Consider the following 115,343-nt stretch of genomic DNA (forward strand, 5'->3'; position numbering starts at 1 on the left):
GAATCGATCCTGGGGCGTCAATGGGCTGGCGCTTATCTGACGCAGATATTGGGTCTGATAAGAAAAGGGCTGAGAAAACAGCGTTAACGGCCCGGCAAGTGTCGCCGAGAATTGGGTGATTTTAGGCAAGGCGGTCCCTTCATTGCGGTACTCTTCCGGTGCGGGTTGCGCGCCAAACCAGCGCATGCCCTGTTGGTAAGTCACCTTAGTATCCAGCGTCGCGCTGCCGATAAAGTGATGATGGGACAGCCCCAGCTTCCAGCCCGCGGTTTCCCGGCGCTGAACGTCGATTTCAGTGTTATCAATAAAATTGCGGGACGCCCGACGATAAATTTCACCGTTAAGCAGGGTTTTCTGGTCGGCATTACGGTGCAGCACCCGGCTAAGCTGGACCGCCAGGTTTTGACTTTTGCCCCGATATTGGATCGCTTGATTCAGCCCGGCTATCGTCTGGGTATAATCGTAATGACTGGCCGTCACGCTCGCCATCCAGTAGCCGAAGGGCAGAGAGTAATAGAGTGTGTCGTTTTGGCTGCCCTTCCCGGCAGACGAATGAATATCGCGCCCACCGGAGAGATAGAACAGATCGCTGAGCGCCAGCGGGTTATCCAGAAAAAAGGTGAGTCCGCCCTGATAACGCCCGGTGCTTTTGGAGCCGGTATCATCCAGATAAGTCGCGACTCGCCAGTGCCGGGACTGACGCCAGTCCAGCACAATATCGCTCTCCCCCGGTTGCTCTGCCGGGACAATGTTCATATCCGCCTGCACGGTGGGGAAACGTTGCAGGTTTTCCAATCCCTGCTCAATATCCCGTAAATCCAGTAATTTTCCTTCACGCGCGGGAAAGGGGGTTATCCGCTGGATATATTTCCCGCTGTCAGGGGTATAGCGGATATGCCGGACTTTGCCCGGTATCATCACCAGTTTTAGCGTTTGGGTACGCAGATCCTGGGGAGGAACCAGAACCCGGCTGGTGACATAGCCGTGATTAATGAGCTGATCTTGCAATTGGGTTATCAGCCGGCTAATGCCTTTATCGCCCAGGCAATGGTTTTCGCCCTGTTGGGCGACACGCTGGAGCGGTAGCCAGTGCGGGAAATTTTCGGTGCCTGCCAATACGACATGAGTGACAGGAAAACACGGGGTTTCCACCGCAAAGGCGGATGACTCCGCCGTTTCCGGTACCGACAGGTGAACCTCCGCAGGCGGCGGGGCTAATTGCGCCTCCAGGGCTTGCTGGCGGGCCTGTTGATGAATGAGTTGTTGATCTGCGATGTCGGCGGCTTGACTACCTGAGACTGGGATACAAAAAACTATTAATACTACAATACTGCTTTTCATTGACTTGTTATTCCACAATGTTTAAACAGCATTAACCACTAATTTAACTTAGCGATCAATATTCAGTGTTGATTATCAACCGGGCAACTAAAATAGGGAGTTGGTCAAGATAGCAGCAAAAACAAGAGGTTATATGACAAAGCAAAAAACAGGCCAATGTGATTATTTTGTGACAGGATTGTATAAAAAACAGATTAATATTAATCATTTAATAATCAACATTAATAATTTCAAATTAATTTTATTGTTTTATTTTTATTGTGTGATTCTTATCACATTTTTATCTTTTAATTTCTGGATGAAATTACTTTTAATGTGATTATTATCGTAAATTTGTGATTATGAATTACCTTTTATGATTATGTCAGATGATGACTTTTAGCTCGGTTGGCAGAACTGAGCGCTAATTTACGTCACATTTTTGTCTTATTACAAACGGCAGTAGCTTTTAAAATTTAGGCTTTCGTGATGATAAAATATCTTCTTTTCTCATTCATCATAGATATACGAATATACCCTATGAATTTCAAGATGCATCGCGACGGCAAGGGAACGAATCCCCGGGAGCATAGATAACGATGTGACCGGGGTGAGCGAGTGCAGCCAACAAAGAGGCAACTTGAAGGATAACGGGTATAGATAGTTCTTAGGCGGTAAGAAAAGATATTTACTGCCGTTTCTTCCTTAAAACGCACAGTAAAGGAGGTTATTGCGTAATAAATCATGCCCGCTTTTTCCGGTAAATACGGCATATAACGATAACTCAGTTCGTCTATTTCCTCTTGTGAGCATCGCTAAAATTTGAGACTCAAACCAGAATACTGCTTTCAGGATGTAAAAATCTTTCTGGTACATAAAGATCATAATTATTAAAACGACAATATTCCTCCAATTGCTGAGCAGACCTAACACCAACCTTTCTGTATATTTGTGCTGTATAGTGTTCAACAGTACGGTAGGAAATATTTAATATTCTGCCAATTTGTTTACTGGTATATTTATGTAAAGAGAGAAAAACAACATCCCATTCACGCGGAGTAAATAAATCAGTCGGTGGCTGAAATATAATGGAGGCAGGGAGTTTTCCATAAAATAGACGGGTTAATGAAAAATCCTGGACTTCCCACCCGTGGAAAATGACTCCGACACATTCGTTTTCATTATTATATAGTGGGTATTTTTCACAAAAATGAGATGATAAGAATTTATCGTTCCCATACATATGTGTTTCAAGCGAACATATTGTTGTTTCGCTCTTCATTACACTTTGATCATGAAGAACGAATTCTTTTGCAAACTCAGCGCCACTCCAAGGAAGTTCATAATCATACCACCCTTCGTAATCAAATGAGTCTGGAAGGTTTTCAAGATGTTTAAGTGCCTTATTGCCATAAATAAAGCATGAATTTTTATCTTTGATCCCCCAAGGCTCATTACTTTGCTTCATTGTATTAATGACTTGAGGTGAAATAATTAGTTTATTATCCATGTTATTACTCCTTTTTTCGCTAGCCTTAAAGTTAGATTCTTGATATTTTATAATCAATTTAACTCTCTACTGCCAATAGTGACAAATCTTGCTGGAATATAAAGATCAAGTTTATTTTCTTTACAGAAATCTTTTAATTCTGCATGTAAAGGCAAATTGAATTTTTGGTAAATTGATTGGATATGATTAATCACATCTTCGGAACTTATCATTAATTCTTCACTAATTTTCTCTTCATCTAATGAACACAGAGTTAGAAAGAGAACCTCCCATTCAAATTGCGTCAGTGTGTCATTAGGTGGGGTGAATGCCAGTGTTGCCGGAGGAGTTTTTTCATAATAGTACGAAACAGAAAAATCTTGAGTTTTATACATATGAAAGAAGATCCCAATGCAATCATTATTCTCATCATAAAGTGGAAATTTATCACAAATATAAGTTTGTTTAATGTTATGCTCCCCAAACTGATGTGTTTCCAGTGAAGTGACGCGTTGCATAGTTTGAATGGTTTTTTGGTCCTGACGATGGAATTCTTCTGCATATTCGGCAATAGGCAAGGATAATTCCCCCATAGATAGCCCTATAATATCGAAATATTCAGGAAGGTTGAGCAGTTGATAAAAAGCAGGGTTAGCATAAATAAATCTTGACTCGCGATCTCTGGCTCCCCAAGGTTCATCGCTTTTATCCCACATCAGCGTTAATTGTGGCGTAATATGATTGGTTTTTTTTCTTATATTTGACACAGTAACTCCTTAATTATCATTTACTGCCTATCCCAATAGAGCTATTTTATTTGCCATTTTGAACCTGGGCAGTGCTCAAAATCCTCACGTACTACGTGTAAGCTCCGGTTTTTCCGCGCTGTCCGTGTTCAAACTGTCTGCAACAATTACGCCTATTGAGATAGGCTCTTAGTCATTATCTGAATGAATTGTTTTCTGATGATACACAAAATAATTTAACTATATAATGTAGCATAACAATTATCCAGCCAAAGACTGTATGTTTATTAATTTCATTATGGTATTATAAATACCAAACAATATAAGAAAAAATATTGTTTTTTATTGAAGATTATTTAAGTGATTTATTTTTCCAGTTAAAAATTGCACGCACATAATAATTTATTAAGGCTCCCAGTGTTCACTCTTAATCCAGAAAAAAATGGCTCATAGATTTAAAGTATTTTGGTGGAATATAAAGATCATAATGATTTTTTTCGCAAAACAGTTTCAACTCAATAATTGATCCGATTAATAATTTCTCATAGATACTTTGGAAATATTTTTCCAAAGTACGACATGAAATTTTCATTTCATTAGCGATACATTGATTACTGATTCCACGGCAGAATAAAAAGATCACTATCCATTCTTTTTCTGTCAATATATTATTAGGTGGTCTAAGCTTAACAGATATAGTTGTATCATTTTTAATATAATGATGTACTGAAAAATGATTTATTTTTTTAATGTGACAAATTATTCCAATACATTGATTATTTTCATCCATCAATGGGTATTTTTCACAGAGACAAGGATTAAGCTGTTGACCATTGCTTTTAAGATGAGCCACAATAATAGATGATACTCGTTGCATAGACTGTAAGACTTTACGATCATGTTCTTCAAAAAAGTGAGTAAGATAATTAAATGGCGTCGATAATTCTTTAACAGAATATCAGAGTCTTCAGGTAACTTACTTAATTTAACAAATTCTTTATTGGCATATATAAAACGAAGCTTCTTATCTTTTACAAACCATGATTCATGACTTTTGTCCCACATATTTGTTAACTGAGGGGTGATTTGACTCATATATGACCTTCAATAAGGTTGAATATAAATATATCCCTTGCCGTCGCGATGCATCTTGAAATCCATAGGGTATAGAAAAACATTTCAACAATCGGCAAAAAAGCGATTCATTTTTGCCACCCTGTTGGGTTCAGGTATAGAAAGTGCATTTAAAGTGCATTTAATGACGCTTTCATTCGACCACCACTCTTCCTCCTTTATGGTGGTTACAGCAATGTAGGGTAAATACCTGGCCCAATGGGCAATCCAGCAAAATACCAACCTATAAGCAGCAATATCCAAACGGCAAAAAACACCAGCGGATAAGGTAATACCAACGTGTAATAAGTACCTAGCTGAGCCCCCTTATAGTACCGTTGAAGAAACCCCAAAAAAAGCGGTAGAAAAGGTGACATCGGTGCCAACGGTAATACTGCGGAATCAGAAATACGGAAGATGATCTGTGCAAAGGCCGGGTGAAAGCCAAGCAGGACAAACATGGGAACAAAAATAGGTGCCAGAATCGACCAAATGGCAGAACCACTTGCGATGAACATACACAAAAAGGCAGATAAAAACATTAATCCAATGAAGGCAGGAACACCTGTCATACCCAAGGCTTCTAGCATATCGGTTAGCCCTACCGCCATAAATTTGCCCATGTTGCTCCAGTTAAAGAAGGCAACAAATTGAGCCAGAGGGAAGACCATTATAATGAAGCCAGCCATGTTTTTCATGGGATCAACGAGTAAGTCTGGAATATCATTAGACTTTTTTATCTGTTTTGTGGAAACGCCATATGTAATCGAAACCACGAAGAAAAACAAAATAATGACTGGCACGATCCCTTTTATGAATGGCGATGGAATGATTGAGCCAGTCTGTGGATCACGCAGTAATGCATTTTCGGGAACAACTAGCAACGCAACAATACCGATGAAAATTAGTGCAGATAGACCGCTCATTAGCAGCCCACGATTTTGTTGTGGTGTAAGCTTCGCTAACTTCTCATTGTGACTTCCTTTCCATGCTGGAAGGCGTGGCTCAACAAATTTATCCGTTAAGATAGCGCCTGCAATCGTCAGTACAATCACTGATGTTGCCATAAAATACCAGTTATCGATGACACTGACATGTAAGTTGGGATCAAGCATTCTAGCCGCCTCAGTACTGATACCAGATAACAGCACATCGGTAGTGACAATCAATAAGTTCGCCGTAAATCCTGAAGCAACACCAGCAATAGCAGCCAGTAGGCCAGCAACGGGGTGGCGACCAACCGCAATAAAAATTAGCGCGCCTAATGGAGGCATGACAACGAGTGCAGCATCCGAAGAAATATGGCTAAAAAAGGCAATAAATAGCACCATATAGCTGGCGTAACGTTTATTAATACCAGAAGCCATTTTATACATCAGGGTTTGTAACAGACCGACTTTTTCTGCCAGCCCTGCACCAATGACCAAAGCTAATATTGCTCCAAGTGGTGTGAAGTTACTGAAATTTTTAACGATATTAGGCAGGATCCACTGTAATCCTTCGGCGCTAAGTAAGTTTTTAACTCTAATGAACTCTCCATTTGTAGGGTTTTTTACGGCCAAGTCAAACCAAGACAAAATAGCAGTCGCTATCATTAAAACAGCTATTAAATAGATAAATAAAATAAAAGGATTCGGAATTTTATTTCCAATTCTTTCGATCCAACCAAGAATACGTCCTGGGCTCTTATTTACAAAGATAGTTGTTTCACTCATGATTTTTTCCTTTGTGTTTGCTCTCGTTATTATTTTTTGATTATGTAAATGACTGAACGCTAGCTGCTAGCTTGCCGCTGTAAGTAAGCCAGTATTTATCGAAGCAAAGTTATTTCAAAGGTGATGGTTTAATATCGGGCGGAATAGGACACTGATAGGGATGCTCATCCCGTTGGTGTTTGAACTCAGACTGGACCTCTGCTAGCAGAGCAGGGTCTATTAATAATTTAAGTGCGGTGGCGGCCATAATTTTCCCGGCAAGACACATCCCTTTGTGAGCAATGGATGAACGCCCTTGTGCGACTAATTGCCAAGTATGCAGTGGTGTGCCAAAGGCGAAGCAGGGGCTGAAACATTGCGCTGTGGGTGTTACCCAACTAACATCACCGACATCGGTAGATCCATACATTAACTCTTGTGATTCTACATAGGGTAAGACTTCATCTGTCAGTGCTTTTTCCCCTTGTCGCTCACTCCAACGTTTACCCTCTTCGCCTGCTGTTCGCGCTGCATTGAGTTTGGCATTGTGTAAATCATCTTTTGTCAGTGTTTGATTAATTTTTTCGGCGAATTGGCGTTCTTCATCAGTATATTCAGGAATACCAAAGGCTTGAATATACTGATACATCACTCTTTCCATTGTGCGGTTAGGAATATAGTTTGAACACGCCTTATCAAGACGAATATTCAATCGCGTGCCAGTCATTAAGGCGGCACCTTTAGCGATATCAATGACTCTTTGATAAATATCTTGAGTCTGATCCGGTTGTGGGGCGCGAACAAGGTATAAAACTTCGGCATCAGCCTGTACAACGTTAGGTGACATACCACCGGTATTAGTCACTGCATAATGAATTCGTGCTTCCTGAATGATATGTTCACGAAGAAATTGAACACCCACATTCATCAGACTAACAGCATCTAAAGCACTCCTGCCTAGGTGGGGAGAATTGGCGGCGTGTGAAGCAATCCCTTTGAAATGAAATGCTGTTTGGATATTTGCCAGAGACTGAACATTAAATACACTACTGAATGATTCAGGATGCCATGTAATTGCTGCATCAACATCATCAAAAAGACCATCCCGGACCATAAATGTTTTACCGGAACCCCCTTCTTCCGCCGGGCAACCATAAAACCGTACAGTTCCAGGTTGTCGATTTTTTTGCAGCCAGGCTTTCACTGTAAATGCAGCAGCAAGTGCGGCTGTCCCCAGTAAATTATGCCCACACCCGTGACCGTCTTTAACCACAGGATTAGGTTCACAACAGCCCGCTTTTTGGCTTAAACCAGCCAGTGCATCATACTCGCCAAGTAAAGCAATCACAGGGCATCCACTGCCATAACTGGCAATAAACGCGGTCTCAATATTGCCTACCCCACGCTGAACAACAAACCCTTCATTTTCTAACGCACTTGCAAGCAGCTCCGCAGAAAAGGTTTCTTCAAAGCGGGTCTCAGGGTGTTCCCAAATCTTATCGCTAAGGTGAATAAAATCACTTTGGCGTTGCTCAATGTATTCATAGATGAATTCAGTTAACGAATTATTCATGGTGATGAACTCCGAAATCAGGCAGGTTAAGGGCGATAGTGGCTAATGTTTTCACTGCGGTAGTCATCACGTTTTCATCAAAGTCAAACCGTTCATTATGATGACCTGCGCTGAGTGCTGTACCGAAAATAAGGTAAGTGGCTTGACCACCATTCGATTTGACGTGTTCCATAAAATAGGTCGCGTCCTCAGATCCGGCAGCTTGCTGACGGCTTTTGACAACAGATGAAAGCTCTGGGATATATTGTTGAGCCTGTTGATAAATGAAATCGACCCATACTGGGCTAGGCTGGCTACTTTGAGCGGCTCCCATTAACTGTATTCCATATTCAACCCCCTGCATTTTTGCCGCGCCTTCAATGATATTGAGAGCTTGACGGTAGACAAATGCATTGATCTCATTAGTTTCACCGCAAGTTTCCACTTTCATTAATGCATAGTCAGGAGTAACGTTACGGCCAATGCCTGCCTGTAGCACTCCGACATTAATGCGTGAGCTGCCTTCGCTATGGTGAGAAATAGCATACAGTCCTAAGGTTGCTTGAGCTGCGGCTAACAGTGCATTTTTTCCCGCTTCTGGTTTTGCACCAGAATGGGAGGCAACACCACGATAAGTAACATCGATTTTGGTGGTAGCAAGAAAATTATTACTCCCACAGACCAATTCGCCTTGAGGTACACCAGTACCGATATGGATAGCGATAAAGAAATCAACATCATCGACAACTCCCGCTTCAACCATTGATTTTGCACCACGAGTTCCTTCTTCCGCAGGCTGAAAAATCAGTTTGATTTTTCCGGTCAGTTGGCTTTCATATTTTTTCAATATACAAGCGAGTCCTAACCCAATCGCTGTGTGACCATCATGAGCACAGGCATGCATCATATGTGTATTACAAGAGGAAAAGCCTTCAGCATAAGGGCGGTGCTCGTGAGTTTGTTCCTCATTCAGGTCAAGCGCATCCATATCCACCCGAAAAGCCAAGGTTGGTCCAAGTTTTCCGGTATCGAGTGTCGCGACAATGCCAGTAAACCCGCCTGAAAAATGGGGTAGCCATTCAGTCAGAGCGCCCTGTTTAATAGCACGCTGTTCTTGCGCTTGTAATGCCTGTTTTGAAGGTAAGCCCATTCGTGCATCAGCCTTGATAACATCTTTTCCCATTTTCAGGCTATAACCCAGACGGTGCAGTTCATCCGCCACAATCGTTGCTGTTCTGAATTCGAACCAGCCTGATTCAGCAAAATGGTGGAAATCGCGACGCCAGTTTCGTAATTGTTCAGCAATTTGCTGAATAGATTCGCTTAATAAAGTGCCCATAATAATTATCTCTTTTAGTTATCGCGCCTTTAGTTATCGCGGAGAATAAAATATACTTGGTTTATTTCACCAAAATTGATTTTATTAAAAATATTTATTTAATTTCAATTTCATTAGTTTATTTTTTTAAAACTTTATTGTTTTAATAATTAAAAATATTTTTGTTGAATTTTAAATAATTTTTCATAATTATGACACACCCTCTTTTATTATTCTCTATTATTCCTATAGGAAAATGGATTCAAAAATATTTCCACTTTTTCAAGCAACTGCCACATATACTGACAACAATGATTTCGTGTTACCGTTTCATGTAATAATTGCCACAAGCGTTCAATCTTGTTTAGCCAGGTATTGATTGCCCCGTCCTTCCTTAAACGGGTAGTAAAAAAGATCATAGTGTGCTGGTCATGTTCGCTTGTTCCGATCAATATAATACATAACGACAACTCAGTTCATCCATTTCCTCTTGTGAACATTGCCAAGACTTGAGATTCAAACAAAAATACTGCTTTCAGGGCGTAAAAATCTTTCTGGTACATAAAGATCATAATTATTAAAGCGACAGTATTCCTCCAATTGCCGAGCAGATCTAACACCAACTTTTCTGTATATTTGTGCCGTATAGTGTTCAACAGTACGGTAGGAAATATTTAATATTCTGCCAATTTGTTTACTGGTATATTTATGTAAAGAGAGAAAAATGACATCCCATTCCCGTTGGGTAAATAAATGAGTCGGTGGTTGAAATATAATGGAAGCGGGGAGTTTTCCATGATATAAACGTGTTAATGAATAATCTTGAGCTTTCCACAAGTGATAGATAATTCCAAGACAATCACCATTTTCATGATAAATAGGTTGTTTTTCACAGAAATAGGAGGATAAGGTTCTTATTTCTCCCCAAATATGGGTTTCGAGTGAAACATATGATTTTTCTTCTTTCATTACCTTTTGGTCATGATGAATATATTCTTTTGCAAACTCGGCACCATCCCAAGGAAGCTCATCATCATAAAGCCCTTCGAAATCAAATGAATCAGAAAAACCTTTGATGGAGTTCAGCGCTTTATTGCCATAAATAAAACAGGAATTTTTATCTTTTATTCCCCAAGGATCGTTACTGATTGCCAATGTGTTAATAACTTGAGGTGAAATGATTAACTTATTATTCATGTCATCGTTCCTTTATTATATTTAACATAGTGACTACTGAGTTATCATTAAAGCATTATCTGAATGAATTGTTACCTTAATTATAACTGAGACAGCTTAACTATATAATACAGCACAACAATCATCCAGCCAAAAAGTGTATTTTTATTAATTTTACGACAACATTATAAGTACTATAAAATATAAACAAGGTTATTGTTTTAAACAATGATAATTTATATGATTTATTTTATTAGTTAAGAAGTTTTTAAAAAATTGAACATACATAACTTCGCAATTCATTAAGATTAATGGTCTTATTAATTCGCTGAGCTAACTGAGTTGGTGTCATTCCTGTAACTGAAAAGCTTAAGACATTCATTAAAGTATTTCATCCGGTTACAACATTTCCAAAAACAACTAAACTTTTTGAATATATTAGTGATCTAAAAAGAACATTTCTGAATATTTAAAGTTCAATTTTGAACAATCAGAGTTCATTTAATAACATTTTTGTCGTTAGACAATTTTCTATTCGGAGAATATTTGGCTGTACTTGGCGGGGTTTAATGTCTTAGTACAGCTATTTTTTAACATTCCGCGCCTGCGCGGACTCAGGGAAAAAGCTGTAGAAATATAAAAATATTAAATTGAAGAGAGAGTATGAATATAGCACCTTGAATAACCAAACTGAGGAGAGAAGAAAGGAATGATTGTAAAAAACGACTGGCACCCAGCAGATATTATTGCGGGACTTAAAAAACGGGGAACATCGTTATCTGCTATTTCAAGAAAGGCGGGGCTTGCATCATCTACCTTAAGTAATGCGCTGCACCGTCCGTGGCCCAAAGGCGAACGGCTTATTGCTGCCGCTTTAAATTGTGATCCTTGCGAAATATGGCCGAGTAGATATTTTAAATGAGTTGTCATTTTCAAAATTAATATGAACTTCTCATATAAAAATCAATGAGAGGATACTCATTACCTGAAGCTTTTCTTGTGGAAAGCTTCAGGTATGAACATAGAATTAATACAGGGCTATTTACCTTTTTATTTTATGATGTTATCTGAACTAAACCAGTGATTGCCTTTTCAAGATATTCGCGGGGACAACCTAAGTTTATTCTGATAAATCCTTTCCCATGATTACCAAAATTCGATCCCATTGAAACGACTATTTTGGCTTTTTGTAATAAGGCCCGTTGCAAAGTGTCATCATCCAAGCCTAAATCACGACAATCCAGCCAAGCCAGATATGTACCTTCCGCTTTGGTCATTCGGTACCAAGGAACAGCAGACATTAAAGCCTGCTCAAACCAACAACGGTTTTCTGCCAGATAATACTGTAGTTCATCAAGCCATACGTCCCCATGTTGATATGCTGCGGTAGCCGCAGTCATCGATAGAACATTGAATACATCTAGTCCATGCGCATTCAACCGATCGATAAAGGCACGTCGAAGTTCAGGATTGGGAATGAGAAAATTGGAGATACGGAGTGATGAAAGTCCAAATGCCTTACTTGTTGAGGTGGCGGCAATGACATTGTCATGCCATTCACTCCCCAGATGCAGTATTGAGGTGAATTTTCCCCACGGTAAAATTAAATCAGCCCAAATTTCATCGGAAATTACCGTCGTCCCGTACCTTTTACAACGCATTAATATCTGGAGCAGTTCGTCACTATTCCAGCATCTACCAGTAGGATTATGTGGGTTACATAACAATAACAGAGGCGGTCTGTGTTGCTCCAATATCTGTTCCAGATGATCATAATCAATTTTATAACCTTCCAGACTTTCAAGAAGCGGGTTTTCAATCACCATCCTGCCGTTCATAGTAATAATTTTGGCGAATGAAGCATAATAGGGCCCTTGCACAACGACACCTTCCCCCGGTTTACTGAGCATCTGTATCAGTAAAGCTAATCCGGGTATGACGCCTTCTATTGATGTAAACCAATCGCGGTGCAAGGTCAGTTTATGACGCCTTGAAAACCAGTCTATTGCTGCTTGATAATAGAGATCGTCGCGTTCGCTATAACCAAAAATACCATGTTCAATTCGGGAGTAGAGTGTTTGCAACACTGCTTCCGGGCATGGAAAATCAATATCAGATACCCACATTGGCAACAGGTCAGTCTTATTTAAGTACAAATCACGACCTAAAAAGTCCCACTTCACAGAGCTTGTATTGTGGCGATCGATTATCTGGTTGAAATCAGGCAATTTCACGTTGGATTTCCTTTTTATTCAGGGAGTTTTCCGGCGTGATTTTTGCGATACCGAAACCAGTAAAGCCATAAATGAGAGCAAAGAAGATGGCAGAATAGCACTGGATAGCCCAAGGCAGTAGCTCAAGCGTACTGACACCCAATGTCGTCGCCATATAAATGCCAGCGGCAGTCCAGGGGATCAACGGTTCTATGACGGTACAACCATCTTCTATTGTTCGTGACAGATTTTTATTATCCAGCCCCATGCGACGATAAGCATCTTTGAATAGCTCCGCCGGGATGAGGAGAGCCAGCTTTCCATTGCAAGTTGCGCCGGTTACCAGAATAGTTGTTGCCAAGGTTGCAGCGATAAGTTGCCCGGTTGTGTGAACAACTTGTAGAAGCCGGTTAATGATGATGGTCAAAGCACCAGTGAGTGCTAAAGCACCAGCGAACGCGAATGCACAAAATGCAAGCAGGATAGTACTCATCATCGAGAACATTCCACCACGATTGAGCAGACGGGAGACATCGCTAACAACTCCGGTAATGTTGTGTCCCTGGTCAGAGAACATCGAGAGATTGAAACCGTCTATCAACGCATTAAGGCCCTGTTTAAGGGTGAGCCCTTGGAAGCCTATGCCAAGTACAATAGCTAATGCACAGGCAGCAAGCATGACGGGTATCACCGGACGTTTTGTTATTGCGCCCCATAAAACCAATATCGGTGGCAAAATCAGCAATAAATTGAAGTGATACAGGCTTTCAAGAGATTGCACAATTTCTGTAACTTTTTCCGGTGTTGCCACGTTACCTGTTAAGCTTGTATGACCCACAATAAAATAGACAATAGCGGCTAAAACAAAGCCGGGAATAGTGGTATACATCAAATGTTGAACATGACTGTAAAGATCAGTATCGGCAACGATGGCGGCGAAGTTAGTCGAGTCAGATAACGGTGAAATTTTATCGCCGAAATACGCCCCTGAAACAACCGCTCCGGCTGCCGCGGCCAAAGATACATCAAGGCCAGCAGCGACGCCCATCAGAGCAACCCCCGCTGTTCCGGCCGAGCCCCATGACGTACCGGTACAAACCGAGATAACGCTCGTGATAAAGAAAGCCGCAATCAGTATGTATTGGGGGCTAATCAGTTTTAACCCCCAATACATCATGTAAGGTATGGTTCCGCTGAACATCCAAGTCCCAATTAGCCCGCCTACGCAAATCAGTATCATGATCACCGGCATCGCTTTAGCCAGCTTTGCCACAATAGCATCGATAATGTCATTCCAACGATAACCTTGCCAATATGCCAAGGTAGCTGCTATTGCTGCTGATATCAGTAATAGGGATTCGATGCGTAAATTCAGTTGACCATATCCAATAACTAACAATAAGAGCATTGCTGCGATTGGCAGTATAGCGAGTCCCAAATTAAGCTTTTTCTTGTCATCCATATTAAAACTCCAGTTTCAGATGGGTTGTTGAAACAGAATAGAATAATGAATTTATTTTGAATGAAATGTGACAGATATTACTTGTTCATGTAATTGGTTTCATAAGATGTGAAATGTGATCTGTATATCGCTTTTACGCTTATTACGACGCTTTTCATTACTCGATTAAAAAAACGGAATCTCTGATAACGAGTTCGGCTGAGAACATATTCATCTGTGGCGTTATTTCTTTTTTGGCACTGAGTTGCAATGCCAGATTAGCCGCCCGCTGAGCCATTCGTTCTATTGGATTATGTACGGTAGTTAAGGGAGGATAAAGATATCGGGCCGGGACAATATCATCAAACCCAACAATCGACAGTTGTTCCGGTAATTTGATTTTCCGTTGATGTAGGGAGCGCATCATACCGGCAGCCATAACATCATTGAATGTTACTGCCGCAGTAAAGCCGATGTCGCTGTCTAAGAGCTTTTCTGCTGCCAGTTCTCCATTATTTCAAATGAAATGTGAGATGAGTTTGCTGTTCATGTAACCGGTTTCATGAAATGTGAAAATGTGACTTATGTATCGATTTCTGATCTTGCTTATAATCCATTGCCAGATATCAAAAAAATTTTGAAGATAAAGTAAGTGGAACTCGTATAAAATGTTCCGGTTTCTCTAAAACACCGGAAATTTAAGGTTATGATTAAGTAACTAGTCCTATTTAAACATTACACTTAATTCGCCTATAATAAAAAATTATTATTAAAAATAGGTAGGTATTCAATATGGAAGATTATTTAGCAGAGCTGTTTTTCATAGCCGTTCTTTAATATGGCCTGCTGAATATTTAGATAATAATAAATCGATAAACCGGAAGAATTATTTCACAACGATAATATCATTGAGAACATAAAATGTACTTTTGAACTAACAGATTATCCAGTATTACCATATAACCCGTTGTTTTAAACATGATAAACAGGAAATTAAAACAACAAATTAAATAATAAACAACAATTCGGTCTGCCATAACATATAAAACTAGAAAATTCTTATGAAAAAAGTTAATTTTATTGCTATATCCCAGAAAACACTAGGGAATCCAAAAGTAAAACGTTTATTTAACCTTCAAATTATCAAGGAGTCTTTATGAAGAACTGTACGATATCACCTCAGATTATCAATACAATGGAAATAAGTAATGAACCTTGGGGAGTAAAAGATAGTTCTTCATGTTTTATTTATGGTAATAAAGCGTTAAGTTCTATCAAAAATTTATCACAATCATTTGATTTCAATGGGACTTATGATCATGAACTCCCTTGGGACGGCGCTGAATTTGCAAAGGAATATATTCATCATGATCAAAAAGTAATGAAAACAGGGAAAAATATATGCTCACTTGAAACACATGTATTTGGTAAAGAGCAAATTCTATCATCTTATTTTTGTGAAAAGATGCCTTTTTATCATGAAGATGGAAGTTGTATAGGCGTTATATATCATTGCTGGAAAGCGAAGGACTATTCATTAAACCACCTGTATCAATATCATAATAAACTTCCCTCATCCATTTTACTCCAACCACCGACAGATCTTTTTACTGAACGTGAATGGGATATTATTTTCCTTTTCTTACAGAAATACACAAGAAAACAAATTGGAATAATATTGAATCTTGATTCTAGTGTAATTGAAAATCATATGACCAAGATATATCATAAAATAAACATTAACTCCACTCTTCAATTAGAAGAATATTGTCGAGTCAATAGTCTTTATCACTATATCCCTGAGAAATTTTTATTAACTTAAAGGGATTCTTCTACGGACGCAGTTGTCCTTATGACGCGCGTCACTAATCATGCCTGAGGTACAATAGAATTTTATTAAAACCTCAGGCATATTCAATATAACAAAAAACACCTATTCCACCACCACAAATAAATTTTAAATTAAAAAATAAACCATTTGAAAACATATCAAAACAATATCGATTAATTGCAAATTAAATAAATTAACTCATTAAAATAGAAAATAACTTATTTTATTAAATTATTTTTAATATATATTTTTACCATATTAAATCAATTCATTTAATTCATATTTATTGATAATAAAATCCGATATTAAATATATAAAAACATTAAGTTAATTTAAATAAAAATACTATTTTTACCCCTAATAAAAAGATATTAAAAAACACTATTTCATTTAACAATATTAACAGAAAACCAAGAATTTCCAATTACCACCAAAGATAAAAATATATAAAAATAGCAGTTAAATCAATAAGATACCCAATAAGTATGGGCATCTTATTGGTAATTTTAAACGAGTTCTGTCATCACTAATTTCGCTATTTCGAAATAGATAATCAGGCCTGTACCATCAATAAACGTGGCAATAAAAGGAGCAGATACAACAGCCGGATCAACAGATAGCCTTTTCAATACCATTGGAATAATGGAAGAAACAATGGCACTCCAGAGGGTGATTGCAATGATGGCCAAACTAACAGCAATCGTCACTTCAATACCGACACCTAATATCCAGGCACGGATAAGCGCGGCAAAACCTATCGTTATTGCAACTAAAAATGAAGCGGAAATCTCTTTACGTAACACAGCACATAGATTACGCAAACTCACTTCCCCCAATGCCATTGCTCTGACCAAAGTTGAGGTAATTTGCGTCCCGCTGTTGCCCCCCGTTCCTATTAATAACGGAATGAAAAATGCGAGAGAAATTACCGCTTCCAATTGATCTTCAAATGCTTTAAGCACAGCACCGGTATAAGCTTCTGCAACAAATAACAATAATAACCACCCGACACGCTTACGCCATAATGTTATTGGGCTGGTACTCAGATAAGGCTGCTCCAGAGGTAAAGTTGCCCCCTGCAAATGAGCATCCAACGTATTTTCATCTTCAATCAACTCAGCAATATCTTGCGGTCGTAGTACCCCAACCAATTTGCCAAAATGAGTAACCGGGACACTATCCATGCCACTGTGATTTATCAAATTATAAACATCATGGCGCGACTGTTCCGGTGATACGGAAAAATAGCTTTGCCTCATAATATCTGACACAAATAAATCATCGGCTACAGTTAATAACACTTTCACCGGTAATATGCCATTAAGATAGCCTTCAGCATCAATAACATATAAGTAAGTTGGGATCTGTTCACCTTCAAGCTGATCAATTAAATGACTTTTTACCGACAAAACAGAATCAGCAACAGAGACAGAAATGAAACATTGGCTCATATATGCGCTGACCGTTGTCTCTTCATTTTTCAATCGATGTTTCCGCTGCTGATCAGCATTTATTGCATTAATAGAATGATTAGCAATCGCTAATGCATCCATTTTTTCATGGGATGTGATTTTCATGATGTTGGTCCCTATTACTGTTGTGAACTTCAAACAGCACTCACATAGGGGCGAAACCAGATGAGAGAATACAATGACTATCTCTACGTCTCGGTTTTAGCACTATACAACGTATCCTGAATTATCAGAAAGTTACATGGGGATATACCTTGGTTCGATATATCCTGTCCTAATCTTGGGCGTCTCTCGACGTCGTCAGATCAGCAACCTGTGTTTGTATAGGAGCCTCGCCTAACGAGATACTGCACTTAGAATGCGGCGCACATTGTAAACAAAAGTGGTAATAATTCAAAATTGAAAGTTAGTTTGTTTAAGTTCTGTTTAAGTTTCATTTAAGTTTATGATGATAATAAAAAAACGGCATAGATTTCTACCTTTTGCCGTTTAATGAGAATAATCCCATGAAGGAATTATTCATTTTTTGATCTCTTAGACTCAATTTTTTCAACTTCAGCAATCAATTGGTCAGCCGTTTTACCATCCAGCAATTTATAAAATTTTTGTTTCGATTCTTTCATGTCACCATTAGAACCTGATTTAACCAAATCATTAAAATCGATACTATTAAACATAGCCGATTGAATTGATTCATCAAACTTCACTTTTTTATCATCAGATAGCCTATCTCTCACTTTTTCAATGGATGCTTTCAACGCGATTTCATTAGAAGCATCCATTTTAGGTTGGCTATCACAACCAGCTAATACACATCCTAACAAACAAATTACTAACAATCTTTTCATATTCATCCCCCACAGAATATTAAATAAGGGAATAATAACAGAAGCAGAAACAATAAACCGTTTATACCCGTCATCTTTCAAGTTGCTTCTTTGTTGGCTGCACTCACTCACCCCGGTCACATAGTTATCTATGCTCCCAGGGATTCGCTCCCTTGCCGCCGCGATGCATCTTGAAATCCATAGGGTATATACCCGTTATCTTTCAAGTTGCTTCTTTGTTGGCTGCACTCACTCACCCCGGTCACATAGTTCGCTATGCTCTCGGGGATTCACTCCCTTGCCGTCGCGATCCATTCTTGAAATCCATAGGGTATATAATTAGCCAAATTGATAAAAAATAGCAAATAAAATGAAATTTCTCATCATGTTATTCCAGAATAATTATCCTGGTGGTTAGCTGCTACGATGCCAGAATACGATCACTTGTTATTTCTTCAACAACATAAAAAACGACTTTCTGCCAAATCGACCAGATGCTTAAAACACTCGACCGACCAACAACATGACAGATCCAGATACGACCACAGTAACTACCGATATTCAGACCAATAATGTAGTTGGAACCATCACAATTAGATGAGATCATACTTGCGTTTATCGCCTCGCTTAACCATTTAAAAACCAGCACCGAAAACCAAGGAGAAATAATGGCAATCATCCACTGCACTGCAAAATATATTCTGACTGCCATATTGATATTACTGCCTGTCTTTGCGCAAGCAAAAGTCATTATAGTCAAGGATGTTGCTGGCCGGAAAGTTAAAGTTGACGTGCCAGTCAATCGGGTTATGCTGGCTGACAGCCGGGTATTGATTGCCCTGAATATTCTTCACCCTGATAATCCGCTTAAAGGTATTGTCGCCTGGGATAATGCACTAGAAATTAAATCTCCAGATTTGGCAACTGCTTATGAGAAAGATTTCCCGCAATTGCGGGATATTCCGGTATTCCCTAACCCTTATCAAAACAATTTTAGCATCGAAAAAACGCTGACTTATAAACCCGATCTGGTTATTTTTGATATTGGTCTTCAAACCAAGCTCAATGATAGTGGAACCATCATGTTACTGGAAAAAGCGGGCATCCCGGTTATCTTTATCGATTTCCGTCAATATCCGCTAACAAATACGATTCCAAGTATGATTTTACTTGGAAAGGTATTCAACGAAGAAGAAAATGCACAAAAATTTATTGAGTTTTATCAAGAGAGGATGAAAATCATTAATCAACGCGTTGGCACGCTAGGTAAAGAACAACGCCCTCCGGTGTTTATCGAACGCCATGCAGGTATGTTAGGTGCGGAACATTGCTGTAAAACTTTCGGAAATGGCAATTTTGGTGAGTTTGTTACTGCCGCAGGAGGTGATAACCTCGGTGCTCGCTGGTTTTCAGGTATAGATGGTGAGGTAAACGATAAACAATTAATCGTCAGTAATCCTGAATTTTATCTGATGACCGCCGCAGATTGGGATAAAGTTCGCTCTGGAAGCTTCTCTGTGCCATTAGGTTACACCGGCGATTTGAAACAGTCGCAGGAACGACTGAAAAAATTACTGACACGCCCCAAATTAAGCGTATTAAGAGCCTTTCGCGAAAAGCAAGTAATAGCACTGTACCACCAATATCACGATACGCCGTTTAACATCATTGCTGTTGAGATCATTGCTAAATTCCTGCATCCGAAGTTATTTGAAGATATCGATCCACAAGCTGACAGCCTATATCTGCATAAAACTTTTACCGCCCTTGATGGTAATGGAGTATTCTGGATCACAGCAAAATAATATTAACTTTCAATCCGTTGGTATATTCCAACGGATATTTAATTGCACCCTTTACTTATAATTTCCGTTCGTTAATATACCTAATATTTTATATAACATGCTAATAGACATCTATTATTTTGTCATCTACTATAGTTGATGCTAAAAAAACATAAAACACGACAAGATAAATTCGATTAAGTCATAAATATAAAGCAAAAATATATTCACATAATGAAACTATATAAAACCTGCTAACTAAATATCGATTCCATAATATAGGATCATTATTATCAATAAATTATGTGCACAGGCAAGGTACAGAAATCAGTCTATACCTTATGGATTTCAAGATGCATCGCGACGGCAAGGGAACGAATCCCCGGGAGCATAGATAACGATGTGACCGGGGTGAGTGAGTGCAGCCAACAAAGAGGCAACTTGAAAGATAACGGGTATATACATGATATGTAGAGAATCATTCGTTCTTTACTAACAAAAATGAAAAATAAAATAACCCAACGAAATAGATTTTCGATGTAACTATTCTTAAACCAAAGTACTCGGAGTATGTTAATGAAACGATTACACGATATTGAGAAAGAGATGTTGCCCGTTGAATCCTACAAAATGCTTATTGGTGGGCAATGGGTAGATAGTGTATCCAAAACAACGACCAAAAGTTATAACCCGGCGACAGGAGAACTCCTGGCTGAATATGCATCCGGTAATGCTGAAGATGTCGATCTTGCTGTCAGCGCTGCAAAAAAAGCCTTCCACGCCTGGAGTCAAACCTCCGCAATCGAAAGACAATCAGCTTTGCTGAAAATTGCTGACTTACTAGAAGCAGAACAAAAACGTTTTGCCATCCTTGAATCACTGGATACTGGCAAACCATTGCATGAATCCCTGAATATGGATCTACCCGCCAGCATTGACCAGTTCCGCTATTTCGCGGGTGTGATCCGTTCCCATACCGATGAAGCTTCAGTTCTGGATACCAATACACTTAGCTTGGTGATCCGTGAACCCATTGGTGTTGTCGGACAGGTAATTCCCTGGAATTTCCCACTACTGATGGCAGCATGGAAACTGGCTCCTGCTCTTGCAGCGGGCAATACCATTGTTATTAACCCGGCAACACTGACATCAATCACTCTGCTTGAATTGGGCAGAATATTGGATAAAGTCCTGCCAGCCGGGGTGGTTAACATTGTTACAGGTCGTGGTTCAGTCGTTGGTCAAGCCATTCTGGATCATGAAGATGTCGAAAAAGTGGCATTCACTGGTTCCACCAGAGTCGGTTATACCGTGGCCGAAGCCGCAGCCAAAAAGCTGATCCCTGCAACACTGGAGCTTGGTGGTAAATCAGCCAATATTATCTTCCCTGATGCCAATATGAAAAAAGCAGTAAAATATGCGGCCAGAGCTATTTTGCTGAATCAGGGTCAAGCGTGTGAATCAGGTTCCCGGTTGTTCCTGCATAAAGATATTCATGATGAATTCCTCAAATCGCTGAAAGCAGAATTCGAATCCATCCAGGTTGGTGATCCATTGGAAAAAGAAACTCAGATGGGAAGCCAAGTCAGCCAGGAACAAATGGAAAAAATTCTCGAATACGTGGAAATTGCGAAAAAAGAGGGTGCAACCATTTTCACGGGCGGTAAACGCATTACCGGAGAAGGTTATGATGATGGTTTCTTTATCCAACCAACCATCATTACCGATGTCACTAATGACATGCGCGTCGCGCGCGAAGAGATTTTTGGCCCTGTATTGGCAGTGATTCCATTCAGCGAAGAAGAAGATGTGATCAGAATGGCAAATGATTCTGATTATGGCCTAGCCGGTGCTGTCTGGACACAGGATATCGACCGAGCACTACGCGTAGCTAAAGCTGTCAGAACCGGCCGTATGTGGATTAATACTTACCATGAACTGCCCGCTCACGCCCCATTTGGTGGCTACAAAAAATCAGGCATTGGCAGAGAAACACACAAAATGATGTTGGATGCTTACACTCAGGTCAAAAACATCTATATCAAAACCAGTGAAGAATAATCTCAATCGGTAATGAGAAAAGCCTTCCAAACGGAAGGCTTTTATTCAAATTTTTTATTTAATATCAACACTATCCGCATTCACATCTTTAATATGTTCTTTCGTCAACCGATAAACAACCGGGCTTAACAATGCTAATGCAATCAGGTTCGGTATTGCCATCATCGCATTCAATGTATCTGCCAATAACCAGACAAAATCCAATGACTGAGTAGCACCTACCATCAAAGCAATAATCCAGACTACACGGAAAGGTGTAATGGCTTTTTGCCCAAATAGATACTGAGTACATTTTTCACCGTAGAAACTCCAGCCAAGAATTGTGGTAAAGGCAAATATGACTAAAGCACCCGCGACAATATAGTTGCCACCTGGAATTGCCATCGCGAAAGAAGTCGCTGTCAGTGTCGCCCCTGTCTGACCGTTCAACCAACCACCAGTAATGACGATAGTTAAACCAGTGATGGAACAAACAATAATGGTGTCGATGAAAGTACCTAGCATAGCGATCAACCCTTGGCGAATCGGGTTTTGAGTTTTAGCTGTTGCATGAGCAATTGGCGCGCTTCCCAATCCCGCTTCATTAGAGAAAATACCACGAGCTACACCAAAACGAATTGCTGCCCACACTGCTGCGCCCGCAAAGCCACCTTGTGCCGCAACAGGTGTAAATGCAGATTTAACAATCAGAACAAATGCAGCGGGAATTTCACTGAAATTCATCCCCAAAACAATAATCCCGGCAGCAAGATAGGCAACCGTCATAAATGGCACTAATTTACCTGCTACATCAGCAATACGTTTAATACCCCCGATAAGCACTGCACCAACTAGAATTGCCAATACGATGGCCGTTACCATGGTAGAAACGCCAAAGTTACTTTGCAGCACATCAGCAACAGAATTCGCCTGTACGGTATTACCAATACCGAAACAAGCAATACTGCCAAATACCGCAAACAACGTCCCCAACCAAGCCCACTTTTTGCCTAAACCGTTTTTTATGTAATACATGGGGCCACCAACATAGTGACCGTTTTTGTCAACTTCACGGAAACGGACTGCCAGTACCGCTTCTGAATATTTGGTTGCCATGCCCACTAATGCAGTTATCCACATCCAAAACAGCGCACCTGGACCACCCAATACAACTGCGGTAGCCACGCCAGCGATATTACCCGTTCCTATGGTGGCAGAAAGCGCAGTCATCAGTGCGTTAAATGGCGATATCTGCCCTTCTCCCCGCTGATGATTACGCTCAAATAGTAATTTAAAACCCGTTCCCAATTTACGTATAGGCAGAAAAGAGAGGCGGAGCTGCATGAACAACCCAACCCCCAAAAGACCGACCATCATCGGTACTCCCAATACTACCCCGTTAATAGCACTCAGCCATTCTGTGATTAATCCCATATATTCCCTCGGACATTTCATAACAAAATAACAACAGATTCGCAGCAACTTAATAAAGAATATTTATAGAAAATATGCGAGAAAAAATTTCGTAAAAATGGAAAAAGATTTGATACTTGTGAGTGATATCACTTGATAGAATTTTAAGGTCAGAATGTTCAAAAATTTATCACGCCCAATACATTAAAAAATGTTTAGGTATAAACCGCTCTCTTAATCAAAATAATTTACTGGAATATTTAATTATTTAAACCAATTAAAACAAAATATTATTCTTTATACTCCGTTTTTTGTTAATTAATGAACTGATTAATATTATTTTTAAAAGCGATTTTTTAACAAACAAATCACTGAGTAGAAATTATCAGCGATTTTTCTGAGAATATCTTGCGCGCTCTACCTATCATGTTTTTCCTTTTAAACAAACCACTATCCGAAATGTATTTATTACATCAATCAAAAGAACAATAGAAAATATATGTAATATTTTTCTATTGTCATAAAACCACCGAATCTTTTTCGAGCCGCTTCACAATAATTGAATAACCTCATTGTTTTATTGTTCCACTCAACTCATTTTATCAGCCTGGATTAATGAATAAGGAGAGAACCTTATGGTGGAACAACAATATTTCATTGGTGTTGATGTTGGCTCCGCCAGTGTCCGTACTGCGGTTTTTGACCAATACGGCAAACGGCATGCATTCTCCGCTCGTCCTATTCAGCAATTTCATCCAAAAGCTGATTTTGTTGAACAATCTTCTGCTGACATCTGGGCGCAAGTCTGTGCAACAGTAAGAGAAGCTGTTGCATTGGCAAATATTAATCCTATTGATGTTAAATCAATCGGGTTCGATGCCACCTGTTCACTCGTCGCGGTAGCAGCAGAAGGACGCACTCTTTCTGTGGCCGAAAATGGCAACCCTGAACACGATATCATCATGTGGATGGATCATCGTGCCATCAAGGAAGCCATCACGATAAATCAAACCAATGACCCTGCACTCTGCTATGTAGGTGGTGAAATCAGCCCTGAAATGGAACTACCGAAAATTTTATGGTTAAAAAACCACTTTCCTCAACGTTATCAGGATATATGGCGTTTCTTTGATTTAGCTGATTTTCTGGTGTGGAAAGCAACTACCGCTGATGTAGCCAGTATCTGCACGCTCACTTGCAAATGGAACTATCTAGCGCATCAAAAACAGTTCAGCGAAAAACTACTCTATGATGTGGGGTTAGAAGATTTAACAAATAAAGTTCCGTCTACCATCATTGAACTTGGCGAAAAAGCCGGTTACCTGACTGCTGAGGTGGCTAAAGATTTTGGGCTGCACACAGGAATCATCGTCGCCGGTGGTATTATTGATGCTCATGCCGGCGGATTGGCACTGGCTGGCGCTTATCCAGAGGGCAGCCTGGTTATTATCAGCGGTACCTCAAACTGCCACATGATTGTCAGTCCTTATCCTGTCATGGTTCCAGGGGTTTGGGGCCCCTATTTCGGCGCAATGCTACCCGGTTACTGGCTCAACGAAGGTGGACAAAGCGCCGCCGGAGCATTAGTTGAATGGTCAATTCGTCAACACAATAGCTGGCCAGAGCTGGCAGCCGAAGCCGAGGAATCTGGTCATCATTACTACCAGCTACTGAATGAAGCGGTTGCACAGTTAGAAAAACAAGAAATATACCCGACCGCACAGCTTCATATTTTAAGTGACCATCATGGCAACCGTTCACCAAGGGCAAACCCTAATGCCAAGGGAATGGTAAGCGGACTGACGCTGGCAAATGGTCGTGATGATCTGGCCCGTCATTACTTGGCAACACTGCAATCTATCGCTTACGGTACCCGTCATATTATTGATGCATTAGTAGAAGCGGGACACCAGATAAACAGGCTGGTTATGTGTGGTGGCGCAACCAAAAACCCTCTATGGTTACGTGAATATGCCAATGCCACTGGGCGCGAAATCCATCTCACTCAGGAAGAAGATGCTGTCAATCTTGGCTCTGCTTTGCTTGGTGCCGTTGCTTGCGGTTCCTTCGCAAACTTCGCTCAAGCAGCGAAATCGATGGTACGTGACGGCAACATGATTAAACCGGAAAAAGAGACATTTTTATTTCATCAAGCCAAATATCAGGTTTATCTGCAAATGTACCAAGATCAACAGCGATATAACGAAATCATGCAAACCGGTAATTAGCCTAGTGAGTGCAGCCAACAAAGAGGCAATTTGAAAGATGACGTTCATCGCTTTCTGGCGATAAGCGTCGCAAAATTTAATTTTATTCTATTGCCATTTTCATCTGTTTTATGAAGATGACCCGGGTTTTCATTATATTTAATGATTTCCCAGTCAGAATAATAATTCTCCAATTCACCTGGCATGAGGAAACTTTTGAATGGCAATAATGAATATGGTGCAAAATCTGTTTCAATCGGGCAAACAATCAGATTAATACCACCTTTATTCGTCTGTTTTTGCATATTGTAAATAATATCGGTGATTTTTTCCCGTTGTATAAACATCAGTACCACAGTTGAAATAATTAAATCATATTTTTCGGTGATATTGTAAGAGTTGATATCATAAACAGCCGTACGGATATTTTTAATTTGCTGTTTTTCTTTAATAACATTAATTGCGTTAATACATTGTGAACTAATATCCACGGCTGTAACGTCATAACCTCTTTCTGCCAGATAGAAAGTATTCCGGCCATGACCGGCCCCCAGATCTAATGTCTTACAAGGAGAAATAATATTTGCCAAATATCTAATTTCAGAGTGAGGTAATGACAAATTATTTTGTTTATAAAACAGATATTGTGGTTCACATAAAAAAGAGAGCTGGCATTTAATATCATCACTTACCCATTTAATTTTATGCCAAATCTGTGGCTGAATAATGGGAGGCTGCTTTTGTACATTAAAATATGCAGTTTCTTCCTGATCACCATCGAAAATCACAAATTCCAGTTCACCTTCAAAGATCTCAAGACAAGCGTAAGTCCCTTCTTTAGTATTATGTCTTTCAGTGAACATTTCAGGAAGGGTATTTTTCTGCCAGATGGGTATTTGTTTATAACAAATGAGGTTGCTCATAGAAGGTTCTCTGATCATAAGATTCATTTTAAAAGCATCTTATAATGACATTCTACAACTGTAAAGCTATAAAATCACCAGAAGAAAAGTCTCTGGGTTTCACCATAGCTACACTTGTAAGATGAAAGGAAAAATGATCCATTCTCCCTTAAATTGAACGAACTGACTCATTATTAAGAAACATATGAAAGAAAATAAGAACTCATTAATAAAATTTCTCCGGCCTCATAAACCGGAGAAAAGGCGATCAATCCTTATAACTGTATTGATAATATCCGCTAGAATCATAATAGAGACCAGACTTCTTCTCTACCGCGTTTAGCAACACACCTTTAATATGAATGCCATTTTGCCTAAACCGGCGAATAGTCACATTAACTTCTTTAACCCTTGTTTTATGATAACGTGCAATTAACAATGAAGTTCCTGCATATCTCCCAATAATCGCAGCATCAGTGACAGCCAAAATAGGAGGAGTATCTACCAAGACATAATCATAATGCTCTTCTGCCCAAGATAATAATTCTTTAAGCCTATTATGCATAAGTAATTCTGACGGGTTTGGCGGAATAGCACCTCGGTTGACAAAATCAAGCTCAGTAAGATACGTTCTGGTAATAATCCCTTTTAACTGATGTTGACCAGCCAAATATTCAGAAAGCCCCAAAGATTGAGGACTTTGCAACACTTTATGTAAACGACCTCTTCTCATATCTGCATCGATTAAAAGCACGCGTTTATTACTTAATGCCAATACAGCGGCAAGATTTACTGAAATAAAAGACTTTCCTAGTTCAGGAGCAGAACCTGAAAGAAGAATAATTTTGTTTGCAGATTCCATCATTGAAAAATGCAAGGTTGTTCTAAGGCTACGCAATGCTTCAATAGCTAAATCAGTAGGATCTTGAATAGCTAATAACCGCAATTTATGACGATGAGTTCGCTTTTTTTGTTGTTGGTCAAGTTTGATCTGAGTCTCAGATAGTGGAATAGTGGCGTAAACAGAAACACCTACTTCTTCCAATTGTTCGGGACTTTCGATTCCTTTACGAAACATGACTCGTAGGCAAATCAACCCAGCAGACAATATAAATCCCAATACCATCATCGATGCAATAATCAGTGACTTCTTCGGTTTTACCGCTGAACTTTCTACAATAGCTTCATCAATAATACGCACATTACCCACTGTCCCCGCTTTCACGATGTTCAACTCTTGCTGTTTATTGAGTAACTGCACATAAATTTCTTGGTCAACTTGAACATCTCTGGTTAAACGTAAAATTTCCTGCTGTGTTTTAGGTAACCGTTTGATTGACTGATTCAACTCCTTTTTGGTATCAACCAAAGTTTTACGTTTATCAAGCAACGCAACATAAGCGGGATGTTGTTTGGTATACAATTGCTGTAATTCAGCTTCTTTGAACATCAATTCATTAATCTGTTTCTCAATTTGGACCAATGTCTCCAGAGCCGATTTTGCTTCAAGTGATAAATCGATAGATTCATTCGCTTGACGATATTGATTAAGCAACTCTTCAGAACGATTGAGCTCAATTTTAACTTTAGGCAAATGATTTTTTAAGAAATTAAGGCTACTTTCAGCCTCTTCCGTCTTTCTGGTCACATTTTGTTGCAAGTAATTTTTACCAATACTATCCAGTATCAATTTTATTCTTGCACGATCATCACCTTCTATTTCAAGCAAGATAATACCGGTATTATTCCCTTTTTCTTTTACCCGCAAAGCTTGTTGCAGCCCGCGAATAACCCCCAATTGCCCCCGTTTAACCAACGTGAAACTTTGCCCTGGAGAAGCTGAAATATTTGAGATAAGCAAATTTATGCCATCGGTATCAAATACTTTGTTTACTTGCCCGTGAAAAACTTGATTGCCAAAAAACAACCGATAATTTTCTGCATCGTCAACATATATTTTTATCCCTTCATTAATATATTCAGGTGATATTGTAAAATGTTTAATAACAATATCAGGCTTTGGCATACCACGAAGACGGGCAATGCCCTGACCTATCACAGGAAAATAATCCGCCGTAACCTGAACATCCAAATTTAGATCCTTTACCGTCTTTCCTAATATCATTCTGGAAGTTAATAACTCCAATTCTGCCGATGTATCTGACGGTTTTCCAGAAAGCATATCCGACATGTCACCGATTAAAGGCAATGCACTACTTCTCTTTTCAACCTGTAATAAAGCATTTGCCTTGTATATCGGAGTCGCAATCAAGGAATAACAAAGGCCAATAACCGTGAATAATAGGGTAATTCCACCAATCACCCAGCGATAATCGAATAAGGCACTAAGAAGACGGCCTAAATCAATTTCATCACTATCCGTATGAGTGTGACTTGATTTATCTGATGTAGTCATAAAAAGCCTATAATTACTTTATTGATAAGTAATGAAGAACAGCAAACCCATAATATAAAAATACTTATAAGTTATAATTTCCCTAACCAACTATTAGCACTCTTACATAATAACTGATACACATATTCATAAACCTCGATATCAGACTTATAAGGGTCGGGGATGACCATTTCATTTAACCAATGACCTAAAAGCATTGTTTTCCCCCTTGCCCCTAGATTTATCCTATTTACAGCCTCAATATGGTTTTTTTCCATAACCAAGATCAAACTTGACTTCTGGCATAATTCACTGGTTAGTTGGCGTGCTATATGCCCTTCTAAGGATAATCCATGTCTAGCCGCAACCCTACTTGAGAATTCATTTGCAGGTTTACCAATTAAAGCCGATATTCCCGCAGAATAAATCTCTTTCTGAGGAAATAGTTGCCGCAATAAACGCTCTCCTGTTGGCGATCGACAGATATTACCCACACAAACAATCAGAATAGAATTGAACATTAATTCGGCCACTTTCGAATCCACTTAGTTGTTTCAGTCAGGCTATTAATGCTTGATATCGTTGGCACCAACTGATTGATCACCCGATTCCAGCGAACAACCGGCGCACTGGTAACATAGACAATATCATAAGGTTGCAAATTAAACTCAGTTCCCAGAACTAACGCCGTCGCATCCTTAGCATTGAGCTGATAGATATTGGCTATTTTCCCCTTATTATCAGGCACATTACGCAGCGAACGGATAACAAAGATGCCATTAGCATCACTTGATAATTGATCTATACCTTCAGCATTACCCAGTGCTTCGGTCAAAGTCATCCCACTGCGATCCATACGTAGAGTGGTTTGTTTTCTGACTTCCCCCATAACAAACACTTTCAAATCATCATTACGAGGGATATATAAGATATCGCCAGAATAGAGCAGACGATTTTGTTTCAGATCACCATTTTGCATCAAATCTTGAAGAGAAATAATCGTCTCTTTTCCCTGATGAGTTAAAATGATCCTCCTCCAGTCAGCATTTTCGGTTAAGCCGCCAGCATGGTTAATCGCATCAATAATGGTTAAAGGAACGTTAGTGATAGGTTGTTGAGCAGACCTAGCAACTTCACCTGTTACATAGGCTTTTTGTGAACGAAAAGCAGCAATATTGACATCAACTTGAGGTGATTCGATATACTTCGATAACTTATCAGTAATCATCGTACGCACCTGAGTGACCGTTTTCCCTTTCACATGAAGTTTACCAACATAGGGATAAAAAATCGTCCCATCAGAATGCACCCAGTTACCCGTATCACTAGCACTACGATATTGTCCTGCCGGTATTGTCAATTCGGGATGATCCCAAACAGTAACCATAATGACATCCCCCACACCAATACGGTATTCATACTGTTGTAATTCTTTATCTAACTCAGGATTAGGACGTGCAATAACAGAATTCACTCGTAAATTTTCAATTAATTTTGGTGTTACCGGATAAACGTTTACCAAATTATTAATATCATAGTTACTATCATCATCATTGATTATTTCTTTATTATAAACAGTAAGACCACTCCCAGGCATAACAGTACAACCACCTAATAGCATAGAACTGGACAATGCCAGAACTATAATTAATTCCTTAATATTCATCAGAAATTTATCCTTAAAAAATAATAAACAAAAAAGAATACAGAAAATAGTATTAATTATAATCCCCCTAACAAAACCAGATTATAATATAATAAAATATAATATAATATAAAGATTTTGCTTAAAGGCCGCAAGACTCTAGGCCACTGGTCATATCACTTGGTAAAAACAATAGAAATCAACTTAATAGCTTTGAAAAATTCAGACTATTAAATAATAGGTAGTAAATTTATTAATTATTTTATTATTTAATATATCTTATAAGATATTATTACAAACAGAAAGTAAGAGCAGACCTATCAAATAAAAGATAGTAAGGATATTTATCATAATTTATCGAAACCAAAGACATACTCTTGATGACATTGTGAAGAAAACAGATACCTACTTACATCAAATCCTTGTTCATATCATTGACTTTGGTGCTTGGAATGGTGATAAAAATAAAAAACAGACAATCAATTTATCAAACCACTCCAATTATATACCTTATGGATTTCAAGATGCATCGCGACGGCAAGAGAGCGAATCCCCGGGAGCATAGCAAACGATGTGACCGGGGTGAGTGAGTGCCGCCAACAAAGAGGCAACTTGAAAGATGACGGGTATAAAACCATAAATTTAGTCATATTATAAATAATAGCTCGGTCGTATTGGATATTTTTAGATTGTTTTAACTTCAAAGATCACCACTTTGTACTTTTCACGTTTATCAACTACCATTACCGGTTGTTTTATATCGCAGTAGAAGATCTGAGAATTGGACATATTCCACAAAAACTTTATCAACTGGGATTACCATGAAAAAATCTACTATACTAAGAATCGCCAGGCCAACTGACAATTTAACTCAAGTTGCTGAAATGTACCGCCAAGGTTTAGGATTTATTCTCCTAGAGCAATTCGAAAATCATGAAAATTTTGATGGCATCATTCTAGGGCATCCAAATCATCTCTGGCATCTCGAATTTACGCATCATCGTGGCACAACAGTAGGAAGATCCCCCACACAGGACAATTTATTGGCCTTCTATATACCAGACCATTCAGAATGGTTAGATCAGATATCATTAATGAAAAACGCTGGCTTTATTGCAGTCCCCTCTTACAACCCATATTGGGATATTAAAGGTAAAACATTTGAAGATATTGATGGTTATCGGGTTGTATTACAAAACACAGTATTCCTTGTTTGATTATTAATCGATCTTAAGCATACTTGCCCTAATAACCAACCCACACCTACGTTGTTTTACATTACGCAATAACATTATCAAAACTCAGCTATTGACACTGAGTTTTGATATATTCTTGCAAGTATTTCGTTTGCTGTTCGTTCTCAACAATCATTCTTCGGAGATCGAAATAATCTTGTTCAGTTGCCGGGCTAAGTCGTGGGGTGGCTGCATGGCCCACGCTGCCGGAGGAGCCGGCTTCGCCTTGATGACAGGTGGCCGCGATGCGCAACCGGCGATGACCAGCGGCAACATCATTGCGCAGAACATCAATTTCAGATTTGGCATGAGCAAGTTCCTTTGTATGCTGATTATCCAGTTCAGACAGGAGCCTTATCCGCTCCTGCTGATTAACGATTTCATTCTGCTGCTCCAGCAACTCACTCTGTAGCTTAACTGTCGTATCAAGCTGTTTGGTATACTTACCGTAATAGTGGTAAGCCAGAAGCGAGACAAGTGCTAGTGCAATAACAGTATAACCATGAGAGTTAAACTTCATAATATCGCTCTACAAAAGTGAAAATGCTTTATCAATGACCTCATTGCTATAAGGTTGACTACCATTTTCCATGGTAATAATGGACTTAATAAGCTCTGTCATAAATACTTGATTAAAGACATCAACAACCTGATCACAAGTCACTCCCGTGTTTTTACATACGTGGTTAACATAGGCATCAGTATTATTTTCATTAGTAGGAGCCCATCGTGAAATGATCCCTTTCACTGTTTTAAGGCCATATTTCCGATTGTAATTATGCAAAATTTTAATCATTGCCCGAATACCATATTCAGGACTGGAAAACTGACAGAAAGATTTATCAGTACGCTGTGATGCAGGCATCAGACCTTGCCAGTCATCACCCCAACGAATATTACCTGGGTTATTATTTCGAATGCCTCTGCTCATAATTCACTCCTATTGTTTATTACCTGTTTTGTTATTAACAACTTTTCTTAAGATCTGACCAAAATAGTCAGTGCCCAGATAACCAATAATGACACTGCTGATGTAAGCCAAATCCGTGCTCATACCAAAAAAGTTCAACGCATCACGGATAAACCAGGCAATCATGGCACACATAATAGAATCCATAATTGTCGTCCAAAATTTACCACCGTTATATCGACCTCTGAGATAAGCCATTGCGGCAGCCAGCGCCGCACCTATACCTTGTTCTTTGACTGACAGCAGCCATAACCATAGCTGCATCCAGATGTCAGGCTGTTTATCCATGTATTTCATCCTTCACTCCCACTCACATAAATGGGAATCCATAGGCTGCCGTGTAGCCTTAATTTTGAGTTAATAGGAATACTGCGAAATCAGTAGAATAAGAAAAGGCCACACATAGTGCAGCCTTAAATTTTATAAGGTGATTACTTACATTTAATATAATACCAAGATCATCAACAAACTCTGCTGGTTTATCATTATATGTAAGGGAATGATAATAATTAACGGATAGATATAGCCGTTATCTTTCAAGTTGACGGGTATATACCCTATGGATTTCAAGATGCATCGCGGCGGCAAAGGAGCGAATCCCCGGGAGCATAGCAAACTATGTGACCGGGGTGAGCGAGTGCAGCCAACAAAGAAGCAACTTGAAAGATGACGGGTATAGAGCATTGTAGTTACTCATCCATGAACCTCCTTAATATTAAGACTAAATGACAACGTATAATAAACCATAGTTCATGGTAATTATGCACACCTGGTAATAAATCTCTCAAAGCAATTTGGTTAATAAAACGTTTGGCAAGCAATTTTTTTAAGCTTGGATCGTGTATCTTTTTTCTGTACAAAATAAAAAAACTACCAACCTCTCGTATTGCATGACGACTAAGAGATCTTTTTAACGACTTTTCACCTTTAATTTCTTTTGAGATTTTAATAATTGAATTAACTACGGTAATATAGCTATCAGCTCGATGATATAATTTTTTACTCTCTCTTGAACGAGTTATTGATTGCAAATTATGTCGATAACAATACAATTGCTCCTCACAAAAGCCGATTCGACTCGCTATAAGTGACAAATTAATTGTCCATAAGATATCTTCATGAAAGATATTTTCCATAAAACTCAGTTGGTTATTTATAATTAATTCTTTTTTAATAAATTGTAACCAAACAAAATGTGGCCATTCTCTACATTCAACGCAATATTTTATCCACTCTTTACCCGTTAACACTCTGCCATAAGGCTGTCTACGTGTTATTCTTCTATTCCCTTGTGAGAATGGATCTTCTGTAAAACTGACTCCATTGCCAATTAACACATCTAATCTCTGCTCAATAGCGTGATCAAGCCATTTTCTTAATATTTGTGGTTTTAGCCAATCATCACTATCAACAAATAAAACCCACTCCCCTCTGGCATATTTTATGCCATAATTTCTAGCTATTGAAACACCATGATTTTCTTGATTAAAAATTCGTATTCTATTATCTCTTTTTCCATATTCTTTAATGACTTCTAAGCTGTTATCTGTTGAACCATCATTAATAATAATGACCTCAAAATTAACATTTTCTTGCGAATAAATTGAATCTAACAAATAGATTATATTATTTTCATCATTAAAAACAGGGATAATGATAGTAATATCAAACTGAAACATCTACCATCCTTTTAATGAGTTAGTTGTTTTTGATAAAAATACCATTTTCATAATAAAAATGCCCCTTTTCCCCATTGCTATTCACATACCATACAATGTTTTAAGTATCAGTTATAGATGGGATTGAAAATTTCTACCAAAATAGTAAATCATTAAGTACGATAATGATAAAAATATGCATTGGGAATTTAGGTATTACTATCTCCTGTAAAGATAGCAACAGCATCAAAAATCTATTGGAACAGTTTAAATAAATCGGTAAATGTAGCAGATAAAATTAAAAAAATTAAAAATGATATTAATTTAAAATGGCTTATGTAATCTATATTACAAATACAATTAAATACTTTGAGGATGAAAAAGTAAAATATAATCAAGCATAAGAAATAGAAAGAAATAACAGAAGAGGAAGTGAAAAATATTAACTATCTTTACCAATCCCAATAATATGACAGACGTGAGGTTTATCATACCCTAATTGGCAAATAATATTAAAATAAACACTATTGTGAATATTATCTCTATCTAATTTATAATTAAATTATTTAAGATAATATAAGAGGAACTATTCAACTAATTATAAAATAAGCGATTAAAATATTAATGTATTATCCTATAGATATTTAACATTGAAAATATATTAAATTATACCGGAAAATAAAATATTACATGAAATTATTAGGTATAAAGCCATGTGATTTAAATAGCATTTAAAAATTTAAAAGACAATATTATCCCTTATTTATTAATGCGAAAATATTTAGCATTCTGGATAACATGGTAAGGGAGACAATTGCACTACAATTCCTTTTCCTGCAACGACGCGTTGTTGGCTTTTCGCCTGCACTGTCCGTTTCCCATCCCAACGTAGACGAGCTCTTAAGAATAACTCACCATGAGAAAACTGCGGACTCAACCGCATAGAAAAAGTGACGGGTAGCATGTCCAAACGATAATGCATCTCACCTACTGTCAACACTTTTCCTTCAACCACCGTCAACAATGACACCTCAACGTTTGCTGTTCTGGGTAGAGAGGCCTGCATGGTCACATCGCCCTCAATCAGACGTGATGCTTTATGCTCAATAGCCTCACTAACACAACCGGTAATTAGCAAACATAACAAGACCAACCCTATTTTGGTCATGTTAGGCTGATCCTACGTTGTGACAACGGAGTATGCTGCCCATCCAACAAACGCTGTAATGTTGTCTCATGTTCAAGCCCCATGACAAAGCCTCTACTCAGCATCGCAGAAAGCGGCTCATGAACATTTTGTGGTATATACCCTGATGTAACCCGACGACCACAACAAAGGCTATCGTTTTCATGGGACACATTTGTTAAATGAATGGGTAACGAATTCTCAATTTTCATACTCGCATTCCCAAAGATTCGTTCTGTTGAGAGCTAATCGGAAGTTGAGCTTGCAATAATTCCTGCCAAAACTCAGCATGATCCAACATACTTGAAAGGCTCTCTTCAAAAACAGCCTGATTCAGCCGACTTGCTGACATTTGCCGATAAAGCTGCACCATCAGCGTTGACTCATCAAAACCAAAGTGCAGATCAAACTGATACCAATGACGATTAAAGCTGGCTAATTGACGGAAAATCCCCTCTCCGACCGCAGTGATATCAGCGACATCTATCTGTAAAACGAGCTGGTCACGTTCAGGAATTAAGATCAAAGAGAGGTGAAGGTGCTCATCAAAACAGAGAGCAGCCACACCTTCGTGATTTAAAGCTAGGTGCGGCAAGCCGAATTTAGCAGCAAATTCAGCCAAAACTTGATTGACGATGGCTATCACATCCATGGGTTACTCCTACTAGAGAGGGCAATCAGACCAACTTGAATTACCAAGTAGTCAAACAAACGGGTTACCCCCGCAGAAAAGGGATTCAGTTTACTACCATCGCCTTTTGCGCCTCTGTCACTCAAGGGCAATTCTTTTAATAAAAAGGTCACCCCAGTGATTATCAAAAACCAAACACCGGAACATAGGAAGACGCTTTTTTTCCTTAACACATTCTGCCTGTTAAGGACTGAAATCTTAATTTGAGATTTTCGTTTTTCTATACCTTTGGTGGTGTTAGTGGATTTTAAAAACGAGATCAAATAGCGGTATCCATTGATAAGAGCGCACCTTTCGGTACGCCCAAGCTTATTATATAACACTGCTCTATTTTACCAGCATTACACCACGCCAGTCGCCGCGCGCCATGCCTGGACATGGTTCTGATAAAGCTGCTGTATTAATTGCAAAACATCTCTCATGAAATTGTTATCCAATGAAATCTGATCTTCACTCTTCTGTTTTTCATGTTGAGAAATAGATGAATCCACTTCATGTTCCTTGGCTTTAGCCTGAGAAAGCCCCTGTTCTACCTGCACAGAATTATTGGACATACCCTCTAAAGATTTCATAACTGAAGTTAAGAACTGCTGCTTGCTGTTACGACTTTCAAAAACCAAAGTAAGAGATTTCAAAGTGCTCTTGTCAGCATCTTGTGCTACATTCCACACTTTACCAATTGCTGCCCGATCCGCATCACTATTCTTACCTAGCTGTTGCAATTTAAGATCGATTAATTCGTTACGACCAGCAATATTAGTTTCCAACGTCTTCTGCTGCTTAACCGCCTGACTGTTTTTAACGGAAGAAAAACTACCTATCAGCCCTGAACCAACCGTCATTAAGCCTGAAACCACCGCCATAGCAATCATCAACTTGGCGCCATGCCGCATCTCATCAACTTGTGACTTCTGAGCATCAATGGACGCTTTATTCTCAGTGTCACGCTGCAAAATACCCAGTTCACGCATCCTCTTTGCAATCTCAAAAAGCAGCGACATCATATCCAGCGTGTTATTTAATTCTTGTCCGACATTTCCTAAACGACTGGGATCGAGGCCCTGTTTCGGTACAATCAATTCAACCTTATCCGTGAGCCTCGTTTTTTCCGGCTGTTGAATAGCAGCTTCATGTGCTGTCGGTGTCGACACAAAGTTGTCAGTTCCAACTTCAACACCGTGACTGGGAGTAACCCCTTGACTACTGACATTATCATTAATAATTTTCATCTTTTTATTCCCTAAATTTCCTGTGGGCGGCGGGCAAGGTTATTTATCATGTCTCCCCTGGCATTGAGCATCTGGAAAATCATTTCCATCACATGTTGGAAAGACTCTACCATTTGGGACAACTCCTCTTTGAGCCTGTCCATAACAGCCTGAAATGCGGTCAATTCGCTCCGTGAGAGCTGTACATCAGCTTGTCGGTTAGCCGCTTTACTCTGGAAGGCCGCATTGGTAGTTTGAGCAGCGCCATTAGTAACATCAACCCCCAAATCACTCACCTGCATACCCACTTTCAAGCCCCGAGCCGTGGTATTTGCTGCTGTACCCGCAGCTTTTGCAGAAAATTCCGCTGCCTTTACTGCCATCTTAGCTGTCATCTCAGCCACTTTACTGCCCATTTTCGCGCCCATTTTCGCTATCAAACCGGCGGCCGAACCACCAAAACTGACCGCCGCCGCTGCCACCGCCATCGTAATCTCAATCGCGGTTATGACCGGCCCTAGCCATTTCATGGTTTCCTTACTGATTAAACCATCTTGAGCTGCTTGTTGTAGCCCCTGAGAGACTACACCCATCACTCCTCCGGCTATCAGTAAAGCGCCTGCTACCGCACCAACACCGGTAGCAACCATAATTGCTCCGATCACAATTGAAGCAATTGCACTGATCCAGCCAAAGATCTTAGAAAACAATCCAGATTTCTGCGCCTCTTTAGCAGAATTTTCAGCTTCTTTAATCTTCTGCTGGTTCTCATCCATTTTCTGCAAGCTTTGTTGACGTGCTCGCTGGATATCTTGGATTTTGAGATTCGTCTGATTACGATCAAGCTCGCTGGTCAGTTTGCCCAGTTCAATCTCTATTGCCTCAGATGAGGACAATACCAGAGAGGACAACAACGAAGATTCTGTCAGCTTTGCTGTCAGAACCTTTATCTGCCCTGTAGCCTGCTTAGCCTCTTGCATAACCGATTTAAGCCTTGCCATTTCTTCTCGGTCAGCGTGAGTATTCACCACCGCCAATGGCGCTGGCAATGGTACTCCTCGTGACCTAGCATCAGAAGACAGCAAGTTACCCGCCTGGCTAGGCGTAACGTGCTCCTCGCTTTTAGGAGGTATAGTTGCGAGGATTTCATCAACCTGAAAACTGTTGACCCTCGGTTGAGGAACTTTAGATTCACTGATTTGAACCATTTTCCTGAGTCCTTTTTATTGTGATAGCTTCTAACATTGCACTAGAACTGGCAGCCAAAGCGGCCTGTTCCGGCAAAGCTGCCGCAAGTTGTTGAGCCGAGTAGAAGCCACTCTCAGCCCCCTCAAGTTCTCCTAATTGCAAGAGACATTCGGCAGCATGAAATGGAAAACGGGGCTCATTAATATCAAGCATCGCTCCGTAGCTATAGCTTTGAACTGCCTGCTCCAGTTGACCCATTGCCTGACGGCATGCCCCCAATCCAAGGAAGAATCGGGCATCATAGTGATCTAACATACACAAAGCCTGGAATATCTTATGTGCATCCTGCCATTTGCCTGACTGATACTGGTTGAACGCTAATGAGTAAAGTTGCTCTAACGTATCACTAGAAATATCCTTCAACATGGCAAGAGTGCCACCATCATGAAGAAAAGATTCCAGCTCTTGTGCATATTGGTCAGAAGTGGTTGATGTTTCTTGATGCTCCATAATCATTCCTTAAATTGCGCCGAGAATATTGCGTATAATGCTGTCATATTTTTGAATAAAACGGTTTAACGCCTCGATAGCCGCGTTATAACGGGAACTAGCCTCATTTAAGCGTGTTGTTTTTTCCTGGACAGTATTGTTTAGTGGACTTACACGATCGTTAACCGAAGTCGAAAAGTTGGCTAGGCGATTATTTTCCTTATCATATTTATATGAATTCTCCAGACCTGCCATAGCCCCACTCTGCTTATTAGGACTTTCCAAAAATGTCTTAATAGAGATATGGAGGATTTTAGGGTCAGAAGATATCTTCCTTAGCAGTTTATATTCAGCACTTTTCTCAAAAGTGGGCTGATCGCTAAAACCATACTTCTTATGGTCCAGCAAATTGAAAGAGTTATCATTAATCTTAAGCTCCCCATTAGCCGCTAATTTCGCATTAATCTCCGATTGAATAACACTGTAAATTTTTAACTCTGCGGTCAATGCAGCCAGTTCATCACGCAACTCAAGTCGTTTTTTATCATGACCTGACATAACAGAAACAAAAATATCGATGACATCATCATCAAGACGATCCGGTGTTAAATTAAAATGAACCGCAGCCAAAAAATCTCTTAATGTCCAGTCAGTTTTTAATGTCGGGCTATTCAAGAAAGATTTAAGATTCTTGATTCCATTCTTTATTTGGCTATCGAAATGACCATCTTTGACAACAGCATCCGCTGGCAGAAAATAGGCAATCAGTTTTTTCAGGAGTTCTTTATCGTTAGTGATAACAACAGAACCAGATTCAATCTTGATCTTCTTCTCAAGAATAAGCTCAACCAATCCATCAAGCTCCGAAGATCCAGAACCTTGTAATTGATTTAGTGAAACCTTTTCTAGATCTGCCAAGAAAAGCTGTGTGTCTTTTTGATATGACCGAATTTCCACCTTCAAACTCCTTATACAATAATGCCACGCATACGAGGTGGGCGACGAAGACGCTTTCCCTCTTCCAAAGAGGGTGGTTGGTTGCTTCGTAAGCGATTAACTTCTGTCAACAACTCTTGCTCAGCATTCTGAACCAAAGTAACGTCAGTATGAGTATGACCAAACAGTTCTGTACCCACACTTGGGTTGATGCCAAGAGACTGCCACATCTCCTGCAATAGTTGCAGTCTGTGATCACTGTTCTTAATGGCTGCCTCAGCAGCTTGCAGTACCTTGGCATTAGGCTTCTCTTGCATCAGTGACTCCTATACCCGTTATCTTTCAAGTTGCCTCTTTGTTGGCTGCACTCACTCACCCCGGTCACATCGTTCTCTATGCTCCCAGGGATTCGCTCCCTTGCCGTCGCGATCCATCTTGAAATCCATAGGGTATATAATAAAGAGAGATATTGATTCTTCCTGTCAACGTTGGACTTTTTTTTGTTGTTTTCTCATTTGATGTAGCGATATAACGCAACTGGCTTCTAACTCGAACCAGCCAGGCGCAATCTCACTTGCGCCTGTCCAGCGATGGTAAAACCGGGCCAAACGTTCATCATTAAGGGGAGAGTCAACCAAAGTATTAACTTGACCATAAAGCCGGCTACCCGGCCCAAACACGGCCATCGTTGCTGTTGCCAACAGATAAAGAGGCGCAAATGGATTAGCAAGCCCTCGACGCTGCCGGGTACGGCGTAACATCACGATCCAAACTCGCGGTGCATCATAACGCCAGGCAATTTCACAGCCTTCATACCACACACGCCAGCCAAGAGGGATTGGGCTATTCCCCATACAGTGAGGCTGTACTGAATAACCTTGCTCCTCAAACCAAGGGGTAAGCGGATCACGGTTCATAGACACACCCGACCAAGCGGTTGGATGTTGATCTGTTGAGTCAACTCTTGATACGAAAGCACTGGCAAGCCGTGGTGATCACCTTCAATTAACTTACGGACATAGCGACGAATATCCATTGATACGATCAACACTGGCTTATTCTGCATTTGCGTTAAATCACCCACTGTTTTCTTCATCTGTTCGAGGAAACTTTGCGTCACTGCCGGGTCCAGCGCCAGATAGCTACCTGCGCTCGTTTGGCGAATACCCCCTCGAATCTGCTCCTCTACCTGCTGATCCAACAGATAAGCGGGCAAGATATTGTTGCCATTAGCATACTTGTAACAGATGTAACGCTTGAGACTACTGCGAATATATTCCGTTAATTGCACCACATCTTTTTCTTTCTGCCCCCACACCACCATAGCTTCGAGAATCGTACGTGTATTACGAATAGAGATGTCCTCGCCTACCAATCGTTGCAATATCTCAGTCATCCGCTGCAATGGGATTATGCGCATAGCCTCCTTGACCAATTCCCCATAACTGCCTTCCATCTGTTCCAGAAGATAACGGGTTTCCTGCACGCCAATAAAATCTTCGGCATACTCCCGCAACACATGTGACAAATGCCAAGTGATCACCTGAGACATGGATAAAGCCGCCAGCCCGGATTTCACCAAACGTTCCTGATGTGCTTCCGCTACCCACAAGGTAGGCTGGTTAGGTAATAGCGGTTCCCCTTCTTCATAAGGGATAGCCAGTAATTCCAACTGACTGACCGGTTCCTGCACCAGTAAATGCGCTGAACGCAGCCGACCACGGGCAACGGGCACCTCTTGTAGCTGGATCAGGTATTCCCCTTTCTTCATCCCTTCATTAAAGCGTAAATGGATACCCGGAAATGGTACGCCCAAATCCAAATAGAGGGCGCGTCGTACCCGTATTAATTCATCATTCAGTGAAATAGCTTCCAGCTCAGCCTGTAATCCCGCATCCACATCAATAAGTAAAGGAACCGTCATAGCAAATTCCTCTTTCTCACTCAGCTTTCCAGCTTTGGCCTTACTGCCGCTCTTGGCTTTAGGTTTGGCCGCCGGTGCGCCTGCCCCTTGGGCTAACAGGCTAGGAAGATCCGCTTGTTGGCTGGCGTTGGCTTGGCGCTGACGCTGGAACAGCAAATAGCCGCCACCCGCTACCACCAGTGCAAGCATAAAGAAAGTTAATGTAGGGAATCCGGGAATAAGGCCAAATACCACCAATAAAACACCGCCAATTAATAGTGCCTTTGGTTGAGCAACGACCTGATCACCAATCTCACTACCTAGATCAGAGGCGTCTTCCGACGAAACTCGGGTAACAATGATGCCTGCCGTAATCGCAATCAACAGGGCAGGAACCTGAGAGACCATACCATCACCAACGGTCAAAATGGCGTAGAGCTGCAATGCATCGGACGCTGACATCCCTTTTTGGGTGACGCCTATGGTTATCCCGCCCAAAATGTTGACAAAGATGATGAGGAGACTCGCAATCGCATCACCCTTAACAAATTTCATCGCACCATCCATCGAACCAAACATCTGGCTCTCTTTTTCGATAATGCTACGCCTCTCCCTGGCTTCATGGACGTCAATAACACCAGCACGCATATCTCCGTCGATACTCATCTGCTTACCCGGCATAGCATCAAGGGAAAAACGAGCACTAACCTCAGCTACGCGCTCCGAACCTTTGGTTATGACGATAAATTGTACAATAGTGATGATCAGAAAGATCACTATCCCGACGATCAGGTTGCCACCGACAACGAAATTACCAAAGGTGTAGACTATTTTACCGGCATCTGCTTGCAGGAGGATCATTCGGGTGGTACTAACGGAAAGCGCCAAACGAAATAGCGTGGTCACCAGCAAGACCGCAGGAAAAGCGGAAAACTGTAAAGGGGAATTGATATAGACCGCCATCATCATGAGCACAACAGAGATGGTCATATTAATGGCGATCAAAATGTCAAGCAGGATAGGCGGAAGCGGCAAAACCATCATGAAGACCACGGCTAGCAACAATATTGCCAACATGATGTCTTTACGCTCGCCAATCAGACGCAATAACTCAAACCCACGGTTCATAATAGGGTCCCTTGATCGAGATAACGCTGATAAGCACTGAGTGCTTCTTCCAGGTTCCCTTCCTGTTGACAAGCACGGCTAACACAGAGCCAGAGGGCGGCGCTTTGTTCACCCTGCTCTTGTAAGAGAGTACAATGTTCTTTTGCCATGTTCCCCTCTTGCAGTTTAAGTAATGAAACTACCAAGGCACGGCGCCCTTCCTGATGTTCAGGATGCAAAGCCAGTAATGCATCCAATAAAATACGAGCTCGGTCAGGATGACCGTATTGAAGTTGAAGCCAGCCGAGCAGCAACAGAGCGCTCTGCTGTTTAGCACTGAGAGTCATGGTCATACCTTGTGCAACAGGTGCAGAGCCATCTGCAACAACTGTTCATCTTGATTCATCTTTTCCAACAGGGAGACAGCATGCTGTACCCTGATGTCATTACCTTGTTGCAAAATTGTACGCAGACCACTAACCGCCTGACGAAAATCATGTGGACGCAACAGAGCGTGAAACCCATCTTGCGGGCAGGCAAAAGCCAACAAAGCCTGATCAGCCTTGTTGGCCGGATAAAGACGGGCGGCGTGAGTCTCAACGGATTGACCATCGGGCAATAACGCGTAGCGATCGGGTAAACTAACCTCTATCTCTTCCCGACTGATCGCCGTTAGTTGCTCAATTCCTATATGGGCGGCAGCGATTTTGCTCACGAAGCGAGCACCTCACGCTGTACTCTTAGCAAAGAGCGAAATGCCTGATGCAGCAAAGGCAACGTTATATGTCGTTCATCTAATGTCACAAACAATAACAGACGATCTTCTCCCAGCCAGCCACAACGTAAGGGCAGTTCGGGCCCCTGACCACTGAAAGTGAGTAGCATCGCTTTAACCATGACTTCTTTTCCCTGATGCCAGGGAATTTCACGGCCCAGCCAAAGTGTTAATGCGCCACCATAGCGCTCAATTTGCAACGTACCAGAATACTCAAAATCGATTTGGATCAAGGGGCTAGAAGCATCAGACATCTCCATACCCAAATCCTGACAAAACTGGAGCAACTGTGGCTCTATCCAGTTCATGATGCTCCCTCTCCCGACCACAATTCGTCTTCTTCTCTCTCAATTGCTGCATCCAGCGCCAGTTGACACGCATTAAGCAGATTTTGGCGCTGCTCTTCATCACTGAACACTTCCACCGGAATCAAGCGAATTAATCGCTTCAACTCCCGGTAGAAATGAATTTGAGTTTGGCTATCCTGCAATCCCAAAGCATGACCGAGCATTTCAACATCCCGCACATTGGCCCAACGTTTCTCAACCAGAGAAACGACATCCCCCATAAGGTCAGAAGGCCCGTATGCCATGACTTTCCCCCTCTACCACGCTTTTCCATAACTGCTCAACCTGAACCGATAAACTGTTAAGCAAACGGAGTTTATGCATGTCACTCATCACACGTTCCAACTTAATAGGATCAAGTTGCCGCTGTTGGCTGTCCAGATCAGCACTCAACGCTTTCATGATGAATCCTGTTACTTCCATCAGGGAACTACTCTTGAAATTGGATTGAATATCCCGCCAGGCAGCCGACAACCCTTGATAATCCATCACGGCATCACGATAGATATTGCGCAACGCTTGCAAGTTGCCAACCCCATTTCTAGCTGCTGCCGTGGCATCAGGCGTAATGCGTGCTCCCAACTCGATAGCAATTCCCTGCTCTTGCGCTAAACGTGATAATTCCTGTTCAACCAATGTCAATATGGCATGTGCCTCTGGCCTGCCTGCCAGCGCATCACGGGCCTGACTTAGCGCATAAAATTGCTCACTCACCTCTCCAGAGAAACTTTCCAGATAAGCCTGTAGTTGAGCAATATTAGTCAACTGAGCACTATTTAAGTGAGAGATCAATGCCTTAACTTTTTGTTGACGCTCTAAATCTGGCACCTTCTGCAAATATTCACCCACCAGAGCCTCAATTTCTCGCACCCTGGCATGTCCATCGCTAACTTTACGTTTGGAGAGTGGCATATCCTTGCGTTCCGAAAATGCAAAAGTCATCTCTTCGGCCGCATCAGCAAAAGACTGAGATGCTGATACCAGCACGACTTTCTCTCCCTGAAACTGACCTACCTTAGCCTGTTCCTGTTGCGCGGTAACCCCGGCACCCAGTTCTGATAAAGTCTTCGAATGAAGATGATTCTGGATAATATCCATAGTCTACCTTGTCATATCAGAGTTAATAATGAACAAATTATAAAGATACCGCCCCAACGCCTATGCCAAAATCAGTCGTGAATTTTTAGCAAAACCCGCCGTAACTCAAGGAAGAGTTCCATTGCTCTGATATAAGACTCATAAAACATGAGCAACACGCTGTGAATAAAATAGGAAATCTTACCGATAAAGCAGAGAACAGCCAGGTAAACTCCAACCATTTTCTAAAAACTCCCGACTCAGGTTGCAATCCCTTCCACCTCCCCTTCTTTATAGTATTCGTAGCAGAGGTTATATAAACGATCATGAAGCTTTCCCTTGACCATATTCCCGGCAAAATGCGCCACGCCATTAATGAATGCCGGTTAATTCAAATTCGCGGCAGGGTTACTCAGGTCACGGGTACACTGCTTAAAGCCGTTATTCCTGGTGTACGGATAGGTGAGCTTTGTCACTTACGCAATCCTGACAACACACTGTCGCTTTTGGCGGAGGTGATTGGATTCCAACAACATCAAGCCTTGTTAACACCTCTTGGCGAGATGTTTGGTATCTCTTCAAATACTGAAGTGAGCCCAACCGGAGCCATGCACCAAGTTGGCGTGGGTGATTATCTGTTAGGACAAGTCCTTGATGGGCTAGGTAATCCATTTTCCGGCGGCCAATTGCCGGAACCACAAGCTTGGTATCCAGTTTATCGGGATGCGCCAGCGCCTATGAGTCGTAAACGGATTGAACACCCGCTTTCACTCGGCGTACGCGCTATTGATGGCTTACTCACTTGCGGTGAAGGTCAACGTATGGGGATTTTTGCCGCGGCTGGTGGCGGAAAAAGTACCCTGCTATCTACGTTGATTCGTAGCGCCGAAGTTGATGTTACCGTGCTGGCGCTCATCGGTGAACGTGGCCGTGAAGTACGAGAATTTATCGAATCGGATCTCGGTGAAGAGGGACTAAAACGTTCCGTGCTGGTGGTAGCGACCTCAGATCGCCCGGCAATGGAGCGAGCTAAAGCAGGGTTTGTCGCCACATCAATCGCTGAATATTTTCGTGATCAAGGCAAACGTGTACTCCTGCTGATGGATTCAGTGACCCGTTTCGCCCGAGCACAGCGAGAAATAGGTTTAGCTGCCGGCGAGCCGCCAACCCGACGTGGTTATCCCCCATCAGTGTTTGCCGCTTTGCCACGGCTAATGGAACGTGCTGGTCAATCCGACAAAGGTTCGATTACCGCCCTCTATACCGTTTTGGTGGAAGGCGATGACATGACAGAGCCTGTGGCAGACGAGACCCGCTCTATCCTTGATGGTCACATTATTTTGTCACGCAAACTGGCGGCGGCTAACCACTATCCAGCTATCGATGTGTTACGTTCCGCCAGCAGGGTGATGAATCAAATTATCACTCCTGAACATCAGGCTCAGGCTGGCCTGTTGCGCAAATGGCTAGCTAAATATGAAGAAGTTGAGCTTTTGTTGCAAATTGGAGAGTACCAAAAAGGGCAAGATCCCGTTGCTGACAATGCCATTGCGCACATTGAAGCAATACGTAGCTGGTTATGCCAAGGTACCCATGAGCCAAGTGATTTACCGCAAACCTTAGCTCAATTACAGCAGATAACAAAATAATGATTAGCCGTTTACAACGCATAAAAGCCTTGCGAGTCGAACGCGCTGAAAAACATTTTTCCTTGCAACAAACGAAACTGCAAACGGCCCGTCAACACCATCAGCAGGCTTTGCAAACCTTGCAAGATTACTGCCAATGGCGAATAGAAGAAGAACGACGGCTTTTTGAATTGTGTCAGGGCCAACCTATTGACCGCAAAGGCCTTGAACGCTGGCAACAGCAAGTTGCCCTGTTACGCGAAAATGAAGCGCAACTGGAAAAGCAAGTGGCTGAAATGACCGAAAAAGTGGAGCTGGAACTCCGTCAATTAAAAGAGTGTCAACGTGTTCTGCATCACGCACGCCAACAGCAAGAAAAATTTAATGAATTAGGTCGTCAGCAACAAGAGGCGATCCGAGCCCAAGGTGAATACCAGGAAGAGCTGGAACAAGAAGAGTTCCATCGCCAGGAAAGAGTGTAAAACAGAAGAGTATGAACCCACTGACAGCTATCGGCAAAAAAGATCTCTCCTCCCTCCCAACGTCGTCTCCCGCAGAGGCAGACGCAGATTTGCAACGCCGTTTCGAGCAAGCTATCACCTCTCATGCCGCCAACACGCGCCAGTCAACCACACGGCGGACAGAACAACCGTTAACCAATAGGACGGCAAACAATGAACCAGCGGATCAACATGCCACACATGACTCAGATGAAGAGCTTCCACTATTCGACTCTCTCCAACCGGCAATTGATGATCCGCGCAAGCAAGCCTTACCATTGACAGGCCATGACATGCCTGCACCACGTCAAAATCAGAAAAAAAATTTAGCGGCCTCCGTTCATCGCCTTAGTGAGATCGCTAACGAGATAAAGGAATCTCTGTCAGCACCCGGAGTCCCAACACGTCAGTCAAACCTGAATGCCTTGTCTGATTCTGACCTAAAGCCGGTTGATATCACGGTAACTTCTAATCCTGACACAACAATGATGCCTGTTCAGCAAGATGTAAACGATGAACTGGCATATCATGCAATGATGCAGACAACACCTGGCCGATCCCCATCTCAGCCAGACACACAACACGGGGCCATTCCTCACCAACAAACAGACCCAACTTTACCTATACCTGCCCGCAATGCCAACGAAATCACCACCGCGGAAGGAAAAACAGTGGATGAAATCGAAACATCCCATTTGTTGGTATTAAAGCCAAAAGAGTCCGATTCTCAATCCTCTTATTCTGGTGGATCAGACGGGAAAACACCTTTTTTCCCACAAACACAACTCCTGCCGGGAGAGCGTATCCTCGCCACGATGCAAGCAACTTCAACCATATCTCCTCTTTTGGAAGTGTTGATTGACAAACTGAGTGTGGAGATCAGTATCGAACTAACCCAACAGCAGCGTCCGGCGATATTACATCTGACACTTCCTAGCTTGGGAGCACTTGAGATCCAACTCACCAGCGAGCATGGCAAACTTCAAATAGAGATTTTAGCGAATCCGGCAGCTCAACAACTCCTGAAACAGGCACGCTTTGAATTGATTGAACGTCTACAACTTCTTTATCCAACACAAACTGTTGAACTCTCCCTTCCGTCTCAAACGGATAGTGAACATGGATCACGTCAACGTCGCAGCGTATATGAAGAATGGAAAAAAGATGCATGAATAGCCTGACCTTATCCAAAGTTTCATTGGAAGAATTAACGCTGCATCAGATCCTGAGTCGCCACCAGCAACAATTTAGTTGGGATAATAGCCATCTCACCCTAGATGTGATCTCCCCTCCCCAAACGTTAGACAAAGTACTGATTGCCCATTGGCAGGGACAAACTTTTTCCTTTTACTGCCATGCAGCCGAGCTAGCGCTGTGGCTCGCACCTGATCTACAACAAGCGGACCTCACATCACTCCCTCAAGATCTGCTGTTGGCACTACTGGAATATCAGAGCAAAGTGCTACCCACTCTGTCATGGTCAGCACTGAGTACCACGTCAGAACGCCCTTTATCAGCTTGCTTACGACTACGCCTTGAACGGCCAGGGGCCACATTGCCGCTCTGGTTACCAGAGCCATCCCCCTTAATTGCCATATTGCCAGAACGTCAACTTGGAGAATGCCTGCCTATTCCACTACGACTTTCTCTGCAATGGGGAGCAATAATCCTGACTTTAGATGTGTTTCGTACTCTGGAATCAGGGGATGTGCTGCTACTGCCCCCACAGCAACAACCAGATGACCCTTTATTAGCGTATCTGGAAGGACGCCCTTGGGCCTACTTTAAATCCCATGACCATAAATTGGAGTTAATCACTATGCACACCCCCTCTCCTGACAGTTCTGACAACATTCTGCCAGTAACAGACCTAAACGATCTGGAGGTTCATGTCAGTTTCGAAGTGGGCCGTCAGACCTTGGACCTACAGACACTCACCAGCCTGCAACCCGGCTCATTACTCGATCTTGGTGTTCCTTCAGACGGTGCTGTCCGTATTCTTGTCAATCAAAAATGCTTGGGTTCAGGGCGGTTGGTGGATATTGAGGGACGTCTGGGAGTAAGAGTCGAACATCTCTCCGTGGAGAAACAATCATGATCCAACTACCGGACGAATTAGATCTTATCATCGGTCTGGCTTTGCTAGCTCTGCTGCCCTTTATTGCCGTGATGGCAACCTCTTTTCTCAAACTGGCTGTGGTATTTTCCTTACTGCGTAACGCGTTGGGCGTACAGCAGATCCCACCCAACATGGCTATGTACGGATTGGCAATTATCCTCACTATCTATGTGATGGCTCCGGTGGGTTTCGCCACTCAAGATTACCTGCGTCAAAATGAAGTTTCATTCAGCAATGCGCAATCAGTAGATAACTTTGTGGAAGAGGGCCTGACACCTTACCGGAATTTTCTCAAACAACATATTAAACCCAGTGAACGCACTTTCTTTATCGATAGTACCCGACAAATTTGGCCAAGCCAGTATGCAGATCGGCTAGAACCAGACAGCCTATTGATACTGTTACCTGCCTTTACCGTCAGTGAATTAACCCGGGCTTTTGAAATTGGGTTTCTTCTTTATCTACCATTTATTGCAATCGATCTCATTATTTCTAACATTCTGCTGGCAATGGGGATGATGATGGTTTCTCCAATGACTATCTCACTTCCTTTCAAATTACTGTTATTTGTCCTGCTTGATGGCTGGACACGCCTGACACATGGCCTTGTTATCAGTTATGGAGATTGAATATGAGTAATGCTGATATTTTACATTTCACTAGCCAATCTCTCTGGTTAGTGTTAATCCTTTCCCTGCCACCGGTACTCATGGCTGCGGCAGTAGGAACATTGGTCTCGTTGATCCAAGCACTTACCCAAATACAAGAACAAACATTGGGTTTTGTTATCAAATTAATTGCAGTCATTATCACCCTGTTCGCTACAGCTACCTGGCTTGGCAATGAACTCTACAGCTTCGCCAATATGACCTTTCTTAAGGTGCCACAGATCAAATGACCCTACCAGAGCTCCAGCAGCAAATGCTTGCTTATACCCTGTTGTTACCACGCATCATGAGTTGCTTTGTGATATTTCCTGTGCTCAGCAAACAGATGCTAGGTGGTGGGTTAATCCGCAACAGCGTGGCCTGCTCACTGGCCCTTTATGCTTATCCAACAGTAGCAGGTAGTCAGTTGCCGACATTAGGTAGCCTAGAATTGACGCTGTTGCTCGGTAAAGAAGTCCTGCTTGGTTTGCTCATTGGCTTTATCGCTTCTATTCCATTTTGGGCGATGGAAGCCACCGGTTTTATTATAGATAACCAACGGGGAGCAACAATGGCTTCAGTGATCAACCCTGCCTTGGGAAGCCAGACCTCCCCAACAGGTCTATTATTGACTCAAACGCTGATCACACTCTTTTTTTCCGGCGGCGCTTTTCTTAGCCTGCTTGGTGCCCTATTTCAGAGTTATAACAGTTGGCCGGTAACGCAGTTTTTCCCCAAAATTACCAACCAGTGGCTCCACTTTTTCTATGGTCAGTTTAGCTATCTACTACAACTCTGCGCTTTAATGGCAGCGCCTTTGCTAATCGCCATGTTTCTGGCAGAATTCGGGCTGGCACTGATTAGCCGTTTCGCTCCTTCTCTCAACGTTTTCGTATTAGCAATGCCGATCAAAAGCGCAATTGCCAGTCTGTTACTGGTTATCTATATCCAGTTATTGATGCATCATGCCTATGATAAGGTGCTGTTAATTCTCTCTCCAGTACGCATGTTAATCCCTATCCTGGAGGCATCATGAGCGGAGAAAAAACTGAAAAACCTACCCCAAAGAAACTCAGAGATGCTCGGAAGAAAGGCCAAGTAACCAAAAGTAACGAAGTGGTATCCAGTTCCTTGATCCTGGGGCTGGTCGGCATGATGATGGTCATGTCTGAATACTATTTGGAGCATCTGAGTAAACTGATGCTGATCCCGGCTAATCTGCTAGAGAAACCCTTTCCCCAAGCCTTCAACCATGTGGTTGAAAACTTGATGCAAGAGCTGGTCTACCTCTGCCTGCCAATTCTAAGCGTTTCCGCTTTGCTATCGCTGGTATCACACTTCGCTCAATACGGTTTTCTACTTAGTGGACACTCCATCAAACCTGATATTAAAAAGATCAACCCTGTTGAAGGTGCTAAGAGAATCTTCTCCATCAAGAGTCTGGTGGAATTCATCAAATCGATACTTAAAGTAGGGCTGCTCTGTACCTTGGTCTGGGTGACTCTGGCAGGCAATCTACAAGCATTACTGCGCCTGCCAGAGTGTGGGGAAAAATGCATTATTCCTGTACTCGGAATAATGTTAACTCAGCTAATGACCGTATGCGGTATCGGGCTTATCGTGATTTCTATTGCCGATTATGCCTTTGAACACTACCAACATATTAAACAGCTTAGAATGAGCAAAGACGAAATCAAACGAGAGTATAAAGAGAGTGAAGGTAGCCCAGAGATCAAAAGCAAACGACGCCAATTTCACCAAGAATTACAATCAAGCAATATGCGCGCTAGCGTCAAGAATTCATCAGTTATCGTCGCCAACCCAACTCACATTGCAGTAGGTATCCGTTATAAGAAAGGAGAGACACCGTTACCCCTTATTACACTCAAGTTCACCAATGCGCAGGCCCTACAAGTTCGGCGTATTGCCGAAGAGGAAGGTATTCCGGTGTTACAGCGTATTCCTCTGGCCCGAGCACTTTATCAAGATGGCCTGATAGACCAATATATTCCTGCTGATCTTATCCAAGCTACCGCAGAAGTTTTGCGCTGGCTAGAACAGTGGCAAGATCGCCCGCCGGAGCCGTAATCTGTCCTCAAACAGCACTTTTTGACAGTCAAACTGCATATATGAACTGAGCATTGGCATTTAACATTCTTTGCCAATGCTCAATTGCAAATGAAATACAATTTATATTTGTTTCTTAAGCTTTACGATTTAATCACATAATAACAACAAATTTAATATAAATAAAAATTACTGCTAATAACCTAACATTGCTTAAACAATATTATAATAAACAATCCAATTCAGTTGGGTAGATTTTATGTTTTTATCGATTGATCAAATAGCTGAAACTAGATTGAATTTATTATTAAGTGATTTATATTACACGTAGCTATTTGGATTTCACTTTGCGCTGACTTCTACACCAGTTAATTCGTTAATATTACTCTAGCTATCATTCATTACAATTACTAACGTATTATGAATCACTAATAGATTGCCTGAATAAAAGGAGATAACTATCAATATCAGTCAAGACAAAAGACTCGGTTTATAGCTTTTATAACTATTTTATAACTATTTTATAACTATTTTATAACTATTTTATAACTATTTTATAACTAAGAGCCTATCTCAATAGGCGTAATTGTTGCAGGCCATTCTTATCAATGAACAGTGAACACGGACAGCGCGGAAAAACCGGAGCGTACACGTAGTACGTGAGGATTTTGAGCACTGCCCAGGTTCGCTCTTTATGGCAAAGAAGGGCAAATAAAATAGCCCTATTGGGATAGGCAGTAAGGGTGCAAAATTTATAGGCAACCGTTATCGTGCAAAAAACTGATCTCTTTTCACTCTTCGTTTATAAAACGTTTATAAAACGTGAGAATAATACAGTATTCGGACCAAAGAACATTATAGGCCCACTAGCAAAAATCATTTTAATTAAAAGATGCTATAGTTAACCATCAGGTTAAATACGTAAAATTATTCTTCACTGTCTATTCCAGGCAGCGAGACCAAAAAAATATCTATTAATAATAATGTGATTTGTATTTTTAAGACATAACACCAACAGATCCAGGACAATAGAATGAATGGCATCACAACATCAGGGAAGGGAATGGATATCTCGCTACTCCAGCGTAGCATGCCTGCCTTTAACGTTATAGAGCACCCTCAAGAAGGGATATATATCCTGCTCGAAGGTGAAATGACATGGCAGGACAGTACCAATACCTACGATATCTCCCACAACGAGCTGCTTTTTGTTCGCCGTGGCAGTTATGCAGCAAAAACGCGTAGCGATACTTGCAAACTACTCTGGTTGCCTCTGAGTACGGCTTTCCTCCACGGGTTTCTGCAACGCTTTGGTACTCTGCTCAGTGAAGTCGAGCGGCACAACATGTCAACACCCGAATTAATTGCATTTACCTCATCCCCTCTGTTATCTCAAAGTATAAATGGGCTGGTCGATCTATTGGCTCATGATTACCCCACAGCGTTGGGTCAACTCAGAACAGAAGAGTTGTTATTGTTATTAGCATTTGGAGAACAAGGTACTTTGCTCATGTCAGTATTACGACAATTGAGCAATCGCCAAGTGGAACGTTTACAGAGTTTTATGGAAAATCACTACCTTAAGGAGTGGAAACTCAGTGAATTCGCTAAAGAATTTGGTATGGGATTAACCACCTTCAAGGAGCTGTTCCGTTCGGTATATGGAATATCACCACGCGCTTGGATCAGTGAACGCCGTATTCTTTATGCGCATCAGCTACTACTCAATAGCGAGATGAGTATTGTTGATATCTCGATGGAAGCAGGATTTTCCAGCCAATCCTACTTTACTCAAAGCTATCGGAGACGCTTTAATTGCACGCCCAGTCGAGCCAGATATGGCAAAGAGTAACGATTGGCTAAAATAATCTGACGTTTTTTACAAGTTAACCGTTGGCCTGACAGATAAAATAGGGCCATCCCTAATTTAATCGACAAGAGTGACTAGCAGCAAGATGAGCATAGCATGAGCCAGCAACACCATAATCAGACTCGAACCAGCATGTTTCTCGGCCGCAAGATCTCTGTCACGCAGTCGGGAATTCCACGCCGGGATCAATTACTCGGAAAATCATCGGCTATTCAGTATCAGAATAGAGACATTATCAATAGCCAACAGTTTATTTTATTACAACGCTTGTTACCCAGACACCAACTGGAAAGCTTGATGAAATCCGTCTGGTTTCGTAGACGGTTAAACTGCGGGCAAGCTTTGCGGCGTGATGACCTACAACAGCTTATTAGAGCGGTGGCAGAACCGGAATGTGACTGGAATAAGGTACTGGGTGACCGCATAAACCTAGCTGACAGACATCTTTTACAGCACTGGGTATTACAGCCGCTATTTGACTGGTGGCTCCGTTTGTTGGAGCCAGAGATAGACTGCTGGTTCACTGAATTTGATCAGTTACAGATCCAAGAACGGCAACTGCATGCCAAAGCGCATTTTTGGCAGCAAGCCGAAAGCGTCTCGTCTCAATGCCGGGAACAACAACATCAAGAGGTTATATCTTTGCAAGCAGCGCTTAAGCAACGCAAGCAACTATTAGAAAAGCGGCTGTTGACAACGGAAACCCAAGCTCGCGAAGCATGGCCCAACTGGTTTACCGGGCTAGATGCACTCCAGACTGGCGGCAACCTAACCGCTTTTATGCCGGTTCCCGAAGCACTGTCATCCTGTTGGGCATGGTTGACTACTTTAGAGCATAACATCGAGGCGGCTATTCACTTGCAAAAATGGCTTTGCGCCCGTTTTCTGTGCCTGCCACAGGACAATTTTTACTGGCAATCGACGACCTAATTATTAGAGGAAACATGCAAACTCTACTCAATCATTTGGCCAATCGCTTAGGCCAGAAGCCTTTTGTTTCCGATAGACAAGGGCATTACCATTTGCACATTGATAACTACAACCTGTTTTTTCGCCAACAGGGAACTGAACTTGTGTTATCCAGCCCGCTAAGCTGGCGCCATAATCCAAAAGATCCATCAGGCGCTGAATTATTGAAAACACTATTGCAACAAGTTACACGCTGGGGACGCCATGCTCCCCATGCATTGACCTTAGATGAATCAGAGAATCTTATTTTGGAAGCACGCCTTGACCTTGATAGTTTGGATGTTCAAATACTGGAACAAATGCTAACTCTGCACGTCGATCTACTGGAACAAGTCATGGCTTTATTGTCGGAAACCCAATCTGCCCCTCAATGGAAACAGGCAATATGGCAACCATGAAACCATTCCAAAGGCTATGCCGTTCCCTACTATTGTCGTTGAGTATCAGCGGTGTGATGCTTCCCTCTGCTTATAGCCAAGATCTGGATTGGTTTCCTGCGCCTTATAGCTATCTGGCAAAAGGAGAAAGCTTGCGGGATGTACTGGTTAATTTCGGTGCCAACTATGAAGCATCAGTGGTTGTCAGCGACAAGGTAACCGATCAAGTTAACGGCCATTTCGAGCAGGACACTCCTCAGGAATTCCTGCAACATTTATCCTCTCTCTATAATCTGGTCTGGTACTACGACGGGAGTGTGCTGTATGTATTCAAAAACAATGAAATACAATCGCGCCTGCTTAAACTTGAACGAACCAACGCAACGGAGTTACAGCAAGCCCTAAAACGTTCCGGTATTTGGGAGTCACGCTTTGGCTGGCGTCCTGATCCAAGCAACCAACTGGTTTACGTATCAGGCCCTCCTCGTTATCTTGAACTGGTTGATCAGACTACATCCGCACTGGAACAGCAGTCATTGCTGCGTAGCGAAAAAACGGGTGCCTTGACAGTGGAAATTTTCCCGCTCAAATACGCCTCAGTGGTCGATCGCAAGATCCAGTATCGTGATACCAGTATTGAAGCGCCGGGCATAGCCACCATTCTCTCCCGCCTGCTCGGTGATACCAATGTAACCGCTGTTACTGGTAAAGCATCATCTTCTTCTATGGGAGAAAGCTACTCAAGCCGTGCAGTCGTACAAGCAGAACCCTCCCTAAATGCCATCATTGTACGGGATAACCCGGAAAGGATGTCCATGTACGCCCATTTGATCAACGCACTGGATAAACCCTCCGCCCGAATTGAAGTTGCCCTTTCCATCGTCGACATTGACGCAAACAACCTTTCAGAACTGGGAGTTGACTGGCAAGTCGGCATCAACACCGGGCCTCGCCATATCATTGATATCACAACGTCTGCCAGGGAAAAAACAGAGATCAAAGAAAAAGGTGAAAGCATCGGTTCAGCCGCATTAGGTAGCCTGGTTGATCGCCGTGGTCTGGATTACCTGCTCGCCAAAATAACCTTGCTAGAAAGTAAAGGAAGCGCTCAGGTGATTTCTCGCCCAACGCTTTTAACGCAGGAGAATACGCAAGCCGTCATTGACAACAATGAAACCTACTACGTGAAAGTGAATGGTGAACGGGTTGCCGAACTTAAAAGCCTGACCTATGGCACTATGCTACGCATGATCCCCAGAGTCATCCAAGTAGGCGATTCTCCTGAAATCAGTTTAGACTTGCATATTGAGGATGGTAACCAGAAACCTAATAGCTCAGGACAGGATGGCATCCCGACCATCAGCCGAACCGTCGTCGATACCGTTGCCAGAGTTGGACATGGGCAAAGTCTGCTGATTGGTGGCATCTACCGCGACGAAATGAGTCAAATAACACGCAAGGTGCCATTTTTAGGCGATATCCCCTATCTGGGTGTCTTGTTTCGCAATACCAGTGAGCAAGTTCGGCGATCAGTACGGTTATTCATTATTGAGCCACGTCTGATTGATAGTGGGATAGCCCATTATCTGGCTCTTGGTAACGGACAAGATCTACGCCCTGGATTACTGGCAACACAGGATATCTCTAATCAGAGCTTATCGTTGGGCAAAGTTCTAGGGAGTGCACAATGCCAACCATTATCCTCAGCTCGTCAAATACAAGAAACACTACGACAAGCAGGTAAAAGCTCATTTTTAGACTCATGCCGAATGGGTAACACTTACGGATGGCGAGTCATTGAACAGCAATGTTCACTGAAGGAAACCTGGTGTGTTCGTGTACAAAATAAGGCGAATAGATGAGTTGGAAAATTCGCTTTTACCGCGGACTGAATAAAAGTATTGAGGTCAATTTAGCTGAGGGGCGTTTAGCCATCGGCTCAGACCCCCTACAGGCAGATATCGTTCTGGTGGATGAAGATGTTGCTCCTGTGCACCTGATCTTAGAAGTCGAACCAGACTCAATTCGCCTGTTGGAATGGGCCGGGGAAGTCGCACCAAGCCAGAATGGCGAACCGCTGTCACCGGGTGCGACATTGCAAGCGCTGGCCCGTCAGGAGGCGGGGCCGTTATTGTGGGCTTTTTGTGACCAGCAACATGCATTCCCAAACCAACTCGCTGAACCGACGGTCACGCCATATCAGCGCCCTGCCCGCCAAAATCGTAGCTGGGTAGCTGGCGGGATGTTGATACTTTGTCTGGTGCTAGCTCTTGGTCTTCTGGCGCTACTTGGACATGAAGGATGGCAAAGAAACCACATGTCCAATGGCATAGCCGAGCAAGAACTACGCCGTTTTCTCAGCAGTGATTCAGCCTATCGCCAGGTGAGCGTACAAATGATGCCCAATCACGGGCCGCCGTTGCTCAAAGGTTATGTCGCTCTCAACCACCAACGGCTGGCCCTGCAACAGTATCTCGATACCCACTCTCTCAGTTATCGGCTGGAGTTACGTACTATGGAAGAGTTACGTCAGGGGGTAGATTTCATTTTACAAAAATTAGGTTATGCCCAGCTCCAAAGTAGCGATGGTAAACAACCCGGTTGGATTCGCCTTATAGGCGAAGTCACTGATACCAGCCAGCAATGGAACGATATCGAGTCACTACTCAAACGTGATGTTCCAGGCTTACTGGGCATAGAAAACAAGACGAAGTTCACGGGTAGCCATATCAAGCGACTGGATATGTTATTAGTTAAACATGATTTACCTGACACGCTGACCTACAAGGATAAAAACGATCGTATCGAGTTCACGGGTCAACTGGATGAACACCAAACGCATAACTTCTACCGCTTACAGCAGGTATTTAAGCAAGAGTTCGGCAACCAGCCGGCTCTGGTATTACTGAATAATAAGCAGCTCACCCGCAATGATGAGCTCAATTTCGACGTCCGGGCCGTTTCTCTCGGGCGTGTGCCCTATGTGGTACTCAAAAACAACCTGCGTTACCCGGTTGGAGCAACCACAGAAAACGGTTTAATAATCGAGGCCATCCGTCAAGATGCGATTGTTATTACCAAGGGTAAGCAACAATTTATCGTCAAACTTAACAGGAGCCCAGCTTCATGATGACATCCCTGGAAGCACGACTGTTTGGTGCTGATCCCACTTATGTCAACGAAATACAACATCGCCTTTCTCAGGCGCTGAACGATATCCAACAACGCCTGAGATGTGGCGGTTCGGTGCAAGAATACCAACAATGGCAACTGGAGGCTGATGCCATCCAAGCTGCAATCACAATACTTAACACAACAGAAGGAGACCATCATGGCCCAAATTTTTAGTTCCGCAACAACAGTCAATACCCTCGATAAGGTTGCTGACCAGTTGAAGACACAAGCTAACACAGCCAACAAAGATGTTGATGAAGCAATCGCCGAACTCAACAAGGGTGCCGACAACCCCGCTCTGCTAGCTGATTTACAACACAAGATTAACAAATGGTCGGTCATCTACAACATTAACTCTACTGTCACCCGGTCCATGAAAGACCTGATGCAGGGAATATTACAGAAGATCTAATCATGACACGTTCACTCAAAGGGCTACTGGCAGATATTGCTCTGGTTGGAAGCGGCCATCACTGCCATGACGAAGCCAATATTATTGCCGACTGGCTGATGTCAGGCGAAGAAGAGCAAGAAGCAGCAAACCTGATTCGGCTCTCTTCTCTAACGAACCAAGGCAAATATCAACAGGCTCTGGATTTTGGTCGGGACCTTCCTTGGCCAAGTTTAGAACCTTGGTTAGCGTTGTGTGAGTGGCGTCTGGGGCTGGCATCAGCTCTGGAGCAGAGACTGACGCGAATGGCTGGCAGTAGCGATCCACAATTGCTCTCCTTCGTTGACGGCATGCGGGAACAACTGGCTCATGAATAGGATTGAAGGGCCATCCTATAACACCGTGTCGCAACCAACGGTACAGCCTTCGGTCAGTTCCAAGCACCAGCACAGCTTTGAGCAAGCACTGGAAACCACGCCCAATCAGCAAATATTGAAAGAGCGCCAACAACGCTGGCTTCAAGGAGAACCGCTGGAAAACGTTTTAGGCGACTTCGATCCAGCGACACAACGCAAAGTGATATGGCAGTGGTATCAAGCTTCATCGCCTGATAAACAGCCCGCTCAACGTGCTCAGTTAGAAGACAAGCTGATCGCTCCGGTACAAGAGCGCCTATGGTCGCAGTTTGGTTGCTTGACAGGCAACATCAAACCACCACTGGATCTACCGGAACTTAGAAAAATTGTTCGTGAATTCGCCCCCATGGGTCGACAACAGGAGACGGTTTTCCTCAAGGTACTCGGCAAGATTGAAACTATTCCTGGCAATGAGTACCTGAGTGACCTTATCCGACAAGAGTTAAAAACGCTGATCCCCCGTAACGGTATGGTGGATAACCTGATACGAAACTCACACAAACCTGATCTGGAAGAATAATGGATCAGCCACAACAGCATGAAACAAGGATAGACAACCTAAATAAACTGCACACACCTCAAATTCGGAGGAACCATGGATCTACCACAGATAAGTGAGACACTGATCACCAGCCTGGATGAACTGAATACACATCAGGCCAGTGCCGAAAATATTGCGAGTTTTGAACACGCTATGTCCAATCAAGATCAGGGAATTGAAAGCAATCTGATCAATGAATTGGGTCAGCTCAAACAACAATTCACTCAGGCGAAACAGGAGCTGGAAACACAGTTAGCGGTCCCTGGTAGTGACCCTAACAGCCTGATGCAAATGCAGTGGTCTCTGATGCGAATCACCCTGCAAGAAGAGCTGATTGCCAAAACGGTAGGACGACTCAATCAAAACATTGAAACCCTAATGAAAGCCCAGTGAGGAGCTGTGAAGAAACACTATATAATCTGCGTTATGCTCGCTGTCCTGATGCTAACTGGCTGTAAAATCGAACTCTATACCGATGTGAGCCAAAAAGAAGGCAACGAAATGTTAGCCTTACTCAAGGAAGCGGGCATTTCCTCTGATAAGCAACCAGACAAAGATGGCAATATCAAGCTGTTAGTCGAAGAGTCTGATGTGGCACAAGCTGTTGAAGTACTCAAACGTAAAGGATATCCACGGGAGAACTTCTCTTCGTTACAAGATGTCTTCCCCAAGGACGGCCTTATCTCCTCACCAATAGAGGAGCGGGCACGGCTCAACTTTGCTAAAGCACAGGAGATTGCCCGAACACTTTCCGAGATCGATGGCGTGCTCGTCGCCCGGGTACACGTTGTTTTACCCGAGGAGCAAGACCGACTGGGCAAAAAGCTATCGCCAGCCTCTTCCTCGGTGTTTATTAAACACGCAGCGGACGTGCAACTCGACACTTACATCCCTCAAATCAAGCAGCTGGTTAATAACAGCATTGAAGGATTGAGTTATGATCGGATCAGTGTCGTATTAGTGCCCGCCGCAGGCGTGCGTCAGGTACCGTTGGCACCACGCTACTCCACTCTGTTCTCTATCCAAGTGACTGAAGAGTCACAGGGACGGTTGATTGGGCTGTTGGTGCTATTATTAGCCCTGTTATTTATCAGCAACCTAGCACAATTCCTGTGGCACCGCAGCAGGATACAATAATGGCAACAGCATTAACGCCCTATCAGTTTCGGTTTTGCCCTGCCAGCTATATTCATTCTGATCATCTATCACCAGAATGGCTTACCGTCTTATCTTCCCTACCTGAGTGGCGAAACTCTCCCAGGCTTAATGGACTACTGCTAACCCAATTTGATCTAAATGTGGATTATGAATTACCAACTGGATTGGGAAACATCGCCCTGTTAGAGCAATCGTGCTTAGAACAACTGCTTACCTGGCTAGGAGCTTTACTTCATGGGCAAGCTATTCGCCATTGTCTGATGGCGACAGAACTTCGCCACTTACATGACTCACTAGGAAAAGAGGGACATCGCTTCTGCTTAAAGTATCTCGACATCATTATCGGCAACTGGCCGACTGGCTGGCAGCGCTCATTACCACCAGAAATCAATACAAACTATTTTCGTACCAGTGCCTTACAGTTCTGGCTAACGGCGATGGAGTCTCCTCCTATTGATTTCGCTAAGCGCCTGAGCCTGCGGCTTCCCTCTCATGAAAACCTCGCGGCCTGGCCTGTCAGCCAGGCAGAACGACCATTGGCACAAACATTGTGTCTCAAATTGGCTAAGCAAGTGAACTCAGAATGTTACCATTTATTAAAATAACAACAGAGCATCTTCAACTGTCTCCTGAACTCCAAATACTGCGTAAAGCAGACTATCAGACCTGCCTCAGTGCCAAATCTCTGCTTGAGGCTGCCCGACTCCAGGCACAAGAAATTGAACATGATGCGCAGGCAGTGTATGAGCAACAAAAAGAGTTAGGTTGGCAAGCAGGCATTGATGCTGCCCGCGCAGAACAAGCTAACCTAATTCATCAAACCCAGTTGCAATGCCAACAATATTATCGGCAGGTCGAGCAACAAATGAGCGATGTAGTCTTGCAGGCTGTACGTAAAATCCTAAAGAATTATGACCAGGTTTCCCTCACTTTACAGGTAGTTCGTGAGGCCCTGTCATTAGTCAGTAACCAAAAACAGGTTATCTTGCGCGTTAATCCTGAACAGGCCGCAACAGTTCGCGAACAAATATCACGGGTACACAAAGATTTCCCTGAAATTGGCTACTTAGAGATCACTGCTGATGAGCGTCTCGATCAAGGGGGCTGTATTTTAGAAACAGAAGTCGGGATCATTGATGCCAGTTTGGATAGCCAATTAGAAGCACTGATGTCAGCCATCAATAACCAATGGCAAAGTTGACGACGCCATCACGCTTCAAAGAGATAACCGGTTTTCGACGGAAAGTGAAAATTTCTTCTGCCGTTATTAATATTCTCTATTTCGACAAAACATTATGATTCGCTCTACCTAATCTCCAAACGTATATCTCAAAAAACCACTTAAGGAGTGACCATTGTCTCCCATCTCAGGTATTAATCACCAAAGAATATTTCCTACTCAACAGCTCGATACCACAGCCGTTAATCAACCACAGGGTGAACTGTCGGGTAAATCCCTGAAAGTCTCTTCCCCCAGACCCGGATTATTAGAGCGCCTCTCAGCGGCGATTCAACGCAATCTACCGGGCCACTCTATGCTCGATCGCCAACTGACCACCGATGGCAAGAAGAATCAAGAGAGCCGCTTCTCGTTCAGCATGATAAAGGACAGAATTGTCCACTTTGCGGTGAGCACCAAGTTAGGGAGTGTTCGAGATTCTGCAAGTAAGCACGGTGGCGAAGTCACTTTCAAGTTTGCCCAGACCAAAGGCACCTTTCTGGATCAAATCATGAAACATAGTGACACCGCCGGCGGGGTTTGTGAATCCATATCAGCTCATTGGATAAGCGCTCATGCCAAAGGGGAAAGTGTCTTCGATCAGCTTTACGTCGGCGGCCAGAAAGGCCAATTCCATATCGACTCTCTGGTTTCCATTAAGCAGTTACAGATGGATGGCCTGGATCCATATGCCGAGCAAAACCAAATAACCGAATCTTGGCTCCACGAGAACGGTATCCAACCACGAAGCCAGCTTGATGCAAACGGCGAAACTGGTAGCAAAGGTACAAAAGAGCTATTAAACGCCATTCTGGATACAGGTGATAAGGGATCAGGCTACAAAAAGATCAGTTTTGAAGGACAAATGGCCGGGCACGCCGTGGCTGCCTATGTAGATGACCAGAAGGGGGTTACCTTCTTCGATCCTAACTTCGGCGAGTTCAACTTCCCGGATAAAACCTCATTCTCCAACTGGTTCTCTCAAGATTTCTGGTCCAAATCCATGTACAACAAGGAAATTGGGCTGGGACAAAATTTCTACGTTTCCAACTTCGAGCCTAAAACACGATGACACACGACTATCACCAGCTTATAGAAGCGCTATTCTCTAAACTTGGAGTGCCCGCATCCCCTACCGACGATGGTATCTACACTTTGGAAGTCGATGGACGTTTTCAAGTATTGATTGGCTGTTATCACGACAACTGGCTACAGTTGTTCTGCGAATTAGGGTCTGAAATCAGTCATGCCAACAATCTTTTTGGGCAACATTGGCCAGCTCATGTTCAAGGGGATTTGGATGGACAAACCATTCTATGGTCACAACGCCCCTTGGCCGAAGTAGATGTAGCCGAGCTACAAGCTTGGTTGGAACGCTTTATTGATGATATTGAGCAACGCCTGACACCTAACACAACCCAACAACCTAAAAATCTGCCGCCTTCCTTGATGCGGGTTTGATCGCTTAAATACAAACCACTACTGGAATATAAGTTCTAATAGGAGCTTCAATATTTGGCTCCCTTTAAACTGCCAAGGCAAAATAATCAAGCAAAGAGTCAAGCAAAATACTAATACCACCATGCAAAAAACCCGCAACTAAGCGGGTTTTTACATATTAACAACTTTAACTACTCAGGATATTACCTTCATCGCTATCGTAAAGTCGCTAATAGATTTAAGCAGTTAAGCTAAATCAAGATAATACGATAACATTTACCGCAGATGGGCCTTTAGCGCCATTCTCAATAGAGAATGAAACTTCCTGACCTTCTTCCAATGTTTTGAAATTATTACTCTGAATTGCAGAATAATGAACAAAAACATCTTTGCTACCATCTTTTGGAGAAATGAAGCCAAAACCTTTATCATTGTTAAACCACTTTACTGCACCAGTCATTGCATTAGACATAGAATTTTCCTTTAATTTTCTTAAGTTGCCATAAGGCGTTGTGAGGTCTGTTTTTCAGTTTTACTTATGGGTACTAATTAGAAGAAATTCGCAATGAAGTGGTATCGAGGATAACGCTAAATGGTGAACTGCTTTAATTTTAATACTTTTCATTAATACTTTTCATAAATAGGTCTGTACTTCCAAACCAGTGACGCTATTAAATCACATTGATTGGTCATTAGCAAATTTTAATTTCATTTATTTTTTTCTATTAGTGTTCTCCCTTATCCTAAATTTCGGCTTTATCCATATTGCATGGCTTTACCATAGCCATAACTAGCTAATTATGAAAAGTTTTTATCCACAAGCCCTATTTGCCGAGATTACGGCACTGAGTTTGAATTTACAATTTTCCCCTAACACCCTAATCAGGCGACAACCCGTAACCTAAAATTAATGAAAATAAAGCTAACATCTAGTCTGTAAATAACCATCGCAGTTCACGAGCTGTGATACCTTAGGATACGGGAAAAACCGAGTACCGTTATCGACAGCCGGTCCATGAGCAATACGACATTGTGCTGTAATAGCGCAAGTAGTCTCTCCGATTTTCCAAATTAATACATCACAAGACTGGGAAGCACTAGACATATACCACTTCGCAATACACTCTTGATCAGTTAGTTTCAATAGACTTATCGGCCCCACTGCCTGCGTTTGCGACAAACGCAATCCCGAGAAGTAATGCTCCTAACATAAATTTCTTCATATTTATATATCCTTTAAGAATCATTCAATTATCGTATATACCCGTCATCTTTCAAGTTGCCTCTTTGTTGGCTGCACTCGCTCACCTCGGTCACATAATTCTCTATGCTCCCGGGGATTCTCTCCCTTGCTGTCGCGATCCACCTTGAAATCCATTGGGTATATAATATGAAAAAAACCGTATGTTGATTTCAAATGGTTATCATTAAAATGATATTATTTACCCTACAAGATTCCAATGAATTAAATATAAATTTTCATTCATCAAGCATTAATTAGACAGAGCAATATGGAAAAATGACAATAATTAATTCCAGTATAAAACAATAACAAAATCACAATAAAATTTATCGACTATAAACAAAATCAACCTATTTAATCCGATTTAATTTATCTTCAATAAGATAAAAAATGGTAAAATATACAATAATCTCATTCAACACCTTGAAACCCTCTTATTTTGAACTATATTTACTTTAACTATGTTCAATTATGAAAAAATATTCATTCCTATGAGAGGTTTAAAATGAGCGAAGGTTTTACTTGGAGCCCTGATATATCTCAGACATACACCAAAAGAGATGGAACCCAAACCATCAAACTACCACCATCAAGTTCCTTTGATAAAGAGGATAATACTAATTTTACCATGGAAGCTCAGGATGAAATATTAACATTACAAAATGACTCTGATGAAACACCTATTTATTGGCCAGTATTTCATGGAAATATGGCCGACGATGGTAAAATATTTAACTTAAATATATCCACAGGGACATTAAAAGTAGACTATACATCAGAGAATAGAGATCATACAGTTGCTTATTTGGGGTGTGCTGAAAATGCCAGTCTTAATCTTAAAGATTCTGGTATTTTAAAAATCACAAATCCAGGAACTGTATTTATGTTTATCGATTATATCACCTTAGACAAAAATAAATATCCTAAACTAACGATGTCAGGAAACAGCCAATTCGAAATAAAACAAATAAAAAAGATACTGTCAGATTCCCCCGCTTTTATTTTCCTAGCAAGTGATATTTCTCTGCATGGGTCATCTCAATTCACTCTTGAGAGTAGCGACCTCTACTTAGGAGATGGAAATTTCAATTATTGTAATATAAACATATGTGATGATTCAGTCGTAAATTTATCTAACAATGGTATAATGTTAAGAAGTGGCATAGATGAAGTAAAAACAAAATTCAATCTCAGAGCTGGCTCCCCAAAATTAAATATATCATCTTTTACTGGAATCAATTTTCCGATTGATCTTGTCTACGTAAAATATCCTGAAGGTTTATTCAATTTTATTACTACAGAAGGAAAGAATAAAGGAAAATTAATAATTGATATCCCAGATCCACGCTTGACGGATACTGATTTTTGGGATGAAATATTTAAGCAAAAACTCATAGCTGTCGATCATAAAATAGGAATTAAAGAATATTTTAATTATAGCTATGGAGCAGTAACCCGCCAAGGCCAGCAAGTCAGCACTATAATAATATCACTCAAATAACAATAGCAATCATATCGGAAATAAAGGTAAAATACGCAGCAGGTAAGAACTAATTTTTCTCTTTATGGTACAATGCTGAATCAGGCACTGTACCACTACCATTCAACATCAATAATGCAAATTTGCAATATTCTATATTATTCCCAATAAACCGGTTCCTATTTCTGCAAACACAAAATATTATCTCATCATTTCTACTATCCATCCTAAAAGAGCAATATCAGGAAGAACATATTCACGATGACAATCACCATTAGGTTAAATACAAATTAAAATGCCTGAGCCCCACTAAATATAGGGCTCAGACTTTAATTGTCGCTTAGTTTAAATTGTCCAAGCGTTTGGCGTCAGTTAATGAAGCGTAACCTTGAACTAAAATTTAAAAACGACGGGACTCTTCAAGAAAGTATATTTCTTGGCACACCATTATTTCTCATTGTATATTGTCGGAACAATAGAGGCTTTATCTTTTGGATCACTCAGCTTAAATACTAAAAGCTTACCTCCACCGCCCCCATTAACGCCCCTCATTTCTTTCGCTTTTTCAAATTTAAACGTTTTACCAACATGATACTTAATAATATTTTTATCACTTTCTAGATCTTGGAATACCCAAATATTCTGAGAATCGTCTACGTCATCAGTTACAGTTCTGTATAGAAGTACATCGTTAGGATCACTATGACGGTTTATCAATGGAATTGGGGTATTTCTAGGCTGCATCTTTCCTGAATCTATAATCGGAGGTATGGTCACGTCATTGACTGTCGCACGCAACGCATCGTCCAGGGTATTGTGAATCATTTTAACAGTTGTTACTTTTAACGAATCAAGGACTTTCTGAGCATCAACAGCATCTAATTTTTCCATCATTTCATTCACCTATGTTATTAATAAATTAAATAAAAATTACGATAAAGTTTTGAATAAAATTAATATTCACATCCAAATATAAAATACTATATCTAATTTACTGCCTATCCCAATAGGGCTATTTTATTTGCCCTTCTTTGCCATAAAGAGCGAACCTGGGCAGTGCTCAAAATCCTCACGTACTACGTGTACGCTCCGGTTTTTCCGCGCTGTCCGTGTTCACTGTTCATTGATAAGAATGGCCTGCAACAATTACGCCTATTGAGATAGGCTCTTAGTTGATGAATTAATCTTTTATCTCCTCCTTAAATTTAAAGATAATTTTAAATGGTAAACTTTATTTTTTATTTACAGAGTAAATAATTATTTTTATCTATCATGTTATATTAGTGATTAACTATAGCTGAAGCCCCACTCTTTTCCACTAATTTTTTAAATTATTTTAAACAATCAAATTGGATATTTTTATTATCCAAGCAAAGTACATAATGCAAACAAGATATATTACCTCGAACTGATTACTATTCCATAATTAAATCCTTTATCCTGTATACAATATCTTTAAATAATAATTATTCCTAACAATAAAACGAAACGCATAGTAATTAGAATTTTCCCCTTTGCAACTTGCAAAATGCAAAATGCACGAGAAAACTGGTTAGTCCGCCACAGAAAGTATATTGGTGAAATATAAGCGTTGCTATAAAGTACCTAATATATACCCGTCATCTTTCAAGTTGCCTCTTTGTTGGCTGCACTCTCTCACCCCGGTCACATCGTTATCTATACTCCCAGGGATTCGTTCCCTTGCCGTCGCAAAGCATCTTGAAATCCATAGGGTATAAACCATTGAAAGTTTTTTACCAAAAACAACGAAAAATACTGATATCAGGCTCCATTCACCAGTAACAAAACCACAATAAAATAGATTGAAAGTATCTTGAAATCTACTTATTTTGAACTATATTTATGTTAAACAAATTTTAATTATGAAAAATCAATACTAAGGGCTAAAAATGAACGAAAAATCTGAAAACTCTTTTATTTGGTATCCGGATCGAGATCAAACATACACTGAAGAGTATGATAACAAAACGATTCCTCCAATATACTCATTTAATAAAGAAATTGGCACCACCTTCACAATGGATGCTGGAGAAAATACATTAACACTGTCTTTTGATAAAAATGATTGCCCTAGCGACTATGATATTAAGTGGCCTATTCTTAATCAACTACAGACTGCCCAAGATAATCCGGGCAATAAAACTTTATCAAAAACAATAAAAATATCATCAGGAAATCTCATAATATCTGGAAAAAAAGAAAAACCTGTTAACTTTTATCTTAATCGTGAAATTTCAGGCAAACATGGACATAGAATTGAACTACAAAACTCAAGTACCTTCAAAATAGAAAATGCCGGTATTGTAAGAATTAGCAACCACATAAATACAAAATTAAAAGAATCAACAGTGACTATGTCAGGAAAAAGCCAGCTTACTGTAGAGGTTGTGGGGACTGTAGAAAAAACACAAGAAAATAATGAAGTGCTAAAAACTAATATTTCACTAAATTGTGATTTCTTTATCACAGAATACTCTAACGCTATGCTTAAAAGTCATTTTATCGATATATATAATAGCAATATTATCTTACAAGATAATGCACAGATGTCCATAAATTCTCAAAAATTAAGAATAGAAACTGATTTAGATGAAAAAGGTCAACCTTTATTCGACACAAATTTCACTCTAAAAGCCGGAGCAACTTCATTAAATCTCAACTCTATAGATGGCATCCACTTTCCATTAAATATTCACAGAGAAAACTACCCTAAAGGTGTATTCAATTTCATGGCTGAAGGAAAAGAGAATACAGGAAAAGTTGTCATTGATGTTGCACCAAAAGATGCTAATGCTTATGGCCTCAATACACTGCTACGTAAAAATTTCACAGCGATTAACGGAAAGGTAGTAGAAACCGGAGATCAGATGAAATATTTTGATTTTAATTATGGAAAAGATATCCGCAACGGTAATCAGGTCGGAACGATAACTATTTCTCTTAGAAACCCTCATCTAAAATTATCTTAGTGAATGTATTCAAAGCACGGCATTGAATACAATGCTGTGCCTCCCGGTATTAACAGATCATCCCTACGCCATACACCTATAAGGCTAAAGTGAACCAAACCCATTAGAAGCCCCTCACACTTACCCATTTTCCCCCTTGCTCCCATTCGGCAACGCTTTCTATACTCCCAATCACCGCCTTTCCCCCTATATCCTGAACAGCGAGATTTCTCGGAGGCTAATTGATGAAGCAGGAAGTCAATCAACGACGCCGTGCCTCATCCGACAACTACGGTTGGGATCGGATCTTAACTAACAGCCTCAAAATGATGGCGTTGTGCTGTGACAGCGCGAAAATTGCCCGTAGCCACGCCAGAGTATTAATTACTGGTGAAAGTGGTACCGGTAAAGGGCTAATCGCTAAAGCCATTCATTATAATAGTCCGCGGGCTAAAGGTCCGTTCATCAAAATTAACTGTGGGGCTTTACCGGAGTCCTTACTCGAAAACGAGTTGTTCAGCCATGAAAAAGAGTTCGAATGTCCTGGTGGCAGCCAAACCATTAAAACCGATATTCGTTTGATCACAGCAACCAACCGCTTTACTGATACACGCCTATATACCCTATGGATTTCAAGATGCATCGCGACGGCAAGGGAGAGAATCCCCGGGAGCATAGATAACGATGTGACCGGGGTGAGCGAGTGCAGCCAACAAAGAGGCAACTTGAAGGATAACGGGTATATCCATATATCCTATATAAGGAATCGATATGAAAAATAAACTCATTAGCACACAACAAGCTATGGAGCATTTTTATGACGGCATGACCATTATGGCCGGTGGTTTTATGGGCGTAGGTACACCTCCTCACTTGGTTACCGCATTGCTGGACTCCGGTGTAAAAAACCTGACCTTGATTGTTAATGATACTGGCCGTATCGACACCGGCATTGGCCCCCTTGTGGTTAATAACAGAGTGAAAAAAGTTATCACCTCACATATTGGCACTAACCCGGAAACCGGACGCAAAATGCTTGCTGGAGAAATAGAAGTAGAACTGGTTCCTTTGGGTACGTTGATCGAACGTATTCGCTGCGGAGGCGCCGGTCTGGGCGGATTTCTAACCCCAACCGGAGTGGGTACTATTGTCGAAAATGGGAAACAAAAAATCACCCTCAATGGAACAGACTATTTGTTGGAACTCCCGCTACGCGCCGATCTCGCGTTGATTCAGGCTCATCTTGCCGATTATCACGGTAATCTGACCTATCAGTTAAGCGCCCGAAATTTTAACCCAGTGATCGCCTTGGCAGCGGACATCACACTTGCCGAACCGGACAGGTTGGTTGAAGTCGGTGAGATTACACCGGACTGCGTTATAACACCCGGCGCATTGATCGACTACATCGTTTATCCAGGAGAAAACTAATAATGAATACTCAACAAGTCATTGCCCACCGTGTTGCTCTCGAACTACAAGATGGCGACGTGATCAATCTTGGCATCGGCATTCCCACGCAAGTCCCGAACTATCTGCCTGATAATATTCATATTACTCTCCAGTCAGAAAACGGCATACTGGGCCTTGGACCGATTACAGAAGTACATCCCAATCTGGTCAACGCTGGCGGAAAACCTTGCGGTATCCTGCCCGGCGCTGCCATATTTGACAGTGCCCTCTCTTTTGCTTTGATCCGAGGTGGTCACGTAAATACCTGTGTTCTGGGCGGTCTGCAAGTTGATCAACACGCCAATCTAGCCAGTTGGATGATACCGGGGAAAATGGTCCTTGGTATGGGAGGAGCAATGGATCTTGTCACTGGAGCGCGCAAGGTCATCATTGCAATGGAACATTGCACCAAAGACGGTTCAGCAAAAATCCTCAAGCAATGTACTCTGCCACTTACCGCCATCAACAAAGTCAACATGATTGTCACTGAATTAGGCGTCTTCTGCTTTGAACAAGGCCAGTTAATCCTGAAAGAACATGCGCCAAATGTCACATTAGAGACTCTGCGGGAAAAAACCGAAGCAGAATTTAGTATCGCGCATGATCTCAAAATCATGCCTGTACCGATACAGGAGAAATGAGCATAATTAGCAGTATCATTAGCTGATTTTATCAGTACCATCCTACCGTTCCACTAATCTAGACAGCTCAGATGTGAGGCAATGGCTGCTGGAATCTACTTTATTAATATTAGATATTAGTGAAGCTAATTTCTCTGGTTCTGACAACTTCTATCCAATCGTATCAACCATAAGTTCAACAATAATAATCGCTATTATTATTTTCATCGGTAGATTTTTATTTAACACTACACCAGATCTATTTACATCCATTTTCCAAGGAGGAGTTAGATATAATTCATATGTCTTTATAGCACTTTCACAATCACTATTCGGCAGTGAGGGAGTTGCATTATCCAGATTTTTTGTGGCCTATATGATAATTATTACCAATATTATGAGCGTACTCGTAATGAATCATTATGGTCACGGAAGTAAGAAAAATCTCGGTGGTGCTATCCTTGCTTTAGCTAAAAACCCGCTAATCATTGGTGCAATTATTGGAGTATTGCTAAACTACTTTAACATTCATATTACCGGCCCAATCAGGCAACTTTTTATTTACTTATCGAACGCAGCTACACCATTAAGCTTAATGTCCGTAGGAGCTGGATTGATCATCAGCATGCATATAAAAAAGATACTTTCGATTTCTTATGCGACTATACTTAAGTTGGTTTTAATGCCACTTATCACCATATTGATAATAAAATATTTAGGTGTATCAGGCGTTCCCGCAAACATTGCTATTCTATATTCCGCAGTGCCTTGTGCCGGCAATGCTTATATATTAGCTAAACAAATGGGTGGTGATCATGAGGCAATGGCATCTATTATTACATGGACAACGTTATTATCCATTATTACTGTAACTTTAATTCTTGGCAATATGAAGTTATAGAAATAGGCATAAAACAGAGCGTAATAATATAGAAAACATATTATTCAGAACAAATGTAATATGTTTTCTATTACTAAATAACCATGTCAAATAGTAGACTACTTAATATAACTCAATCCGTTTTGAACGTTCTGGTCAATCTCTAAAAACAAAAAAATATAAGTATGAATTTCATATATTAAATACAAATAGCTTTGATATATTTCTGGTTGCAAAATTTCCAGTTATTTACTGCCACCAAATATACAAAAATAATTAATCCTATAAGATATAAGAATATTCCATTATTCTCGTTCCTAACTAGACTATGATCAGCATGAGTTGGCGGGAGTTATTTTTACAATAATTCAATATGTTAATTATAAAATAGTATTATTTAATTTGAGGAAAGTATATGAGTCCCAAGAATGATTTTAAAGCTTTTTCTATTAGTAATAATGCTAACGTAGTAAGCCAAGAAGGGTATGAAACAAGCTCGGCTTTAAAGGCTGGATTTCCACCAGAAAATATCACCACTCATTTACTTAATAAAGCATTACGTCAATCTTCAACAATATCATCTGTAATAGCTAACTTTATCGCGACACAATATGGCAATGATGTTCTGGATGATGGGGATATAGTCAAACTCACTACTCAGTTAAATAAAGCCTTAGAAAAAAAGATTGCGACAGAAGTTCCAAGTGCTTCACTAACCCAAAAAGGAATTGTTCAACTCACAGATAAAACAGGCAACAGCAATTCACTTGCAGTCACTCAAAAACTTGTTTCTGATGTAAATGATAATGCTAACAACAGATTAGCAAAAAACCAAAATGGCGCAGACATTCCTGATAAAAATGCGTTTGTGAAAAATATCGGCTTAGCAGAAACCGGCAATTTAGCTAAAAATTCGGTACCGAATAGTAGAAAAATTAATGGGAAAGCGTTAACCGGGGATATCAATCTGAACGCTGGAGATGTGGGGGCATTTAGGCTTGGATTAACAGGAAACAACACTGTTAGTAATCAAGTCCCCTGGAATGCAAATACCGGGTTATATGATTTGCTGAGACCTGGAATAGATTCTCAGCATATCGCTCATTTCAATAATGGCGTTGGAAGCTGCCCAGCTTTTCAATTGAAAGTGCAGTACAAAAACAGCGGGATTGCTTATCGCTCCGCCCGTGATAATTATGGTTTTGAGGAAGATTGGACTGATATTTATACAACAAAAAATAAACCAACGGCAGCGGATGTTGGGGCATTTAGACTCGGATTAGCAGGCGGATACTCTGTTAATAATCCAGTCCCTTGGAATGCAGACACCGGGTTATATGACTTGCTGAGACCTGGAATAGATTCTCAGCATATCGCTCATTTCAATAACGGTGCTGGAAGCTGCCCAGCTTTTCAGTTGAAAGTGCAATACAGAAACGGTGGAATTGCTTATCGCTCTGCCCGTGATAATTATGGCTTTGAGGAAGATTGGACTGATATTTATACAACAAAAAACAAACCAACGCCGGCGGATATTGGGGCATATGCAAAATCCGAAGGATCTGAATTTATCCAGACAAAGTATATTAATCCAGCGAATCTAAGTGATTTTACCGCATGGATAAAATCATTGCCACAGGGTGGTCATGCATTTAGAACTGGAGAGAACGATAGTGGTATTGGATATCCGTGGGCATGCAGCTATATAACAAGAATGCATGACGCATGGGCAGGATTTGTCGCGCATTATGACCATGCCGGTATTAGCTTTATTCACGGATATGATGGGGGTGGAAATACAAGAGTTAGCCGACTTCGGACAGATAAAAACACACACTTCGACACTAACGGTATTCTCAGAGTATCCAGCCCAGTTGTAGATATTCATCCAGACGGAACTTACGAGTTAACCAGCGAAGCTGAAGGAGTGACTGTTAAGCATATAGATACAGGGAAATATCGTATCAGCGGCTGCAATGGTTTTGCCAAAGATGGTGCATGGGGAATTCACGGTGGAACTATCATCCCGGCAGACAGCAACGGGTTAAATCTCATTTGGGTGCGTGAATCGGTAGACACAGCCAGCGGTGATATAACAATCGAATGTTACCATCGTCAAAATAAAGACGCTCCAGAATTTGCTCAAAATAAGCGCGTAAAAAGTGTAACTGCAACAGGGGAAGTCGTTTATTACCATGATGCTGAACCATGCGATATTCCAGACGGAAGAGTCATTAATATTCGTGTGCAACTCACTGAGAAGTCATAATAATGTAATCAGGATCAGGCTCCCTAAAAGGGAGCCTTAATTATCAAGGCAGTTGTACTCTATCAGGCTTACTTACGACGCCAGCTTGTCCCTTGCGGCCCATCTTCCAGTTCAATGCCCATCTCATTTAACTGATTACGAGCAGAATCTGCCAGCGGCCAATCTTTATTTTTACGAGCATCATTACGTTGCTTAATCAGCGCTTCAATTTTAGCAATCTCTTCATCGTCAGCCTGAATACCACGGTGCAAGAATTGTTCCGGCTGTTGTTGCAACAAACCTAAAATACCCGCCAGCTTGCGCAATTCAGCCGCTAAGCCATTCGCTGCATCCATATCTTCTGATTTTAGGCGGTTGATTTCACGAGCCATATCAAACAGTACCGAATAAGCCTCTGGCGTATTGAAATCATCATTCATTGCGTCAATGAAACGCGCCTCAAATACTTCACCACCGGCCGACAATACAGAAGCATCTGTACCTCGCAGAGCAGTATAAAGTCGTTCAAGTGCGGTACGAGCCTGCTTTAGGTTATCTTCTGTATAGTTAAGTTGACTGCGGTAATGGCCTGACAACAAGAAATAACGTACCGTTTCTGCATCGTAATATTCCAATACATCTCGGATAGTAAAGAAGTTGTTTAGCGACTTGGACATCTTCTCTTTATCCACCATCACCATCCCTGAATGCATCCAGTAATTCACATACGGGCCATCATGGGCACAGGTAGATTGCGCAATCTCATTTTCATGATGCGGAAACATCAGATCAGCACCACCACCATGAATATCAAAATGATTACCTAGCTGTTTACTGTTCATGGCAGAACATTCAATATGCCAACCAGGACGGCCCGCGCCCCACGGCGATTTCCAACTTGGTTCTCCAGGCTTGGACATTTTCCACAACACGAAATCCATCGGGTTGCGCTTAACATCAGCCACTTCCACTCGCGCTCCTGCTTGTAGCTGGCTGAGATCCTGACGGGAAAGCAATCCGTAATCCTGATCACTCTCGACGGAAAACATGACGTCGCCATTATCTGCGACATAAGCATGATCACGTTTTATCAACGATTCGGTCAGCGCAATAATCTCCGGGATATGCCGAGTCGCACGGGGTTCCAGATCAGGGCGTAAGATATTCAGCGCATCAAAATCTTTGTACATTTCCGCCAACATACGGCCGGTCAGATCATCACAACTTTCACTGTTTTCTGCCGCCCGCTTGATGATTTTGTCATCAACATCGGTCACATTACGTACATAAGTTAAGTCGTATCCCAGATAGCGCAGATAACGAGCAACCACATCAAAAGAAACAAAGGTTCTGCCGTGACCAATATGACACAGATCATAAATCGTGATACCACACACGTACATCCCGACTTTCCCTGGATGGATTGGCTTAAATTCTTCTTTCTGACGACTGAGGGTATTGAAAATTTTTAGCATCGAGATTTTCCGTAAATTCACTGTACGTGTGTTAAAAATAATGAATTGATAATTCTGGATTTATTCCTTATCTCATCAATAAATGCTCGATATGGGCATAGTCCAATCGGATATTGAAACCTGATATTAAGCGCTTTGCAAGGTTAGTGATCAAGATAGCTCACTGAAATTAATATGTACTGACTCATTATGGTAGATGTGATATAAAAGCCGCTTGGTCCAAATGCCCTAACCGGGTTAATCAAAACTATTATTAGGATTTCAATTATGGTGACTTTCCATACCAATTTTGGCGATATTGTAATTAATACTTTCGCTGATAAAGCTCCTGTAACTGTTGAGAATTTCTTGAACTACTGCCGCAATAGCTTCTACGATAATACTATTTTCCACCGTGTTATTAACGGTTTCATGATTCAGGGTGGTGGATTCGAACCTGGTATGAAACAAAAGCCGACTGATGCAGCTATCAAAAACGAAGCCAATAACGATCTGAAAAACAACCGTGGTACTTTGGCAATGGCCCGTACTAACGATCCACACTCAGCAACTGCGCAGTTCTTCATTAACGTTGTTGATAATGATTTCCTGAACTTCCGCTCTGAGCGCCCTGATGGCTGGGGTTACTGCGTCTTTGCCGAAGTGATCGAAGGTATGGATGTTGTTGATAAAATCAAAGGCGTTTCTACCGGTCGCAGCGGTATGCATCAAGATGTACCACTCGAAGATGTTATCATCGAAAAAGTGACTGTCAGCGAATAATTCACTGCATATGTGTACACTTTTTATCGCGGATTTACATCTCAGCGAACATGAACCGGCAATCACTGCCGGTTTTCTGCGCTTCTTGCGTGAGGATGCCATTCAGGCAGATAGCCTCTATATTCTCGGCGATCTGTTCGATTACTGGATTGGCGATGATGATAACAACCCTCTCCACCGTGAAATCGCTAGCGCATTAAAAACTGTGCAACAACAAGGTGTTAGCTGTTACTTTATTCATGGCAACCGTGATTTTCTACTCGGTTCACGCTTTGCTAAAGAGAGCGGCATTATCTTGCTCCCACAGGAAAAAGTACTGGAATTGTACGGTAAGCGAGTGCTTATTCTACATGGCGATACCTTGTGTACTGATGACGAAGGTTATCAACGATATCGTAAGCGGGTTCATACCCCGTGGGTCCAACGTCTGTTTCTACTGCTACCTCTGTCTATCCGCCAAAAAATTGCCGTAAAAATGCGAGCAAACAGCCAATCGGTCAACAGCAGAAAATCCGAAGCCATTATGGATGTAAACCAGCAAGCTGTTATTGACACTTTTGAGCGGTATCAAGCTGACTGGATGATTCATGGACACACCCACCGCCCTTTTGTACATGAAGTTCCTCTGCATGATAAAACCGTTTATCGTGGTGTACTTGGCGCATGGCATCATCAGGGATCGATGTTCAAAATAACGGATAAATCAATTGATCTTATCTCTTTCCCATTCTGATTAATCAAAAACACCCACATCCAGGTATGGCAACGAAAGTATAAAGTAACGCAATCGTTTTCCTTAGCTTGTGAGCATGATATGATCCGCGGCCTTAAAGCGTTATTTTCATTCTGGTGGACGTTAAAACACAGGAGCATTTGATTTATGACTGCCCAGCCTGATTTAGCAGGAACAACTCAACACAATGCCAAAATCGCCATTGTCATGGGTTCTAAAAGCGATTGGACGACTATGCAGCACGCGGCTGATATTCTCACTTCTCTTAATGTACCTTTTCATGTTGAAATTGTTTCTGCTCACCGTACACCCGATAAACTATTCAGTTTTGCCCAACAAGCTGAGCAACATGGTTTTGATGTCATTATCGCCGGTGCCGGTGGTGCCGCTCATTTACCCGGCATGCTGGCTGCTAAAACGCTAGTGCCAGTTCTCGGCGTACCTGTACAAAGCGCTGCACTGAATGGGGTAGACAGTCTTTACTCTATTGTACAGATGCCGAAAGGGATTCCTGTCGGCACGCTTGCGATTGGAAAAGCCGGCGCAGCAAACGCAGCTCTACTGGCTGCACAGATTCTGGCGCGTCATGATAAAGATTTACTGAAACGCCTCAACCATTGGCGTGAAACACAAACTCAGGATGTACTCAATAATCCCGATCCGCGGGAGGAAGCATGAAGCCAGTTTGTGTATTAGGCAATGGTCAGCTCGGCCGCATGTTACGTCAAGCTGGTGAGCCTTTAGGTATCACGGTTTATCCTGTTGGCCTTGATGCAGAACCCGAAGCAGTTCCTTATCAGAATAGCGTTATTACCGCTGAAATTGAGCGCTGGCCGGAAACAGCGCTTACTCAAGAACTGGCCCGCCATAAGGCTTTCGCTAATCGAGATATCTTTCCTCGTCTGGCCGACCGTCTACCGCAAAAACAGTTAATGGATAGCCTTGGGCTGGCAACTGCTCCGTGGCAATTACTCTCTGATACCAACCAATGGCCGCAATTATTCTCTGAGCTCGGTAATTTCATTATCGTTAAGCGCCGCATGGGTGGTTATGATGGCCGAGGGCAATGGCGTATTCGTCCCGGAGATGAAACAGAATTACCCGCCGATATTTATGGTGAATGTATTGCTGAGCAAGCCATTCCTTTTTCTGGCGAAGTTTCACTGGTAGGTGCCCGCAATAAAAATGGCGATTGTGTGTTCTACCCCTTAGCGCACAATTTGCATCAAGATGGCATTCTGCGTGCCAGTATTGTCTCTCCTCAGGAAAATGACTATTTACAGCATCACCATTTACAGCGTCACCATTTACAACAACAGGCCGAGAGTATGTTGTCAGCGATTATGCACGAGTTGAAATATATCGGCGTGATGGCAATGGAATGTTTTATTGTCGGTGATAATTTACTGATCAACGAACTCGCACCACGTGTTCACAACAGCGGTCATTGGACTCAGAACGGCGCATCTATCAGCCAGTTTGAATTACATCTGCGTGCTATTCTGGATTTGCCCATGCCTCGACCAGAAGTCACTGCACCGTCAGTTATGATCAATTTGATTGGTACGGATATCAATACCCAATGGCTAAGCTTGCCATTAGTACATTTACATTGGTATGAAAAAGAAGTTCGCCCCGCACGCAAAGTCGGTCATCTTAATCTTTCTCACTTTGATAAAAATGAATTAAAAGATACATTGCAAAAACTTATCCCCATGTTGCCATCCGAATATCAAAGTGGCCTCGAATGGGCACAGGAAAAATTAATTTAACTAACGTCTAAAACTAACGTTATTTATTTATCGATCTTGTTATCTTGATTTGTGTCCGCAATAGTCTCACTGTTAAGGATACAAATTAAGAGACAGCGAGGCACATATGAATACAGCCATGTTAAAAGTTCGTATTTCTGAAGATATGGACACCGACTCTTTTTATTCTCTGCTATTCCTGTAGGGATATGAGTTTAAAAACGTTTTCACTTTCTCAAACAACTGCCACATATACTGACAGCCATGATTTCGTGTCACCGTTTCATGCAAGGATTGCCACAGACGCCCAATTTTATTCAGCCAGGGAGAATAAGCAGGTAAAAACAATAGGTTAAATTTAGGATGACGGGCCAGTCAATCACTGACCAGTCGACTTTTATGGACATAAAAAACGGGATGTTTTTCTGAACACATTGACAACGTCTCAATTATTTTCGCCATTTTTTCATGGTACTCGGGATCGGGTAATTTAAGCGTCGGAGCTGCCCTTCGCCACACGATACCCATTTATGTCAGTAACGATAGAAAGTACTGATGGATAATTTTTTTCATCTGGCGTCGTTCATTGCGGGATATAGGCGCTATGATAGGCATAATTCAGTCCGTTTAGTGGTTTGGGATTATTGACAATTGATCAGATTGCAAAAATTGGACTGAGTTCCCTCCAAGTGATCTACTATTTTAAAAGTTATAATGAACTCTGTTCGGATGCCAAAATCAATAATAAACGGTCACATCAGGCGCATGAACATTGAGGTTTTGACGAAACAGAACAAGTCATTTTGTTTCCGCAAACAACTCACCTAATCACGTTCCCCATGCTCTTAAGGTGTCATTTCGCTCCCTTATAAATAAGAACAAAAATGCCGATTTTGAATATCGGCATTTTGCTGTAAAAGAGAAGATGAATTTAATGCTTTAACATTTCAATTTTATCCCGGCTCAGTCCGGTACTAGTGACAATAATGTCCAAACTCACGCCATGCCGTAATAAGGCACGAGCCGTTTCCACTTTACCTTCCTCTCGGCCTTCCTCTCGGCCTTCTTCTCGACCTAGCTCAATACCTCGCTCAAGCCCTTTTTGTTCAAGCTGTTCTGCAATAGTCATCAACATCGTTTCATGCTCCAGAGATTGCTGTTTCAGTCTGACCGGTTTCAGCTTCGCCGGGCAAACGTAAAAGTAGCCATCATCCTGAATAAGAACAAAAATGCCGATCTTAAATATCGGCATTTTGCTGTAAAAGAGAAGATGAATTTAATGCTTTAACGCTTCAATTTTATCCCGGCTCAGTCCGGTACTGGTGACAATAACGTCCAAACTCACGCCATGCCGTAATAAGGCACGGGCCGTTTCCACTTTACCTTTCTCTCGGCCTAGTTCAATGCCTTCCTCTCGGCCTTCCTCTCTACCTTGCTTGATACCTCGCTCAAGCCCTTTTTGTTCAAGCTGTTCTGCAATAGTCATCAGCATCGTTTCATGCTCCGGAGATTGTTCAATCAGTTGATGGACAAATTGTGAGAGATCCAGAGTATGTCCATTCAGTAAAATATAGAGTAACACCACATTGCGCTGCTCAGTTGTATTATACCCCGCATTCAAGAGTTCCACCAATTGGAGGAGCCATTCCTGCATATCCCGGCAGCGGATGTGTTTTTGCACCAGCTCCATCAGGGCTACCCCTTTATGTGTCAGGATCTCTTCATCGCTGAGTACACTGACGTCCACCAACGGAAACGCCTGACGGTATAAGCGAGCCGCCTGTTCGGGGAGCGTGAAACAATCCAGCCACCGGTTTGAGTAAGGATACGGCCGAATCTCACCATGATAAAACAGCAAAGGTGCCACCAACGGGAGTTCAGTATGGCCTTTTTTCAGGTGAGCCGCCATGGCTAACATGGCATAATACATCAGCCGCCAGGCCATTAACGGGTCAGGGGTGGACTGATGCTCAATCAGACAATAGATATAGCCCTGCCCCCGGGCCGTTTCGACCGAGTACAACACATCACTGTGCAGTTGACGTAAATGATCATCCACAAAACTGCCGGGCTCCAGTTTCAATGTGGCTAAGTCACACAACAACTGGATTTCTTCGGGCAGATAAAGGGATAGAAACTCTCTGGCCGTTTCAGGCTGCGTTAAAAAATATTTGAATAATCCGTCATGGTGAGGCCGTTTTTCTTTCTTTGCCACAATCTGTTTCTCTGTCTTATTAGTTAGTCATTACCATTTATAGTATTTCTGCCAAGTTACAAAAAACATTGTCTCAGATTTCCTCAGGCAAATCTTTACCGAATGCATTAATAGAAGATCCTAAAGAATCAAATATCAGAAAAGGAAAAACGAGAAAATATTATATTTACAACAACTACTTTATGAAAGCCATTCATTTCAATCATTTTTTAACTTGCATTCGCATAATGATAATCCCTTTGTCAAAATATCGATTACTTATATTTCCGTTAATCTTGGATGTTAAGATCGCAAAAATTTAACTGAGTTACCTTCAGATAATCTATTATTTTTAAATGCTATTGAGATGGTACGAGACTTCTTACAATCAATCTGAGGATTTCTACGACTTTGGTTATCATCAAAAACTCAGATAGTATCTAAGGTACTTTAATTCACTATTTCAAGCAAAACTCCAGTTAACTATTTATTATGAAATATATGACAAACGGACATTAAAATAATAAAATGTTTGTTATTTAATTGCCTGGAATTAATTGTGGAAGCGGAAGTAAAGTGACTTACCGCTTCACACTCCAACGCTTTCCAGCTTATTTACATTCCTTTAATTATCATATTGATCTATTAGCATTCATCGATCTGGATATCGTATCTACAATCGTTCTGGTTGTTTGATCTATTTCATAATTAAGTAAATCATTAACTTTAATATCACCAAGATTAGTTGCCCTTAACGTTTCTGGAATTAAATTCAACTCTATGGTTTTCTCTTCTTCATTTATACCATTTATTGTTAAACTACAACCATGCAACCCAATAAAACCTTTATGGAAAAAGTATTTTATATTATCGCCAGGAATATTAATCACTAATCGATAAGTTTCACCCGTTTTAATAAAATTAACGACTTCTGCTACACCTTCAATATGTCCATATAAGCTATGACCACCATTTTCTTTATTCATTTGATGTGATCTTTCGATATTAACTTCATCCCCCACATTTAAAAACTTTAATGTGGTCACATCAGCCGTAAAATCTGATATATCAAACCAGGCGATATCGTTTTTAAATTGGGTAACAGTCAAGCACGTACCATTAATCGCAACACTGGCCCCCACAGAAACATCATCAAAAAAATGGTTATTATTACTGACGGTCAATGTACTAAATCCCTCTTTTTTCTCAAGAGATAATACCTTTTCTTTTCCTTGCACAATTCCAGTATACATAATCACCCTCTTTTCTTAAGCAAAAATAATCCTGTTGAATAGGAAACCTTATGTTCTCCAGAAATATATTTATGATAAAGCAAATCATAAAATTCATTAACAGCATTTTCCTGATCTACTTTATCAAATTGCTGATATACGACTGATCCACTCCCCAAATGCCAATCTCTAAAATCCTCATAAGTTGAGAAGTTAACAACCTCTTCAATTCTATGACTTTTGATTATATCAAATCCTTTTGTAGAGTTAATAAATTTTTTACTGTCAAATCGATAATCATCGAACACTACCAAAGGTGAAATTGGGCGGTATTTTTCCCTAACCTTCTGTAATATTTCACCTTGAATGTCTTTCTCGCCTAATGAAAAATTGAAATCAAAAGCACACGATAAGAAAAATTTTGCACCTGGCCGTAGGAGATGAAAAATTTTATTTATAACCTCTTGCTCATTAGGGATAAACCAATGTAAACAAGCCGCACAGATTACTGAATCATATAATTTTATTTCAGTGTCCTGATAATTTAAAAAATCAGAAACTATAAAGCTACATTTTTTACTGTCATTTTGTGAACGGGCATAATTAACCATATCTTGTGAAATATCAATTCCCAAGTAACTTCTAATATTACCATCCTTTAGAAAATTTAATGCATTTCCTGTTCCACAACCAACGTCCAAAATATCACCTTCTATTTCGGAAAAATTCAACAGTAATTCTAAACACTTAAATTGTAACTTTTTAGATGTACGTTGATATTCTTTAGGTTTAAACCATACATTTTCCATAAGTAACTCCGCGTATATTATTATTAAAGTAACCCATATTGACCATTTCCAGGCGCTAAACCAAGCTTTTGACGAACATCAGCAGATGTCGCTGGGATTATTTCTAATTCATCCGCCAATCTGATTACTCTTTTAATAAGATTTTCGTTAGTCGCCAAAACCGTTCGCTTTCTGTCATACCAAATATTATCTTCTAAACCAATACGAACACCATATCCTGAAGCAAGTGCTAATGATGTAGTCTGTAACTGATAATTTCCTAAACCAGCAAATGAACAAGTCACATTGTCAGGAATATTTGCCAATAATGCTGATATATTTGAAAAACTATTTTGAGCACCAAAAATATTACCAAGAAGTATATTGGCATATATCTTTTGGGGTATTAATTTCTTTTTCATCAAAAAATAAATATAATTAGCCATTCCAAGGTCAAATATCTCTACCTCAGGTGAAATAGATTTATTCTTCATTGTTTCAGCTAAGAAATGAATTGTCTCTGGAGAGTTAATACTTGCTTGATTAATAAAATTCAAAGATGACAATGTCAAACTTCCCATATCCGGTTTAATATTACCATCTATCTCCAAAGGTGACGCTCTCTGATGATGATCTGTAACATTTCTCCCACTCAAAGAAACACAAATAATAATATCTTTATTGTGTTTTCTAATTCCTGAGATTATTTTTCCATATACTTCAGCAGATACAATTGGTTTACCTGTAATTTCATCCCTTGCATGAATATGAGCCATAGAAGCCCCATATTCTGATGCCCGCAGCACATCTTCAACAATTTCATTTACTGAGATAGGTACATTAGGGTTCATTTTCTTTGTTGGGACCATCCCTGTAGGGGCAAAATTCAATATAAAATCATTCATTTTCTCCTCACTTATAAATGTTTATTGCGTGAAATTTCTTTTCAACTTTACTTTTCAGATAACTTTCATTTTCTTTTGTTATATATACTCCAGTAGGAATAACTTGATTTACAATGATCCCTCCGGATAATAAACAATCTACCTTTTCAGGATTATTAGTTATTATGTCAACAACTTTAATATTTAAAGCCTTGAGCATTAAAACCGCATCGTCAAAGTTCCTTAAATCATCTTTATAGCCAAGAATCTCATTTGCAGTAAACGTGTCAATACCTTTATTTTGTAATTCATAGGCATCTAGTTTAGAATATAATCCGATTCCTCTTCCTTCTTGACGTAAATATATGATTATCCCATGACCTATTTCATCTATCTTTTTTATAGCTTCTTGTAATTGAAAACCACAATCACATCTATGTGAACCAAAAACATCACCCGTTAAACATTCAGAATGTATCCTAATTAAGACTGGAACGTTAGCTTTCAATTTACCTATGCTAATTGCAAAATGTTCGTCCTCCAAACCAAAAAATGTAATAAACTTAGTCTCCTTTGACGTATTTTCAATTGGTATAACTACACTTTTCCTTATTTCTATATTTTTCATTCCTCACTCCACAGATAATTTCCAATAAATTTTTCTATTTCATCATTTAATAATCCAACATTTACATCAATACCTTTATCTTTCAACATACTTATACTCTTCCCATTATTTTTTGAGTGTGGATCAATAATACCAACAAAAACTTTCCTAAAATCATGTTCAATTATTTTTTCCACACAAGGTGGAGTTTTACCATAAAAAGAACAAGGCTCCAACGTAATATAGATTTCACATTCATTTAACGGTACTTTTAATATATTCTCTATTGCGATAACTTCAGCATGTTTACCGCCATATCTCTGAGTAAACCCCTTTCCCACCACATTATTATTATGTGTTATCACAGCCCCAACAGGCGGATTTGGTAAACACATAGGTAATGCTTTCATTGATTCATGCAACGCCATTCTCATAAAATTCTCATTAATTTCATTCAATTAATTCACCTTGTTTTTAATAAAAAATGAATTTAAAAAAGGAATAAAAAGTAAAAAACATACAATTGAAACATATGAATATAAATAAAAAACCCCATTGACAGCCAATCCACCATTAAACTCAATAACAGTAAATAATAGCGCTGGGATAGATTGCCCAAGCATAGAATTAAGTTGCATCACAGCACCATTTAATATATTGGCTTGATATAGAATCTCTTTATTTAATTCATAAAAAGCAACCGAAGAATAACCTAAAAATTGAAACGATCTCGCAATTCCATGGAAGAAACATAATAAATAAATAAATTGGATATTTTTATATATAAAATCAAACCAGAAAAACATTATTGAAATTAATGTCATGAAAGATGAAAATATAAAATACCATCTTATGTTTTTTACACGAACCAAAACATTAGCTGCCACAGGCTTCGCAATAACATTTCCAAAAAAAATAAATACAATACATACCCCACTTTCAAGTGGGGTATAACCAAAAATAGTTATCAATAACAATGTTAAGAAAATAGGAAAACAATATATTGCCACTCTAAAAAAACTACCAACAACTATATTCATTCTAAAAAAATCGTTTACCAATAATTCAACATTAAATATTTTATTACCATTTGATTTTACAAGTAAATATACAAAGAAAAAGGTAATAATTATTGAAAAAAAGGATAACTCTATATACTTATTAGTTATAAAACAAAAAAATGCAAAAATAGATAGCACAATACCTACCCAAGGATAACATGATATAAAATCAATCTTCCCATTACCCTCAGATAAATATTCATCACTCGACAACCATTTAAATGATATTATAATAAGCAATAAAGAAAGTAACGAAACAAAATAAAATATACATCTCCATCCATAATATTGAGTTATATATCCGCCTATGATAGGAGCAAATACAGGAGCAAATAGAGCAGGCCATACCAAATATGCCATTACAATAGGTATATCCTCTTTATTTGTTTTGCTTAATACTAACGTTCTACCCACAGGTACAACTAACGCACTACCAAAACCTTGTATTACCCTGCCAATGGCCAATATATATATATTATTACTTATACTACATAAAAAAGATGCAATAAGAAAAATAATCATACCTAAAAGGAATTTCTCTTTTGCCTTAGTTTTCCTAAAAAAATTCATATTCAATGGAGTAAAAATTGCTAAAGAACATACATAAGAAGCTATAACAATTGTCGTCATCCCTATTGTTACATTTAAATTATCGGATATATCCATCAATGATGGAGTAAATATTGTCGCATCCAACACCTCTAAAAAAAACGCACCGGAAACTATTAATATATCAACTCTATTATTAATATTTTTATTCATTTTAATAACCTAATGCGACACCATAACCTCTAGGATCTGATATTGAAAAGAGCAATCCATTCACTTTATTGATACCTGCCATTTGTACTACTCCCAATTTATCACTAAGACCATTTGTACAAACGAATGGCTTTCCAAGTCCTTCCATTTCTGTCAGATAAGTTATTTCTTTAGTCTTTGGATGATATCCCATGTTAGCAAATCTTGGCTCTTTTATTGCTTCATATGGCTGAAATTCTTCAGCCATTATTTTGTTAATTATAAATGATAAAGTTTGAGACTGAACTGGACCACCAGATGTCCCTATTACAAAACTAATATCATCTGATTCCACGATGACGCAATTATTAGTATGTTTAACTGGAGAATGGCTCCTAAAATCATCTCCTTTTCTTCTTTCGTTAAATGCATAACATCTATTAGAGAGTAATATCCCTGTATTTTTCACTTCAAAAAGAGCACCTAGCGGTGTAAAAATTGAATTTGTAATCCCTATTAAGTCACCATTTTGATTAACACCAGCAATAAAAATCGTATGGCTTTGCTTATTAATAATATCTTTTTCATCTAAAAAATTATCTTCAACCATGTTAAATAGTGATATTGCCGTTTCCTCAATTTTATCTGCATAATTAATTATGCCAGGATCAATATAAATAGCTTTTTCTTCTATGTACGGGGCAAGGTTACAAATTTTTGCATAATCTATTTTTTTATTTTTCTTCGCAAATAACTCATAAATCTTTAAAAACAGAAAAAGCTCTCTCCAAGGGCTATTTGCTCCATGACAAAAAACATTGCACTCCATAAAACGCATAGTCCTAACTTCACTATAGTTAGGCATAAAATTCAAAAAATCGGATTCAGAATACAATTTATTATCATACTTGGCTAACTGCGTGTAAATTTCATCTCCTAATTTTCCCTTGTACAAGTCTAAAAAACCCTCAGTAGAAACTCTTCTCATCATATCAATAAATGAATGATTTATACGTTTTTCCCCATCAAATAACATTCTCCATTCATTCATTTCTGTGGTTTCTGATAACTCCAATTCAGCTTTATTAAATAATTTATCAATTTGAGGGATTTTGACAAATCCTCTATTGAAATCATCTGCGATTAACGTTTCTGTGATTCTTTTTAGATCTATATCCCTTTTCCTCGCTAACATATCAAACGCATAAGGGGCACCATAAATCATGGTGCTATATATCCCTCTTCTCGGAATGTGTTTTAATCCTTTACTTTCATAAGAAGTTACATTTTGATATGTCCCTGTTTTACCCGTTCCATTTATAGCAGATATTTCTCCATTATTTCTTTCCATTATTATCGCGTCACCACCCAAACCACAAAGATGTGGTAAATTAAAAAATAAAGACATACCTACTTTCATAGCACCACTGTATAACGAAAAAGGGTTACTTTTTTCAAGAATATGTTCATTTACACCTGATACGGTTGATTTGTAATGAGGTGATGAAAAACAAATACTATTACCCCAAGCCAAGTTAGACATCATTATTATCCTTTTTCCATTTGAAAATAAAATATTTATTTATTGTTATTATTTTGCATTTATATACAATAAACTGTTATTATAAAGCAGAATTTAGTAAAGAATATTATAATAAAAAAATCAGTGACTTTTATCACAATTACATAAAATGTTATTTTATGTAATTGTGATAACTTGAAAAGACTATTCTATATCTCATTATTCTTTAATGTACTTAAGCCTATAAATAAAGAAACCAACTGTAGTAATATTTAAAACCCAAACATATCTCCTCTCTAAAACTAAAAAACCAACTAATAAAGAAAAAAAACAATCAACACAATTACTGATACTAATAAATGACTAAGGTTAGAATAATATTATTTTTCTGTATTATTCAACATTCATCAAAAAAACCAAATATCCCTTTGACAAAACCTCTCCATTAGATCAATGTTATTAACATTATTTAGTCCAACAACGTACGAAAAGAGGAATCCTTGTGTTGTTTACCTGGAAAGCCCACGATACTAAAAACCGCTTACAGTTTTTTTCCGCCTTATGGTCCTCGTTTCCATCTTCTTGTATTACTTATCAAACAACGGCTTGGCATTGGATCAACACCAGATTAAAGAAAAGTAGATTATCTGCAATGCTATTATTGCCACTGGCAATCAATCAAGCTCAGGCCAACCATTTTGTTAATTTTCAATCGATTGATACCAGCCTTTATATGCAATTTGAAAATCGGGTCGATCCCAGAAAAACCATTTCACCGATTTTAGAGGCTTTCGGCGACTACAGTATCGGCGATATGTACGTCTATAGTATTTGGCAAAACTCACTGCAAAGTGATTACCAAGGTGACAAAAGCACCTACTATTATAAATTTGTCCCCAGAGTGAGCTTGAGTAAAGTCACTGGTAATGACATCTCTTTTGGGCCGGTAAAAGATATTTTGTTCGCTCAATGGATTGCCAAAACTAAAGGGGTAGATTACGACTATTTTCCCGGTATCAGTATTGACTGGCACGCTAGTTGGGTTAGCTGGTTACGTACAATTTTTTATTTTGAGAATAATGCCAAAGGAAGCTGGAATGATCAGCGAATCCATATTGACTACGGAATTCCCTTCAATAACCGTTTAGGTGATTTCCGGGTTGTCGGCACTTTCGATTATACCTTAGGTTTACATGGGCAATCTGAAACCATCGATTTCAAACCAGAGTTACATTACGATTTAGGAAAACGCCTTGGTCATCAACCCGGCCATTTATGGACCGGCATTGTTCTGAACCCAATAAAAAATAAATACAAAATAAGGGATACACCTTATTATCGAACCGATCAATTTAGCTACGGGATCTTTATTCGATATAGTTTTTTCTGATACCGGAATAAAATATCAGAAATTTTCTGCCAACCTTTATCCTGATGGAGTCAAGATGCCCATTCAACATGACCAATTCGGACGTACTTATCAGTGGCTCCTACTGATACTTTTGGGTTTGGTTTACTTTCTGGTCACCGCAACCACATTTACCTCGCTAGGCGTTGTATTACCTAGCATGATCAAGGAATTACACTGGAGTTGGACGGATGCCGGTCTGGGGTTCACCTTACTTGGCCTATCATGTGGACTGTCCAGTTATCTTCCAGCGATGTTTATTCGTCGTATAGGCGTCCGCGTCACTTTAATGATCGGTACGCTGACCTTTATCACCAGTTTCTGCATTCTCTATAACACCCATAGTATCGCGGCCTATTTTACCGGTACAACCCTATTAGGGATCGGCTTTAGCCTTATGGCTACTGTTCCCGGCACTTATGTCATTAGCCGACTTTTTAAAAAACAGTCGTTGGCTTTTGGTATCTATTTCACCATCGGTGGATTAGGGGGCGTGGTCGGTCCGTGGATCTATTTCCTGGCAACAGTATTTTGGGAAAACTGGCGTATGCACTGGGCAATTTCCGGGATATCACTCACTTTGATCAGTTTATTAACCATTTTATTTATGCGCGAAGGTAAAAAGGAAAACGCCCACGCTGAAAGAATTAACAAAAATCAACAAGACCAGCTCCCCACCACTATCTATCGCACCAAGGAAATATGGAATGTCAGACAGGCACTGCACACCTGGCAATTTTATGCCATTGCCGCCGCTTATACCTCTTTTTTACTGTGTGGGATAACCGTTAATAGTTTTGCTGTCGCCCATATTACTGAAAATGGATTCAGTGAGTCTGTTGCCGCTTCCTCGCTCAGTATTTTGGCTTTTATCAATGCATTCTCACGATTTGCAGGAGGCGCTGTTGGTGAATGGTTCGATCCCAAAAAATTGCTTATCGGCAGTCTGTCGATAATTATCTGTGGTCTTATCGCACTCAGTGCCACCACTTCATGGACATTTTTAATCCTGTTCACATTGTGTATTGGCATCGGTTATGGCATGACTTTTCTAGCATCCAGTATTTTGCTATTCAATTATTTTGGACGCACGCCTTATCTGGAACTGTTCTCGGTGATGAATCTGATCTCCACTAGCGCCTGTATCGCCCCTTTTCTCGTGGGCGTAATTAAGGATTATTCAGGTAGTTTTACACCGGCATTTCTCATTATCGCCATACCGGTGCTAACTATTCTGATTATCACATTCATGATGCAACCGCCTTCACAAATCGTGAAAAAATGTTCTGATAACAGCACATTACTTAACTAAATTTAACAATAAAATGAACCTATAAGATATTCCTTACCACAGACAAACAAGGAATTAATCATGGCAAAAAAAGAATTCGGTGTATTTCTACCCATAGCGAAAGGTGGCTGGATTATTTCTAAAAATACACCACCACTCGATGCTTCTTATCAGCAAAACCGTGAAGCCGCTATTCTGGCTGATCAAATTGGTTTGGATTTCATTATGTCAATGAGCAAATGGCGTGGCTTTGGTGGCGAAACGGAACATTGGGGCTGTTCTCTGGAATCCGTTACGATGATGGCAGGTATTGCCGAAGTGACTCATCATGCCCGGCTTATCGCAACCATGCATGCCGGGCTGCATAATCCCGCCGTGACAGCCAAAATGATTGCAACACTGGATCAAATTAGTCATGGACGCGCCGGGCTGAATATTGTCTCTGGCTCCTTCAAAGACGAATTTGAACAAATGGGGGAATGGGATAACAATTTAGATCACGATCAACGTTACGCAATGACCGAAGAGTGGACCCAATTGATCAAACAGCTTTGGCGTGAGAAGCAGGTTAATCATCAGGGAGATTACTTTAATTTCAAGAATTGTGTTTCTGAACCCAAACCTGTTTCCGTTCCGCGCCCTTATTTGGTCTGTGCCGGTCAATCAGAATGTGGGCTACGTTTTAGTGTGCGTAACACCGATGTGTGTTTCATTGGTGGTAAAGATGAAGAAGAAACGCGACAAATTAGTCTGATGGCTAAACGTCTTGCAGCCGAATACGGTACAACCACCAAAACCTTTTGTATGTGTACGATTATTTGCGCTGAAACAGATGAAGAAGCTAAGACGCTGGCTGAATTCTATCGTGATGGCTTGGATATAGACGCAGTTAAAAGCATGATACACAGTTTTGGCGTCGATGTTGGCGAAAAAAGCAATGCGATGGTTGAAAGATCCCAAAATGCTTTTATGACCCACACCGCTATCGGCAGCCCGGAAACGTGCCGCCAACAATTGTCAGATTTGCTGCGTGAATGCGAACTGGATGGAGTTATGTTGATCTTCCCTGATTATGTTCAGGGGTTAACCACTTTCGGCGAGAAAATCTTGCCACAACTTAAAGCTGAATTTATCTAAACAACGATAATAGGCCAATAAGCCAGGGAATGGGTTCTCCACATCTCAACGAGCTTACCCATTCCCTAAACGTCTGCAAATATCGCTCTTCTATCCCTGAACCCGCCGGTGTAATCCCGTACCCCGTAATAACCGGAGCCCCAGCCCACTTCCACACAATGAAAGTAACAAGCTGCTGATTATCGGTAATAACAGCCACATCTGCCATTCTGGTTGCCACGGAAAATCAAATACCTTGGTCTGTAATAACCAGAGCGCAACCTCAGCCCCTAATGCCGCAGTAAAACCCGCCATTAATCCAAGCAAAGCAAATTCATACCAAAGTGTACGACGCAGTAACTGTTTACTGGCTCCCAAGGTGCGGTAAACCACGAGTTCAAGTTGCCGTTGATGCATCCCTACCTGAACCTGTGCCAATAGCAGTAATGCGCCACAAACCATGACCAATCCAACCATAACCTCCAATGCCTTACTTACCTGCTGCAAAATACCCTGAATTTGCTTAATCATCACGCCGGTATCAAGTAGGCTCAAGGTTGGAAACTGACGATTAAGATCCGTCAGAAGGCGGCCATCTCCCTCATAATGGAAACTGGTCAACCAGGTTTGCTGCTGATTCTCTAATGCTTGTTTCGGGAAAATAAACAAGAAATTTGGCCGCAAACTTTCCCAATCCACCAGTCGAATACTGCTAACTATGGCACTGAATTGCTGCGTATCACCACTGAATGTTAGCTTATCGCCGATTTTGATTGCCAAACGCTCAGCAAGACCCTGCTCAATGGAAACCTCATCCTTCTTTAGCGGCCAGTGACCTTCCACCAAGGTATTAAACGGGGGTAACTCCTCTTTCCATGTCAGGTTCAATTCCCGCTGCACCGTGTTGCTATCCGATTCTTTGGCTTCTGCCCACACGATAGCTGACTGACCATTAATTTCCGTCAAGCGAGCCAATACCACCGGATAGAATGCCGTAGGTTTAACTTGATACTGAGCCAGCAAATGTTCTACTTGTGGAATTTGCTGTCCAGTCATATTAATCAGAAAATAGTTTGGACTATCCGGTGGCAATTGGTGCTGCCAACGGTCAAGCAAGTCTCCCCGGACCACCAGCAACAAAGCAAATAACATAAATGATAAAGAGAAAGCCGCCAATTGAGCGACTGTCTGAAACGGCTGCCGCAGTAGTCGATTAACCGCCAGACGAAAACTGAGTTGGCGGAGTTTCAAATGACGTAATAACCATAACCCTCCCCAACCAAACACGGCCAGTAATAGCGCAACCATCATCATGCCTGCAAGTAACGCCCATAACATGGGCTTGGTGCCAACTAACAGACTCAGCCCACTAATGACCACCAATACCGCCAACGGCAAGTAATAACGCAACGGCCAGATAGGCGCGACAATATCATCACGCAGCACCCGTGATGGTTGGGTTGCCATTAACTGCTTGTACGGACGTATTCCCACCAGTAAAGCGATAACAGATAACGCGCCTAATGCCCATATCCACGGCCAGAATCCTGCTACTGGTAAGGTCTTCGGCAACATAGGCGCCAAAATCTGCACGAGCAGATATTCAAACATCAATCCCAGAAGTGTCCCCACCAGCGCCGCCGCACTCAATATCACCAGCCATTGACCAATTATCCATTTACGCAACGCCCAACGCCCCGCCCCCAGTGTTTTAAGCACAGCAATCAAATCATGGCGGCTACGGCAATAGTGAGTCATTGATACGGCTACCGCGGCGACAGCGAGTAATAACGTCAGCAAAGCCGATAACAACAAGAATTGCTGTGCCCTTTCAATCGTTTTTGCCAGCGCCCCACTATCTTGTTTCAAGGTATACCAACGCTGATCAGCTTTAAGTTGGGGATCAATGAGCTGCTGATACTGATAAACCGCTTCTTTATCACCCGAAAACATATAACGATAAGTCAGACGGCTACCCGGCTGAATCGCTCCGGTAGATTGCGCATCATCAAGACTGATTAAAATCCGTGGCGCAATCTGAAAGGGATTGAAACCACTGTCTGGTTCCTGAATTAATTCTCCGCTCACCTTAAGCGTGGTATCACCCACATCGAGATTATCGCCCACTTTGATTTTCAATAGTTCAAGCAAACGAGGCGCAACCAGTACCGTACCTTTTTCTACTTTCAAACCCGGTGGCTGGGTTTCCAGTTCACCATATAACGGGTAATGACTGTCTGCGGCTTTTACATTCGCAAGTTGAGGAATGTCCCCGGCATAAGTCATTGTGGTGAAAGAGAGCTGGCGACTTAATTTTAATCCCAGTTTTTTCGCCTGCTGTAACCATTCCTCATCTACCGGATAAGCAGCACGCAGGACTAAATCACCCGCCAGAAAATCCCGACTCTGGTAATGAACACTTTGATCAATGCGATCACTGATCCTGCCCAAGGCCAGTACACAAGCTACCGCCAAGGTAAGAGATAACCAGACAATCAATAAAGCAGGTGTGCGCCACTCGCGCCAAAACCAACGCCAAATCATCTTTCTTCCCTCAATTTTCCATCAACCAACCTCAAGCAACGTTGACAACGGGCCGCAAGCTGGCTGTCATGAGTGACTAAAATTAATGTTGTGGCATAATCACGATTCAGAGAAAACAGTAAATCAGCAATACGATCACCGGTTTGCCGATCCAGATTACCTGTTGGCTCATCAGCAAACAGAATTTTAGGTTGGCTGCTGAATGCCCGTGCCAATGCCACCCTCTGTTGTTCACCGCCAGAAAGTTGTGCCGGCATATGTTTCAAACGCTTCCCCAATCCCAATTGTTCAAGCAATTCAACCGCCTGTTTCCTACTACTATTTTCAGACTCACCACGTAATAAAGCAGGAAGCTGGACATTCTCTAATGCATTTAACGTCGGAATTAACATAAATGACTGAAAGACAAAACCAACACTTTCGGCCCGGAGTTGCGCCCGCTGCTCCTCATTCATCTGGCTTAAATTATGCCCTAGCAGCCGAACCTCGCCGTCACTGCCATCATCTAACCCGGCAATAATGCCAAGTAATGTGGATTTACCCGAACCCGACTCTCCCACCAAAGCAATAGTCTGTGCCGACTCGACAACCAACTCAACTCCCTGCAATATAGTGATCTTATGTTCTCCCTGACCAACGTGCTTACTGAGATGCTGAACTTCAAGAATATTCCCCGTTACCATTTACTTTTCCTTTTACTGATGGTGCTATTTAGCGCCAGAGCGACTGCGGCTGATACCCTTCTGATTCTCGGTGATAGCCTTAGTGCCGGTTACCATTTGCCCATTGAACAGTCATGGCCTGCTTTGATGGAAAAAAAGTGGCAAAAATCTGGCAATAAAATCACGGTCATCAACGGCAGCATCAGCGGCAATACCGCCGCTCAGGGCCTTGAGCGGCTACCTGAATTACTTAAACAACATAAACCCCGTTGGGTACTGATAGAACTGGGTGCCAACGATGGACTACGCGGTTTTCCCCCACAACAAACAGAACAAGATCTGCAACAGATCATTACTTTAGTGAAACAAGCCAATATTCAGCCTTTATTGATGCAGATCCGTCTGCCACCAAATTATGGGCGCCGTTATACCGAATCTTTTGCCAAGATTTACCCCAAACTGGCAGAACATAATCAAATCCCTCTGCTCCCGTTTTATATGGAAAAAGTCGCTATTAAACCGGAGTGGGTGCAACAAGATGGGTTACATCCCAATCTGGCAGCCCAACCATTTATCGCCGACTGGATGTCTGACACACTATCAGCACATCTTAATTATTCTTAAGTAGTAAACTCTTAGTTTCAATAAATTATAGTAAACTATTAATTTTAACAAATTGATGTCTATAAACAGGTAAAGTTATGCAAAAGTCAGTTCTTATCACAGGCTGTTCCAGTGGAATTGGTCTGGTGGCGGCCAAAACACTACATCAGCGAGGCTATCGAGTCTTAGCCGCTTGCCGGAAACCCGCAGATTTACAGCATATGCGCGAGTTAGGACTGGAACCTATCGAATTGGATCTTGATGACAAAATGAGTGTTGAACGCGCCGCCGCCGAGGTCATCAGGCTAACCAATGGCCGTCTTTACGGGCTGTTTAATAATGGCGGCTTTGGTATTTATGGCCCACTCAATACTATCAGTCGTGAACAACTGGAACGGCAATTCTCTACCAATCTATTTGGTACACATCAACTTACCTGCTTATTACTTCCCGCAATGCAACTTCATGGTGAAGGCCGCATTATCCAAACTAGTTCAGTATTGGGGCTGATTTCAATCCCAAGCCGTGGTGCTTACTCTGCCAGTAAATATGCCTTGGAAGCATGGTCAGATGCGCTAAGAATGGAATTAGCCGGGACAGGAATTAAGGCCTGTTTGATTGTTCCTGGCCCGATAAAAACACGTTTTACAGAAAACGTGAGCCAAACACAGAGCGATAAGCCTGTCAGAAACCCCAGAATTGCCGATCATTTTACCCTGACTCCCGAAGCCGTTGTGCGCAAACTGATTCATGCTCTGGAAAGTCCGAATCCTAAATTACGTTACCCAGTGACTTGGGTAACCCACGCAGTCGATATTATGCGCCGGATTTTACCAGGAAGAGTAATGGATAAAATACTGAGTAAACAAAGTGGTACAACTTGAAAGTTAAGAAAATAACCTCAATCTATTTAATCGTCCCCTGCGATAACCACATTTAAGAGACTAATTATATGTTACCAACCTCTATTGGAATTAATGTTAACGAAAGCAACCTACATCAAATCGTTGAACAGTCTATGACTGTACCTGTTTTATTTTATTTTTGGTCTGAACGTAGCCCCCATTGCCAAGAATTAGGCGTAACACTGGATAAACTGGCCGCAGAATATGCGGATCAATTCATATTGGCAAAAGTGGATTGCGATAAAGAGCAAATGGTCGCCGCACAATTTGGTTTACGCGCCATTCCTACGGTTTATATTATGCAACAAGGTCAACCCGTAGATGGTTTTCAGGGGCCACAACCTGAAAACGTTATCAGAGAGATGCTGACTCGCGTATTACCGAAGCCGGAAGAGTTGAAAGCCGCTCAGGCTGAGGAGCTTATCGCCGAAGGGAAACATCAGGAAGCACTCCCGTTATTGAAAGAAGCCTGGCAATTAGCGCCCAAAAACAGTGCAATTGCACTTATGTTGACCAAAGTGCAAATTATGCTCAATAATATAGAAGAAGCCCAGGAAATTCTGAGTCTTATTCCATTACAGGATCAAGATACTCATTATCACAGTTTACTGGCTCAAATTGAGTTACAAAAGCAAGCGGCGGATACACCAGAGATCCAACAATTGCAGCAAGAATTCGCCATTCAACCGGAAAATGCCGAGCTGGCTGTTAAGCTCGCGCTGAAACTGCACGAAGTCAGCCGTAATGAGGAAGCTCTGGAATTATTACTCAGCTTCCTGAAAAAGGACCTTTCTGCCGCCAACGGTGCGGTGCGGAAAACAATGATGGATATTATGTCTGCAATGGGGACCGCTAATACCTTGGCTTCGAAATACCGTCGCCAGGTTTACTCGCTGCTTTACTGATTTATTTAATTGTAAGGAATTGCTATGGATTTATTCGCTTTTGGTGCCGTACCCATTCTGATATTTATTGCGGTGGTTATTGTCTTTACTTGCGTAAAAACAGTGCCACAAGGCTATCAATGGACGGTAGAACGTTTCGGCCGTTATACCCGAACTTTATTACCGGGTTTGCATATTATCGTCCCTTTTATCGATCGCATTGGCCGTAAAATTAACATGATGGAACAAGTGTTGGATATTCCTTCACAGGAAGTGATTTCCCGCGATAACGCTAACGTTACCATTGATGCGGTCTGCTTTATTCAGGTTGTCGATCCTGTTCGAGCTGCTTATGAAGTCAGCAACCTTGAGCTATCCATCATCAATCTGACGATGACCAACTTCCGTACCGTTTTGGGTTCAATGGAACTGGATGAAATGCTGTCACAGCGTGATTCCATCAACAGCCGTCTATTGCATATTGTTGACGAAGCCACTAACCCTTGGGGGGTGAAAATTACCCGTATTGAAATCCGTGATGTGCGTCCACCAAAAGAGTTGATCTCCGCCATGAACGCCCAGATGAAAGCAGAACGTACAAAACGTGCTGATATTCTGGAAGCTGAAGGTATCCGTCAGGCGGCTATTCTGAAAGCAGAAGGAGAAAAACAGTCTCAAATTCTGAAAGCAGAAGGGGAACGTCAATCGGCATTTCTTCAGGCAGAAGCACGTGAACGTGCCGCCGAAGCGGAAGCTCGCGCAACTAAAATGGTGTCCGATGCGATCTCTGACGGTAACATGCAGGCAATTAATTACTTTGTCGCCCAGAAATATACGGATGCACTGACCAGTATTGGCGCTTCCGGTAACAGCAAAGTCATTATGATGCCTCTGGAAGCGAGCAACCTAATGGGGGCGATTGGCGGTATTGCTGAATTGATTGGCGAAAGCAAAAAAGGTAAATAACCATGATTGCACAGATTGCGGCGCAAACCCCTTGGCTCTGGTTCTCTTTCGGCGGCTTACTGTTAATTGCAGAGCTTCTGGGAACTGGCGGCTATCTGTTATGGACGGGTATAGCCGCTATCGTTGTTGCGTTTGTCACCTGGCTGCTACCAGGAATAGATTGGGAATGGCAAGGCATTTTGTTTGCCACTCTGACGCTGCTTTCTGCAATGCTATGGCGCTACTGGTTACGTCGCCGCCCATCAAAAGGCGGCGATACCCTGAACCAGAAAGACCACCAGCTCATCGGTATCCGAGCAAAACTGACTACAGATACTGAAAATGGTTACAGCCGGGTCAAACTGGCTGATGGAAGTTGGCGAGTTCACTGTGATAGTGAACTACCAGCCCATACCGAAGTAGAAGTGATCGCTGTTGATGGCATTACCCTGAAAGTAAAACCGATCAGTTCTCAGTGATGAGAGCAACAACCCGATAAATGATCTATGATGGGGCATACAGCCCCGTCATCTCCAGGACACTCTTCCGCCAAAGATAACAATTTACTTCTTATTTTCTGCAACTCTTCAATCGCCTTTTCTATTTCAACCACTTTATGCAATGTTGCCGCTTTTACATCAGCACTATGACGATTGGGATTGCGAAATAACACTAAAAACTCACGGCATTCATCAAGCGTAAAACCTACCTGTTTTGCCTGACGCAACAGCGTTAGTTCATCAATATGTTTCTGCTGATAATAACGGTAACCGTTATCCCCCCTTTCCGGCGGTGTAATCAGATCTTTTTCTTCATAAAACCGGATAGCTTTGCTGGTAAGACCGGTTTTTTGGGCAATCTCACTAATGTTCATTTTTTCCCCTTGACCTTACCCTTGAGGGAAGGTTTAACCTTCGCAACAAGTCAGAAATTCACTTGAACTGTGTAGATATTCATCATCAATTATCACACAAGTGTCATCACTATATGTTAGGAGTTTTTTTATGTCACACACAACTATTTTAACCTTGCAGGGACTCTCCTGTATGCACTGTGTTAACAGTGTGAAAAAGGCACTAGCAAATCGTACAGATGTGGAACAGGCGGATATTACGATTGATTATGCCAAAATCATCGGTAAAGCCTCTGCTGAATCATTAATCGAAACAATTCAAGCAGCCGGTTACGATGCGATGATTGCCAGCCAACCCGATGTTGAATTGACACTCTCTGGACTGAGTTGCATGCATTGTGCAGGTACGACACGCAAAGCGCTGGAAGCCGTAGATGGCGTTATCGCCGCAGAGGTGAATACCGAAACAGCTAAAGTTTACGGTAAAGCCGATGTCGCTACCCTGATTGCCGCTGTTGAGCAGGCAGGTTATCAAGCAAAACTCGCTTCTGGTCGAAACTCCCCAAAATCTGAGCCGCTGACATTACCTGCTTCAAACAGACCGGAACCTTTGGCAGCGGCAACCTCCTCTGTTCCGGTCGAAAAAACTGACGTATCCGTTGTGAGTGATAGCGATGAGAGCATCCAGTTGCTGTTGGATGGCATGACTTGCGCTAGCTGTGTAAATAAAGTTCAGAAAGCATTACAAAGCGTTAATGGCGTGGAAAATGCCAGAGTGAATCTTGCTGAACGCAGCGCTCTAATTACCGGTAGTGCCTCACCGGAGGCACTGATTAAAGCCGTAGAAAAAGCCGGGTATGGCGCAGAACTGATTCAGGACGAAACTGAACGGCGTGAACGCCAGCAACAAGTTTCTGACGCTAATATGCGCCGTTTCCGTTGGCAGTCAGCATTAGCCTTAGTTGTCGGTATTCCCGTGATGGTGTGGGGCATGATGGGCGATAATATGATGCTCACACCAGAAAACCGTCATATCTGGCTGACTATTGGCGTTATCACGCTTGCCGTGATGATTTTTGCCGGTGGTCACTTCTATCGCAATGCGTGGCAAAGCCTGAAAAACGGCAGTGCCACAATGGACACATTAGTGGCATTGGGAACGGGTGCTGCCTGGTTTTACTCCATCAGTGTCAACCTATGGCCAGATATTTTTCCACCGCAAGCCCGTCATCTCTATTATGAAGCCAGCGCGATGATTATCGGTCTGATAAACTTGGGGCATGCTCTGGAACAACGTGCCCGTCAGCGTTCCTCAAAAGCACTGGAGCGTCTGCTGGATCTGACACCACCGACTGCCCGTGTGGTGACAGATGATGGCGAAAAAGAGATACCGCTGGCTGATGTCAAATCCGGCATGACGTTACGTCTGACAACCGGTGATCGTGTTCCCGTTGATGGTGAAATCATTCAAGGTGAAGTTTGGATAGATGAGGCAATGCTCACCGGTGAGCCGATTCCACAACAAAAATCCACAGGTGATAACATTCATGCCGGTACGACAGTGCAAGACGGTACGGTGCTGTTTACTGCCGCCGCAGTTGGCAGCCAGACAACATTAGCACGAATTATTAAACTGGTCCGCCAGGCACAAAGTAGTAAGCCCGAAATCGGTCAGTTAGCAGATAAAATTTCCGCGGTATTTGTTCCCGTCGTTGTCGCGATTGCCCTGATTGCCGGTGCTATTTGGTATTTCGTTGGGCCAGCACCACAGATTATGTATTCATTGGTCATTATTACCACTGTGTTGATTATTGCCTGCCCCTGTGCCCTCGGGCTGGCGACCCCGATGTCAATTATCTCTGGTGTCGGCCGAGCAGCAGAATTCGGGGTACTGGTTCGGGATGCCGATGCGCTGCAACAAGCTAGCACATTGGATACCCTTGTTTTCGATAAAACCGGTACGCTGACGGAAGGTATGCCTCAAGTGACTGATATCCATACTTTCAATGGGTATAGTGAACAAGAAGTATTGCGTTGGGCGGGTGCACTGGAAAAAGGTTCTAACCATCCATTAGCTAAAGCCATTCTTGCCAAAACCACAAGCTTGGCATTGCCGCAAGTTGAACAATTCCGCACTCAGGCAGGGCTAGGTATCCGTGGTGAAGTGAATGGCACAACCTTGTTGCTAGGTAATCAAGCCTGGCTAGAACAAAATCAGGTTGATACGCAAGAATTAAAATCGCTGATTGCTCAACAGGCAGAACAAGGCATCACACCGGTTCTTCTGGCAGCAGGAGGTCAAGCGGCGGCAGTGCTATCAATTCGCGATCCACTGCGTGAAGATACCATCACTGCATTGCAGCGCTTACATCGCCAAGGCTACCGTTTAGTGATGCTGACCGGTGATAACCCGGCTACTGCTAATGCGATTGCAAAAGAAGCAGGTATTGATCAAGTGATTGCAGGTGTATTACCTGATGGCAAAGCTGAGGCAATTCAGAAACTGCAAGCAGCAGGTCGCAAGGTGGCTATGGTGGGGGATGGTATTAACGATGCTCCTGCCCTAGCGCAGGCTGATGTGGGCATTGCAATGGGTGGTGGTAGCGATATCGCCATTGAAACCGCCGCAATAACGCTGATGCGCCATAGTTTACATGGCGTGGCTGATGCGGTTGAGCTATCCAAAGGCACTCTGCGCAATATGAAACAGAACCTATTAGGCGCATTTATCTACAACACATTGGGGATTCCGATCGCCGCTGGTGTGCTCTATCCCTTTACTGGAACCCTGTTAGATCCGGTAGTCGCAGGTACGGCAATGGCGCTCTCTTCAATTACGGTAGTGAGTAATGCAAATCGATTACTGAGGTTTAAGCCTAAGTTCTGAATCACTAAAGAAATAAGTCTGCTTTAATGATGTTGGGGTGAATCGTAAAAATGCATATCCATGATCGCATTTTACACTTCTACCCCAGCACTTTTTCATATAGCAATGTCCATCCACGTTACTGCATCAAATCATCACATCTCCGACAATGTTTTCATTCAGATCGATAACGTGCCCCGTATTGTGCTGCATAGCCTCGTCCAATTCCTTAGGTAAATCACTCACATGGTACCCGACCTGAATGTCGGCAGACAGCAAGTCAAGGAATGCCCCAATTAACTGGTCTTCGTATTCAACGCTTACATTAGTCACAACAACCTCACCATTACGCAACTCAAATACCAATGTGCTACCGGTATCAACACTCAATACCTGACGGATGAACCAAGGTAACGTGATCTGACCTTTAGGAATCAATGTTACCAGCTCATAAATATCTGACATAACAAACCCCTAGTTACCATTTTCAAAGAACTAGAAAAGTAAATACAGCGGTCAAGTAAAATCTCCTTGTATACTGAATAGTAGTCAAAGAACATTCAATAGAAATGGATAGAGATACAGTTGTAATATTAACCTAGAAAAATAGCTAGTTTAAAGAATAAATGCTAAACCGGAGCTAAAATGGGACGACTGATTAAACACCTTACCAATATCTTGGGAATAAAGTCTTCCCACCGTTATCCCTACCCCGCTCACGACATTACACTGGCAGATGATAGACATTTGCATCTAGTAGGCAGTATTCACATGGGTACGAAAAATATGTTCCCACTTTCAGAAATATTGATAGAACAACTTAATCAATCCGATACATTAATCGTGGAAGCAGATATTACTCAGGCAGACTCCCCATTTCATGATGAGTTTCAATCATATCACCGTATCGAACAACGTTTATCTTCTGATGAGATGTATCAGAATTTTCAGGACTGTTGCAATGAAATCCAACAGCAAGAAGAATTCCTCAATCTATTGCCCTCATGGCAAATCGCTTTAATTTTACAAGCTGGACAAGCACAAAACCTTGGATTACATCCCCAATACGGTATCGATTATCAGCTCCTGAATGCAGCCAAAGCTCAAGGGAAAACGATCATTGAACTAGAAGGTACTGAATCACAAATTAATTTACTTAATCAAATTCCCAATAACGGCCTGCCACTATTGGAAGATACATTAACCCATTGGCACGCAAATGCCCGTGCTTTACAAACCATGATCAATTGGTGGATGGATTATCAACCTGAACAGCAAGAGCATGCTTTACCAACAACTTTTAGTAAAGAGATATACCAACTATTGATGACTGAACGTAATAAACGATGGAATAAGCGTTTACGGGAATTACCTGCCGGTCAATACCTTATCGCTGTTGGCGTTTTGCATCTGTATGGTGAAGGGAATTTGCCCCAGATGCTGGCAGAAGAACCGGATTAAAAAAAGGCCAATATTACATACATTGCTATAATAATATTGGCCAATCATATGAGGAATAATCTGTCATTTTCGTTGTTCTTATTAAGTGCGGGATATTACCTGTTTGTATACAAGCAACAGAGCCATAGCTAGAATATCAATTCCATCCTTCTATTTCATCCGTTATCCTTAATTATAAAATTACCCTATGTAATGAAATTATGACACCTGCGATCATTTTGTTAGAAAAACAGAAAGTTAGCTTTACTCTTCATACCTATGAACACGACACAAATGAACATAACTTTGGTGATGAAGCAGTGAGGAAATTAAGACTCAATGCCAAGCAGGTATTTAAAACTTTGCTGGTTGCGCTTAATGGTGAGGCTAAAAATTTGGTGGTAGCCGTCACTCCCGTTTCAGGTGAACTGGATTTAAAAAAGGTCGCCAAAGTTTTTAAAGTCAAAAAAGTAGAAATGGCTGATCCCCAAATCGCCCAGAAAGTGACAGGGTATCTCGTCGGCGGAATCAGTCCACTAGGACAGAAAAAACACTTACCAACAGTTATTGATAACCAAGCGCAACAGTTCCCAACTATATTTGTCTCTGGTGGTAAACGAGGGCTAGATATTGAATTGGCGCCGTCTGAACTACGTAATTTACTGAATGGCACTTTTGCCGATATAGCAAAAGTTTAATATCAGCCTAAAAAGGGCCGCCAAATTGGCAGCCCTTCCGATTCATCACCTTGTCAAAGATTATTGATAAACAATTTCACCTCTTGGCTCATAATCAGCCGCTTTCAGTGGTGAATGCTTCTCGATATAGTCTTTCAAAACTTCTGCATCAACAAAACCGGTGTTGACATAGGTTGGATAATTATCAACACGTGGATAGCCATCACCACCAATAGCATTAAAGTCAAGCATTGCCATGCGGTAAGTTTTATTCAGATCTAGTGGCTTTCCACCGATTTTTACCTCTTTAACACCTTTACCATCAGCAATCAGGCTAACATTCACAAACTGTGCATAAGCACCAGAGTCAACTTTCATATTAGCAATCGACGCCAGATATTGTTTGACTTCATTGCCTTTCATATCAACGTAAACCAATGTGTTGGCAAATGGATGCACTTTCAACACATCTTTATAAGTGATATCACCTGATTCAATCGAATCGCGAATACCACCACCACTCATAATCGCAAAATCAGCATCCGCGCGTTCCATCATGGCAGAAAGAACAACATGAGCCATATTAGTCTGAACAAAACGAACTTTGCTGCGATCCCCCGCCAATTTACCCTCAATAGAACCCACTTTTACATTAAGCTGTTTATCACCTTTATCTTGATAAGGCATCAGCAACTTTAACATATCCGGGTTTTGTGCAATTTCATGAGTGTAGTAAGCACGTTCAGTAGAACCACCTTCCTTCTGCACTTTCTTTTTGAGGTTAATAGGGATCAACTGATAGTGAGTCAGCTTCAATTCACCATTACGAAATTGAAAATCAGCACGACCAACATATTTACCCCACTCATGAGCCTGAACAATCCAAGTACCATTCTGACGATCCGGCGAACATGGGGTTCCTGGCACATAATCAATCTGCTTATAATTTTTATTTTCCGCAGACATACAGACCGGATCTTGTGAGTGACCACCGACAATCATATCCAGATAGCCCGCAGGCAAACTGCGAGCCATTTCAACATCACCCGGTGCATTAGAACCATGATTACCGTTGTTATAGTGCCCCATATGGGTTGCGGCAATAATCACATCTGGCTTTTCATCTCTCTTTAGTTCTTCAACAACCATTTTGGCTTCTGTCGCAGGAACACGAAACTCAACATCAGGAAAATTAGCCGGGTTACCGATTTTCGCCGTATCATCAGTCGTCAGGCCAATAACTGCAATTTTCACACCCTGTTTATCGAAAATGGTATAAGGTTTGAACAAACGTTTGCCAGTGCTTGTTTGGTAAATATTGGCAGCCAGAAATGGAAAAGTTGCCCATTTTTCCTGTTGACGCAGTATTGACAGAGGATTATCAAACTCATGGTTACCCAACGCCATTGCATCATAGCCCACCAAGTTCATGCCTTTAAAATCAGGTTCGGCATTTTGCAGATCAGACTCTGGTACACCAGTATTAATATCTCCGCCGGAAAGTAGTAACACACTCCCCCCTTTTTTCACGACCTCCTGACGGATTTCATCAACTACCGTTTTTTGCGCGGCTAAACCATACTCACCATAATCGTTATGCCAAAAATGACCATGATGGTCATTGGTATGCAAAATGGTAATGTTATAGGTTTTATCCTTCTCCCATGCATTTGCAATTGCTGGAAGTAGTGCTATAGATACAACCAAAGCACAAGCTGAGGTCTTGAACGAGAGTTTCATGGTATATCTCCATGTTTTTTTTAGTGAATTGCCATGCAAAAACAGCTTTTAAAGCTAACAAGGCGGGATAAATTGATCATTTCTTGAGACAGGTTATGTATGCTATGCAGTCATTAGATATTTATACCCGTCATCTTTCAAGTTGCTTCTTTGTTGGCTGCACTCACTCACCCCGGTCACATAGTTTGCTATGCTCCTGGGGATTCGCTCCTTTGCCGCCGCGATGCATCTTGAAATCCATTGGGTATAGAATATGTTTTGTTTCGTCTTTTCGAGTGTACTATAAAACTATATCCAAGATAGTAAAAAATCAACTCTCTGCCTAATATGTATTAAAATTCAACAAATAACCAATATACTGACTATTGATTAAGACAGGTTGGCAGCTAATATGAGCGAACAAAGCAATACCACCATAGTTCCATCTCACCCCAAAAAAACCAGGAATACCGTTTTTACTATTCTTGGGGCAATCAGTGTTTCACACTTATTGAACGATATGATCCAATCACTGATTCTGGCAATTTATCCTTTACTACAATTAGAATTCAACCTAAGTTTTATGCAAATCGGTATGATCACCCTGACCTATCAGATTACCGCCTCTTTATTACAACCACTGATAGGTCTCTATACTGATAAACATCCACAACCCTATTCATTACCTGTTGGGATGAGTTTCACCTTATCCGGTCTATTACTGCTGGCCTATGCCAACAATTTCCCGTTAATTCTATTAGCATCTGCATTAATTGGAACAGGCTCTTCAGTATTCCACCCGGAATCGTCGCGCGTAGCACGTATGGCATCCGGTGGTCGCCACGGACTCGCTCAATCTCTTTTTCAAGTCGGCGGTAATTTTGGCAGCTCCCTTGGGCCTTTGCTAGCCGCTCTGTTTATTGCTCCTTATGGCAGAGGCAACGTTGGCTGGTTCTCTCTGGCGGCATTACTGGGTATCATCGTGCTGTTACAGATCAGTAAATGGTATAACACTCAGAATTACATCAAGAAAAATCAAGCTAAAACTGGCCCAGCCATTAAAGTTTTATCAAGAAAAACCGTGATAGGTTCCTTGGTTATTTTGCTAATTTTAATATTTTCCAAATATTTTTATCTCACCAGCATCAGTAGCTATTATACTTTTTACTTAATACAAAAATTTGGCATTTCCGTACAAAGCGCCCAGTTTCATCTGTTTATTTTTTTATTCGCAGTTGCAGCAGGAACCATTATTGGTGGACCGCTTGGTGACAGGATCGGCAGAAAGTATGTTATCTGGATATCTATCCTTGGAGTTGCACCTTTTACATTAGCTCTGCCTTACGCTTCTCTGTACTGGACAAGTATTCTATCAGTGATTATTGGTGTGGTTCTGGCATCTGCGTTCTCTGCAATCCTGGTATACGCTCAGGAACTTATTCCAGGTAAAACCGGGATGGTATCCGGCCTGTTTTTCGGGCTGGCTTTTGGGATGGGAGGTATTGGCGCAGCGGTACTTGGTGATATTGCGGACAGAACAAGTATTGAACTGGTTTATCAGATTTGTGCTTTTCTGCCGTTACTTGGCATATTTACCGCTTTATTACCTAATATAGAAGATAAGAACTAGGAAAATCACCATGCAACCCCACATAAAAGTTATTTTTTATGTGGGAATAGTGCTTATTTACCTAATAAATATTCAAATAGAGCAACACAAATACCTGTTACGGGTAATTTAATCCTTTCAATCTATATTTTTTGATGTTTTATTCATTTTTTTAGCGAATTTACCTCGAATTATCTATAAAATACAGTTACACCTACCTCTTCACTATGCTATTTACTAGCCTCAGCAAGAAGGAGTCTTAATGGAGCACTCGACACCACTTATCACCACTCTCGTTGGCGGGTTCTTTATCGCTTATTTGCTTGGTATGCTGGCACAACGCCTGAAAATCTCACCGCTGGTTGGTTACCTTACTGCGGGAGTACTCGCTGGTCCTTTCACTCCTGGTTTTGTCGCTGATGCATCACTGGCCCCCGAACTGGCAGAAATTGGCGTCATCTTATTGATGTTTGGTGTTGGACTGCATTTTTCACTCAAAGATCTGCTAGCCGTAAAATCCATTGCTATCCCCGGTGCTATCGCACAAATACTGGTCGCGACACTACTCGGAGTAGGGCTATCAGCAATACTGGATTGGGAATTATTTAGCGGTATCGTCTTTGGTCTCTGTCTATCAACCGCCAGTACCGTTGTTCTGTTACGAGCGCTAGAAGAGCGCCAACTGATCGATAGCCAACGAGGTCAAATAGCTATCGGCTGGCTGATTGTCGAAGATCTGGCGATGGTGCTGACTCTGGTATTACTGCCCGCGGCTGCCGGTATTCTTGGTAATAAGGAAGCCAATATCGGGCAGCTAATTATGGAACTTGCCATGACAGTCGGCAAAGTTATCGCTTTTATCCTGCTAATGATTGTTGTCGGCCGCCGTCTAATCCCGTGGGTACTGGCAAAAACCGCCAGTACCGGCTCCAGGGAACTATTTACCCTTGCCGTGCTGGTTATCGCCTTGGGTGTCGCCTACGGTGCCGTTGCTCTGTTTGATGCCTCATTCGCACTAGGGGCGTTCTTCGCCGGTATGGTACTAAACGAATCAGAACTAAGCCACCGTGCCGCCCAAGATACACTGCCACTCAGAGATGCTTTCGCCGTATTGTTCTTCGTTTCTGTTGGCATGCTGTTCGACCCAATGGTCCTCATTCAGCAGCCTCTATCGATACTGGCAACGTTGGCAATCATTATTATTGGTAAGTCCGCCGCTGCAATGTTACTCGTAAAAATGTTCGGCCACTCACGCCGCACCGCATTGACGATTTCAGTCAGTCTGGCACAAATTGGTGAATTTGCCTTTATTCTGGCCGGTCTTGGAGTTGCACTCGGCCTGCTTGATGGCAATGCCCGTAACCTTGTTCTGGCTGGCGCAATTGTTTCTATCATGCTAAACCCGGTTCTTTTTAGCTTGTTGGATCGCTATCTGGAAAAAACAGAAACTATTGAGGAACAGTTGCTGGAAGAAACGCTGGAAGAAGAGACGCAAATTCCTGTTGATATCTGTGGTCACACTATTGTTGTCGGCTACGGGCGTATAGGCAGTTTGTTATGCCAACGCTTGCAGGAAAAAGAGGTCCCTCTGGTTGTTATTGAAAACACCAGAGCCAAATTTGAAGAACTTGGTGAACAAGGTATCAGTGCCGTCATGGGTAACGCCGCCAGCAAAGATATTATGTCACTGGCACGCTTGGATTGCGCTCACGCCCTATTACTAACAATTCCTAATGGCTATGAAGCGGGTGAAATTGTCGCCAGCGCAAGAGAAGCCCGCCCGGATATTAATATTATCGTCCGAGCCGACTATGACGATGAAGTTACCTATATCACAGAGCGTGGAGCTAGCCACGTCATTATTGGCGAATATGAAATTGCTAAAACAATGGCAACTGTATTCGCCAACAGTGAGCAAAGCTATTCGATTGAACCCCCTCCAGCATCGCCTTTTTCGCCATCACTTTGAGGAAAGAGACTGCTGATGAAATCATTCCCTATTCCTTACCAAGTAGGGATCATGAGCCGTTCTTATCACTTAAGTATCAGTGATAAGAACGGCTCAGAGGGAACAAAACTTTCAGTTAAAGTATCCGCTTTACTCAATTCTGTACAACAAAAATCAATCGGATTATCAATTAATCCTTATCCCATTCAAAACAAGATTCAGCAACTCATTGAGGTAAATATTTTTTTATTCATAGCGGGTAAATACCATGTATTGAATTTTTTGCGTTGCTTAACATGATCATGGTATTTACCCAGCTACAATTAAGGAAACTCCATACAATCCAGGCTACCTTCAACCACTATTAGCTTAATAAGACTATTAATGAAAAAGCCAATCAGTCGGGAGGTCGCAATATCGAACATCCGATTACGTCAAAGATATAAAACACCTTTCATTGACGTGTAAAACATTGAAACAGAGAAAACACATAACACTAAAGAAGCAAAACGATAAAACAAATCGGGTTTTAAAATTCCTTTTCCCAACTTTCCTACATATAACATTTTCCCGACTCCCACCCAAATCAGGGAAACGGGTAATAACGCACAAACAAAAACCGTCATGCATGGAATGTATTCTGACCACAAAGTAAATGCAGTAAGAGGAAATATATATGTAGCAAACACAAAAGCCTTAGGATTCAGCAATGTGGCAAATAATACCGTGATAAAATGGATTTTTGCTACGTTCTTGTCTAATGAGAAATGCCAAACTTTAAAAGCCAGATAAGCAATGTATGTCGAAGCACACATCTTTAAGACGACCAGTGCCCATACGAAAGCATAAGAGACTGTAGATAAAAATAACCCCCACAAACTAATTGCTGTTATATAACCCAATGCCTCAGCTAATATCAGCCTGAGTGTACTAATAAAACCATGTGAATATCCAGATGATACCAAAAGAGTATTTGTCGGTCCCGGCATAATTAAGACCATACTCACCATACTGGCAATTCTTATATAATCGTAGTAACTATTCATAGTATCCTCAGTGGCTGTTATACATAATAATTAATTACTTTAAATATAATAGGAAATTTTTAATAAAAAATTTCATCATTCTCCTTCCTCTCTTTAAATTAACAATAATAAGTTACGATCATTAAATACCATTACTTTCACTTATACCCGTTATCCTTCAAGTCGCCTCTTTGTTGGCTGCACTCGCTCACCCCGGTCACATAGTTTGCTATGCTCCCGGAGATTCGCTCCCTTGCCGCCGCGATGCATCTTGAAATCCATTGGGTATAATAGCTATTAGCTTCGTCTTTTCTTCAAATATTAATAATTTCAATAACTCCAATTCAATAATAAAAGATACACAAAACCTGTCCTAATATAGGCCACAAATTCAAATAATTATAGCAAACAAAAACTATTTCGCTAAATGATCCTTCTAAGTTATCAATCATAGCTAAAACTTCGCTATCGGAATTAGTATCAAAAAATACTAATCCACATATCAATACTATACAAAAATATGAAACTCCGTATCAGCCCAATGACTATTTCTAGAATATAGCAGCCCCAATCCATATATAACTAATATCATTTCTATATATAGCAGATATCATTTCAATATATAAAGAATATCATTTCAATATACAGCTAGTATCATTTCAGTATATTACTAATAAAGGAGTATTCTCTAACCAATCATCTTGATTATAATTAGTAAAATCAACAATTGAAAAATCAGTTCCAAGATTTTTAAAAATTGTGATTTTAGTCCAAATTCTTCCTTTAGCTAATCCCTATTATAATAAATAGAAAAATTAGGTAAATAATCAAATCAGTATGAATAGGATGGGTGATTTTAGCGGTATCTATACCCGTTATCTTTCAAGTTGCTTCTTTGTTGGCTGCACTCTCTCACCCCGGTCACATAGTTATCTATGCTCCCGGGGATTCATTCCCTTGCCGTCGCGATGCATCTTGAAATCCATAGGGTATAGCTCTATTAGAAATGTGCCGATACGCGAAATTTTTATATAAAAAACAATAATATAAGTTAAATATAAAAAATAAATAGAAAATTTTATTTGCATATTATTGCTATCTGAGTGATATAAATATTCTATTCTAGGATATTTTTGAATATTATTTTCATTTATTTAAACAGATATATAAATAATAATAAAATACTTTGCTTTTTATAAATTCGATGAAAAATCATTGCTGTTAATAAAATAAAATCTAACTATCATTTACAATCTTAATAAATGATTTTATAGCTAAATTTCGGCACCTTATTAATTTATACGGTGCCGAAATTTTAAAATTACCGTTCCCAGTAAGATTCTTCCAAACTATCTTCTTTTTCGGGTAAACCACGGCTTAATCGTGGGGAATGCTGACTCAATACCTGATAGCTAACTCTGTTGGCATATTTACATACCTGAGCAAGTGATGAATATGTTAGATAAGTACGGATATGTTTACTGGAATTAGGCACATTCATTCTGTGGTGATTGTTGGCCGTTATATCATGCAGCAAAGCAGATAAAGCACCATCACCTGCCCCATTAGTATTCATGATTTTTTCTGGCCCCCCCATATAAGGTTCAATATGGGAATAAACTTTCACCGGGATTTGGCAATCAGATTTACGCATAGCACGGCTGAACTCATAACGGTTAAATTCAGCAATAGCACCCGGTAACAATGGATGGGTTGTCTGGCGCATATAATCTTTTTCCGTATAACCTGCCATATATAGTCCAGCCGGACCTGCGGTACACAAAACTAAATCGACCCAATCTAGCGCCATATCCGAAGCCAATAGTGGATCACTGAAACCAGTAAGCTCATAAGCTTCATCTTCATTCATTGCCAAAACAGAAATATTCTCAACCAGAAAATCACGCCACCATTGTGGATCATCAGCAATAACATATTTCGTCCCTAGCGTCAGAACCACAGGTACACTATGCTTTTTCGCATATTCGATAGCTTTCATGGTTGCTTCTGGCATTGGTTCTCCCGGTTTACAACGAATCAAGTAAGCAGTTAATACCAAAGCAGAAGCTTCAGCAATAATCTTCTCAGGAATACTTTCCGGTTTAAGTTGATTCATTTGCCCAGGACTGATGGCAAAAGTCCGCTCACCATTTTCCGTTACTAACGTAAAACAGCGACCAATTGCCCCGCTCACTCCCTGTAAATAGTTCAGATCAGTACGGCTAGACGTGTTACATAAGTAGCGGTAAGCATAACTGCCAATCTGAATATTACTACACATAGTGCCCAGTAAGACGGAACGATCATCGGCAAGAACTGAATAATTATGTAAAGTATTACCAATAGTGCCACCAGCAAATTCGTGGCTAATAAGATTATTATCAGTAAGTTCTTTATACAGGGTTTCAGCTACATCATCTTCAATAACTAATGAATGCCCTTGGCTGAGGTTATAGCGCTGGATAAAATCTTCATCTACTTTCGCCTCAATATCCACTAATGTCTGATCGATACCAACGATATAAGCTCGGTTATTCTCACCATCCATCATCTCTTTAATTGGCTGGAGTAAAGGATCACGCAGACTGACGGGAAAATAGTGTTTTGATTTACGTTTACCAGGGAATTTCATTTTTGATTGATGCTATAACGCCAAAAGGTGCAGCATATTAGCACAATAAAAACGGACAGGCAGCAAATGTCACTACGACATTTACTGCCAAGGAAAACTTAAGCCGCTTGCTGACGACTACGTACCATATGACGAATTAGAACAGACACCACCGCCAAGATCAGCCCAAGGAAAGCACTGCCTATTAAGATAAGTAGACGCTTCGGTGAATCTTTCGCTGTCGGCTCATAAGGAGCCTGCATATATCTAAATGGTTGGAAGTTAACTTTATCTACTTTAAGTGCTTTCAGCTCTTTTATATAGAACAAACGGTTACGTAAGTCAGCATCAATCAAAGTGGGATCTTTTATCTCCTCTGTAATCTGCAACTTACGTTGTAATGCATCAGCCCCCAAAGCAATGGAATAATCTGGATCGTCTTTGATCATTGCTCCTTCACTGGAAATAGGCTTTTTAATTCCTGCCGAATTAGCGATAGATAATGCATGTTTCAATCGCTCAACATTAGCTTCCTGTATATTATTCACACGGTTTAAATCAACGTTATACAAACCTTCAGAGTAACTAAGCTTCTGTTTTACCATATCACTTAATTCACTCTTCACCTGTTCATGGACAACAGACGACACATAGTCAATATAGCCATTTAACAGATTATATGCATCTTCTGCGGTTCCAGCACTGAAAGTCAATTTAGTTTCACCATTTTCATCATCTTTTTCCGCTTTTGAAGAAGATGAAATATTATCATTCACAATCTTTTCAATAAGTTTTCTTTTTACAAGTGGTGAATGATCACCTGATTCAGCCACCAGATTTTTAAAATATTCTGTATTAACCAGATATTCTTCACGCAAAACCCGTGAATTAAAATTATTTAAAAAATTATTATACAGTGACGATGAAGTTACTGATGGTTGTAAATTTAAAACCTCTAACTTAGTCAGGATATCTTTAAGTGGTTGTATTTCTTCAAGTTGAGGCTTAACAATAGAAGCCGAACTACTCCACTTTTGTGGCATCAAAGATGCTGCTACAAAACCAATAACAGCAAAAAGGATGGTAACAGTAATAATCAATAACTTTGATTGAAATAAAACAGAGAATAACTCAAACAAATCAATTTCATCATCTTGTTTTGAATTGTAATAATTAAAATATTCTTCACTGAAATTAGTGCCTTTAATCGGTTTATTACTCATTATTTATATCCAAATCCAAATATGCTGTTACTAATTGATATACAAAACATCATCCCACTGAGCGAGCCTATAGGTTAATTCCCATTTACTCTGAAACAAGTATGGCAGTTCCACCAGGCTAGCATCCGTGTAGCAATATACCTTAAAAAGCCAATGAACCCTAATGATAGATTAATCCTATCACTATTCATCCCTATTTCTGACAAACCCGTTGACCAACTCTTCAAGTAGTAAAATATGACTAGCATTGTCGTTAAGCGCCGGAATATATTCAAATTTTTCCCCACCAGCATTAAGAAACATCTCTTTATTTAGCTGTTTTATCTCTTCCAGCGTTTCCAGGCAATCAGACGAAAAACCAGGGCAAAGTACCTGAATATGTTTTATTCCCTGATTAGGTAGCGTTTTCATCGTTTGATCTACGTATGGTGTCAGCCATTGCTCACGGCCAAAACGTGATTGATAAGCCATCATTACCTGCTCTGCCGGATAATTAATTGCTTGCTTT

The 115,343-nt window shown here is 41.2% G+C and carries 110 protein-coding genes, 5 pseudogenes and 1 riboswitch (1 of these 116 running past the window's edge); of the genes and pseudogenes, 54 read left to right on the forward strand and 61 right to left on the reverse strand.

The features are described from left to right. From SLS51_RS01050 to SLS51_RS01090, 9 genes and pseudogenes are all read right to left on the reverse strand, one after another. On the reverse strand, positions 1–1,341 hold a 1,341-nt coding region (locus SLS51_RS01050), incomplete at its 3' end, for a ShlB/FhaC/HecB family hemolysin secretion/activation protein (RefSeq protein ID WP_323834689.1). Positions 1,342–2,149: 808 nt separating this feature from the next. Continuing rightward, complete coding sequence (locus SLS51_RS01055; RefSeq protein WP_323834691.1) at positions 2,150–2,830, reverse strand: helix-turn-helix transcriptional regulator; 681 nt, start codon at positions 2,828–2,830, stop codon at positions 2,150–2,152. Positions 2,831–2,883: 53 nt separating this feature from the next. Beyond that, positions 2,884–3,576, reverse strand: a complete 693-nt coding sequence (locus SLS51_RS01060; RefSeq protein ID WP_109791787.1) for a PAS domain-containing protein — start codon at positions 3,574–3,576, stop codon at positions 2,884–2,886. 406 nt (positions 3,577–3,982) lie between these two features. Next, positions 3,983–4,432: a helix-turn-helix transcriptional regulator gene (locus SLS51_RS01065; RefSeq protein ID WP_323834697.1), complete on the reverse strand. Its 450-nt coding sequence runs from the start codon at positions 4,430–4,432 to the stop codon at positions 3,983–3,985. Positions 4,433–4,856: 424 nt separating this feature from the next. Then, positions 4,857–6,383: a p-aminobenzoyl-glutamate transporter gene (gene abgT, locus SLS51_RS01070; RefSeq protein ID WP_323834699.1), complete on the reverse strand. Its 1,527-nt coding sequence runs from the start codon at positions 6,381–6,383 to the stop codon at positions 4,857–4,859. A gap of 109 nt (positions 6,384–6,492) precedes the next feature. Then, positions 6,493–7,935 carry a M20 family metallopeptidase gene (locus tag SLS51_RS01075; protein ID WP_323834701.1) on the reverse strand — a complete coding sequence of 481 codons (1,443 nt, stop codon included), beginning with the start codon at positions 7,933–7,935 and terminating at the stop codon, positions 6,493–6,495. Beyond that, entirely contained in the window at positions 7,928–9,253 is a 1,326-nt protein-coding gene (locus SLS51_RS01080) for an amidohydrolase (RefSeq protein ID WP_323834703.1), read from the reverse strand. Before SLS51_RS01080 ends, SLS51_RS01075 begins: the two co-directional genes overlap by 8 nt. Positions 9,254–9,462: 209 nt before the next feature. Next, positions 9,463–9,603 (reverse strand): annotated as a pseudogene (locus SLS51_RS01085) (IS630 family transposase); the annotation flags it as partial. A gap of 145 nt (positions 9,604–9,748) precedes the next feature. After that, complete coding sequence (locus tag SLS51_RS01090) at positions 9,749–10,429, reverse strand: helix-turn-helix transcriptional regulator (protein WP_112872152.1); 681 nt, start codon at positions 10,427–10,429, stop codon at positions 9,749–9,751. A gap of 691 nt (positions 10,430–11,120) precedes the next feature. Between SLS51_RS01090 and SLS51_RS01095 the strand changes: the two genes are divergently transcribed. Continuing rightward, on the forward strand, positions 11,121–11,330 hold the full coding sequence (locus tag SLS51_RS01095) for a helix-turn-helix domain-containing protein (protein WP_323835020.1): 210 nt from the start codon (positions 11,121–11,123) through the stop codon (positions 11,328–11,330). Between the two features lie 133 nt (positions 11,331–11,463). On the opposite strand, the gene SLS51_RS01100 is transcribed toward SLS51_RS01095, so the two are convergent. The 3 genes and pseudogenes from SLS51_RS01100 to SLS51_RS01110 all read right to left on the reverse strand — a co-directional run. Then, positions 11,464–12,642 carry a MalY/PatB family protein gene (locus SLS51_RS01100; RefSeq protein WP_323834707.1) on the reverse strand — a complete coding sequence of 393 codons (1,179 nt, stop codon included), beginning with the start codon at positions 12,640–12,642 and terminating at the stop codon, positions 11,464–11,466. Further along, positions 12,629–14,083 (reverse strand): Na+/H+ antiporter NhaC, encoded by a 1,455-nt coding sequence (gene nhaC / locus SLS51_RS01105; protein WP_323834709.1) that lies wholly within the window; start codon positions 14,081–14,083, stop codon positions 12,629–12,631. Before nhaC ends, SLS51_RS01100 begins: the two co-directional genes overlap by 14 nt. 157 nt (positions 14,084–14,240) lie before the next feature. Beyond that, positions 14,241–14,573: pseudogene (locus SLS51_RS01110) on the reverse strand (substrate-binding domain-containing protein); the annotation flags it as partial. A gap of 645 nt (positions 14,574–15,218) precedes the next feature. Here SLS51_RS01110 and SLS51_RS01115 point away from each other — a divergent pair. Then, positions 15,219–15,884, forward strand: coding sequence for a PAS domain-containing protein (locus tag SLS51_RS01115; protein ID WP_323834711.1), 666 nt, complete (start codon positions 15,219–15,221; stop codon positions 15,882–15,884). A gap of 515 nt (positions 15,885–16,399) precedes the next feature. Here SLS51_RS01115 and SLS51_RS01120 read toward each other — a convergent pair. The 3 genes from SLS51_RS01120 to SLS51_RS01130 form a co-directional block, all read right to left on the reverse strand. Then, on the reverse strand, positions 16,400–17,470 hold the full coding sequence (locus SLS51_RS01120) for a magnesium transporter (RefSeq protein WP_323834713.1): 1,071 nt from the start codon (positions 17,468–17,470) through the stop codon (positions 16,400–16,402). Positions 17,471–17,544: 74 nt separating this feature from the next. Next, positions 17,545–17,716: riboswitch (M-box (ykoK) riboswitch) on the reverse strand. 164 nt (positions 17,717–17,880) lie between these two features. After that, complete coding sequence (locus SLS51_RS01125; RefSeq protein WP_323834715.1) at positions 17,881–18,333, reverse strand: DUF6694 family lipoprotein; 453 nt, start codon at positions 18,331–18,333, stop codon at positions 17,881–17,883. 280 nt (positions 18,334–18,613) lie between these two features. Further along, positions 18,614–18,871 (reverse strand): hypothetical protein, encoded by a 258-nt coding sequence (locus SLS51_RS01130; RefSeq protein WP_323834717.1) that lies wholly within the window; start codon positions 18,869–18,871, stop codon positions 18,614–18,616. Between SLS51_RS01130 and SLS51_RS01135 the strand changes: the two genes are divergently transcribed. Both SLS51_RS01135 and SLS51_RS01140 read left to right on the forward strand, forming a co-directional pair. Next, complete coding sequence (locus SLS51_RS01135; RefSeq protein WP_323834719.1) at positions 18,861–19,997, forward strand: ABC transporter substrate-binding protein; 1,137 nt, start codon at positions 18,861–18,863, stop codon at positions 19,995–19,997. The genes SLS51_RS01130 and SLS51_RS01135 overlap by 11 nt on opposite strands. A gap of 555 nt (positions 19,998–20,552) precedes the next feature. Continuing rightward, positions 20,553–22,037 (forward strand): aldehyde dehydrogenase family protein, encoded by a 1,485-nt coding sequence (locus SLS51_RS01140; RefSeq protein ID WP_323834721.1) that lies wholly within the window; start codon positions 20,553–20,555, stop codon positions 22,035–22,037. Between the two features lie 54 nt (positions 22,038–22,091). Here SLS51_RS01140 and SLS51_RS01145 read toward each other — a convergent pair whose 3' ends face one another. Continuing rightward, positions 22,092–23,450, reverse strand: coding sequence for an alanine/glycine:cation symporter family protein (locus tag SLS51_RS01145; RefSeq protein WP_323834723.1), 1,359 nt, complete (start codon positions 23,448–23,450; stop codon positions 22,092–22,094). A 617-nt stretch (positions 23,451–24,067) separates the two neighbouring features. Between SLS51_RS01145 and SLS51_RS01150 the strand changes: the two genes are divergently transcribed. After that, a complete protein-coding gene (locus SLS51_RS01150; protein WP_323835022.1) occupies positions 24,068–25,657 on the forward strand; it encodes an FGGY-family carbohydrate kinase in 1,590 nt (529 codons plus the stop codon). A gap of 44 nt (positions 25,658–25,701) precedes the next feature. Here the strand turns inward: SLS51_RS01150 and tehB are convergent, their stop codons facing one another. The 4 genes from tehB to SLS51_RS01170 form a co-directional block, all read right to left on the reverse strand. Beyond that, positions 25,702–26,559, reverse strand: a complete 858-nt coding sequence (gene tehB / locus SLS51_RS01155; RefSeq protein ID WP_323834725.1) for an SAM-dependent methyltransferase TehB — start codon at positions 26,557–26,559, stop codon at positions 25,702–25,704. Positions 26,560–26,806: 247 nt separating this feature from the next. Further along, complete coding sequence (locus tag SLS51_RS01160) at positions 26,807–28,954, reverse strand: polysaccharide biosynthesis tyrosine autokinase (RefSeq protein WP_323834727.1); 2,148 nt, start codon at positions 28,952–28,954, stop codon at positions 26,807–26,809. A 71-nt stretch (positions 28,955–29,025) separates the two neighbouring features. Next, positions 29,026–29,454 carry an arsenate reductase/protein-tyrosine-phosphatase family protein gene (locus tag SLS51_RS01165; protein WP_323835024.1) on the reverse strand — a complete coding sequence of 143 codons (429 nt, stop codon included), beginning with the start codon at positions 29,452–29,454 and terminating at the stop codon, positions 29,026–29,028. Further along, positions 29,454–30,599 (reverse strand): polysaccharide export protein, encoded by a 1,146-nt coding sequence (locus SLS51_RS01170; protein WP_439126831.1) that lies wholly within the window; start codon positions 30,597–30,599, stop codon positions 29,454–29,456. Before SLS51_RS01170 ends, SLS51_RS01165 begins: the two co-directional genes overlap by 1 nt. Before the next feature lie 800 nt (positions 30,600–31,399). Here SLS51_RS01170 and SLS51_RS01175 point away from each other — a divergent pair. Next, positions 31,400–31,795, forward strand: a complete 396-nt coding sequence (locus tag SLS51_RS01175; protein WP_323834729.1) for a VOC family protein — start codon at positions 31,400–31,402, stop codon at positions 31,793–31,795. A gap of 88 nt (positions 31,796–31,883) precedes the next feature. Here the strand turns inward: SLS51_RS01175 and SLS51_RS01180 are convergent, their stop codons facing one another. The 19 genes from SLS51_RS01180 to sctW all read right to left on the reverse strand — a co-directional run bounded on the left by SLS51_RS01180 (position 31,884) and on the right by sctW (position 45,369). Beyond that, positions 31,884–32,333, reverse strand: coding sequence for a lysis protein (locus tag SLS51_RS01180; protein ID WP_323834730.1), 450 nt, complete (start codon positions 32,331–32,333; stop codon positions 31,884–31,886). A gap of 9 nt (positions 32,334–32,342) precedes the next feature. Next, positions 32,343–32,744, reverse strand: a complete 402-nt coding sequence (locus SLS51_RS01185; RefSeq protein ID WP_323834732.1) for a structural protein — start codon at positions 32,742–32,744, stop codon at positions 32,343–32,345. Positions 32,745–32,753: 9 nt separating this feature from the next. After that, positions 32,754–33,080 (reverse strand): phage holin, lambda family, encoded by a 327-nt coding sequence (locus SLS51_RS01190; RefSeq protein WP_011147890.1) that lies wholly within the window; start codon positions 33,078–33,080, stop codon positions 32,754–32,756. A gap of 392 nt (positions 33,081–33,472) precedes the next feature. Beyond that, positions 33,473–34,462 (reverse strand): glycosyltransferase, encoded by a 990-nt coding sequence (locus tag SLS51_RS01195; RefSeq protein WP_323834735.1) that lies wholly within the window; start codon positions 34,460–34,462, stop codon positions 33,473–33,475. A 760-nt stretch (positions 34,463–35,222) separates the two neighbouring features. Next, positions 35,223–35,609 (reverse strand): YscW family type III secretion system pilotin, encoded by a 387-nt coding sequence (locus tag SLS51_RS01200; RefSeq protein WP_323834737.1) that lies wholly within the window; start codon positions 35,607–35,609, stop codon positions 35,223–35,225. Further along, entirely contained in the window at positions 35,606–35,839 is a 234-nt protein-coding gene (locus SLS51_RS01205) for a T3SS regulon translocated regulator ExsE family protein (RefSeq protein ID WP_323834739.1), read from the reverse strand. Before SLS51_RS01205 ends, SLS51_RS01200 begins: the two co-directional genes overlap by 4 nt. Next, the gene (locus tag SLS51_RS01210; protein WP_323834741.1) at positions 35,836–36,279 is read right to left on the reverse strand and encodes a type III secretion system chaperone; all 444 of its coding nucleotides are present in this window, start codon (positions 36,277–36,279) and stop codon (positions 35,836–35,838) included. Before SLS51_RS01210 ends, SLS51_RS01205 begins: the two co-directional genes overlap by 4 nt. Positions 36,280–36,659: 380 nt before the next feature. Further along, complete coding sequence (locus SLS51_RS01215; RefSeq protein WP_323834743.1) at positions 36,660–37,547, reverse strand: YopD family type III secretion system translocon subunit; 888 nt, start codon at positions 37,545–37,547, stop codon at positions 36,660–36,662. A gap of 11 nt (positions 37,548–37,558) precedes the next feature. Further along, positions 37,559–38,734 (reverse strand): type III secretion system translocon subunit SseC family protein, encoded by a 1,176-nt coding sequence (gene sctE, locus SLS51_RS01220; RefSeq protein ID WP_323834745.1) that lies wholly within the window; start codon positions 38,732–38,734, stop codon positions 37,559–37,561. Beyond that, on the reverse strand, positions 38,718–39,224 hold the full coding sequence (locus SLS51_RS01225; RefSeq protein ID WP_323834747.1) for a SycD/LcrH family type III secretion system chaperone: 507 nt from the start codon (positions 39,222–39,224) through the stop codon (positions 38,718–38,720). The genes sctE and SLS51_RS01225 overlap by 17 nt, the downstream gene beginning before the upstream one ends. Before the next feature lie 9 nt (positions 39,225–39,233). Then, positions 39,234–40,160 carry a virulence-associated V antigen gene (locus SLS51_RS01230; protein WP_323834749.1) on the reverse strand — a complete coding sequence of 309 codons (927 nt, stop codon included), beginning with the start codon at positions 40,158–40,160 and terminating at the stop codon, positions 39,234–39,236. An 11-nt stretch (positions 40,161–40,171) separates the two neighbouring features. Further along, positions 40,172–40,456, reverse strand: coding sequence for an LcrG family type III secretion system chaperone (locus SLS51_RS01235; protein WP_323834751.1), 285 nt, complete (start codon positions 40,454–40,456; stop codon positions 40,172–40,174). A gap of 165 nt (positions 40,457–40,621) precedes the next feature. After that, the gene (locus SLS51_RS01240) at positions 40,622–41,056 is read right to left on the reverse strand and encodes an LcrR family type III secretion system chaperone (protein WP_323834753.1); all 435 of its coding nucleotides are present in this window, start codon (positions 41,054–41,056) and stop codon (positions 40,622–40,624) included. After that, the gene (gene sctV / locus SLS51_RS01245) at positions 41,053–43,170 is read right to left on the reverse strand and encodes a type III secretion system export apparatus subunit SctV (RefSeq protein ID WP_323834755.1); all 2,118 of its coding nucleotides are present in this window, start codon (positions 43,168–43,170) and stop codon (positions 41,053–41,055) included. The genes SLS51_RS01240 and sctV overlap by 4 nt, the downstream gene beginning before the upstream one ends. Beyond that, on the reverse strand, positions 43,167–43,496 hold the full coding sequence (gene sctY / locus SLS51_RS01250) for a type III secretion system chaperone SctY (RefSeq protein WP_323834757.1): 330 nt from the start codon (positions 43,494–43,496) through the stop codon (positions 43,167–43,169). Before sctY ends, sctV begins: the two co-directional genes overlap by 4 nt. A 2-nt stretch (positions 43,497–43,498) precedes the next feature. Then, positions 43,499–43,864, reverse strand: a complete 366-nt coding sequence (gene sctX / locus SLS51_RS01255) for a YscX family type III secretion system protein SctX (protein WP_323834759.1) — start codon at positions 43,862–43,864, stop codon at positions 43,499–43,501. Further along, positions 43,861–44,232 carry a type III secretion chaperone SycN gene (sycN, locus tag SLS51_RS01260; RefSeq protein ID WP_323834761.1) on the reverse strand — a complete coding sequence of 124 codons (372 nt, stop codon included), beginning with the start codon at positions 44,230–44,232 and terminating at the stop codon, positions 43,861–43,863. The genes sctX and sycN overlap by 4 nt, the downstream gene beginning before the upstream one ends. After that, entirely contained in the window at positions 44,229–44,516 is a 288-nt protein-coding gene (locus SLS51_RS01265) for a TyeA family type III secretion system gatekeeper subunit (RefSeq protein WP_323834763.1), read from the reverse strand. Before SLS51_RS01265 ends, sycN begins: the two co-directional genes overlap by 4 nt. Continuing rightward, on the reverse strand, positions 44,497–45,369 hold the full coding sequence (gene sctW / locus SLS51_RS01270) for a type III secretion system gatekeeper subunit SctW (RefSeq protein WP_323834765.1): 873 nt from the start codon (positions 45,367–45,369) through the stop codon (positions 44,497–44,499). Before sctW ends, SLS51_RS01265 begins: the two co-directional genes overlap by 20 nt. Before the next feature lie 305 nt (positions 45,370–45,674). On the opposite strand from sctW, the gene sctN reads away from it, so the two are divergent. The 23 genes from sctN (at position 45,675) to SLS51_RS01385 (ending at position 63,885) form a co-directional block, all read left to right on the forward strand. Then, positions 45,675–46,997 (forward strand): type III secretion system ATPase SctN, encoded by a 1,323-nt coding sequence (gene sctN / locus SLS51_RS01275; protein ID WP_323834767.1) that lies wholly within the window; start codon positions 45,675–45,677, stop codon positions 46,995–46,997. After that, positions 46,997–47,458 (forward strand): type III secretion protein, encoded by a 462-nt coding sequence (locus SLS51_RS01280; protein WP_323834769.1) that lies wholly within the window; start codon positions 46,997–46,999, stop codon positions 47,456–47,458. Before sctN ends, SLS51_RS01280 begins: the two co-directional genes overlap by 1 nt. 11 nt (positions 47,459–47,469) lie before the next feature. Then, the gene (locus SLS51_RS01285; RefSeq protein ID WP_323834771.1) at positions 47,470–48,648 is read left to right on the forward strand and encodes a type III secretion system needle length determinant; all 1,179 of its coding nucleotides are present in this window, start codon (positions 47,470–47,472) and stop codon (positions 48,646–48,648) included. After that, a complete protein-coding gene (gene sctQ, locus SLS51_RS01290) occupies positions 48,645–49,574 on the forward strand; it encodes a type III secretion system cytoplasmic ring protein SctQ (RefSeq protein ID WP_323834773.1) in 930 nt (309 codons plus the stop codon). Before SLS51_RS01285 ends, sctQ begins: the two co-directional genes overlap by 4 nt. Next, positions 49,571–50,224, forward strand: coding sequence for a type III secretion system export apparatus subunit SctR (gene sctR, locus SLS51_RS01295; protein ID WP_323834775.1), 654 nt, complete (start codon positions 49,571–49,573; stop codon positions 50,222–50,224). Before sctQ ends, sctR begins: the two co-directional genes overlap by 4 nt. A 2-nt stretch (positions 50,225–50,226) precedes the next feature. Next, a complete protein-coding gene (gene sctS, locus SLS51_RS01300) occupies positions 50,227–50,493 on the forward strand; it encodes a type III secretion system export apparatus subunit SctS (RefSeq protein ID WP_011147913.1) in 267 nt (88 codons plus the stop codon). Further along, positions 50,490–51,278: a type III secretion system export apparatus subunit SctT gene (sctT, locus tag SLS51_RS01305; RefSeq protein WP_323834780.1), complete on the forward strand. Its 789-nt coding sequence runs from the start codon at positions 50,490–50,492 to the stop codon at positions 51,276–51,278. Before sctS ends, sctT begins: the two co-directional genes overlap by 4 nt. Further along, positions 51,275–52,330 carry a type III secretion system export apparatus subunit SctU gene (gene sctU / locus SLS51_RS01310; RefSeq protein ID WP_323834782.1) on the forward strand — a complete coding sequence of 352 codons (1,056 nt, stop codon included), beginning with the start codon at positions 51,275–51,277 and terminating at the stop codon, positions 52,328–52,330. The genes sctT and sctU overlap by 4 nt, the downstream gene beginning before the upstream one ends. A 1,012-nt stretch (positions 52,331–53,342) precedes the next feature. Further along, positions 53,343–54,161: a helix-turn-helix transcriptional regulator gene (locus SLS51_RS01315; protein WP_369293928.1), complete on the forward strand. Its 819-nt coding sequence runs from the start codon at positions 53,343–53,345 to the stop codon at positions 54,159–54,161. Positions 54,162–54,275: 114 nt separating this feature from the next. Then, positions 54,276–55,109: a T3SS regulon anti-activator ExsD domain-containing protein gene (locus SLS51_RS01320; protein ID WP_323834784.1), complete on the forward strand. Its 834-nt coding sequence runs from the start codon at positions 54,276–54,278 to the stop codon at positions 55,107–55,109. A 14-nt stretch (positions 55,110–55,123) separates the two neighbouring features. After that, positions 55,124–55,546, forward strand: coding sequence for a YscB family type III secretion system chaperone (locus SLS51_RS01325; protein WP_323834787.1), 423 nt, complete (start codon positions 55,124–55,126; stop codon positions 55,544–55,546). Next, complete coding sequence (gene sctC / locus SLS51_RS01330; RefSeq protein ID WP_323834788.1) at positions 55,534–57,387, forward strand: type III secretion system outer membrane ring subunit SctC; 1,854 nt, start codon at positions 55,534–55,536, stop codon at positions 57,385–57,387. Before SLS51_RS01325 ends, sctC begins: the two co-directional genes overlap by 13 nt. Beyond that, the gene (gene sctD, locus SLS51_RS01335) at positions 57,384–58,655 is read left to right on the forward strand and encodes a type III secretion system inner membrane ring subunit SctD (protein WP_323834790.1); all 1,272 of its coding nucleotides are present in this window, start codon (positions 57,384–57,386) and stop codon (positions 58,653–58,655) included. Before sctC ends, sctD begins: the two co-directional genes overlap by 4 nt. Then, a complete protein-coding gene (locus tag SLS51_RS01340) occupies positions 58,652–58,873 on the forward strand; it encodes an EscE/YscE/SsaE family type III secretion system needle protein co-chaperone (RefSeq protein WP_323834792.1) in 222 nt (73 codons plus the stop codon). Before sctD ends, SLS51_RS01340 begins: the two co-directional genes overlap by 4 nt. Next, positions 58,857–59,111: a type III secretion system needle filament subunit SctF gene (gene sctF / locus SLS51_RS01345; RefSeq protein WP_323834794.1), complete on the forward strand. Its 255-nt coding sequence runs from the start codon at positions 58,857–58,859 to the stop codon at positions 59,109–59,111. The genes SLS51_RS01340 and sctF overlap by 17 nt, the downstream gene beginning before the upstream one ends. 2 nt (positions 59,112–59,113) lie before the next feature. Further along, positions 59,114–59,467, forward strand: a complete 354-nt coding sequence (locus SLS51_RS01350) for a YscG family type III secretion system chaperone (protein WP_323834796.1) — start codon at positions 59,114–59,116, stop codon at positions 59,465–59,467. After that, positions 59,460–60,026: a YopR family T3SS polymerization control protein gene (locus SLS51_RS01355; protein ID WP_323834798.1), complete on the forward strand. Its 567-nt coding sequence runs from the start codon at positions 59,460–59,462 to the stop codon at positions 60,024–60,026. Before SLS51_RS01350 ends, SLS51_RS01355 begins: the two co-directional genes overlap by 8 nt. Positions 60,027–60,101: 75 nt before the next feature. After that, positions 60,102–60,440: a type III secretion system inner rod subunit SctI gene (gene sctI, locus SLS51_RS01360; RefSeq protein ID WP_323834799.1), complete on the forward strand. Its 339-nt coding sequence runs from the start codon at positions 60,102–60,104 to the stop codon at positions 60,438–60,440. Between the two features lie 6 nt (positions 60,441–60,446). Then, positions 60,447–61,184 (forward strand): type III secretion system inner membrane ring lipoprotein SctJ, encoded by a 738-nt coding sequence (gene sctJ / locus SLS51_RS01365; RefSeq protein WP_369293929.1) that lies wholly within the window; start codon positions 60,447–60,449, stop codon positions 61,182–61,184. Continuing rightward, positions 61,184–61,810, forward strand: a complete 627-nt coding sequence (locus SLS51_RS01370; protein WP_323834801.1) for a Yop proteins translocation protein K — start codon at positions 61,184–61,186, stop codon at positions 61,808–61,810. Before sctJ ends, SLS51_RS01370 begins: the two co-directional genes overlap by 1 nt. After that, positions 61,789–62,406, forward strand: coding sequence for an HrpE/YscL family type III secretion apparatus protein (locus SLS51_RS01375; RefSeq protein WP_323834803.1), 618 nt, complete (start codon positions 61,789–61,791; stop codon positions 62,404–62,406). Before SLS51_RS01370 ends, SLS51_RS01375 begins: the two co-directional genes overlap by 22 nt. 154 nt (positions 62,407–62,560) lie before the next feature. Continuing rightward, positions 62,561–63,496: a YopT-type cysteine protease domain-containing protein gene (locus tag SLS51_RS01380; protein ID WP_323834805.1), complete on the forward strand. Its 936-nt coding sequence runs from the start codon at positions 62,561–62,563 to the stop codon at positions 63,494–63,496. Then, entirely contained in the window at positions 63,493–63,885 is a 393-nt protein-coding gene (locus tag SLS51_RS01385; protein WP_323834807.1) for a CesT family type III secretion system chaperone, read from the forward strand. Before SLS51_RS01380 ends, SLS51_RS01385 begins: the two co-directional genes overlap by 4 nt. A 235-nt stretch (positions 63,886–64,120) precedes the next feature. On the opposite strand, the gene cspE is transcribed toward SLS51_RS01385, so the two are convergent. Then, complete coding sequence (cspE, locus tag SLS51_RS01390) at positions 64,121–64,336, reverse strand: transcription antiterminator/RNA stability regulator CspE (protein WP_323834810.1); 216 nt, start codon at positions 64,334–64,336, stop codon at positions 64,121–64,123. Between the two features lie 1,276 nt (positions 64,337–65,612). On the opposite strand from cspE, the gene SLS51_RS01395 reads away from it, so the two are divergent. Next, a complete protein-coding gene (locus SLS51_RS01395; protein WP_323834812.1) occupies positions 65,613–66,608 on the forward strand; it encodes a hypothetical protein in 996 nt (331 codons plus the stop codon). Positions 66,609–67,034: 426 nt separating this feature from the next. Here the strand turns inward: SLS51_RS01395 and SLS51_RS01400 are convergent, their stop codons facing one another. Continuing rightward, a complete protein-coding gene (locus SLS51_RS01400) occupies positions 67,035–67,481 on the reverse strand; it encodes a hypothetical protein (protein ID WP_323834813.1) in 447 nt (148 codons plus the stop codon). 1,016 nt (positions 67,482–68,497) lie between these two features. Between SLS51_RS01400 and SLS51_RS01405 the strand changes: the two genes are divergently transcribed. The 6 genes and pseudogenes from SLS51_RS01405 (at position 68,498) to SLS51_RS01430 (ending at position 74,777) form a co-directional block, all read left to right on the forward strand. After that, complete coding sequence (locus tag SLS51_RS01405; RefSeq protein ID WP_323834815.1) at positions 68,498–69,577, forward strand: hypothetical protein; 1,080 nt, start codon at positions 68,498–68,500, stop codon at positions 69,575–69,577. A 224-nt stretch (positions 69,578–69,801) separates the two neighbouring features. Beyond that, positions 69,802–70,155: pseudogene (locus SLS51_RS01410) on the forward strand (sigma 54-interacting transcriptional regulator); the annotation flags it as partial. Between the two features lie 172 nt (positions 70,156–70,327). Next, positions 70,328–70,987 carry an acetate CoA-transferase subunit alpha gene (gene atoD, locus SLS51_RS01415; RefSeq protein WP_323834816.1) on the forward strand — a complete coding sequence of 220 codons (660 nt, stop codon included), beginning with the start codon at positions 70,328–70,330 and terminating at the stop codon, positions 70,985–70,987. 2 nt (positions 70,988–70,989) lie between these two features. Continuing rightward, positions 70,990–71,649 (forward strand): CoA transferase subunit B, encoded by a 660-nt coding sequence (locus SLS51_RS01420; RefSeq protein WP_323834818.1) that lies wholly within the window; start codon positions 70,990–70,992, stop codon positions 71,647–71,649. A gap of 73 nt (positions 71,650–71,722) precedes the next feature. After that, positions 71,723–72,529, forward strand: a complete 807-nt coding sequence (locus tag SLS51_RS01425) for an AEC family transporter (protein ID WP_323834820.1) — start codon at positions 71,723–71,725, stop codon at positions 72,527–72,529. Positions 72,530–72,923: 394 nt separating this feature from the next. After that, the gene (locus SLS51_RS01430; RefSeq protein ID WP_323834823.1) at positions 72,924–74,777 is read left to right on the forward strand and encodes a phage tail fiber protein; all 1,854 of its coding nucleotides are present in this window, start codon (positions 72,924–72,926) and stop codon (positions 74,775–74,777) included. A 68-nt stretch (positions 74,778–74,845) separates the two neighbouring features. On the opposite strand, the gene cysS is transcribed toward SLS51_RS01430, so the two are convergent. After that, positions 74,846–76,231, reverse strand: coding sequence for a cysteine--tRNA ligase (cysS, locus tag SLS51_RS01435; RefSeq protein ID WP_323834825.1), 1,386 nt, complete (start codon positions 76,229–76,231; stop codon positions 74,846–74,848). Positions 76,232–76,498: 267 nt separating this feature from the next. Between cysS and ppiB the strand changes: the two genes are divergently transcribed. From ppiB to purK, 4 genes are all read left to right on the forward strand, one after another. Beyond that, positions 76,499–76,993: a peptidylprolyl isomerase B gene (gene ppiB, locus SLS51_RS01440; protein ID WP_323834827.1), complete on the forward strand. Its 495-nt coding sequence runs from the start codon at positions 76,499–76,501 to the stop codon at positions 76,991–76,993. Between the two features lie 10 nt (positions 76,994–77,003). After that, positions 77,004–77,726, forward strand: a complete 723-nt coding sequence (gene lpxH, locus SLS51_RS01445; RefSeq protein ID WP_214087513.1) for a UDP-2,3-diacylglucosamine diphosphatase — start codon at positions 77,004–77,006, stop codon at positions 77,724–77,726. Positions 77,727–77,873: 147 nt separating this feature from the next. Beyond that, entirely contained in the window at positions 77,874–78,404 is a 531-nt protein-coding gene (gene purE / locus SLS51_RS01450; protein WP_323834829.1) for a 5-(carboxyamino)imidazole ribonucleotide mutase, read from the forward strand. Further along, entirely contained in the window at positions 78,401–79,498 is a 1,098-nt protein-coding gene (gene purK / locus SLS51_RS01455; RefSeq protein WP_323834831.1) for a 5-(carboxyamino)imidazole ribonucleotide synthase, read from the forward strand. The genes purE and purK overlap by 4 nt, the downstream gene beginning before the upstream one ends. Positions 79,499–79,660: 162 nt before the next feature. Here purK and SLS51_RS01460 read toward each other — a convergent pair. From SLS51_RS01460 to SLS51_RS01505, 10 genes and pseudogenes are all read right to left on the reverse strand, one after another. Next, positions 79,661–80,043, reverse strand: a pseudogene (locus tag SLS51_RS01460) (transposase); the annotation flags it as partial. Between the two features lie 365 nt (positions 80,044–80,408). Further along, positions 80,409–80,645 (reverse strand): annotated as a pseudogene (locus SLS51_RS01465) (Rpn/YhgA-type helix-turn-helix domain-containing protein); the annotation flags it as partial. A 108-nt stretch (positions 80,646–80,753) separates the two neighbouring features. Then, entirely contained in the window at positions 80,754–81,692 is a 939-nt protein-coding gene (locus SLS51_RS01470; RefSeq protein ID WP_323834833.1) for an Rpn family recombination-promoting nuclease/putative transposase, read from the reverse strand. 611 nt (positions 81,693–82,303) lie between these two features. Beyond that, positions 82,304–82,924, reverse strand: a complete 621-nt coding sequence (locus SLS51_RS01475; protein ID WP_323834835.1) for a riboflavin synthase subunit alpha — start codon at positions 82,922–82,924, stop codon at positions 82,304–82,306. A 2-nt stretch (positions 82,925–82,926) separates the two neighbouring features. Then, positions 82,927–83,712, reverse strand: a complete 786-nt coding sequence (locus tag SLS51_RS01480) for a class I SAM-dependent methyltransferase (RefSeq protein ID WP_323834837.1) — start codon at positions 83,710–83,712, stop codon at positions 82,927–82,929. A 23-nt stretch (positions 83,713–83,735) separates the two neighbouring features. After that, positions 83,736–84,596 (reverse strand): beta-keto acid cleavage family enzyme, encoded by an 861-nt coding sequence (locus SLS51_RS01485; protein WP_323834839.1) that lies wholly within the window; start codon positions 84,594–84,596, stop codon positions 83,736–83,738. A 7-nt stretch (positions 84,597–84,603) separates the two neighbouring features. Then, positions 84,604–85,203, reverse strand: a complete 600-nt coding sequence (gene ribA / locus SLS51_RS01490) for a GTP cyclohydrolase II RibA (protein WP_323834841.1) — start codon at positions 85,201–85,203, stop codon at positions 84,604–84,606. Next, on the reverse strand, positions 85,200–85,640 hold the full coding sequence (locus SLS51_RS01495; protein ID WP_323834844.1) for a bifunctional diaminohydroxyphosphoribosylaminopyrimidine deaminase/5-amino-6-(5-phosphoribosylamino)uracil reductase RibD: 441 nt from the start codon (positions 85,638–85,640) through the stop codon (positions 85,200–85,202). Before SLS51_RS01495 ends, ribA begins: the two co-directional genes overlap by 4 nt. Continuing rightward, positions 85,641–87,005 carry an MFS transporter gene (locus tag SLS51_RS01500; protein ID WP_323834845.1) on the reverse strand — a complete coding sequence of 455 codons (1,365 nt, stop codon included), beginning with the start codon at positions 87,003–87,005 and terminating at the stop codon, positions 85,641–85,643. Between the two features lies 1 nt (position 87,006). Further along, the gene (locus tag SLS51_RS01505) at positions 87,007–88,530 is read right to left on the reverse strand and encodes a gamma-glutamyltransferase (protein WP_323834847.1); all 1,524 of its coding nucleotides are present in this window, start codon (positions 88,528–88,530) and stop codon (positions 87,007–87,009) included. Between the two features lie 478 nt (positions 88,531–89,008). Between SLS51_RS01505 and SLS51_RS01510 the strand changes: the two genes are divergently transcribed. The 3 genes from SLS51_RS01510 to SLS51_RS01520 are packed head-to-tail and all read left to right on the forward strand — an operon-like array spanning position 89,009 to position 92,342. Further along, positions 89,009–89,896 carry an outer membrane protein OmpK gene (locus SLS51_RS01510; protein WP_323834849.1) on the forward strand — a complete coding sequence of 296 codons (888 nt, stop codon included), beginning with the start codon at positions 89,009–89,011 and terminating at the stop codon, positions 89,894–89,896. A gap of 55 nt (positions 89,897–89,951) precedes the next feature. Further along, complete coding sequence (locus tag SLS51_RS01515; RefSeq protein ID WP_323834851.1) at positions 89,952–91,226, forward strand: MFS transporter; 1,275 nt, start codon at positions 89,952–89,954, stop codon at positions 91,224–91,226. A gap of 60 nt (positions 91,227–91,286) precedes the next feature. Further along, entirely contained in the window at positions 91,287–92,342 is a 1,056-nt protein-coding gene (locus SLS51_RS01520) for an LLM class flavin-dependent oxidoreductase (protein ID WP_323834853.1), read from the forward strand. Between the two features lie 90 nt (positions 92,343–92,432). On the opposite strand, the gene ybbP is transcribed toward SLS51_RS01520, so the two are convergent. Next, positions 92,433–94,865 carry a putative ABC transporter permease subunit YbbP gene (gene ybbP / locus SLS51_RS01525; protein ID WP_323834855.1) on the reverse strand — a complete coding sequence of 811 codons (2,433 nt, stop codon included), beginning with the start codon at positions 94,863–94,865 and terminating at the stop codon, positions 92,433–92,435. Then, positions 94,862–95,548 (reverse strand): putative ABC transporter ATP-binding protein YbbA, encoded by a 687-nt coding sequence (ybbA, locus tag SLS51_RS01530; protein WP_323834857.1) that lies wholly within the window; start codon positions 95,546–95,548, stop codon positions 94,862–94,864. Before ybbA ends, ybbP begins: the two co-directional genes overlap by 4 nt. On the opposite strand from ybbA, the gene tesA reads away from it, so the two are divergent. The 5 genes from tesA (at position 95,519) to SLS51_RS01555 (ending at position 99,343) form a co-directional block, all read left to right on the forward strand. Beyond that, positions 95,519–96,151, forward strand: coding sequence for a multifunctional acyl-CoA thioesterase I/protease I/lysophospholipase L1 (tesA, locus tag SLS51_RS01535; protein WP_323835032.1), 633 nt, complete (start codon positions 95,519–95,521; stop codon positions 96,149–96,151). The two genes, ybbA and tesA, sit on opposite strands and share 30 nt — an antisense overlap. Positions 96,152–96,228: 77 nt before the next feature. Next, positions 96,229–97,014: an SDR family oxidoreductase gene (locus SLS51_RS01540; protein WP_323834859.1), complete on the forward strand. Its 786-nt coding sequence runs from the start codon at positions 96,229–96,231 to the stop codon at positions 97,012–97,014. A 68-nt stretch (positions 97,015–97,082) separates the two neighbouring features. Next, complete coding sequence (locus SLS51_RS01545) at positions 97,083–97,940, forward strand: co-chaperone YbbN (protein ID WP_323834861.1); 858 nt, start codon at positions 97,083–97,085, stop codon at positions 97,938–97,940. A gap of 24 nt (positions 97,941–97,964) precedes the next feature. Beyond that, positions 97,965–98,885, forward strand: a complete 921-nt coding sequence (locus tag SLS51_RS01550; protein ID WP_323834863.1) for an SPFH domain-containing protein — start codon at positions 97,965–97,967, stop codon at positions 98,883–98,885. A 2-nt stretch (positions 98,886–98,887) separates the two neighbouring features. Beyond that, positions 98,888–99,343 (forward strand): NfeD family protein, encoded by a 456-nt coding sequence (locus SLS51_RS01555; RefSeq protein WP_323834865.1) that lies wholly within the window; start codon positions 98,888–98,890, stop codon positions 99,341–99,343. Here the strand turns inward: SLS51_RS01555 and cueR are convergent. Further along, the gene (cueR, locus tag SLS51_RS01560; protein WP_323834867.1) at positions 99,337–99,738 is read right to left on the reverse strand and encodes a Cu(I)-responsive transcriptional regulator; all 402 of its coding nucleotides are present in this window, start codon (positions 99,736–99,738) and stop codon (positions 99,337–99,339) included. The two genes, SLS51_RS01555 and cueR, sit on opposite strands and share 7 nt — an antisense overlap. 130 nt (positions 99,739–99,868) lie before the next feature. On the opposite strand from cueR, the gene copA reads away from it, so the two are divergent. Next, entirely contained in the window at positions 99,869–102,604 is a 2,736-nt protein-coding gene (gene copA, locus SLS51_RS01565; protein WP_323834869.1) for a copper-exporting P-type ATPase CopA, read from the forward strand. Between the two features lie 126 nt (positions 102,605–102,730). Here the strand turns inward: copA and SLS51_RS01570 are convergent, their stop codons facing one another. Further along, positions 102,731–103,048 (reverse strand): type II toxin-antitoxin system PrlF family antitoxin, encoded by a 318-nt coding sequence (locus tag SLS51_RS01570; protein ID WP_011147964.1) that lies wholly within the window; start codon positions 103,046–103,048, stop codon positions 102,731–102,733. 180 nt (positions 103,049–103,228) lie between these two features. On the opposite strand from SLS51_RS01570, the gene SLS51_RS01575 reads away from it, so the two are divergent. After that, positions 103,229–104,044: a TraB/GumN family protein gene (locus SLS51_RS01575; RefSeq protein WP_323834872.1), complete on the forward strand. Its 816-nt coding sequence runs from the start codon at positions 103,229–103,231 to the stop codon at positions 104,042–104,044. Positions 104,045–104,244: 200 nt separating this feature from the next. Further along, positions 104,245–104,721: a Cys-tRNA(Pro)/Cys-tRNA(Cys) deacylase YbaK gene (ybaK, locus tag SLS51_RS01580; protein ID WP_323834874.1), complete on the forward strand. Its 477-nt coding sequence runs from the start codon at positions 104,245–104,247 to the stop codon at positions 104,719–104,721. A gap of 60 nt (positions 104,722–104,781) precedes the next feature. Here the strand turns inward: ybaK and ushA are convergent, their stop codons facing one another. Further along, on the reverse strand, positions 104,782–106,440 hold the full coding sequence (gene ushA, locus SLS51_RS01585) for a bifunctional UDP-sugar hydrolase/5'-nucleotidase UshA (RefSeq protein WP_323834876.1): 1,659 nt from the start codon (positions 106,438–106,440) through the stop codon (positions 104,782–104,784). Positions 106,441–106,831: 391 nt separating this feature from the next. On the opposite strand from ushA, the gene SLS51_RS01590 reads away from it, so the two are divergent. From SLS51_RS01590 to SLS51_RS01600, 3 genes are all read left to right on the forward strand, one after another. After that, positions 106,832–108,049, forward strand: coding sequence for an MFS transporter (locus SLS51_RS01590; protein WP_323834878.1), 1,218 nt, complete (start codon positions 106,832–106,834; stop codon positions 108,047–108,049). 241 nt (positions 108,050–108,290) lie between these two features. After that, the gene (gene ybaL, locus SLS51_RS01595) at positions 108,291–109,997 is read left to right on the forward strand and encodes a YbaL family putative K(+) efflux transporter (RefSeq protein WP_323834879.1); all 1,707 of its coding nucleotides are present in this window, start codon (positions 108,291–108,293) and stop codon (positions 109,995–109,997) included. A 15-nt stretch (positions 109,998–110,012) separates the two neighbouring features. Further along, positions 110,013–110,276: a hypothetical protein gene (locus SLS51_RS01600; protein ID WP_323834881.1), complete on the forward strand. Its 264-nt coding sequence runs from the start codon at positions 110,013–110,015 to the stop codon at positions 110,274–110,276. Between the two features lie 134 nt (positions 110,277–110,410). On the opposite strand, the gene SLS51_RS01605 is transcribed toward SLS51_RS01600, so the two are convergent. From SLS51_RS01605 to hemH, 4 genes are all read right to left on the reverse strand, one after another. After that, positions 110,411–111,022, reverse strand: coding sequence for a LysE family translocator (locus SLS51_RS01605; RefSeq protein ID WP_323834883.1), 612 nt, complete (start codon positions 111,020–111,022; stop codon positions 110,411–110,413). A gap of 1,300 nt (positions 111,023–112,322) precedes the next feature. Next, positions 112,323–113,633 carry an inosine/guanosine kinase gene (locus SLS51_RS01610; RefSeq protein ID WP_323834885.1) on the reverse strand — a complete coding sequence of 437 codons (1,311 nt, stop codon included), beginning with the start codon at positions 113,631–113,633 and terminating at the stop codon, positions 112,323–112,325. Between the two features lie 98 nt (positions 113,634–113,731). After that, entirely contained in the window at positions 113,732–114,835 is a 1,104-nt protein-coding gene (gene wzz(fepE), locus SLS51_RS01615; protein WP_323834887.1) for an LPS O-antigen length regulator Wzz(fepE), read from the reverse strand. A 183-nt stretch (positions 114,836–115,018) separates the two neighbouring features. Continuing rightward, positions 115,019–115,343 carry the 3' portion of a ferrochelatase gene (gene hemH / locus SLS51_RS01620; protein WP_323834889.1) on the reverse strand. It continues 653 nt past the right edge of the window, so 325 of the gene's 978 nt are visible here — the last part of the coding sequence; its start codon lies beyond the right edge, outside the window; the stop codon is at positions 115,019–115,021.

The organism is Photorhabdus africana (genome assembly GCF_035181445.1).
In the GTDB taxonomy this organism is placed as follows: domain Bacteria; phylum Pseudomonadota; class Gammaproteobacteria; order Enterobacterales; family Enterobacteriaceae; genus Photorhabdus; species Photorhabdus laumondii.

Bases quoted from the DNA above. Each gene is read 5' to 3' on its own strand.
- SLS51_RS01190 (WP_011147890.1), bottom strand. From the start codon at position 33,080: ATGAAATACATGGATAAACAGCCTGACATCTGGATGCAGCTATGGTTA.
- SLS51_RS01130 (WP_323834717.1), bottom strand. From the start codon at position 18,871: ATGATTGCCATTATTTCTCCTTGGTTTTCGGTGCTGGTTTTTAAATGG.
- SLS51_RS01120 (WP_323834713.1), bottom strand. From the start codon at position 17,470: ATGAAAATCACATCCCATGAAAAAATGGATGCATTAGCGATTGCTAAT.
- sctC (WP_323834788.1), top strand. From the start codon at position 55,534: ATGGCAACCATGAAACCATTCCAAAGGCTATGCCGTTCCCTACTATTG.
- SLS51_RS01180 (WP_323834730.1), bottom strand. From the start codon at position 32,333: ATGAAGTTTAACTCTCATGGTTATACTGTTATTGCACTAGCACTTGTC.
- SLS51_RS01240 (WP_323834753.1), bottom strand. From the start codon at position 41,056: ATGAACCGTGATCCGCTTACCCCTTGGTTTGAGGAGCAAGGTTATTCA.
- sctV (WP_323834755.1), bottom strand. From the start codon at position 43,170: ATGAACCGTGGGTTTGAGTTATTGCGTCTGATTGGCGAGCGTAAAGAC.
- copA (WP_323834869.1), top strand. From the start codon at position 99,869: ATGTCACACACAACTATTTTAACCTTGCAGGGACTCTCCTGTATGCAC.
- sycN (WP_323834761.1), bottom strand. From the start codon at position 44,232: ATGAACTGGATAGAGCCACAGTTGCTCCAGTTTTGTCAGGATTTGGGT.
- tehB (WP_323834725.1), bottom strand. From the start codon at position 26,559: ATGAGCAACCTCATTTGTTATAAACAAATACCCATCTGGCAGAAAAAT.
- sctN (WP_323834767.1), top strand. From the start codon at position 45,675: ATGAAGCTTTCCCTTGACCATATTCCCGGCAAAATGCGCCACGCCATT.
- ybbA (WP_323834857.1), bottom strand. From the start codon at position 95,548: ATGGTAACGGGGAATATTCTTGAAGTTCAGCATCTCAGTAAGCACGTT.
- SLS51_RS01375 (WP_323834803.1), top strand. From the start codon at position 61,789: ATGTTACCATTTATTAAAATAACAACAGAGCATCTTCAACTGTCTCCT.
- SLS51_RS01145 (WP_323834723.1), bottom strand. From the start codon at position 23,450: ATGGGATTAATCACAGAATGGCTGAGTGCTATTAACGGGGTAGTATTG.
- SLS51_RS01395 (WP_323834812.1), top strand. From the start codon at position 65,613: ATGAGCGAAGGTTTTACTTGGAGCCCTGATATATCTCAGACATACACC.
- SLS51_RS01160 (WP_323834727.1), bottom strand. From the start codon at position 28,954: ATGACTACATCAGATAAATCAAGTCACACTCATACGGATAGTGATGAA.
- sctI (WP_323834799.1), top strand. From the start codon at position 60,102: ATGGATCTACCACAGATAAGTGAGACACTGATCACCAGCCTGGATGAA.
- SLS51_RS01165 (WP_323835024.1), bottom strand. From the start codon at position 29,454: ATGTTCAATTCTATTCTGATTGTTTGTGTGGGTAATATCTGTCGATCG.
- SLS51_RS01075 (WP_323834701.1), bottom strand. From the start codon at position 7,935: ATGAATAATTCGTTAACTGAATTCATCTATGAATACATTGAGCAACGC.
- SLS51_RS01405 (WP_323834815.1), top strand. From the start codon at position 68,498: ATGAACGAAAAATCTGAAAACTCTTTTATTTGGTATCCGGATCGAGAT.
- SLS51_RS01325 (WP_323834787.1), top strand. From the start codon at position 55,124: ATGCAAACTCTACTCAATCATTTGGCCAATCGCTTAGGCCAGAAGCCT.
- SLS51_RS01555 (WP_323834865.1), top strand. From the start codon at position 98,888: ATGATTGCACAGATTGCGGCGCAAACCCCTTGGCTCTGGTTCTCTTTC.
- SLS51_RS01420 (WP_323834818.1), top strand. From the start codon at position 70,990: ATGAATACTCAACAAGTCATTGCCCACCGTGTTGCTCTCGAACTACAA.
- SLS51_RS01500 (WP_323834845.1), bottom strand. From the start codon at position 87,005: ATGAATAAAAATATTAATAATAGAGTTGATATATTAATAGTTTCCGGT.
- SLS51_RS01215 (WP_323834743.1), bottom strand. From the start codon at position 37,547: ATGAAAATTATTAATGATAATGTCAGTAGTCAAGGGGTTACTCCCAGT.
- SLS51_RS01200 (WP_323834737.1), bottom strand. From the start codon at position 35,609: ATGACCAAAATAGGGTTGGTCTTGTTATGTTTGCTAATTACCGGTTGT.
- SLS51_RS01550 (WP_323834863.1), top strand. From the start codon at position 97,965: ATGGATTTATTCGCTTTTGGTGCCGTACCCATTCTGATATTTATTGCG.
- sctU (WP_323834782.1), top strand. From the start codon at position 51,275: ATGAGCGGAGAAAAAACTGAAAAACCTACCCCAAAGAAACTCAGAGAT.
- SLS51_RS01170 (WP_439126831.1), bottom strand. From the start codon at position 30,599: ATGAATATTAAGGAATTAATTATAGTTCTGGCATTGTCCAGTTCTATG.
- SLS51_RS01350 (WP_323834796.1), top strand. From the start codon at position 59,114: ATGACACGTTCACTCAAAGGGCTACTGGCAGATATTGCTCTGGTTGGA.
- ppiB (WP_323834827.1), top strand. From the start codon at position 76,499: ATGGTGACTTTCCATACCAATTTTGGCGATATTGTAATTAATACTTTC.
- ushA (WP_323834876.1), bottom strand. From the start codon at position 106,440: ATGAAACTCTCGTTCAAGACCTCAGCTTGTGCTTTGGTTGTATCTATA.
- SLS51_RS01285 (WP_323834771.1), top strand. From the start codon at position 47,470: ATGAACCCACTGACAGCTATCGGCAAAAAAGATCTCTCCTCCCTCCCA.
- SLS51_RS01055 (WP_323834691.1), bottom strand. From the start codon at position 2,830: ATGGATAATAAACTAATTATTTCACCTCAAGTCATTAATACAATGAAG.
- SLS51_RS01135 (WP_323834719.1), top strand. From the start codon at position 18,861: ATGGCAATCATCCACTGCACTGCAAAATATATTCTGACTGCCATATTG.
- sctW (WP_323834765.1), bottom strand. From the start codon at position 45,369: ATGGATATTATCCAGAATCATCTTCATTCGAAGACTTTATCAGAACTG.
- SLS51_RS01210 (WP_323834741.1), bottom strand. From the start codon at position 36,279: ATGGATGTGATAGCCATCGTCAATCAAGTTTTGGCTGAATTTGCTGCT.
- SLS51_RS01575 (WP_323834872.1), top strand. From the start codon at position 103,229: ATGGGACGACTGATTAAACACCTTACCAATATCTTGGGAATAAAGTCT.
- purK (WP_323834831.1), top strand. From the start codon at position 78,401: ATGAAGCCAGTTTGTGTATTAGGCAATGGTCAGCTCGGCCGCATGTTA.
- SLS51_RS01080 (WP_323834703.1), bottom strand. From the start codon at position 9,253: ATGGGCACTTTATTAAGCGAATCTATTCAGCAAATTGCTGAACAATTA.
- cueR (WP_323834867.1), bottom strand. From the start codon at position 99,738: ATGAACATTAGTGAGATTGCCCAAAAAACCGGTCTTACCAGCAAAGCT.
- SLS51_RS01175 (WP_323834729.1), top strand. From the start codon at position 31,400: ATGAAAAAATCTACTATACTAAGAATCGCCAGGCCAACTGACAATTTA.
- sctF (WP_323834794.1), top strand. From the start codon at position 58,857: ATGGCCCAAATTTTTAGTTCCGCAACAACAGTCAATACCCTCGATAAG.
- SLS51_RS01505 (WP_323834847.1), bottom strand. From the start codon at position 88,530: ATGATGTCTAACTTGGCTTGGGGTAATAGTATTTGTTTTTCATCACCT.
- SLS51_RS01195 (WP_323834735.1), bottom strand. From the start codon at position 34,462: ATGTTTCAGTTTGATATTACTATCATTATCCCTGTTTTTAATGATGAA.
- cysS (WP_323834825.1), bottom strand. From the start codon at position 76,231: ATGCTAAAAATTTTCAATACCCTCAGTCGTCAGAAAGAAGAATTTAAG.
- SLS51_RS01480 (WP_323834837.1), bottom strand. From the start codon at position 83,712: ATGGAAAATGTATGGTTTAAACCTAAAGAATATCAACGTACATCTAAA.
- SLS51_RS01115 (WP_323834711.1), top strand. From the start codon at position 15,219: ATGAAGAACTGTACGATATCACCTCAGATTATCAATACAATGGAAATA.
- abgT (WP_323834699.1), bottom strand. From the start codon at position 6,383: ATGAGTGAAACAACTATCTTTGTAAATAAGAGCCCAGGACGTATTCTT.
- SLS51_RS01475 (WP_323834835.1), bottom strand. From the start codon at position 82,924: ATGTATACTGGAATTGTGCAAGGAAAAGAAAAGGTATTATCTCTTGAG.
- SLS51_RS01540 (WP_323834859.1), top strand. From the start codon at position 96,229: ATGCAAAAGTCAGTTCTTATCACAGGCTGTTCCAGTGGAATTGGTCTG.
- sctD (WP_323834790.1), top strand. From the start codon at position 57,384: ATGAGTTGGAAAATTCGCTTTTACCGCGGACTGAATAAAAGTATTGAG.
- sctR (WP_323834775.1), top strand. From the start codon at position 49,571: ATGATCCAACTACCGGACGAATTAGATCTTATCATCGGTCTGGCTTTG.
- SLS51_RS01235 (WP_323834751.1), bottom strand. From the start codon at position 40,456: ATGCAAGAGAAGCCTAATGCCAAGGTACTGCAAGCTGCTGAGGCAGCC.
- SLS51_RS01430 (WP_323834823.1), top strand. From the start codon at position 72,924: ATGAGTCCCAAGAATGATTTTAAAGCTTTTTCTATTAGTAATAATGCT.
- purE (WP_323834829.1), top strand. From the start codon at position 77,874: ATGACTGCCCAGCCTGATTTAGCAGGAACAACTCAACACAATGCCAAA.
- SLS51_RS01355 (WP_323834798.1), top strand. From the start codon at position 59,460: ATGAATAGGATTGAAGGGCCATCCTATAACACCGTGTCGCAACCAACG.
- SLS51_RS01265 (WP_323834763.1), bottom strand. From the start codon at position 44,516: ATGGCATACGGGCCTTCTGACCTTATGGGGGATGTCGTTTCTCTGGTT.
- SLS51_RS01385 (WP_323834807.1), top strand. From the start codon at position 63,493: ATGACACACGACTATCACCAGCTTATAGAAGCGCTATTCTCTAAACTT.
- SLS51_RS01400 (WP_323834813.1), bottom strand. From the start codon at position 67,481: ATGATGGAAAAATTAGATGCTGTTGATGCTCAGAAAGTCCTTGATTCG.
- SLS51_RS01090 (WP_112872152.1), bottom strand. From the start codon at position 10,429: ATGAATAATAAGTTAATCATTTCACCTCAAGTTATTAACACATTGGCA.
- sctY (WP_323834757.1), bottom strand. From the start codon at position 43,496: ATGACTCTCAGTGCTAAACAGCAGAGCGCTCTGTTGCTGCTCGGCTGG.
- sctT (WP_323834780.1), top strand. From the start codon at position 50,490: ATGACCCTACCAGAGCTCCAGCAGCAAATGCTTGCTTATACCCTGTTG.
- SLS51_RS01570 (WP_011147964.1), bottom strand. From the start codon at position 103,048: ATGTCAGATATTTATGAGCTGGTAACATTGATTCCTAAAGGTCAGATC.
- SLS51_RS01610 (WP_323834885.1), bottom strand. From the start codon at position 113,633: ATGAAATTCCCTGGTAAACGTAAATCAAAACACTATTTTCCCGTCAGT.
- nhaC (WP_323834709.1), bottom strand. From the start codon at position 14,083: ATGGATGACAAGAAAAAGCTTAATTTGGGACTCGCTATACTGCCAATC.
- SLS51_RS01065 (WP_323834697.1), bottom strand. From the start codon at position 4,432: ATGCAACGAGTATCATCTATTATTGTGGCTCATCTTAAAAGCAATGGT.
- SLS51_RS01205 (WP_323834739.1), bottom strand. From the start codon at position 35,839: ATGAAAATTGAGAATTCGTTACCCATTCATTTAACAAATGTGTCCCAT.
- ybbP (WP_323834855.1), bottom strand. From the start codon at position 94,865: ATGATTTGGCGTTGGTTTTGGCGCGAGTGGCGCACACCTGCTTTATTG.
- SLS51_RS01140 (WP_323834721.1), top strand. From the start codon at position 20,553: ATGAAACGATTACACGATATTGAGAAAGAGATGTTGCCCGTTGAATCC.
- lpxH (WP_214087513.1), top strand. From the start codon at position 77,004: ATGTGTACACTTTTTATCGCGGATTTACATCTCAGCGAACATGAACCG.
- SLS51_RS01515 (WP_323834851.1), top strand. From the start codon at position 89,952: ATGCCCATTCAACATGACCAATTCGGACGTACTTATCAGTGGCTCCTA.
- sctS (WP_011147913.1), top strand. From the start codon at position 50,227: ATGAGTAATGCTGATATTTTACATTTCACTAGCCAATCTCTCTGGTTA.
- SLS51_RS01605 (WP_323834883.1), bottom strand. From the start codon at position 111,022: ATGAATAGTTACTACGATTATATAAGAATTGCCAGTATGGTGAGTATG.
- sctE (WP_323834745.1), bottom strand. From the start codon at position 38,734: ATGGTTCAAATCAGTGAATCTAAAGTTCCTCAACCGAGGGTCAACAGT.
- SLS51_RS01225 (WP_323834747.1), bottom strand. From the start codon at position 39,224: ATGGAGCATCAAGAAACATCAACCACTTCTGACCAATATGCACAAGAG.
- atoD (WP_323834816.1), top strand. From the start codon at position 70,328: ATGAAAAATAAACTCATTAGCACACAACAAGCTATGGAGCATTTTTAT.
- SLS51_RS01600 (WP_323834881.1), top strand. From the start codon at position 110,013: ATGAAATCATTCCCTATTCCTTACCAAGTAGGGATCATGAGCCGTTCT.
- ybaL (WP_323834879.1), top strand. From the start codon at position 108,291: ATGGAGCACTCGACACCACTTATCACCACTCTCGTTGGCGGGTTCTTT.
- sctQ (WP_323834773.1), top strand. From the start codon at position 48,645: ATGAATAGCCTGACCTTATCCAAAGTTTCATTGGAAGAATTAACGCTG.
- SLS51_RS01185 (WP_323834732.1), bottom strand. From the start codon at position 32,744: ATGAGCAGAGGCATTCGAAATAATAACCCAGGTAATATTCGTTGGGGT.
- ribA (WP_323834841.1), bottom strand. From the start codon at position 85,203: ATGAAAAATATAGAAATAAGGAAAAGTGTAGTTATACCAATTGAAAAT.
- SLS51_RS01280 (WP_323834769.1), top strand. From the start codon at position 46,997: ATGATTAGCCGTTTACAACGCATAAAAGCCTTGCGAGTCGAACGCGCT.
- ybaK (WP_323834874.1), top strand. From the start codon at position 104,245: ATGACACCTGCGATCATTTTGTTAGAAAAACAGAAAGTTAGCTTTACT.
- SLS51_RS01545 (WP_323834861.1), top strand. From the start codon at position 97,083: ATGTTACCAACCTCTATTGGAATTAATGTTAACGAAAGCAACCTACAT.
- SLS51_RS01485 (WP_323834839.1), bottom strand. From the start codon at position 84,596: ATGAATGATTTTATATTGAATTTTGCCCCTACAGGGATGGTCCCAACA.
- SLS51_RS01320 (WP_323834784.1), top strand. From the start codon at position 54,276: ATGAGCCAGCAACACCATAATCAGACTCGAACCAGCATGTTTCTCGGC.
- SLS51_RS01590 (WP_323834878.1), top strand. From the start codon at position 106,832: ATGAGCGAACAAAGCAATACCACCATAGTTCCATCTCACCCCAAAAAA.
- SLS51_RS01520 (WP_323834853.1), top strand. From the start codon at position 91,287: ATGGCAAAAAAAGAATTCGGTGTATTTCTACCCATAGCGAAAGGTGGC.
- SLS51_RS01340 (WP_323834792.1), top strand. From the start codon at position 58,652: ATGATGACATCCCTGGAAGCACGACTGTTTGGTGCTGATCCCACTTAT.
- cspE (WP_323834810.1), bottom strand. From the start codon at position 64,336: ATGTCTAATGCAATGACTGGTGCAGTAAAGTGGTTTAACAATGATAAA.
- SLS51_RS01315 (WP_369293928.1), top strand. From the start codon at position 53,343: ATGAATGGCATCACAACATCAGGGAAGGGAATGGATATCTCGCTACTC.
- SLS51_RS01370 (WP_323834801.1), top strand. From the start codon at position 61,184: ATGGCAACAGCATTAACGCCCTATCAGTTTCGGTTTTGCCCTGCCAGC.